Genomic DNA, 115,043 nt, shown 5'->3' with positions numbered 1-115,043 from the left:
GTTCGTCGTTGCGGCCCAAAGCGCGCAGTACGTACGAAGGCTCGAGCGAGGCCGACGTGCACGCCGAACCCGACGACACCGCCACATCCTTGATCGCCATGATCAGCGACTCGCCTTCGACAAAATTGAAGCTGATGTTCAGGTTGTGCGGGACACGTTGTTCCATGTCGCCGTTCACATACACTTCTTCCATCTCCGTCAGGCCCTTGAGCAGACGGTCGCGCAGCATACGCACGCGCTCGTTCTCGACGGCCATTTCTTCACGGGCCAGACGGAATGCCTCGCCCATGCCGACGATTTGGTGCGTAGCGAGCGTACCCGAACGCATACCGCGTTCATGACCACCACCGTGAATCTGTGCTTCGATACGCACGCGCGGCTTGCGACGCACATACAGCGCACCGATACCCTTCGGGCCATACGTCTTGTGCGCCGAGAACGACATCAGGTCGACCTTCAGTGCGGCCAGATCGATCGGCATCTTGCCGGTCGCTTGCGCAGCGTCAACATGGAAAATGATGCCCTTCTCGCGGCAGATCTCACCGAGCGTAGCGATGTCCTGAATCACACCGATCTCGTTGTTCACGGCCATGATCGACACGAGAATCGTGTCCGGACGCAGTGCCGCTTTGAACACTTCCAGATCCAGCAGGCCGTCGTCCTTGACGTCCAGATAGGTCACTTCGAAGCCTTCGCGCTCCAGCTCACGCATCGTGTCGAGCACAGCCTTGTGCTCGGTCTTCACGGTGATGAGATGCTTGCCCTTGCCTTGATAGAAGTGCGCCGCGCCCTTGATGGCGAGGTTGTTCGACTCAGTCGCGCCGGACGTCCACACGATTTCGCGCGGATCGGCATTCACCAGCTTGGCGACTTCCTCGCGTGCCTCTTCCACCGCCTGCTCCGCGGCCCAGCCGAACGAGTGGCTGCGCGATGCCGGGTTGCCGAACTGCTCACGCAGATAAGGCAACATCTTGTCCACGACGCGCGGGTCAATCGGCGTCGTGGCGCTGTAATCCATGTAGATGGGGAGGTTGAGGGTGTCGTTTTTCATGGGGTGCTCCAGGATCGTGCCGTGGCGCCTGTTATGAACGGGCCATATCAAAGACCGAATTGGGGATACGCGTCGTCATCGTCTGGTTGTTGTTGCCAGACTCGCGCGTGTCGCGCAGCACGGCCTGTTGGGCCTGCTTGCTGCGCTGCTGCTCGACGAGGTCACGCAGGGAAACGGAATCGAGATACTCAACCATCTTCTGATTGAGCGTCGCCCACAGCTCGTGCGTCATGCAATGGCCGCGATGGCCGTCCTGGCCCTTCTCGCAATTGCCCTTGCTGCCGCACTGTGTGGCGTCGAGCGGTTCGTCGACCGCAATGATGATGTCAGCGACCGTCACCTCTTCTGCGCGGCGCGCAAGACTGTAACCACCGCCCGGACCACGCACGCTCTCCACGATTTCGTGGCGGCGAAGCTTTCCGAACAGTTGCTCCAGATAAGAGAGCGAAATTCGCTGACGCTGACTAATGCCCGCAAGCGTCACGGGACCCGCGTCCTGGCGCATGGCCAGGTCGATCATCGCCGTGACGGCGAAACGGCCTTTCGTGGTAAGTCTCATGATGATGCAGGGGATTAATCTCGACTATTTTCGTCAAGTATAAATTCCCTACGAATTTAGTCAAGTACTTCTGGCCCATTTTTTGCGGAAGTTCCCTCGTCCTCTTGTGAAATTTCTTATTTTTCGGGACGAGCTTCCGATCGGGGCGAGCCCAGAGGAAACAGCAGCACCAGGGGATTGCGCAGCACGGCGCGCCAGATGGCGCGGTGGATTTGCCGACGGTCACCTAATCGCAGTGGACGCGATCGAAGCGCCATGTGAAATGCTAACGCAAAACTCACGCCGACGTTGAGCAGCCCCATCGCCGCGACCCCGGCGAACGCCAGCCAAAGTGCCGGGTCCCGCAGCACACTACTGCCCAGCACGCCGATCGAAGTTGCGATCGATCCGGTCGACAGCGTGACGTGGCGCACTTCGAACGGCAACGCAAATGCCGTCAGCACGGCCGGCACGAGTCCGAGCATGAAGCCGAGCATGAGATTGCCCAGCACCGGCGCGATGTGGCGTCGGCACCAGTCGGCGAGCCGCGCCGCGCCCTGACGTCCAAAAACGAAACGTAGACGGCGGTTGTACGCAAGGACGTCGCCAATGCCATGCAAGGCGAACCAGTTGTCAGCCCAGCCGGAAATAAGGCTGGAGCACCACAACAGCACACCGGTCAGCGCCGCAAAGAACGGCGTTACGCCAAGAATCGAGAACGAATTCAGCGTAGCGTGCGCCTTTTCCGGTGAGATGGTGTTTGCGCCAAGCGCCGCCGACACCGCCCACTGCACCAACAGGCAGAACGGGAAGACCATCGCCAGATTGCCGAAGATGGCGGCCGCCTGAGTACGCACCAGCGCAATCACCTCACCGACGAACGCATCCATCCCCGCCGGCGTATCGACGTCATCGAGCTTACCGGCGATGGCCGGTGCCGTCATGGCCGGTTGCTTGGTGGCCAGCGTGAAGTGGCAAAAGTGCATGAACAGGAAGCACAGCGCGTAGTTGGCCCCGGCAAGGAAACCCTCCACCACGGTCGGAAAGTGGGCCCCGGCAATCATGAACTTGATGTAGACGGTCACGACCGTCACCAATCCGCCGCCACAGGCCATCTTCAACATTGAGAAATACTCGCTGCGATTGCGCGCGATGTAATGCTCGCCGGTTTCCGCACTGCGTTCGACGACCTTGCGCGCCAGCAAGCCAAACGACGTTCGCGCCAGTTCGCCGACGCTTTGGCTAGCGCGGTTGGCCCTCACCAGGTCCGCAAGCAACTGGACGCGCGCTGCGACCCTATCGCCGCGATCTCCGTAGGTCAGCCACGCCTCCAGCAAACGTTCGAGACGACGAATCCGCGCCTTCGCACGCTCGACCTGAAACACAATATCGACGCTGACGCCGTTCTCGTCGAGGTGCGCATACACGTCATGCACCGCACGGCCACAATCATCCAGCAGTGCGCGAAATACGTTGATCTGCTGCACGAACAATTGCGACGGCGGTGCGCCGTGCGCGAACTCCTGACCGGCATCCTCAAGCGCCTGCATCGCACGCCCGAGCCGGTAAAACGGCGAGTCGGTGACGCGGGAATACGAAAGTCGCGAGCGTACCGCCTGCGACAGTCCCGTCGATGCGATCTGATCGACAAGGTGATGCATCGCGGCAAGCAGATCCTCGGCAAACGGATTCCAGTCCACGTCGGCGTCGTCCGCCTCGCCGTGATGAAGCAGCGCAATCAAATCGCCCAGCAACTCGGCGGGCAATGCGGCGATCCAGTCGGCAGCATCCCCGTCGGGAAACATCAGGGAACACAACGCCGAGAGGTCCCGTCGCGTTGGCGGCGGCGGAATCAGCGCTTTTTCGATTCGCTCGGTCAGCGCGCCCCAAAAGCCGGGCCGCACCGGCATGCCGGTGTCGCAGAGCAGTGAAATGGCATCGCTTTCGTTGATGACGCTACGCAGCGTGCACGCGACGGACAGCCGCCACTGCGGATTGCGCTCCAGCATTTGGAGCAGATAGCGCAGGCGCGTATGCGGCCGGTATCGAGCGGCCTCCCCCTCCCCGCGCACTTCGTTGACAATCGCGCCGCGCTTTTGCACCCAATGCGCCAACTCGATCAACCATTGATTGCGTACGGCCAGCGGCGCGGTGGGATCCGCGTGCGCGAGCAATTCGTCGAGTTGATGGCCAGCATGGCGCGAGGCGCGCCACTTGCGCCAGTACAAAGTAAGCGAATTGAACATGGATCGGAAAGTGCGTGGTCAGCGTCAGCGACAGAAACAGAGGGGACACGGGAGTCACCGGTACTTCTGGCGTACGACACATCGCACTGCCCCGCCTCATCCCGTCAAAGAGGGCCGAATGATAGCCTTGTTGAGGCAGCTCGCGAAGCGATCTCGTCACCGATCACGACGCACACGCCATTTCCCCAGAAGGATACGCGCGCCGACAACCGATCAGTCGGCCTGTCCCAAACGCACGAGCAGACCATCGAGACCGTCTTCAATATAGTCGAGCACCGTTTCGAACCCTTGCGCGCCGCCGTAATAAGGATCTGGCACTTCCGTCGCGTCATGCCGCGTCGCAAAATCCATCAACAGGACGATCTTGTGACGAAAGGCCGCAGGGCTACGTGCCGTGAGCTCCGAGACGTTCGCGTTATCCATGGCCACGATCCATTCGAAGTGCTCGAAATCGCTCGCTTCGACGCGGCGCGCCCGCAGCTCACTCAGATCGTAGCCGCGCCGCTCGGCCGCCGCCTGCGTACGCTCATCCGGGGCGTGACCAATGTGATAACTGTGCGTCCCTGCCGAATCGACCTCGATGAGGTCGGACAATCCCGCTTTGGCGAGTCGATCACGAAAAATGCCGTCGGCACTCGGGGAGCGGCAGATGTTGCCCATGCAGACGAACAAGACGGAGGTTTTCTTCACTTGGATTCAGTCCATTGGTGGCGCGAGGCATCGATGTGCCTCGCCGACATCATCTTCAGGCCTTCGGCCCCAATTCCGCCTCGCTGGCGCCATCGGTACCGAACACCAGCGCCTTGACGTGCAGCAACTGGTCCCGCACCTTGGCCGCCTTCTCGAACTCAAGATTGCGTGCATGTTCCTGCATCTGCTTTTCGAGCTTCTTGATCTCGCGAGCCAGTTGCTTCTCGGACATGTCCTGATAGTGCGCCTGCTCTTTCGCCTCGGCCATTTCCGCCTTGGCGTCTTCCGGATCGTAGACACCGTCGATGATGTCCTTGATGCGCTTCTTCACGCCTTGCGGCACGATCCCGTGCGCTTCGTTGTGCGCCATCTGCTTGGCGCGACGACGATCCGTCTCACTGATTGCCCGCTTCATCGACTCGGTCATCTTGTCCGCGTACAAGATGGCGGTACCGTTCACGTTACGTGCGGCCCGCCCGATCGTCTGAATCAGCGAACGCTCCGCGCGAAGGAAGCCTTCCTTGTCCGCATCCAGAATCGCAACCAGCGACACTTCAGGAATATCCAGCCCCTCGCGTAGCAAGTTGATGCCGACGAGTACGTCGAACGCCCCCAACCGCAAGTCACGGATGATTTCTACGCGCTCAACGGTATCGATATCGCTGTGCAGATAACGGACCTTCACACCGTTATCCGATAAGTACTCGGTCAATTGCTCGGCCATTCGCTTCGTGAGCGTCGTGACAAGCACGCGCTCCCCCACAGCCACGCGTTTGTTGATTTCCGAGAGCACATCATCTACCTGCGTACGAGCCGGACGGACATCGATCGTTGGATCGATCAGCCCGGTCGGACGCACCACCTGCTCCACAATCTGCCCGGTACGCTTGGCCTCGTAATCTGCGGGCGTCGCCGAGACGAAGATCGCCTGACGCATTTTGCGTTCGTACTCGGCAAACTTCAGCGGACGGTTATCCAGCGCCGACGGCAGACGGAAGCCATAATTGACCAGATTTTCCTTACGCGCCCGGTCGCCGTTGTACATGCCGTTGAACTGGCCGATGAGCACGTGGGACTCGTCGAGGAACATCAGGGCGTCTGGCGGCAAATAGTCGACGAGCGTCGGCGGCGGCTCGCCGGGCGCTGCGCCCGACAAATGTCGCGAGTAGTTTTCGATGCCCTTGCAGAACCCCAGCTCCTGCAACATCTCCAGATCGAAGCGGGTACGCTGTTCGAGGCGTTGCGCTTCGACCAGCTTGCCATCCTTATAGAAGAAGTCGAGCCGCTCGCGCAGTTCGTCCTTGATCGTCTCGATCGCGCGCAGCACCGTTTCTCGCGGGGTCACGTAATGTGAGGACGGATACACCGTGAATCGCGGCACCTTCTGACGCACGCGCCCGGTCAGTGGATCGAAGAGTTGCAACGAGTCGACTTCGTCGTCGAACAACTCCACGCGCAGCGCGAGCTCGGCGTGTTCCGCCGGGAAGATGTCGATGGTGTCGCCGCGCACGCGGAACGTGCCACGCCCGAAGTCCGTCTCGTTACGCGTGTACTGCATCGCGATCAGTCTTGCGATGATCTCGCGCTGCCCCAGCTTGTCGCCCTGACGCACGGTCAGGATCATCTGGTGGTACTCGCTCGGATTCCCGATACCGTAGATGGCGGACACGGTGGCGACGATCACCACATCTCGGCGCTCCAGCAGGCTTTTCGTCGCCGACAACCGCATCTGCTCAATGTGCTCGTTGACCGACGAGTCCTTCTCGATGAACAGATCGCGCTGCGGCACGTACGCTTCCGGCTGGTAATAGTCGTAGTACGAGACGAAGTACTCCACCGCATTTCGCGGGAAGAACTCACGAAACTCGGAATACAACTGCGCCGCCAGGGTTTTGTTCGGCGCAAACACAATGGCCGGACGTCCCATGCGGGCAATGACGTTCGCCATGGTGAACGTCTTGCCGGAGCCGGTCACACCCAGCAGCGTCTGGAACGCGAGCCCGTCGTCGATCCCTTCGGTCAACTGGGTAATGGCCGTAGGCTGATCGCCTGCCGCAGGAAACGGGCAATAGAGCTGATAAGGCGAGTCGGGGAACGTCAGGAACTTGCTTTCGTCGAGATCGGTGTCAGCCGCAGGGGTCATGGCGGGGGCGCGAGCATGAGGGACGTAATCTGGCATTTTAGCGCGTCGGACGATTCCCTGAGTCCGATGGGTGACAGCCACCCCATCGAGCCACCGCAAGCAACGCAGACGCAGCCTGCGGAAGGCGCGCGCGAGTCGCGTACCCGTCGATTTCGTCAATTTCTGGCAATGCGTGGCAGTTTTCGTGCCGAAAAGGCACGAATTCGTGCACAGCGGGCCGGTGTTTACCACAAGCGCGGGTAATCTTCGCTAAAATAGCCCGCTGGGCCGAACCTGCGTAAGTTGCGGCCGACCCGCTGCATTTTCCTACTACCTGCCTCGAGCCGTCGAAATGACTCTCTTTTCCGCTGTCGAACTCGCCCCGCGCGACCCCATTCTTGGTCTGAACGAAGCCTACAACGCCGATCACCGCACCAATAAGGTGAACCTGGGTGTTGGCGTGTATTTCAATGCAGAAGGCAAACTGCCCCTGCTCAAGGCCGTGAAGGCAGCGGAAGAACAACGCGTGGCGGCTGGCCTGCCGCGTGGCTATCTGCCGATCGAAGGTATTGCTGCCTACGACAAGGCCGTCCAGGAAATGCTGTTCGGCAAGGAATCGCCGGCGCTGGCCGAAGGCCGCGTGATCACCGCTCAGGCACTGGGCGGCACGGGCGCACTGAAGATCGGCGCCGATTTCCTGAAGCAACTGAACCCGAACGCCACGGTCGCCATCAGCGATCCGAGCTGGGAAAACCACCGTGCCCTGTTCACGACGGCTGGCTTTAACGTCGTGTCGTACCCGTACTACGACGCCGAATCGCACGGCGTGAACATCGCCGGCATGCTGGACATGCTCGGCAAGGAACCGGAAGGCACGATCGTCGTGCTGCACGCCTGCTGCCACAATCCGACCGGCGTCGACCTGACGATGGATCAGTGGGCGCAAGTTGTGGAAGTCGTGAAGGCCCGCAAGCTGGTGCCGTTCCTCGATATCGCCTATCAGGGCTTCGGTGACGGCATCGACGCCGACGCCGCCGTGGTGCGCCTGTTCGCCTCCACCGGCCTGAACTTCTTCGTCTCGAGCTCGTTCTCCAAGTCGTTCTCGCTGTACGGTGAACGCGTTGGCGCCCTGTCGATCGTGACGGGCAGCAAGGACGAATCGACCCGCGTGCTCTCGCAGCTCAAGCGCGTGATCCGCACCAACTATTCGAACCCGCCGACGCACGGCGGCTCGGTCGTCGCCGCTGTGCTGGGCAACGCCGAACTGCGCGCCCTGTGGGAAGAAGAACTGGCCGAAATGCGTGAGCGTATCCGCGCGATGCGTCTGGCACTGGTCGAAAAGCTGCGCGCCCACGGTGTGGAACGCGACTTTTCGTTCGTGATCAAGCAACGCGGCATGTTCTCGTACTCCGGCCTGACGGCCGATCAGGTCGAGCGTCTGCGCGAAGAGTTCGGTATCTACGCCGTGAGCACCGGTCGCATCTGCGTGGCCGCGCTCAACGACAAAAACATCGACACGGTGGCGTCCGCCATCGCGCAAGTGCTGCGCTGATCGATTGACGGTTTGCCGCGCGGTCAATGATCGCGGCTGCCGGTGCGACAAAAAGCCCGCCCACCAGCGGGCTTTTTTTGCACCTCAAATTGTTGCGCCGCAACAACGATAGTTAATAACAATGGTCTGAATAAGCTAAGACTATCGACCTGATGCAGAAATGCCATATATCAGGGTTATGCTGCGTTGCACACCCGCGATAAACGGTTGCATAATTCCCCCATCATCCGCCTCAGGGCACACAACATGCTGTATCAGATTCATGAGTACAACCGTGCGTGGCTGAATCCTCTCACCACGTGGGCAAAGGCGGCGGCGACGACTTTCGTCAACCCGGGCAGCCTGCTTGCCATGATGCCGGGCGCGCCCCGCATCGCCGCCGGATACGAATTGCTCTACCGGCTTGGCAAGGACTACGAAAAGCCCGAATTCAACATCAAGGCAGTCGAAGTGGACGGTCACAACATCCCGGTCGTGGAAATGACCGCGATGGAGAAGCCGTTCTGCCGCCTGCTGCGCTTTAAGCGATACGCTGACGACGCGAGCGCCGTGGGGCAACTCAAGGACGACCCGGTCGTGCTGGTCGTGGCCCCGCTCTCGGGTCACCATGCCACGTTGCTGCGCGACACCGTCTCTACGTTGCTTAAGGATCACAAGGTGTACATCACCGACTGGGTCGATGCGCGTATGGTGCCGCTCGATGCGGGGTCGTTCCATCTTGACGACTACGTTGCGTACATTCAGGAATTCATCCGCCACATCGGCGCTGAAAACCTGCATGTCATTTCGGTCTGCCAGCCGACAGTGCCTGTGCTCGGCGCGATCTCGCTGATGGCGTCGAACGGCGAGAAGACGCCCAAGACCATGACGATGATGGGTGGCCCGATCGACGCTCGCAAGAGCCCGACATCGGTCAACTCGCTCGCGACGAACAAGTCGTACGAATGGTTCGAGAACCACGTGATTCATGCAGTGCCTTCGAACTACCCCGGCGCCGGACGCCTCGTGTATCCGGGCTTCCTGCAGCACGCGGGCTTCGTCGCCATGAATCCGGACCGCCATCTGAAGTCGCACTGGGACTTCTATCTGGATCTGATGCGCGGCGACAGCGACGATGCCGACTCGCACCGCCGCTTTTACGACGAGTACAACGCGGTGCTCGACATGGCAGCCGAGTACTATCTCGACACCATCAAGACCGTGTTCCAGGACTTCAGCCTCGCGAGCGGTACTTGGGATGTGGCCGGTCAGCGCGTACGTCCGCAGGACATCAAGACCACGGCGCTCTTCACCATCGAAGGCGAGCTGGACGACATCTCCGGTAGCGGGCAAACGCAAGCTGCGCACGAGCTTTGCACCGGTATCCCGGCCAAACGCCGCGCGCATTTCACCGCGCCGAAGTGCGGGCACTACGGGATTTTCTCCGGCAGCCGCTGGCGTAATGTGATCTATCCGCAGATTCGCGACTTCATCGTGAAGAACGCCTGACCGTCATTCGGTAACCCCGACGGACATACGAAAACCGCCGCGAGGGCATTGGCTCTCGCGGCGGTTTCTTTTTGCGGCCTTCGGTTCGATTGGACGCCGCAGATCGCGGCCGTCCGCTTAACGCGTGCGCAGCGAATCCAGCAGCATCTGCGTATTGAAGGATGAGTACGTTTTTCTCGACTCGTCGCTCATGACATCGCGTCCCATCACAATGGAAAGCGTATGTCGATTCGACATCACGTAATAACCCATCGCCGAGATCGTCACGTACAGATCGACCGGATCGACGCTCTGACGAATTTCGCCACTGGCCTGACCGCGCTTGAGGGTCTGCGCGAGCAGTTCCACGATCGGCGAGACCTGCTGGCGAATTTCCGTCGACTGACGCATCGACTTTGCCTCGTGCAGATTTTCGTTATTGATGAGCTGAATCAGCTCCGGGTGATCGGCGTAGTAATCCCACACGAAGTGGGCGAGTTCGGCTACGGCTTCGAGCGGCGCAAGCAGATCTAGCTTGAGCGCGTGTTCCGCACGATTGAATTCGCCATAGACCTCTTCGAGCACGGCCAGATAAAGCTGGTCCTTGTTGCCGAAGTAGTAGTAGAGCATTCGCTCATTGATGTCGGCTCGGCGTGCGATGCTGTCCACGCGAGCACCACTGGAACCACGTTCCGCAAATTCCTCGATCGCAGCGGCAAGAATCCGCTGTCGGGTGCGTTCCGGGTCACGTTTGATCTTGGTTTCTGATGTTGTCATGATCGGCCGGTCGTTCTCATCGGGCGGAATTATGGCACAACGGTTTCAGTGTTTCTGCAAAATGCAGGATAATTCTAGTTTCCGCCGAATCCCCCACAAAAGACGTGTCCGAAGTCAGCGCGCTCGCTCAGCGCATCGATGCCCTATTGCCCCAGACGCAATGCACCAAATGCGGTTACGCAGGTTGCCGTCCGTACGCCGACGCTATCGCGAGCGGACAAGCCAGCTATAACCAATGCCCGCCAGGCGGGGCCGAAGGTGTCGAGCGCCTTGCGAAGTTGCTCGGCCGTCCCGTCATTGCAATCAATCCGGAGAACGGGGTCGAACGCCCGCGCCCCCGGGCTGTGATCGACGAATCGCTCTGCATCGGCTGCACCTTGTGCATTCAGGCTTGCCCGGTCGACGCCATTGTCGGCGCGGCCAAATTGATGCATACGGTCATCGAAGACCGCTGCACCGGCTGCGATCTCTGCGTACCGCCCTGCCCCGTCGACTGCATCGACATGGTGCCGGTGACCGGGGAGCGCACAGGATGGGACGCCTGGTCGCAAAAGCAAGCCGACGAGGCTCGCACCCACTTTGAGGCCCATCAGGCCCGTCTGGAAAAGGACAAGGCGCAACGTGAAGCCCGTCTCGCGGCACGTGCTGCGCGCGTTGCGCCGGGACCGCAAAGTACGCCCGCCGCCGATAACGTCCAGCCGCAGGTCGCGGCACCTCGCGCGGAGACATCGTCGGTTTCGAATGATGGAACCGCAGGGGCGGCGCCCGTCGCCGACGAAGCGGCAACGGCAGCAGCACGCAAGCAAGCCATCATTCAGGCCGCGCTCGAACGTGCTCGCCAGAAGAAGGCTGCGCTGGCCGCCGAAGGCCTAGGTCCCAAGAACACCGAGAACGTGTCTGCGGCCGTCCAGGCGCAGATCGACGAAGCAGAAGCCCGCCGTAAGCGACTTGGGTTTGAGGCAAACGGTGACGCTCCCAGCACCGACAATGCCAAAGACAACGATTGATGTAGCGCCCATTTGTAAGAACTGCGAAGCCCTGACGCTTCGAACGGACGGCTAACCGGCCATTGATGGGTCGTCCTCGATAACAAGACAAACGCCACGCCACACGCGCCCCCGCCATGAACGACGCCAAACGCCGTGCCCTGTTCGAAACGCTGCAACAACTCAATCCCACACCGACGACGGAGTTGGAATACACGTCGCCTTTTGAGTTGTTGATTGCGGTACTACTCTCCGCACAGGCGACCGATGTCTCCGTGAACAAGGCGACCCGCAAGCTTTACGCCGTCGCGAACACCCCCGCAAAAATGATTGCGCTGGGCGAAGCAGGCGTGTCCGATTTCATCAAGACGATCGGGCTGTATCGCACGAAGGCCAAGAACGTCATCGCCACCTGCCAATTGCTTCTCGACAAGCACGCCGGGGAAGTGCCGCGATCGCGTGAAGCGCTCGAAGCGTTGCCTGGCGTTGGCCGCAAAACCGCTAACGTGGTACTGAATACCGCATTCGGCGAGGACACGATTGCCGTCGACACGCACATTTTCCGTGTCGCCAACCGCACGGGACTGGCACCCGGCAAGGACCCGCTGGCCGTCGAACTGGCCCTGGAACGCGTAACACCTCGCGAATTCAAACACGACGCGCATCACTGGCTCATCTTGCACGGCCGCTACGTATGCAAGGCACGCAAGCCAGAGTGCTGGCATTGCGCGATCGAACCGCTCTGCGACTTCCGGCCGAAAACACCTGCGCCGAAGGCGTGACACGCCATTAGCGCTCGCCGACGTCAGCCACGGCGGCAGTACAAACAAAACGGGCGGCCCGATATCGGGACCGCCCGTTTTGTTTGTACGCTTCACACATCGAATGATGCCGCGAAGCGTCACCGACCTTGCATCAGATGATGCGCGCCGCTTCGTCGAACGACAAACGCGGGTTGCGTGGGAACAGCTTGTCCTGATCGCCGTAGCCCAGATTGCAGATGAAGTTCACACGCCATTCGGTGCCAGCAAAGAACGTATCGTTGACTTTCTGAGCGTCGAAACCGGCCATCGGACCGCAATCCAGACCCAACGCGCGCGCGGCCAGAATAAAGTATCCGCCTTGCAGCGAGCTGTTCATATGGGCGGCGCCTGCTGCCTTGGCGGCATCACCCGAGAACATCGGCACCATCTTCTCCGCGCCGTTCGGGAACAGCTTGGGCAGGTGCTCGTAAAACTTCAGGTCATACGCAATGATGGCCGTCACGGGGGCCGTACGTGTCTTGTCCACGTTACCCGGTGCCATGCATTCGATCAGTTTCGCCTTCGCCTCCGGGCTCTTCACGAAGACAATCCGGGCGGGCGTCGTGTTGGCCGACGTCGGGCCCCACTTCACCAGATCGTAGAGTTCGCGCAGCGTCTCGTCGCTGACCGACTTGTCGAGCCACACGTTGTGCGTGCGGGCATCGGTGAACAACTGGGCGATGGCTTCTTTGGCAATGATGCTCATGACGAATGACCTCGGGTGTTGAATAGCGAACGAAGGGCGATTGTACCGTTGCCGCACGGCGGACGCAGGCGCGCCAAAAATACCCACGGAATCAAGCGTTTGCCGACGCCCCACGCGCAGATAGCCAGAGCACGCCCGCCAGAATGAGTGCCCCGCCCGCCCACTGTCCCGCTGTGAGCGTTTCACCGAGCAGCATGGCCGCGAGCAGCACCGTCACGACGGGCTCCAGCGTCGAGAGCATGGAGGCGCGTCCCGCGCCAAGACGTTGCAAACCGGCGAAGAAGGTCAGAATCGCGATGACCGTAGAACAAACGGCAATCGCGGTGAGCGCCGCCCATCCACCGATCTCTGCGGGCCAACGCAACGGCAGTCCCTGTGAGCTGCGTACCGCAGCCAGAACGCCGAAGGAGACCGTTGCAGCAAGACAAACGAGCGTTGCCGTCGCTCGCGCGTCGACACCCCGCGTCAGTTGTGCGCCCACGATGATGTATCCCGAATAGATCAACGCGGCGGCGACTGCCAGCGCCATACCCAGAGGTTGCCCCTGACCGCCGCCGACGGTCAGCGCCGTCCCCAGCGAGCACAGGACCAGCGCGCCGAGCTTTACCGATGTCAGGCGCTCATGCAGAAAAACGGCCGCCAGAAGCGTGACGAATACCGGGTAAAGGTAAAGCAGCAATGCAACGAGCGACGCCTGTGCATACTGCAACGCGCCAAAGAAACACAGCGATTGGCCGACGTAGCCGATGCCGCCCATCAGCGCGATATGTAGCGACTGGCGGCGCGACGGAAAGCGGACCCGCTGCATGCGGCACCAGAGAAGCAGCAGCATGGCAGCGACGAAGAATCGGAACAGCAACATGGCGAACATGTCGGCGCCGGAAGCCGTGGCCGCACGCGCGAAAATCGCCATCGCCCCGAACGCCGAGGCCGAGATGGCGATCAACGCGATGCCGCCCCACGCAGACGGTGGCGTGTGAGGCGCGGCGGGAACGCCATCCGGTGCAGTGCTTGCGGTGGGGGTACGGGGGCTTTGCGACATGATTACGCGATTTGGGGGACAATACGGCGTGTTTTACATGCGTTGCTGGCGCGTTCGGTCCATCACAGGCACGCCTGGCGTCTTTCCGTATCGTGCGAACGGATTCGCCATTGTAGCCACGGCAAGGCGCGCCGCAAGACGCCTCAAAAGAACCCCACGGAGTCCCCATGTTCAATCCGAGCCGTGACGAAGTCCGGCAATTCTTCTGCACCACGTGGCAAAAGCAGCGTGATGGCAATATCCTGACGCCGCTCGAAACGATTGCCGCCGACTGGATCAACGAACACCCCGAGTACCACGACGCGCTTGCCGATACCGAAGACGCCAGCGCCCGCGATTACTCGCCGGAAGCGGGCCAGACCAACCCGTTCCTGCATTTGTCCATGCACCTGGCGATCAGCGAGCAGGTCTCCATCGATCAGCCACCCGGTATCCGCGCCGCGTACGAAAAGCTGACGAATCGCCTTGACTCGCCGCACGAGGCGCAGCACCGCATCATGGAGTGTCTGGGGCAGACCCTGTGGGAAGCCCAGCGCAGCGGTCAGCCGCCCGACTCGGACGCCTACCTCCAGCGTATCGAGCAGCAGGCATCGCGCTAAGCGCCCTCCGGTGGTTGCGGCAGCACGCAAACGGCGTGGTGCCGCCAGCACTAACCGTACGCTGCCCCGACAAGAGCACGAAAGCAAACGACGGTTGCCTTGACAGCAACCGTCGTTTTTTCGTGCAGACGTCGAAACGCTTACTTTTTCGTCACGAGATCGCCGGGCAGCGACTCGATGTAAGCGGAGATGTCCTTCAGCTCCTGCGACGTGAACGGACGCGGCTTGCCGTCCTTGTCGAGCGTCGCCGGATTCGACATGACCTGCGTCTTCATAATGGCGTTGCTGCGGCCATACACCAGACTGTGTTCGTTCTGGTACGCACGCAACGCGTTATAGACGTAATCCGCGTACTGACCAGCCAGCTTCGGGTATTCCGGGGTGATCGGCGCGTTCAGGTTGGCGCCGTGGCAACTGGCGCACATGCCTTTGTCGACGAGCGCCTTACCGTTGGCGATATTGCCCGCGGCGACTGCGTTGCCGCTCGTTGCGGCGAGCATCGCGCCCAGCGTCAGGGACACCGCCGCAGCGGCCTTTGCCATCGAATGCATCGAATGCTTCATCGTGTTCTCCTCAGCCACGCACGTTTTACTTCTGGGGATTGACCGGCGTCGACGCCGTCTGCGCCGCGTAGTACGCGGCGATGTCGACGATGTCCTGTTCGGTCAACGTGGCTGCGATGCCATGCATCGTCTGGAACTTGCGATCGCCCTTCGCGTATTCCTTCAGGGCGTTTTCGATGTACTTCGCGTTCTGTCCGCCGATCTTGGGGACGTGATACACCTCGGGGAACGCGGTGCGATAGTCGGCAATGCCATGGCAGCCAATGCACATGGCCACCTTGCTCTTTGCCGCCTCCATATCAGGCTTGAGTTCGGCCGCATGAAGGGCGCTGACCGACATGAACGACGTGCTGCCAAGCGCCAGCGCCATCATCGTGAGGAACTTTTTCATGGTCTTCTTGGGAACGTTTTTGGTTGGAATACCGGCCCGCAACACGCAGGTCGACATCCCGGCTCCAAGGCGGTCGACCTGTGAAAAAAGCAATCGATTGTAACCCACACCCTCCGAGGCGCAAACTCGGTGCTGACCCGCACAGTTCTCCGAAGTTTTTTCGCAAGCCATTGATGTCAATGCACATTTTCAACGTGCGAGCGAGCCATATGCGCAATGTCTTATACTGAACTTTTTCCCTGCCCGGCCGGTTGGCCGGCTGTTTGCGGACGGCTCTGACAATGCGCTTTGAAGGCTCTTCCCAATACGTCGCCACCGACGACCTCAAGCTCGCCGTGAACGCGGCGGCCACGCTGCAACGACCGCTGCTCATCAAGGGCGAACCCGGCACCGGCAAGACCATGCTCGCCGAGGAAGTGGCCGCAGCCCTCGATATGCCGCTGCTGCAATGGCACGTGAAGTCCACCACCAAGGCGCAGCAAGGGCTCTACGAATACGACGCGGTCTCACGGCTGCGCGATTCGCAACTGGGCGACGAGCGCGTTCGCGACATCGCCAACTACATCGTCAAGGGCGTGCTCTGGCAAGCGTTCGAGGCCGACCAGCCGGTCGTGTTGCTGATCGACGAGATCGACAAGGCCGACATCGAATTCCCCAACGATTTGCTGCGTGAGCTCGATCGCATGGAGTTCTACGTCTACGAGACGCGAGAACTGGTGAAGGCCCGCCACCGTCCGCTCGTCATCATCACGTCGAACAACGAGAAGGAGCTGCCCGACGCCTTCCTGCGCCGCTGCTTCTTCCACTACATCAAATTCCCGGAACCGGCGACGATGCAGTCGATCATTGACGTCCACTTCCCGAACATCCGTCGCGAACTGGTCAACGCCGCCATGGCGACGTTCTTCGAAGTGCGCGAGATCCCGGGCCTGAAGAAAAAGCCGTCGACATCGGAACTGATCGATTGGCTCAAGTTGCTGATGGCCGAGGAAATCGGCCCGGAAGCGCTTCGCAGCGCCGACAACAAACTGGCCATTCCGCCGCTTGCGGGCGCTTTGCTCAAGAACGAGCAGGACATGCACCTGTTCGAGCGGCTCGTCTTCATGAATCGCGCTAACCGATAAGCGCGCCCACGTCATGCTGATCGACTTCTTCTACACCTTGCGCGCGGCAAAACTGCCGGTCTCGGTCAAGGAATACCTGACGCTGCTCGAAGCACTTCAGCGTCAGGTGATCGCGCCCTCGCTCGACGAGTTCTACTATCTGGCGCGCCTCTCGCTCATCAAGGACGAGAAGCACTACGACAAGTTCGATCAGGCGTTCGGTGCGTACTTCAAAGGCGTACAGCAAATCGTCGACGCCTCCGGTGAAGTGCCGCTCGACTGGCTCAAGAAGCGGATGCAACGCGAGTTGTCCCCCGAAGACAAGGCGCGTATTCAGGCGCTGGGCGGACTCGATAAGCTCATGGAACGCCTGAAGCAACTGTTCGACGAGCAGAAGGGGCGGCACGAAGGCGGCAGCAAGTGGATCGGCACGGGCGGCACATCGCCGTTCGGCAATGGCGGCTTCAATCCCGAAGGCATCCGCATCGGCGGCGAGAGCAACGGCAATCGCACCGCAGTCAAAGTATGGGATCAACGTACGTACCGCGACTACGACGACACCGTAGAGCTGGGCACGCGCAACATCAAGGTTGCACTACGCCGTCTGCGTAAGTTCGCGCGCGAAGGGGCGGCCGAAGAACTCGATCTAGACGACACGATTCGCTCCACTGCGGCCAATGCTGGCTGGCTCGATCTAAAGCTGGTGCCCGAGCGTCACAACAACGTGAAGGTGCTGATGCTGCTCGACGTGGGCGGGTCGATGGACGATCACATCGCGCGCACGGAAGAACTCTTCTCGGCCGCGAAGTCGGAATTCAAGCATCTCGAGTTCTACTATTTCCACAACTGCGTCTACGACTATCTCTGGCGGCAGAACCGCCGACGTCACAACGAGCGATTCGAGACGTGGGACGTGCTGCGCAAATATCCGGCCGACTACAAGCTGATCTTCGTGGGCGATGCGACGATGAGTCCGTACGAAGTTCTGCAACCGGGTGGCTCCGTCGAGTACAACAACAAGGAAGCGGGCGCGGTCTGGCTGCGTCGCTTCATCGACCGGTATCCGCATCACGCGTGGCTCAACCCTGAGCCGGAAGCCATTTGGCAATATCGTCAGTCGATTTCGGTGATCCGCCAGCTCTTTGCGAATCGTATGTATCCGATTACGCTGGCGGGGCTGGAATCGGCCATGCGGGTCCTAAGTAAGTAGCCCGGAAATCCCCGCGTCACGGCAGATACTCCGCAGATACACGGCAGATGCAAGGCATAGCGCGCGCCGTCCGCACACAACGGCACGCCGCACAATGCGGCAGAACCGCAGTACATCACAACAACAACGCAACCAAAGAGACAGCACGCCACCATGACGTCGAGCACCACTTCACTGCCCCCGCTGCGCCCGCTGGCGGACACGTCGCCGTCGGCCATCGTGGCCGGCTTCGTGGCGATGATGACCGGCTACACCAGCTCGCTCATCCTCATGTTTCAGGCCGGACAGGCCGCCCATCTTACGCCGGCGCAAATCTCGTCGTGGATCTGGGCGCTGTCCATCGGCATGGGATTGACGACCATCGGGCTATCGCTTCGCTACCGCACGCCCGTTGTTATCGCGTGGTCGACGCCGGGTGCTGCCCTGCTGATTACGTCGCTACCGGGTGTGCCGTACGGTGAGGCCATCGGCGCGTTCATCGTCTGCAATGCGCTCATCGCCATCTGCGGACTGACGGGGGGCTTCGAGACGATCATGCGGCGCGTGCCGCCTGCGTTGGCGTCCGCGCTGCTGGCGGGCATTCTGTTTCGCATCGGACTGGAGATTTTCGTCGCCGCGCAGCACCAGACGGCACTCGTACTCTCCATGTTCTTCACGTACCTCATCGTCAAACGACTCGCCTCGCGCTACGCCATTTTGTTGGCGCTGATCGTGGGCACAGCCGTTGCCGGCGGACTGGGCCTGCTCGATTTCAGTCACTTCAATGTGTCGCTGGCAAAGCCGGTATGGACCACCCCGTCGTTCTCGTTGTCGGCGACGATCAGCATCGCGATCCCGCTGTTCGTGGTGGCGATGGCGTCGCAGAACGTTCCCGGACTCGCCGTCCTGCGTGCGGATGGTTACAACGTCCCCGCATCGCCGTTGATTTCGACAACCGGCATTGCGTCGGTACTGCTCGCGCCGTTCGGCTCCCATGGTATCCATCTTGCGGCCATCACGGCGGCCATCTGTACAGGGCGCGAAGCGCATGAAGACCCCGCGAAGCGCTATACGGCAGCAGTGTGGTCGGGCGTCTTTTACCTGATCGCCGGGACATTCGGCGCGACCATTGCTGCACTGTTTGCGGCGTTTCCGAAGGCACTGGTCGTCTCCATTGCAGCACTGGCCCTGTTCGGCTCGATCATGAACGGACTGGCGAATGCCATGCACGACATGAAGCAACGCGAAGCCGCGCTTATCACGTTCATGGTGACCGCCTCCGGATTGACGCTGCTCTCCATCGGGTCCGCCTTCTGGGGACTGATCGCCGGGGTGGTAACGCTGGCGATTCTGCAATGGCGACGCACCTGATCCCGCCTGGGCCGGAGTGATAACATTCGGCCCGCAACGATTTCAATTCATCTGACGTAACCGCAGGAGCAGTACAACCATGGCAGTCATCGAACCGACCCCGGTGTTCAAGGAAAACCTCGCCCAGATGGCCTCCATCGGCAGCATCGAAGGCATCGCGCGCATCGACCTGCGCAATGCCAGTGGCGCCGTTGTGGGCACCATCGAAAATGCACCGGGCAAGCAAGGCTCGCTCGCCGTCTACCACTATATCAAGCAAGCCTTCGGCACGCTCGACGCCAAGGCTGCCGAGCATGCCCTGGCAGTCTTCGGTGAGCACACCGCAGACGCGCGTAACCGCCCCGGCGCTCACCCGAACGTCGACCGCCTGCTGGCGATCGTCGCCGGTGGCGAGGCGCTCACGATCGACGAAGTCGCTGCCTGAAGAAGTCACCGCCTGATGCAGGCGGTTGCACGGTCCCGACGCTTAGCGACCGCACGTCGCGCAAAAGAAAAAGCCAGCCTCTCGGCTGGCTTTTTTACGTCTGCCGCAAATTGCGGCTTCTGCGATACGGCGATGCGTAGCTACGCGGACAACGTCAGACCGTCAGTACCGGACCGCCGTCGCCATTCTTCTCGCGAAGTTGCTTGACCCAACGCTTTGCAGGCAGGCCGGTCGCGGCTTCCACCACCTTGGCGCGCGCTTCCACGTCCTTCCATTCCACCGACAACAGCGGACCGTTGAACGCCAGCACGATGACGTTGCCGTCATGCACTTCCGGGAATTCGATCACGCGATTGTCGAACGCCTGACGCAGACGACGGATGTTCTTCGGATAGCTGTCGTGATCGCCAAAGAGGTTCATCGTCAGCATGCCCGGCTCGCGCAACGTGGCACGGCACGCCTTGTAGAACGCCGGGGTGTCATGGACCGGGCCGCGCGCGGTGGCGTCGTACAGGTCGATTTGCAGAACATCGACAGCACCGTGATTTGCTGTATCGGTGACGTAGTCCCACGCGTCCGCTTCCAGCACCTTCAATCGACGCGAATCGCTCGGCAGATCGAACATCGTGCGGGCAGCGACGACCACCGCCGGGTTCAGCTCAACCGCCGTCACTTGCGTGCGCGGGAATTGCTTGGCCGAGAACTTCGTGATCGAGCCGGTGCCAAGGCCCAGTTGCACCACGTGCTTCGGTGCACGCATGAACAGCAACCACGCCATCATCTGCTGCGCGTATTCCAGCTCGATACGATCCGGCTTCGACAGACGCATCGCCCCTTGCACCCATTCCGTGCCGAAATGCAGGTAACGCACGCCACCGATTTCAGAGAACGTCACCGGCGCGAAACGCGGCTTGTACGTGGGACGCGGTGAACGGGCGGCACGGTCGTCGGCGACGAACGCTTCGGCTTCGATGGATTTGCGTTTGATGAGGGTCATGTGTCCTTCAGTATTGCTCGGGATATTCCGATGGGTTCGCATTGTACCGGGTTCACGCGCTTCGCCTGTCGGCGACACGGTTCTCCCCTACGCAAGCGCGACGTTTCACGTCGCCTTCAGTGAGCAGATGAGACGTCCGACGTTCCCAGCCAGTCCCGCAGCACTAGCCAGGCGTCGCGTTTGGTCGCGAACGGGATCGTATAGGCGGGGCTGCTCGACGGCAGCAGCACAACCGGCAACGGCACGTTGCCCTGGGCGAGTGCACGCTGGCCGATGCGCGCCGCGGTGCCACCATTGAAAGCGACCGCTCGCAGCGACGGCAAGGTGCCGATCAGGCCCGCGAGATCGCTGCCCGCATGCAAGCGGATGTTGCTATCGAGACTGCCCTCGCGACGCGCCTCTGCCACCACATCCCAAAGCCCCACGCCGTGTGCGCGCAGCACATCGAGGCGTGCATCGTAAGGCAGCGTCGGCAGGGATTCGCCCAGAACCTCGCCCACCAGATGCCAGAAACGATTCTGTGGATGCGCGTAGTACTGCTGGTGCGCGAGCGAGACCTCGCCGGGCAAACTGCCGAGGATCAGGACACGCGTGTTGGCGTCCACCACCGGCGGAAAGTTGCGTTTGAGTTGGAGCGCGGACGGCGTCGGCATGGCGCTCAATCGCTCACCGTCTCGCCATGCGAGGCTTGCAAACGACGCCAGAAGCGCGGCAGAAACGCCTCAGTGACGAGCAGCGGCGCACCGTGACGCAAGAACACCGAACGACGCGCCCACAACCGTGCGCGCGGATTGGTACCCATGAGCGGGTCCCGTGCATCGCGTCGCGCACGACCGTGCAACAGATGGCGTGGGCCGAGCGGACTGGACACCAGCACGGAACGCGTGACCGTCGGATCGTGATAGAGCAGATCGGCGAGCGGACGGGTACGCAGGCGACGCATCGCCTGCCAGATCGAACGGCTATGCGTGAGCGGCGTGACGCTGTGCGCCACTACGACCGGCTCGTCGTCGACCAGCAGGATGACGTCGCGTGCCCACATCGGCGTACGCAACGGCACGCCAATCGCACGGCATTGATCTGCGTCGGCGGGCATTACCCGTTCGGCCACCACCCGCACGCTCACGCGGCCGAGCGTGGACAAATGACGCGTGAGCGCGCCGCCCCGGGTCAACCAGTCCTTGTGACGACGCGACAGCGCCGGTGCCGGGACAGCCTGCCAGCGCCGCCCGCTTACATCAAATCGGAAAGTCATGGCTCGGCATTATAAAGGTGCAACGCGTCGGTGCGCCGCTCACGCGGCCACCGTCTGCCGCGCACTCCGCCCCCCGCAAACAAAGGCCCTGCCGACCATTGCCGGATTCCATCAGACAAGAAAAAGCCCCCGCGACATTACGTCACGGGGGCTTTCATCGCTACGCGGATAACACTACGCAGACGGCGTTACGTCAAAACGGCTCCGTCGTCTGCGCTATGCAATCAACGTGCAGACAGCAGCAACGCGTTGGTACGCTTCACGAACGTCGCCGGATCTTCCAGATTGCCACCTTCGGCCAGCAACGCCTGCTCGAACAGGAGTTGTGTCCAGTCGGAGAGGTCGGCGCTCTCGGCCGTGAGTCGCTTGATCAGCGCATGCTCCGGGTTGATCTCGAGAATCGGACGGAACTCCGGCATCTTCTGACCGGCCGCCTTCATCAGGCGTTGAAGCGTGCCGCTCATGTCGTTCTCGTCGGACACCAGACACGACGGCGAATCGGTCAGACGGAACGTCACCCGCACATCCTTGGCCTTGTCGGCGAGCACTTCCTTCATCTTTTCGACGAGCGGCTTGAGGTCGTCGCTGGTCTTCTCCTGCGCTTCCTTCTCGCTGGCATCTTCCAGCGAACCCAGGTCCAGATCACCGCGCGCCACGCTCACGAGCGCCTTGCCGTCGAACTCATGGACGTACGAGAGCATCCATTCGTCCACACGGTCGGTCAGCAGCAGCACTTCCACACCCTTCTTGCGGAACACCTCAAGATGCGGGCTGTGACTTGCGGCCACCCAGTTCTCCGCCGTCACGTAGTAGATCTTGTCCTGACCTTCCTTCATGCGGCTGACGTAATCGGCCAGCGAGACCGTCTGCTCGGCCGAATCGTTATGCGTGCTCGCAAAACGCAGCAGCTTGGCGATGCGTTCGCGGTTGGCCTGGTCTTCGCCTGTGCCTTCCTTGAGGACCTGACCGAATGCGCCCCAGAACTGCGTGTACTTATCCTGCTGGTTCTCTGCCAGATCTTCCAGCAGACCGAGCACGCGCTTCGCGCACCCTTCGCGGATGGCCTTCACGTCGCGGCTTTCCTGAAGGATTTCTCGCGAGACGTTCAACGGCAGATCTGCCGAATCTACGACCCCGCGCACGAAGCGGAGGTAGTTCGGGAGGAGTTGCTCCGCATCGTCCATGATGAAGACGCGCTTCACGTACAGCTTCAGGCCACCTTGCGAGTTGCGATCCCACAGGTCGTACGGCGCGTGGCCGGGCACGTACAGCAGTTGCGTATATTCGCTGCGACCCTCTACGCGATTGTGCGTCCATGCCAGCGGCGCTTGCATGTCGTGCGCGATGTGCTGGTAGAACTGCGTGTATTGCTCGTCGGTGATCTCGCTCTTGCTGCGGGTCCACAACGCGCTCGCCTGATTGACGGTCTCGTCCGTCTCGGCGGGGACCATCGCCTGCTTTTCTTCGTCCCACGACTCGCCGCGCATCACGATCGGCAACGAAATGTGGTCCGAATACTTGCGGATGATCGATTGCAAGTGCCACGACGACAGCAACTCGTCTTCGCCCTCACGCAGATGCAGCGTGATGGCGGTGCCGCGCGGCGCGCGCTCGATGGTCTCGACCGAGAAGTCGCCCTCGCCTGCCGACGACCAGCGCACGCCCTCCGCGGCGGGCAGCCCGGCGCGACGCGATTCGACCGTCATGCGGTCAGCGACGATGAAGCCCGAGTAGAAACCCACACCGAACTGACCGATGAGGGCCGCGTCCTTCTGCTGATCGCCGGACAGGTTCGAGAAGAATTCCTTGGTGCCGGACTTGGCAATGGTGCCGAGGTGCTCGACGGCTTCATCGCGGCTCATGCCGATGCCGTTGTCCTCGATGGTGACGGTGCGGGCGTCCTTGTCGAACGACACGCGAATCTTGAGTTCCGGATCCTGCTCGTACAGCGCTGCGTTGTTGATCGCTTCGAAGCGCAGCTTGTCGGCGGCATCCGAGGCATTGGAGATCAGCTCGCGCAGGAAGATTTCCTTGTTGCTGTACAGCGAATGAATCATCAGTTGCAGAAGCTGTTTGACTTCTGCCTGAAAGCTCATGGTTTCTTGCGCCATGGTCGGGAACCCTCATGAATCGGTGAGATGGATGGAATGTCCGGCGTGTCAGCCTGGACCGCCGCCGGGCGCCTTGCGCGCGCTGCCGCAACGGCGGTACAGGTCGGAACATAGGGACGGGCGACGCGCATTTCAAGGCCGCCAGCAAGGTTATTTCAGCGCTATTTTGCTGACGATCGGGCGAAGTTGGCGGGAAAAGCGGCAAGACCCGGCAAAAGCCCAAAGCATGCGCACGAATACGGGCGTACAGGTCACCGTCGCCAGCGGCTCATGCAGCCTTATGCCGCTTTATGCCGCTTTATGCCGCCAACTCCAATTGCCGCGACAGGAATGACAACATGGACGGATCGCTGCAGCAGGCGATATTCATGCGCATCCACGTGCTGGGGGCCTGACGCGGCGAGAACAACGCCCCCGGCGCAAACAGGAAACCGGCCTCGTGCCCGGCGGCCGCAATGGCGTTGGTGTCGATGCCGGTATCGGCCCAGAAGAACATGCCTGAGGTGGGTTCGCCGAACATACGCAACCCCATACGCTCCAGATTGCGTCGGGCGCCGTCGCGAACCTCGTCCAGACGGGTACGCAACCGCTCCACGTGACGTCGGTAATGCCCTTCGGTCAGCGCTTTGTAGACGATACGCTCGTTGATTTCCGGCGTGGTCGATCCCGACAGCATCTTGTGGTCGACGAACGTCTTCGCCAACTCCGGAGAGCAGGCGACGAACGCCACACGCAAATTCGCCGCGAGGGTCTTCGAAAAGCTCCCCAGGTAGATCACGCGCTTGAGCTGATCGAGACTTGCCAGACGTGCCACCTGCTGATGTGGCGGACACAAATCACAGTAGATATCGTCTTCCAGCACCATGAAGTCGTACTGCTCGGCGAGACGGAGAATCTGGAATGCGCGGGCGGGCGTCAGCGAGGTGCCCGTCGGGTTCTGCAGAATCGAATTCAGAATGAGCAGCTTGGGACGGTGCTGCTGCACGAGCCGCTCCAGCGCCTGCATGTCGAGGCCGTCCGGCGTGTAGGGCACGCCTATCGTATTGGCACCCTGTGACGCGATACGGCCGAACACGACGAACCACGCCGGATCGCCGACGAGTACCGTATCGCCAGCACGTACGTACAGCCGCAACAAGAAGTCCACGGCCTGCGTAATCCCTGACGTCAACACGATCTGGTCGGGCCGCGCGCCGATTTCAAGCTCCGCGAGTTGCGTCTGGAGTTGGACACGTAGCGGCAGAAAGCCGAGCGGATTGCCTGCCTGGAGCAGATGCGCGCTCGACTGGCGGCTCATCGAACGCATGGCAGACGTCATCATGTCCGCGTCGAGCCACGTCGCAGGCAGATACCCCATGCCCGGGCCGCGCTCGGGCGCCACCTGATGCAGCATGCTGCGCACGAGCCAGGCGACGTCGAGCGGCCCTTGCGTAACCATCGGTGCAGCCGCATTTTGCGGCGGCATAACCGGTCGCTCGCGTACGTAGAAACCGGAGCCGCGTCGGGCTTCGAGATACCCCTGTGCCACCAGTCGCTCATACGCTTCGACAACGGAGAAACGCGAAACACGTTTGTCTTCCGCCAGCGAACGGATCGACGGCATACGCATGCCCGGCAGGAAAACCCGCTCCTCAATACGCAACCTTGCCCAGTGCACCAACTGATCGACAAGCGTCATTCGCGCGGTGTCCAGCGCGGCGTTGTCCGCAAGAATCAGCGGAGAAATGCGGTTCGTTGTCGTCATCGTCATTCACCTGTGTCGCGCTCCGGCAAGCCACGCGAGATGCGCATCACGCGCAGGTCGTGCCCGCGCGTGCAGTTTGTTTCGGGGGCAGCGATCGGCGCACCCCACCCGGTTGACAGACACATCTGCATAGAAGTGTCTGCCCCTACCGGTCATGGAACGCCACTCTACGCCAGCCAGTTTCCCTGTCAACTCATAACTGTACCGAGAATTACCTCACGATCTGTATCGGTACTGTACCGGAGTTAACCGATAAAGTGTCCTCTCAACTGGAGACCGCCATGCGTGAAATCCGACTCTTCGAACTGGACCGGGAACAGACTGTCGTCTGGCAGAGCCCGGCTGCCGAACCGCCGCAGTCGCTGCAAGTGTTGCAGGGCCTGCTCTGGCTCACCGTGGAAGGCGAGCCGCACGACCATTGGCTGCGTGCAGGCGAGAGCTTCGAGATTCGCGGCGGGCAGCGCGTGTGGCTGGGTACTTGGCAGGAAGGCGCGCGCATGCGTGTGAGTCAGCCTGCAAAGACGCTTTCCGCGTCTGGCAGCGGACGCGCACTGGGTACCGGATTGCGGCTGGTGTGGCGCAACGTTGCGGTGCGCCTGGCTAATCGTACGAAGCGGGCCGACGGGACGGTAGCGCGACTCTTGCGCGGGTAACTCCGGCAACGCTGGACGCGCAGATCGTGCTGCGGACCGCTCCACCGGACTTGCCGACGCGGGCCTCGGAAGACGCGGCATCGACGCGCAGGCAGAGTAAGCTATCGTTTTTTGTCGCCCGTCTTTGCTGCCCGAACCGAACATGACCGCACCTCACGCCCTGAAACTGGACCATCTTGTCGTCGCCGCAGAAACGCTGGAAGCGGGCGAAGCGCACGTCATCGAGCAACTTGGCCTCACGGACGTCGTGCCGCAACGCGGCGGTAAGCACGCGCGCATGGGCACGCACAACAGTTTGCTAGGTCTGTGGGGCGGTGCCTATCTCGAGATCATCGCCATCGATCCGGAAGCCCCCGCGCCGAGTCGTGCGCGCTGGTTCGGACTCGACGACGAGACCGTTCGGGAGCGCCTCGCGCGCGGCCCGTACCTTGCGCACTGGGTGGCGCGCGTCGATCGTCCGCGTTCGCTGCCGCGCTGGCAGGCACAGTATCCGCAACGTCTGGCGCCGGTCGTGGCGATGCAGCGCGGCGCACTGACCTGGCAGATCGGCGTGCCCGACGACGGTAGCCTGCCGTCGTGGCAAGGTGTGGGGCAGGGTCTTCTGCCTACGCTGATCCAGTGGGATTCGCCGCAACACCCGGCAGATGCGCTGCCGTGCGCGGATTGCGCCGTCACCACGCTGCGTGGATTCCATCCGCAGGCAACGGTGATCGCAGAACAATTGCAGTGGCTGGGTGCCGATGCCCTCGTCAACGTCGAAGCGACGCTGGTCGAGCCGTCGCTCGCCGCAGAAATCGAAACTCCCAACGGCCCACGCACCTTGCGTTAGGCCACAACCGACCCCAACGCCCGGCACAGTGCATGGCGGGCGGACAACATAGCAACAGAGAACCACGAGGCGACACCATGAATTCGCGCGAATCCCGGGGCATGCTGATCGGATTGATCGGCGTGCTCATCTTCAGTCTGACGTTGCCCATGACGCGCATCGTCGTGGCGGAGGTCAATCCGCTGCTTAACGGACTGGGACGCGCGCTGGTGGCGGCCGTCTTCGCGGGCGCGCTGCTCTGGTGGCGCAAGGAACCGTGGCCGACGTGGTCGCAAGTCAAGAGCCTGGCCATCACCTCGCTCGGCGTGATCATCGCCTTCCCCGTTTTCTCGGCGTGGGCCATGAAAACCATCCCCGCGTCTCACGGGGCCGTGGTCAACGGCCTGCAACCGTTCTTCGTCGCGATCTACGCATATTGGCTGGGCGGCGAACGCCCCTCGCGTGGCTTCTGGGTGTTTGCTCTGCTCGGCAGCGCCCTCGTCGTTGCCTTCGCGCTTCGCGCCGGTGGCGGTAGCCTGCATGCGGCGGACGGACTGATGCTGCTGGCCGTCGTCATTGGCGCGCTGGGTTATGCAGAGGGCGGCAAGCTCGCGCGCGACATGGGCGGCTGGCAAGTGATCTGCTGGGCACTCGTGGTCTCCGCGCCGGTGTTGCTGGTGCCGGTCGGCTGGCTTGCATGGCAGCAGCCGTGGCCTGTAAGCGGCAAGGCCTGGGGCGCGTTCGCCTACGTCACCCTCTTCTCGCAATTCATCGGCTTCTTCGCCTGGTATGCCGGTCTCGCCATGGGCGGAATCGCGCGCGTGGGCCAAGTACAATTGCTTCAGATTTTCTTCACGATTGCGTTGTCCGCCCTCTTTTTCGGCGAACAAGTCGATGCGGTCACCTGGCTGTTTGCCGCCGGTGTCGTGCTGACCATCGCACTCGGCAAAAACATGAAGATCGGCGCCTCGCGACTCACGGGCAAACCGGTCTGACGACACGTCGCGGCGCATGCGATCCCTGCGCCGCGACGTGTCAGCCCCCTGACGTTGCGCCTGCCTTCACGCGCCCGGCACCCGCAACGCTCGTTACTCGCGGCCGCTCAGAAAAGGCCGCACTCTCAAAGCGAGACCATCATGCACGATTGGCAATATTCCGAACGCGCCCGCAATCTGACCAGCTCGGCCATTCGCGAAATTCTCAAGGTAACCGAGCGCCCGGACGTCATTTCATTTGCTGGCGGCCTGCCCTCGCCCGCCACGTTTCCCGTCGCACAAATGCGTGCCGCCGCTGATCGCGTCCTGACCGAATCGCCGCAAGCGGCACTGCAATACAGTGCGACGGAAGGCTTCGCACCCTTGCGCGAATGGGTCGCCAAGCGTTACTCACGCGACGGTCTGACGGTTGCGCCTGAGAACGTACTAATCACCACCGGCTCGCAACAAGGCCTCGATCTGATCGGCAAGATATTCATCGACGAAGGCAGCCGCGTCCTTGTCGAGGCACCGAGCTATCTCGGCGCACTGCAATCGTTTTCGCTGTTCGCACCGAAGTACGTGCCGGTGCCGACCGACGATCACGGCCTCCTGCCCGAGGCACTGACGCCGGAACTGGTGGCGGGCGCACGCTTCCTGTACGCGATGCCGAACTTCCAGAATCCGACGGGACGACGCCTGCCGATGGCACGCCGCGAAGCGCTGGCCGCCATCGCCAAACGCGACGGACTGGCCATCATCGAAGACGATCCTTATGGCGAACTCGATTACGAAGGCCAGCGTTTGCCGAGCCTCATGTCGCTCGCACCGGAGCACGTTCTGTACATGGGATCGTTCTCCAAGGTGCTCGCACCCGGGTTGCGACTCGGTTTCATCATCGGCCCGAAGGCGGTGATCGCCAAGCTCGTGCAGGCCAAGCAGGCTGCCGATCTGCATACACCCAGCCTGACGCAACGCATCGCGTACGAAGTGGTCAAGGACGGCTTTCTCGACACGCACATCCCGTCGATTCGCACGCTCTACGCCGCACAGGCGCAGGCCATGCTGGCTTCGCTGAAGAATCACATGCCGACCGACGCCACGTGGACCACACCCGCGGGCGGCATGTTCATCTGGTTGACATTGCCCGCAGGCATCGACACCATGCAGTTGCTGGAAAAAGCGATCGCACAGAATGTCGCGTTCGTGCCCGGCGCGCCCTTCTATGTGGGGACGCCGCAATCGAATACGCTTCGACTGTCGTTCGTCACGGTGCCGCCCGAGAAAATCGAAATCGGTGTCGCGCGTCTTGGCACGCTGATCGCCGATGCGCTCACGCGCCGCGCCGCCTGACCCGCCATCGGAATCGATGATCCCCGATTTTGTTCCATTAACGAATTTGCAAGGAAGCCGTACATGTCCGTCTACGACAAACTGAAGCAACTGGGTATCGAACTGCCGTCGTCCGCCGCCCCCGCCGCCGCTTACGTGATGGCCGCACAGACCGGCAACACCGTGTTCCTCTCGGGCCACCTGCCCAAGAAGGACGGCAAGATCTGGACCGGCAAGCTCGGCAAGGATGTCAGCGTCGAAGACGGCAAAGCGGCCGCTCGCGCTACCGCCATCGAACTGATCGCCACGTTGCACGCCCACACGGGCGACCTGAACAAGGTCAAACGCATTGTGAAGCTGATGAGCCTCGTGAACTCGACGCAGGAATTCACCGAGCAGCATTTGGTAACGAACGGCGCATCGGAACTGTTCGGCGAAGTGTTCGGCGAGGCTGGCAAGCACGCCCGCTCGGCCTTCGGCGTGGCGCAGATTCCGCTGGGTGCGTGTGTCGAAATCGAACTGATTGCCGAACTTGCCTGACGGCATCGCGGCATCCGACAACAGCCACCCGAGGGTGGCTGTTGTTTTATGTGGATGCGTGTGCCGGTAGCGGTTACGCGATGGCAGCCGGTTTTCCCGTCCCATACGCACGACGCATGGCGATCGCAACACCCAGCGACAGCACCACCGCCACCGACAGCAACGCGACCACGCCATGCCAGCCGTGCGACTTGAGCATGACGCCCGAGAAGCTGCCCAGCAGGCTGGACCCCAGATAGTAGAAGAACAGATACAGCGCGGACGCAATCGCTCGCCCTTCCGTGGCGCGTCGGCCGACCCAACTGCTCGCCACGGTGTGCGCACCGAAGAAGCCGAACGTGAAGATCGCCAGACCGATCACCACGCCGGACACCTGCGACGCGAGCATCGTGAAAAGCCCCACCATCGCCAGTGCAACAAGCGCCCACAACAGACGGGGGCGTCCCACGCGATCTGACAGCGGCCCTGCGATGAACGACCCGACGACGCCGATCAGGTACATCGTGAAAATCGCGCCGATGGCCGCATGCGGCAGATGAAACGGCGGTGCCGACAGATAGAACCCGAGATAGTTGTAGACGCTGACGAAGCTGCCCATCATCAGACCCGCGAACAGGTATAGACCGAGCAACGCGGGGTCGCCCAGATGACGGCGCGCATGTCCGAGTGCTTCGCGCACCGTCATATGACGCGGAGTGAAGCGACGCGAATGCGGCAGGCTCCGGGCAAACTCAAGGCCCATGGCAAGACACACGAGGCCGATCAGCCCCACCGACACGCGCCACGAGAACATGTCGGCGACAAATGCCGCCATCACTCGTCCGGCCATCCCGCCAAGGATGTTGCCGCCGATATAGAGTCCCATCGACATGCCGAGCGAGCGCTGATCGATTTCCTCGCTCAGATACGCCATGGCGATGGCCGGTAATCCGGACAAGGCCAGTCCCTTGAGCGCCGCCAGAATCACGATGGTCTCGAAGTTCGTCGAGAATGCGCTGGCCAGCGTGAGGACGGACGAGCTGAGCAGTGCAATCGTCATCATTCGCTTGCGGCTCACGCGATCGGCCGCGACACACGTCACGAGCAAACCGAGCGCCATCATCATCGTGGCCGCAGAAACGGACCAGCTGGCCTGCGCCGGGCTAATGCCGAACGTGGTCGTCAGCAAGGGCAGCAACGATTGCATGCAGTAAAGCTGCGCGAACGTCGAAAAACCACCGAAGAACAGGGCGCGGCTGATGACGGCGTATTCGCGCGTACCGCGCGCAACGCCCGCCGGTAGTTTGAGGGAAGACGCACTACCGGCGGACGCACCGCCGGAAGACAAAGGTAGGGAGTTGGTTGATGCCATGACGCTGGCTCGCCTCGCGCGAACCAAGGGTGAAATGTATACGACGAATGATAGGTTTGCCGTTACCTCGCGTCCAATATATATTTAAGCCTTATTTCTATATATAAAACAGATCAATCGAGGCCTGAGGTATGGAACTGCGTCACCTACGCTACTTCGTGACCGTCGCCGAGGAACTGCATTTCAGCCGGGCCGCGCAGCGCCTTAACATCGGGCAGCCGCCGCTATCGATGCAGATCCGGGCGCTTGAGGATGAGTTGGGCGTGCCGCTCTTCGAGCGCTCGCAACGACGCGTCTTCCTGACACCGGCCGGACGTGCGTTTCTTGTGCGTGCGCGCCAGATTCTTGCCGATGCCGAAGCAGCTCGTCTCGAAGTGCAGCAAATCGCCGGGCTCGATGCGGGCGAGTTGCGTATCGCGTTCACGACGTCGGCGCCCATGACGAACGTGATGAAGCGCGTACTGACGACCTACCGTCAGCGTTATCCGCGTGTGACGCTGACGCTCAGCGAGGCACCGTCGGAGCACCAACGCGAAGCCCTGATCGAACGGACGCTGGACATCGGCCTGCTTCGCCAGGCAGAGAACGCACCACCGGTGGCAGGGCTCAGTTTCGAGACGTTGATCGACGAGGCGCTGGTTGTCGTCCTGCATCAGGGCCATGCGTTGGCAAAGCACGCCAGCGTGTCGATTGCCGATCTGGCCAACGAAGCGTTCATCATGCATCCCAACGGCGTGGGGACGGCAGTCGACGGGCAGATTCGGAGGATGTGCGAGCGCGCGGGTTTTACACCGCGTGTCGTTCAGGAGGCGCGCGAGTCGACGACCATCGTCGCCCTCGCGGCAAGTGGATTGGGCGTTGCCGTGCTACCGGCCGCCGTGCGTTGCATTCAGATCGAAGGCGCGCACTTCATGGACTTCAGCGAACCGGATGCGCACTCGGCGCTGCTACTCGGCAAGCGCCGCGACGACAACAGCCCGCTCGTGCAAGCGTTCGTCGCCCTGTGTCATGAGGTGGCCGGGACCGTCGACGACGGAACCCGGCCAGTCTGAATCACCGCGATCGCCGAGATCAGCCGCGAAGCGACGCCGCCAGTCCGATCACAACGATACCCAGCACGAGATTCAGAATCACGAGACGACGAATACCGTTGACGGCTGCCGCGCCGTCCGGCCACGACTGCGCCTGCACGGCCCGTTGCAACCGCGGGAAAAGTGCGAAGCGAATGTGACCGAAGACAAGCATCATCAGCACGCCGATCCCCGCCATGGCATGCACAGGCCAGCGGGCATGCAAACCGCCCATGCCCATCATCATGTGCCCGCCGGACAGCAGGATCAGCACGATGGCAACGCCCACCCACGTGAAGAACCGTGTGAGCGCCGCCTCCCACAATGGCAGACGCTGCTGCGGCGACAACTCCGATGACGCTGGCCGCAGACAGGCCAGCGCAAAGAACATCCCACCGATCCAAACGGCCACGCTGACCAGATGCAGGAACAGACTGAAGGCGTAAACGCTCATGCGGGACTCCGTCAGGATGCCTTCGGCGCGGCCGGCAACACCGGCTCGAGCGAACGCGGTTTGAACGTCGCAAACTTCACATTCGGCGAACGGCCCTTGCGCGCACGCTTGCCGATGTTCGGTGCGAGCGATGCGCCCGACAGCGTCTCGGACTGAATCTTGCCACCACGCACTTCGCCATACACCGTCACGCCCGCCTCGCTGATCGGCACGATCGACACCAGCGTCTGCTTGGCTTCAAGACCGATCAACGTCACGCCGCGTCCACCGCCTGTGAGCGCCTTCATTTCGTCCATGCCGAACACGAGCAGACGCCCGTCGCTCGACAGACACGCGACTGCACTGGCGCCCTGCCAGATCGGCGTCGGTGCGAGCGGCTCAGCCCCGTCGTCGATGGTCATGAACGACTTGCCTGCCTTCACGCGGCTCACCATATCGCCGAGCTTGGTCGTGAAACCGAAGCCGGACGACGTCGCGAGCAGCAGCGGCTGATCGCCGGAGGCTGCGTAGTAATGCAGCAAACGCGAACCCGATTCCAGTTCGATCAGCGACGTCAGCGGCACGCCATCGCCACGGCCGCCCGGCAACTGGGCTACGGCCACCGAATAAACGCGCCCGTTGCTGCCCCACGCGATCAGCGGGTCGACGGTGCGGCATTCGAACGCGCCATACAAGGCATCGCCCTGTTTGAACGAGAATCCTTGTGCGTCGAGTCCGTGCCCCTTGAGCGCACGCACCCAGCCCTTGGCCGACACCACGACCGTCACCGGCTCGTCGACCACGCGGGCTTCCGCGACTGCACGCTTCTCTTCCTGAATCAGCGTGCGACGATCGTCTCCGAACTGCTTCGCGTCGGTTTCGATTTCCTTGATGATCAGACGCTTCATCGTGCTTTCGTTGGCGAGCAGATCTTCGAGCTTCGCCTTCTCGTCGCGCAACGACGCCAGTTCCTGCTCGATCTTGATCGCTTCCAGACGCGCCAACTGACGCAGACGAATTTCCAGAATGTCTTCCGCCTGCCGCTCGCTCAGCCTGAACGCGCTCATCAGCGCGGCCTTCGGCTCGTCGGACTCACGAATGATGCGAATGACTTCGTCGATATTCAGGAAGACGATCATCCGGCCTTCGAGAATATGAATACGGTCGTCGACCTTGCCCAGACGGTGACGCGTGCGACGCGTGACCGTCTCGAAGCGGAAGCCGATCCACTCGGTAATGATGTCGCGCAACGACTTCTGGCCCGGACGTCCGTCGGCGCCCACCATCACGAGGTTCACCGATGCGCTCGACTCGAGACTCGTATGCGCGAGCAGCATCGTGATGAATTCTTGCTGATCGATGCGGCTCGACTTCGGCTCGAACACCAGACGCACGGGGGCGTCTTTACCGGACTCGTCGCGCACGGCGTCGAGCATGGCCAGCATCGACTGCTTGAGGTTCTGTTGCTCCGGCGTAAGCGACTTCTTGCCGAGCTTGACCTTCGGGTTGGTCAGTTCCTCGATCTCTTCGAGTACCTTCTGGCCCGACGTATTCGGCGGCAGTTCATACACCACTGCCTGCCACTGGCCGCGCGCCATTTCTTCGATCTTCCAGCGCGCGCGCATCTTGAGGCTGCCGCGTCCGCTTTCATAAGCGGCGCGAATCTCGGCTGCGCTCGAAATCAGTTGCCCGCCGCCGGGGAAGTCCGGTCCCTGCACGTGAGTCATCAACTCAGCGTCGTCCATCTTCGGATTGCGGATCAACCCCACAGCCGCCGAAGCCACTTCGCGCAAGTTGTGCGACGGAATTTCCGTCGCGAGACCCACGGCAATGCCCGACGCGCCGTTGAGCAGCACGAACGGCAAGCGCGCAGGCAACAGGCGCGGCTCTTCGGTCGAACCATCGTAGTTCGGCACGAAGTCGACCGTGCCTGCATCGATTTCGTCGAGCAACAGCTTGGCGATCGGCGTCAGGCGGGCTTCCGTGTAACGCATGGCTGCCGCGCCGTCGCCGTCGCGTGAGCCGAAATTGCCCTGACCGTCGATGAGCGGATAACGCATCGAGAAGTCCTGCGCGAGACGCACCAGCGCGTCATAAGCAGACTGGTCGCCGTGCGGGTGGAACTTGCCGAGCACGTCGCCGACGACGCGCGCCGACTTGACCGGCTTAGCATCGGACGCGAGGCCCATTTCGTTCATCGCGAACAGAATGCGGCGCTGGACCGGCTTCTGGCCGTCGCAGACGTCCGGCAGTGCCCGGCCCTTGACCACGCTGATCGCGTAGTCCAAATAAGCGCGCTCGGCATACGCGCCGAGCGTTAGCGTGTCGTCATCCGACGGTTGCGTAAAGAGATCTTCTACTTGTTCCATAAAACCTGTGGGTTTGCTGCGAACGTTTGATGAGAGTTCGGGTGGACGTTGACCGCGAGATCATACCAAGCTCACCGGCACAATTTGGCAAAAACGCGTCCGAATGACAAAGCAAGACGTGATTTCGGAGCGACGGCCATCGAAATTGCCGACATTCCACGCGGATTTCGGAGAATTCTGAGCCGACCACCGAACGACACGCGGGACCTCGAAGGCGATTCCGAAGACGCCGCCAAGCGGCGTCAACCGATGCCTCAGTCCGTGGTCGGCGGTGCGGACAGTGTCGATGCAGCCGAATCGCGTATCGACGCGTTCGGCATGGTAGCAGGCACGACGGGCAGGCCCTGCGGCGCGCCCAGAATGACGTGAATGCGGCCGTCGCGCGATCCGTTGACCCGCGCGTTGCCAATCTTCCCGCCGCCCCCGCTCGCGCGGATCACGCCATTGCCCGGCGCAGCGTCGCCCCCCTCCGGGTTGAAGCGTCGGTAGAGTTCAAGCATGGCCGCGACATAATCGCGCGTCTCTGCATACGGCGGGATCTGATCGGCGTGGCGTGCCACGGCCCCCTCACCCGCGTTGTACGAGGCGAGCACGAGCTCGAGACGATCGGGATAACGCGCCTGCAGATCACGCAGATAACGGGCACCTGTCAGCACATTGGTACGCGGATCGGTGAGTTTGTCGGCAACGGTGCGGCGCGCATCGGCCCGCAAGCCATAACGCTCCCCGGTCGTCGGCAGCACCTGCATCAGACCGACGGCACCTTTGGGCGATACCGCATCGCTATCGAAACCCGACTCGGCCGCGATGACCGCTTTGAGCAAGGCCGCGTCGACATGAAACTTCTGCGCCGCCTGCGCAATGACGGGTGCGAGCTTTTTCAGATTGGGATGTCGGGCCAGCGCATCGTACAGACGCGAGCGGTCTGCACCGGTGACGGCACCGCCCTGCTGCTGTGCGCGCAGATCGACGCTACCACCATTGCCACCGCTACTCACCACGAGCCGATAGCGCGCATCGAGCTTGCGTGCCGCGAGATGTGCGACACCGTTCTCGTCGACGTAACCGTAGAGTTCGGCGTGCGCGAGAGGCGTCGCGACAAGCAGCGCGGCTGCCAGCGCGGGCCCTGCGAGTTGCCGCAGAGAGAGCTTTCGGCGCAGCGCCTGGAGGCGCTGCGCCGTCGAAACCTGATTATTGCTGACCTTTGACATGCACCTTGATCGTCTGGCTCATGGCCGGACCGTACGAGCGATGGGCACCGTCGGCGAATTGCATCGTCAACGTGTGATCGCCCGGCGTCAGATTGACGCTCGTTTCGGTCTGACCTTTGCCGAAATGCAGGTGTGTGTCGTCGGTAGGAACGACCTGACCTGCCGGAATCGAATCGCCGTCGATGATGAGATGGTGATGACCGGTATTGGGCAACACCTCGCCCGCCGGTTTGATCGCCATGCCTTCGACGCCGAACTGAACCTTTACGGGATTGGATACCGTTGCGCCGTCCGCAGGGGCAACGAAGAAGACGCGCGGCTGGGCCGACTGTGCCAAGACGGTGGCGCTTGCGCTGGCAAGCAACATCGGCACGAAAATGCAACGCATAGAACGCAACATAACGCGACTCCCGGAAGGGTGAAGGGTGGATTATCCCACTATGTGAGCACTCACGCTGGTTTGCCCTGCGTGAGTGCGACTTCGCTACGCTTCAAGTGCTGTACCTGCAAGTACCGACGCCGCGCCTGCGGTCCTTCCCGTGTTGTCAGGCTCAGATGTCGGCTTCCACTTCATTGCCCTTGGCTTCGAGCCAGCTACGGCGTTGTGCCGCCTCGCCCTTGCCCATGAGCATGTTCATGCGTGCCACGGTCGCGTCGAAATCCAGATGACCGAGCGCCACCGGGCTCAGACGGCGCGTGTCGGGATTCATCGTCGTTTCCCAAAGCTGTTCGGCACTCATTTCGCCCAGGCCCTTGAAGCGGCTGATGGACCATGCGGCTTCGCGCACACCATCCTTGCGCAGCTTGTCGAGAATGGCTTCGAGTTCACCTTCGTCCAGTGCGTAGAGCTTCTGCGCGGGCTTCTTGCCGCGCGCTGGCGCATCGACGCGATACAGCGGCGGACGCGCCACGTAGACGTGCCCCGTGGCGATGAGCTGCGGGAAGTGACGGAAGAACAACGTCAGCAGCAGCACCTGAATGTGCGAACCGTCGACGTCGGCATCGGAGAGGATACAGATCTTGCCGTAACGCAGATTGGACAGATCGGGCGTGTCGTTTGCACCGTGCGGGTCGACGCCGATCGCCACCGCGATGTCGTGCACTTCATTGTTGGCGAACAGGCGATCGCGCTCGGTCTCCCACGTATTGAGGACCTTGCCGCGCAGCGGCAGAATCGCCTGAAATTCCTTGTCGCGGCCCATCTTCGCCGAGCCGCCGGCCGAGTCGCCCTCGACCAGAAACAGTTCATTGCGGGTGATGTCTTCGGTCTCGCAATCGGTCAGCTTGCCCGGCAAAACGGCCACGCCCGAACTCTTCTTCTTCTCGATCTTCTGGCCAGCGCGCGTACGAGCCTGTGCCTGACGAATCACGAGTTCGGCGAGCTTCTTGCCATGCTCGACGTGATGGTTGAGCCACAGTTCCAGCGCAGGGCGCGTGAACGACGACACGAGCCGCACGGCGTCGCGACTGTTCAGACGCTCCTTGATCTGCCCCTGGAACTGCGGATCGAGCACCTTCGCGGAGAGCACGAACGACACGCGAGAGAACACATCTTCGGGCAGCAACTTCACGCCCTTGGGCTGAAGGTTGTGCAATTCGATAAAGCCTCGCACCGCCTGGAACAAACCTTCACGCAGCCCCGATTCGTGGGTGCCGCCAGCGGGCGTGGGAATCAGGTTGACGTAGGACTCGCGGACCTGCGCGCCATCTTCCGTCCAGGCCACGACCCACGCAGCGCCTTCGCCTTCGGCAAAGCTGTCTTCGTCACCCTCGGCAAAGCGCTCGCCTTCGAAGAGCGGAATCAGCGGCTCTGCACCGCCGAGCGATTCGACGAGATAACCCCGCAGGCCGTGCTCGTAGAACCACGTCTGTTCTTCACCGTTCTTTTCCTGACGCAGCGTGACGCGCACGCCCGGCAGCAGCACCGCCTTCGAGCGCAACAGACGCTGCAGTTCGCCCAGCGGCAATGTCGGGCTGTCGAAGTATTTGGCATCCGGCCAGACGGTCACGCGCGTGCCGCTCTTCTTCTCGCCGCGTTGCGATGCACGCGAGTGAAGCGCCACGTTGACGTTGCCACCGTCTGCGAATTCGAGTTCCGAGACCTGACCGTCGCGCCAGACGGTCACGGCCAGCCGGGTCGCCAGGGCGTTCGTCACCGACACACCAACGCCGTGCAAGCCACCGGAGAAGGTATAAGCGCCGCCAGCGGCCTTATCGAACTTGCCGCCTGCGTGCAGGCGCGTGAACACGATTTCCACCACCGGCACACCCTCTTCCGGGTGAATGCCGACAGGAATGCCACGGCCGTCGTCCTCGACGCTGACCGAACCGTCTTTGTTCAGGGTGACGAGAATCTGCTTGCCGTAACCGCCCAGCGCTTCGTCCGAAGCGTTGTCGATGACTTCCTGAATGATGTGCAGCGGATTCTCGGTGCGGGTGTACATGCCCGGGCGCTGCTTGACCGGCTCAAGGCCCTTCAGGACCTTGATGGACGCTTCGCTGTACTGGGCAGGCGTATTTTTTTTCGACATAGCGTGACTGAATTGGGGTACGACGCCCGGCGCTTATCCACATTTCCTGTGGACAACCACGGGGAAAACCCATTAACACATGACAAAAGTGACGCCGGATCAACGACTTGTGTTGCGGCGCCCACATAATGGGCACTTCAAATGGGCACTTCGGGTGCGCGCGATGCCTGCCGACGCACGGCAGGCGCATCGCGCCCGATGAATCGCGGCCTATTGTACTGTCACTCGGACTGCACCCGAATGACATGGACCAATAGCCCAATGAAACGCGGCCGGAAAACCGGCCGCCTACGACGTTGTTACTGCGCAAGCGTACTCACGTGTTTTCGCCGCGCTGCTTGGCTTCAAGCACTTCCCAGCGTTCGAGCGCTTCGAGCAATTCCAGTTCAATCGCTTCGAAACGTTCGGACAGCGCCGCACCCGCAGCCGGATCTTTCACAAAGATCGAACCGTCTTCGATCTGCGCTGCGGCGTCCTTCTGCTCGTTTTCCAGCGAGGCAATGCGCTCCGGCAATCCGTCCAGTTCACGCTGCTCCTTGTAGCTGAGCTTGACGGTGCGGTTGGTGCCGCGCTTGGACGCTGCCACCGATTCCTTAGGTGCTTCGTCCACCGGTGCACGCTGCGCAGCGAGTGCCGCCGAGCGTTCGCTCTGCACTTGCCAGTCAGTGAAACCGCCCACGTATTCACGCCAGTTGCCGTCGCCTTCGGCCGCGATCACCGAGGTCACCACGTTGTCGAGGAACGTCCGGTCGTGGCTCACGAGGAACACGGTGCCGGAGTACTCCTCCAGCAGTTCTTCGAGCAGTTCGAGCGTCGGGATGTCGAGGTCGTTGGTCGGTTCGTCAAGCACCAGCACGTTGGCCGGACGCGCAAACAGACGGGCCAGCAACAGACGATTTCGCTCACCGCCCGACAGCGACTTCACCGGGGAACGTGCGCGCTCGGGTGAGAAAAGGAAGTCGCCGAGATAGCTCATGACGTGCTTGCGCGCGCCATTGATTTCGATCCAGTCGCTGCCTGGGCTGATGGTATCGAGCAGACTGCGTTCGGGATCGAGCTGCGCGCGCATCTGATCGAAGTACGCGACCTGAAGGTTCGTGCCGACGCGAATTTGCCCGCTGTCCGGCGTGATTTCGCCGAGGATCAGCTTGAGCATCGTCGTCTTGCCCACGCCGTTCGGGCCGACCAGGCCGACCTTGTCGCCGCGCATGAGCGTCGCCGAGAAGTCACGCACGATGGTGCGTCCGCCGTACGCTTTCGTCACGTTAGTGAGTTCGGCCACGATCTTGCCGGACTTCTCGGCCTGCGCCACGTCCATGCGCACGTTGCCCTGCTGCTCACGACGTTCCGCGCGCTCGTTGCGCATCGTCTTCAGACGCTCGATACGTGACACGCTGCGCGTGCGGCGAGCCTCGACGCCCTTGCGGATCCACACTTCTTCCTGCGCGAGCAACTTGTCGAACTTCGCATTCTCTACGCGCTCGATTTCAAGCTGTTCGGCTTTGCGTTCCTGGTACTGCGTGAAGTTGCCGGGATAGGAGAGCAGACGTCCGCGATCGAGTTCGACGATGCGTGTGGCCACGCGGTCGAGGAAGCTCCGATCGTGGGTGATGAAGAGCAGCGCACCGCGATAGCCGACGAGCAATTCTTCAAGCCAGCGGATGGCGTCGAAATCGAGGTGGTTGGTCGGTTCGTCGAGCAGCAGCACATCGGGTTTGGCCACCCATGCCTGCGCGAGCGAAACGCGCTTTTGCATCCCGCCGGACAGCGCCCCCACACGTGCGTGGCCCTCGAGTCCGAGTTGCGCGATCGTCGTCTCCACGCGGGTCTTCAACTGCCACGCATCGGCCGCATCCAGCGACGATTGCAGGCTGTTCAGGCGGGCGAGCAACGCGTCGTGTTCTGCGCCTTCCGGTGCCACCGACAGCGCTTCTGCAGTGCGGTCGTACTCGGAGAGCAACACGTGCGAATCGCCGAGGCCAAGCGCTACGGCATCGAATACGGACTGCTCGGGATCGAACTCGGGCTCCTGCTGCACGTAGACGGTGTGCAAACCGGCCTGACGGGCCACGAGGCCATCGTCCGGCGCGGTGAGGCCCGCCACGATCTTGAGCAGCGAGGACTTACCGGCGCCATTGCGTCCGATAAGTCCGACGCGCTCACCGGCTTCGAGCGAGAAATCGGCATTGTCGAGCAATGCCAGGTGACCGAACGCCAATTGGGCGCCGGTGATGGAATACAAGGCCATGTGTCGGGAAACGCGTGAACTACGATGGGAGATATTGTAGTGCCGGGCGCGATGGCCCGGCCGATATTGCATTTTTCTGCTTCGCTCAGCGTGCGATTGCGCAATCCGCAAACGCGCTGTCTGCCACTACTGCGGCTGCACTGCGGGGCGCACCATTTCGATATGCATGATGCCGTCTTCGTCATATGGCTCACTCGCCTTGACGAAACCGAACCCGCCATAAAACGCTTCGAGATGCGCCTGCGCGCCGATGCGCACCGCAGCGGTGGGCCATTGCGCTTCGGTAATCGCCACCGCCCGCGCCAACAGCTCGCGACCGAGACCGGTGCCGCGATGCGCAGCGGCGGTGATCACGCGTCCGATCGACGCTTCGTCATAGGCGAGCCCGGGCGGCAGAAGTCGCAAATACGCTGCGATTCGCAGGTCGCTTGCCGGGTTCGCGCTGTCGCGCACTTGCGCGACCAGATGCAGGCTGTACGGATCGCGACCGTCGATGTCCTGATACGGGCACTGCTGCTCGACCACGAATACCGCGTTGCGTGCGGCGAGGATTCGGTAAAGCAGCGCGCTGCCCAGTTCATCGAACGACTTGCACATCCATTCCATTACCGACTCTCCAGCCATTTCAGTGCGAAAGGCCGGACTATAGCACCGTCGCAAAGCGACGATGCCAGCATCGCGCACATCAGATATGGGGGAAGAAACGGGAAAATGCGGGAAAAATCGGAACGAGGTAATGCGCAAGCGGCCGTCGACCTTATTGGTAGTAGACGATGCCCTGCTCGATATCCGCGCGAGCGTTGCGCTCCGCGTCATCAAGGGCGTTACCTTGCGTGGCAAAACCGTAGGCGCTCTGAACCTGATAGGCACCCACTTTTTCCATGCCGCACTGTGTCGGGCGGTGAATCTCGTAGAACGCGTCCCAACGAGCGTTGTCTCGCTCGACTGCACGGACGCTGTACTGGAATTCTTGGTATTGCGATGTTTTCATTTTGTATCCTTCTTTACTGCAAAAAATTTGACTAATAACTATCCCTCTCGAATCGGCTTACGGTGATGAGAGTGCAATTTCGCACAAATGTTTCCGTGAAGTGCACGCAGCCTATCTGCCCAATATGACGGTAATGCGACAAAAGCATGACTGACATACGACAGACGACGCTGCTGAACGTCGCGCACGGCAAAAGACCGGGTGCGATCCGTCATGCGCTCGCAAGGCGCAATTCGGGTGTTCTGTACGACTTCCTGTTTCGGGGATCGATGGCCAGCCGTTTTGTCGAAACGGCGGCGTGAACGTCTAAGCGTTCAAGGTGACATGCGTCGGCACATCGTGCGACACATCTGTAGTGATTTTCGTGCCACACGTTGGCTGACGGTGCCGGGCGGGTGGAACACCTGCCGGGCGCTTCATGCCACGGAAGACTGCCTTCAGCGGATCCGAAGGTGACGGACGCACGATTGCAGTTGACGCATCATAACAGAAAAATCTGTTAATTGCACCAAAGTGCGTTCACCCGACATATTGACCGGCCGACGGCACAACGCGCGCACTGCCGCCGGGCGGGTCACTGCCCCGTCCCTCAAGGGGTTGCGGGGCATTCATGAGGTCTTCAGGCGGCCGCTGCCCGCTCCTCCATCTGGCGCAGCACCCAGTACATATATCCCGCGAAGGCACCGAAGATGATGTGCCCCGCCAGCATCGTCCAGCCGCGCGACTCGGTGAACCACGGGAACATCTGCGTCATGACGTAGAAATTGACGACGTACACGACCAGCCCGAAGACGCCACCGGCAACCGATACCGTGACGACATCCGAATCCAGCCGGAACGGCGCAATGATGGCCCCGAGCACCACGCCGAGCACGACACCGATGGCCGCATGCACCATCAGCGCCATGGCCACGATCGACACGTCGAATGTTGCGGGCTGCGACAGGATGCCGGGGCCAAGCACGATGGCGGCCACCATGCGGGGCGGCACCCACGGACTCTGCCCCGAGACGAGCAGCACCATGAGCATTTCGACAGCAGAAAAGAACGCGCAGGCGACAAAACCGGCAACGGCCGCAGCCGCCCAGTCTGGCGAGCGATGCGTGTAGCGATGCGAGCTGAGATGCAGTTCCATGACTTCCTCCCATGAGGGGGACCGAAGCGCGATTGGCACAACTGCCGCAATTGGCCCCACCGGCGCACCCGGCAGTGTTTTCAGGATAGGACACAATCCGGGAACCGTTGGGAAGCCGGGCAAAGCCCCCCTGTCCGTCTGCCTATACTTGCCGGTACGCCCTGCAATGGGTGGGGCGCTTCGGGAGACATCTCATGGCTAACTCGTCAGGCTTGCTTGCTCTGCTCGTCAGCATCGTGCTCATCGGCTTCCCCGTTTGGCGGATTCTCACCCGGCTCGGCTTCTCCCCCTGGTTCACGGTGCTGGCGTTCATTCCGGTCGTGAACGTCGTCTCTCTTTGGCTTCTGTCGTATGCCAACTGGCCGATCCAGCGCAGCACGGTGCAGACGACCTGATCGGGGCCCGCGCGGTCCCGGATCCATCGGATGTGAACCACTACGACCGGCATCACGGTGTGATGCCGCGTCGACGCCCGATCAGACGCTCGCCCGTGGTGCAATGCGGTACGGTAGAATATTCGCCAAACTCCGAACACTGGACAGGCATGAGCACAGAGCTGAACGCGGCATCCAATTTCATCCGCAACATCATTGACGAAGACAACCGCTCGGGCAAATGGGGCCAGCGCGTGGAAACGCGCTTCCCGCCGGAGCCCAACGGCTATCTGCACATCGGTCACGCCAAGGCGATCTGCGTGAACTTCGGCATGGCGCGTGATTACGGTGGTGTGTGCCACCTGCGCTTTGACGACACCAACCCCGAGAAGGAAGAGACCGAATACGTCGACTCGATCATCGATATGGTCAAGTGGCTGGGTTTCAGCTACCAGACGCCGCAGAAGGAGCACCTCTATTTCGCCAGCGACTACTTCGAGCAGCTTTATCAGGCTGCCGAGATCCTGATCCAGCGTGGCAGCGCCTACGTCGACAGCCAAAGCGCCGACGACATGCGCGCCAACCGCGGCACGCTCGTGGAGCCGGGTAAGGATTCGCCGTTCCGCAATCGTACGGTCGAGGAAAACCTGGACCTGTTCCGCCGCATGCGCGCGGGCGAATTTGCCGACGGCACGCACGTGCTGCGCGCGAAGATCGACATGGCATCGCCGAACATCAACCTGCGCGATCCGGCCATCTACCGTATCCGCCACGCACATCACCACCGCACGGGCGACGCATGGTGCATCTACCCGATGTACACCTACGCCCACCCGCTCGAAGACGCCATCGAAAACATCACGCACAGTCTCTGTACGCTGGAGTTCGAAGATCAGCGTCCGTTCTACGACTGGGTGCTCGGCCAGTTGGCTGACGCGGGCATGTTCTCGCGCCCGACGCCGCAGCAGATCGAATTCGCCCGTCTGCAACTGACGTACGCCATCACGAGCAAGCGCAAGCTGCGTCAGCTGGTCGACGAAAAATACGTCGACGGTTGGGACGATCCGCGTATGCCGACGCTGGTCGGCCTGCGTCGCCGTGGCTTCACGCCCGAGAGCCTGCAATTGTTCTGCGACCGCATTGGCGTGGCCAAGTCGGCGTCGTGGATCGACATGAGCATTCTCGAGCAAGCCCTGCGCGACGACCTCGATCCGAAGGCCCCGCGCGCCACGGCCGTACTCGACCCGCTCAAGCTCATCATCGATAACTATCCGGAAGGCCAGCAGGAAGACTGCCACGCCCCGGTGCACCCGCACTTTCCGGAGCGCGGCATGCGCACGTTCCCCATCTCGCGCGAGCTGTGGATCGAGCGTGAGGACTTCCAGGCAGAGCCGGTCAAGGGCTTCTTCCGTCTGTTCCCCGGTAACAAGGTGCGCCTGCGATACGGTTATGTCGTGGAATGCACCGGCTTCGACACGGATGCCGACGGCAACGTCACGGCCGTGCATTGCAACTACTTCGAAGACAGCCGTTCGGGCACGCCGGGTGCAGACAACTACAAGGTCAAGGGCAACATCCACTGGGTCAGTGCGTCGCACGCGCTGGCGGCGGAAGTACGCATCTACGACCGTCTGTTCCTCGATCCGAACCCGGACGCTGGCGAAAAGAACTTCCTCGACGCCCTCAACCCGAACGCCAAGCGCGTGACGCAAGCCTATGTCGAACCGGGCATGCTGAACTTTGCGCCGGACGATCGCGTGCAGTTCGAGCGCCACGGCTATTTCGTGGCCGATCGTCACGATTCGGCCCCGGGCAAACCGGTGTTCAACCGTATCGTTTCGCTCAAAGACAGCTGGGCAGTGAAGCCAGCCAAGGGCGGCGGCAAGTAAGCCGCTCCCCCGTCGTCCACAAAAGCCCGCGCCATCAAGCGCGGGCTTTTTGCATTTTGGCGGGCTGTTCATCGAAATTTGCAATACCGACTATAACGAGTCTGCGCGCCCGGTCATCGGGGTTCGGCGTAACCTCGCGCCCTAGGCTCAGCGCTGCGCTATGTCTGTTATGTCCGCGATGACGCGACAGACGGCGGTCGATTACGCGCTGGTCATCCGCCTCGCCCGATCCATCGCCACCCTCATGTCCCTGCCTCGTCCATCGTCCGTACCGGCGTCGCTTTCTTCGATGACCACGCCCTCATCGACCGCCCAACAGCATCGGTTGATCGGCGAATTGCGCGGAACGATGGCCAACTTCGCTCAAATCTATTTCATTCCGTCGGCCGGGATCGGTGCTTTGTTGCTGGCGGTACTGGCCCTCTCGGATCTGGCCGCCGCTTTGACCGGACTGGCTGCCAGCATCACGGCATCCGGGGTCGCCATCGCGATGCGCTTGCCGCATGCGCAACGTCACACGGGCTTATTCGGCTACAACGGCGCGCTGACGGGGATTGCCTTTGGCGCCCTGTGGCAGCCGGATGGGGTGTTTGCCGCATGGCTGGTCGTTTGTGTCGCCCTGACGGTTATGGCAACGGCTACCCTCGCCCGACGAGAACTTCCCGCGCTGACGGGACCGTTCGTCGCCGTCATGGCCCTTTCGTGGGCCATGTTGCCGTGGCTCGAACTCTCGCCGAGGATGGGTTCGCTCGCTTGCGATGTAGGCTCACCGGGCTTCGTGTTCTGCTCCGTGGGACAGGTCGTCTTCGTTGCACCGCTGGTGCTGGGCTTGCTGATGTGGTACTTGCTGGCGCTCTGGAATGCCCGCGCGACCGTTTGGGCGCTCGCAGCCGGGGTAACGGTCTGGGTGATTCTGGTCGTACTGGCTTCGCGTTGGCCGTCCATGGCAGCTCAGGCGGGCGGTGTCGGCATCAACGCTTTCCTCGCCGCGCTGGGTCTTGGCGTTTTCGGACGCCGCCTCACAATGCGACTCACCGGAGCCGCGCTCGCGGCCGTGATTTGCGTGATTCTGGGCGGCTGGCTAACCCCGCGCGGATGGCCGTATTTCACGCTACCGTTCAATCTGGCCGTGTGGATCGTGCTGGGTGTGACGGCCAGGGATCGGCAGGGTCGACGCGCAGGCGACGCATAAAAAAATACCCGGAACGCTGACGTTCCGGGCACTCGCTCAACGCGAACCCCGTGGTTCGAAGCTGCCGTCTGTGCGGCGAAGGATTTTCTCCAAGCTTCCCCGTGTGGTTTTGGCCTGCCCTTGCTCATTTCAGAGCATCTTGAGCACATCGCTATTGTTTTACTGCTTCCTCCCTGACGCCCACTAACGCCCCCCGACGTTGCGAACCGATACCGAAGCCCAGGCCTCTTGCGTGCCATAACCGTATAAACGGCCGATAACGGAAAAAGTTGACCGGGGTATACACGTATCGGGGTAAACCGGGGAGTTAATCCTCTTCGTCGCTGCCTGCTGGCCGGGATGAAACCGCCGGCGTCTTGACGACCGCGTATCTCGCCAGCGTCTCCTTACGCGCCACGTCGTGGGCCACCACCGGTTGCGGGTAATCGCGTCCGAGCGTCACGTTGGCGTCAGCCAGCGTCTGCGCGTCGGCGCGCCACGGTGCGTGGATGGCCTTGTCGGACAAATACGCCAGTTCAGGCACGTACTTCCGGATAAAGCGTCCCTCCGGGTCGAACTTCTCGGACTGGGTAATCGGATTGAAGATGCGGAAGTACGGTTGGGCGTCACACCCGGTCGAAGCGGCCCATTGCCATCCGCCATTGTTCGCGGACAAATCGAAATCGTTCAACTGACGCGCGAAATATGCCTCGCCACGACGCCAGTCGATGCCGAGATCCTTGACCAGAAAGCTGGCCGTCACCATACGCAACCGGTTGTGCATATAGCCGGTCTGGTTGATCTGACGCATGGCCGCATCGACTAGCGGATAGCCCGTGCGCCCTTCGCACCACGCCTTGAAATCGGTATCCGCCGCATCGCCCGTGGCCCACTCAATGGCGTCGTATGCCGGTTTGAACGCGTTGCCGACAACCTCCGGGTGATGATGCAGGATCATGAAGTAGAACTCGCGCCAGATCAGCTCGCTCAGCCATGTTTTCGCGCCATTGCCTGCGTCCCCGCCCTTGAGCATCGCGGCGTGCGCCTCGCGGGCTAAAGTCCGGATCGACACTGTGCCGAAGCGCAGATGCACGGACAGATAGCTCGGACCGCGCACTGCGGGGTAATCGCGTCGTTCGTGATAGTGCGCCATGCGCGGCAGGAAATCGTCCAGCAACTGCTTTGCGCCGGACTCGCCCGCGGCAATGGCCATACGACGTGCGTCGGGTACTTCAAAGCCCAGCGATGCCATCGACGGCACCTCGCCAGCCCCATGCGACGGCTTCGCAAGCCGGTGCCAATCCGCCTTCCGACCGTGCGGCGCAAGGTCGACCGGACGCACCTGCTTCAACCAGGCGCGCGAGTACGGTGTGAAGACACTGTACGGCTCGCCCTGCGCCGTCAGAATCTCGCTCGTATCGAAAATCACCTGGTCTTTGACCGTCTCGAAAGCAATGTCCAGAGCCTCAAGCGAGCACGCAACCGAACGATCCCGCTTGACGGCGTCCGGCTCGTAATCTCGCCCGGCAAAGACAGCCTGCACGCCGAGCGACTTCGCCAGCGTGGGAATCTGCTCGGTCGGGTCACCGTGCCGGATGATCAGCCCCCCCCCCATGTCCGCCAACGTCTGCACCAATTCGCTCACGCTGTCGTGGATGAACGCGACGCGTCGGTCGTCTCGCGGCAATTCGCCGAGAATCGTCGTATCGAAGACGAACACGACAGACACCTCACCGCAGGTCGCAAGCGCCTGTGCCAGCGTCGCGTTGTCGGTACAGCGCAGATCGCGCCGCAGCCATACCAGCCCTTTTTGAAATTCGCTCATGTCTGATTGGCGCCGCAGGGACGCGCCGGATCCGTCAAATCCCGTACCATAGCGAGATCGTGGACTTTACGCCATCGGCCTCGATTACCTTATGACTCGGAAGTTTCCGATTTTGGCTTTTCCCCGCCGCGCAGCCCCGGTGCTGTTTTCCCTTGCTGCCGTCGCGATACTCGCTGCTTGTGCCGCTCCCTCGGGCCCTCATGCGAATGCGAACACCTCGGCACAACGCCCCGCAGCAGTCGATCCGGCCACGTTGCGCGAGCGTCATCTGGCCGCTGCAGACGCGGCGGCGGATCAGTACCGCACCTGTCTGTATGGCCACGTCGCGCGCTACGTGAATCTGGTACCCGACCCGATTCGACTGGCCGACGAAGCCGCCACCGAATGCGCCCCGATCACCCAACGATTCCATCGCGAACGTCAGGCAGCCATCGTGACGTACACCTCCCCTTCAGATGCCGCACAGCAAGCTGACGCTGCGACGCTCTCCCTACAGACTGACGGTTTGCGGGTGGCCCGTGCCCGGGCGACGGAGTTGCGTGCGCTTCAATGACGCAACGCGCGCAGCTTCACGCTTCAAACGCTTGGAAGAAAATTAGTCGCAAGAGCGGGCGTCGATTACGTAGTCACCCGAACGTGCTTTCCCTAATCGGGCAAGCCCCGATTGGCGAAAGATGGTCCGGTGACCAAAATGAAATCGCCCTCTTACGTCCTTTTGGGGGTACTGCGACAACGTCATTTGCCCGCTTCGGCGGGCATTTTTCTTCGGTATCCGCAGGAATTTGCCCATGACGTCGAGGGCGAGGAGGCAGCGATGTGTGTCTTCTGCATAAGCCACGTGGATGTCACCTGCCGTCGTGCCCATGCCGCGCCGACGCGTCCTCGTCCTGCGAGTCCTTCACCGGTTCGTCGTGCCCCAGCCAACGGTGCGCGAGCGATTCGATACGCCCGCCGAGTGCCAGCACGATAAGTAGCAACACCATCGCGACAAGGGCGATATGCCAGCGGCCCAACCCACAGATGATGCCAATGCCTGTGGTGCTCCACAGCGCCGCCGCCGTGGTGAAGCCGTGCACGGAGGAACCGCGACTCGGCCGGATGATGCACCCGGCCCCAAGGAACCCGATCCCTGCCACAATGCCCTGCACAACCCGGCTCACGGACGAGCCGTCATAAGGCAGAGCCGTTCCCGGAAACGGTACGACGGCAAGCACGAACAACGCGGATCCAAACGACACAATGGCGAGCGTTCGCAAACCGACCGACTTGTGGTGCAAGTTGCGATTGAGCCCGACCAGCCCGCCGAGAATCAATGCCGCTGTGAGCCGCAATGAGACTTCGATGATCTCCGCCATCCCTCACCTCGCTCGTCTACGCGATCTAAGTTTCCGATGGGGCATTATCACCTGATGCAGGCGATGTGAGGGACGCCCCGTCATCCCAGTCGTCAAACAGGCGCAACTGACGCGTTGCCTGTGCTTCGAGCAAACGCACCCCGACTCCCATCAATCGCACCGCACGTCGCTTGCGTCCCACCGCTTCTGCCAGCAGTTCACGGCATTGCGCCGGATCGACGCCTAATGCGCCTGCCTCGGCCGTCGTCCGTGAGAAATCGGCAAATCGAATCTTCACGAAAACCTTCGCAATCGCCAACGGTTCGCTGCGGCGCGCACGTCCGATTCGCTCGGACAACTGACGAAGCAGCGGCTCCAGCGCCGTTTCGCACTCCGCCAACGTGCGCAGGTCGCGCGTGTACGTCGTCTCGACGCTGATCGATTTTCGCTCGCGATCCGGGCTGACCTCCCGGGTGTCGATACCACGACAGCGCTCGAACAACCGCTGCCCGAATACGCCGAAACGCTCGGTCAGATCGGCCATCGAATGGCTGCGTAGATCACCGCAGGAATCGACGCCCAGCGCCCGCAACTTTTCCGCCGTCACCTTACCCACGCCAAACAAACGCTCGACCGGCAGTACGGCAACAAAAGCATCGACCTCGGCAGGCTTCACGACGAACATGCCGTCAGGCTTACGCCAGTCGCTGGCGATTTTGGCGATGAACTTGTTGGGCGCAACGCCGGCCGACACGGTCAACCCAACTTCGTCCGCGATGCGCGCACGGATCTCGCGCGCAATCAACGTGGCCGAACCACCGCAGTGTTCACTGTCGCTAACGTCGAGGTACGCCTCGTCAAGCGACAACGGCTCGACCAGATCCGTGTAATCGCGGTAGATCGCCATGATCCGCTTCGACGCTTCCTGATACCGATGCATCGACGGCGGGATGATGCGCAAGTCGGGACACAATTTGACGGCCTGCGCGGACGGCATGGCCGAACGCACCCCAAAGGCGCGCGCTTCGTAATTGCACGTCGCCACCACACCGCGCTGATCCGGCTGCCCGCCGACAGCCAGTGGTATCCCGCGCAACGACGGGTCGTCCCGCATCTCGACGGAGGCGTAGAAACAGTCGGCGTCGCAGTGGATGATCTTGCGCTGAGGGGAGGTCATGGTGGCGGGCGAAAACACTGTGCAAATATACAGCATTTGCGCATTTTTCGCGCTTTATCCGTAACACGTCCGCATCAACGCACCGGCAAAAACTGAAGGAACTGCGCGCCCAGCAAGTTCTGCACGTAGCCGATCCCTGCCCGTCGATACTTCTCGTCCAGCATCTCGGCCAACAGGTCCAGCCGTCCGATGACCTTGCCGAACTCCCGTTCAAAGCTCACGTTGCGCACGTCGGACATTTCGTTGGCCAGCAGCAGCGGCTTGCCTGCCATGTCCCGGCGACTCCCCAGCAGCCACGCCGCGATCTCCACGTTGCGCGCCGCGTTGTAGATACGCTGTGCATCGAGTCCGTCACTCAGATAGAACACCGTCGTGCCACCATGCGCCGTAATAATCGTGTCCGAGAGACTGAAGACGAAGGCCGCTACACGGTCGCCTGTGAATGTCGGATCGAGCGACAACGACAAGGCGCGGACATCGCGTAAGTCCTTCAGATCCGCGAGCGTGCGACGCCCTTCAATCGCGGCACGCAACTGCGCGATGGCTTCGGCTTGCGTAGCCGCGCCCCCCTTGCGCCATTCGCGGGGATTGCGCTTATAGAGCTTGTCGGCCAGAAGATACAAGCTCTCCAGATTCGCCCGCATGCCCAGCGTCGCCATGCGATTGATATCCGTTTGTGCGAGATCGGCCGTCGTCATCGATGTCGAGCGAACCTTTCCGTGATCCGCAGGGGCATCCTGATACGACACACATCCGGTCAGAATCGCGATCATGGGCACGGCACAAAGAACGGCAGCCGCCGCGAGCCGTCGTCGCACGCGTGGATGAGTCTGAGTCGGTGGTTGGGGAAAGTCGAACCGTCGGGTCATGGGCATGTCGTTATCGATCAGCAACGACTCTACGCGATGGGCCTCCGGACTTCGCGTCTCCCGACGTCGAAAAATTGTGACATTCGGTAACGTGCCTGCGGTCGACGAGTCACCCGCCTGGCGACAATCGATGTCATGGCAGCAGCGTCTCGCGCAATTGCGCAAACAGCGGATGCGTCATCGCCTCCTCCAATCGGAGTACCGGCGTCACACAGCAATCGACATCGCCGAAACGCGCGACCCAGTCGGCTTGCGTCGCGCCCGCAAACACCGCCATCAGCTCAGCGCGCAATGCGAGCGCATCGTCTCCGCCGACCGCCTGTCCAAGCGACCAGTGACGAGTCTTCCAATCGCTGCGGCCAAGCACATCGCACAGCGACTCCCAGAATTTCAGCTCGAGCGCACCGACCGCCATGTACCGACCGTCCTTCGTGCGATAGACCTGATAACAGGGCACGCCACCGTTAAGGAGATCCTTTCCTGCGCGCGACACGTGCCCCTGGCGATGCATCGCCACCGCCGGCACGACGTTCGAGCGGAACACCTCGTGCGTCATCGAAATGTCCAGCCAGCGCCCGCGCCCGGTGCGTTGCGCGGCGACCAACGCCGCCAGCACCTCCTGAACCGCAGCCTGAGCGCCGCCGTAGAGATCGCCGATCTGAAAGTTGGGGACGATGGGGGCGTCCCCCGCATCGCAAAGCTGATCGAGTACGCCCGCGTACCCGATGTAATTGATGTCGTGCCCGGCGGCTTGCGCCATCAACCCTTGCTGGCCGTAACCGGAAATCGACGCCATCACCAGCGATGGCCGCACACGTGCCAGCGCCTCGTACCCGAAACCCAGACGCGCCATCACGCCAGGGCGAAACCCTTCAAGCAGCACATCGGCATGAGCAACGTGGTCGAGGAAGCGCTTCCGATCCGCGTCGCTCTTAAGATCGAGGCGTTCGACGGTCTTGCCGCGATTGAGCAGTCGCCAGAAAGCGCTAGGGGGCGATTCGTCATCGCCCAGCATCATTTCCCTGGCGTAGTCGCCTGCGCCCTTGTCTTCGATCTTGATGACGTGTGCGCCCATTTCCGCAAGACGCAACCCGGCAAGCGGACCCGGCAGAAGACGCGTGAGATCGAGCACCGTCACGCCCGATAACGGCTTATCAGGCTGTTGGGACTGCGACGAAAGTGGAGATGAGGAAGACGAAGCAGACAATGCAGACGTTTCGCGTGAGTGGGCAGCGTCGAGCGGTTCAGTCATGACAGTCCGGGTGGCGTGTTGGCGGTAGACGTTCATACCGTACCGCGCCCCACCCGGTGCCCGCAAGCAGACAACACGCCGACTTCCTTCGGAAAAGGCTTATTTCAGCGCGCTCAGCTTTGATTTGCGCTGTCCTTCCAAAAAACGGGACCGGCGGTATCGCCCGCGCCGGATGCATCGTCCGGCGTCGATCCGTCCGCCGGTCCCGCCACCACCCCCTCGTTCAACAGGCGCTCGATCTGGTTATCGGGATACCCCAGATCTCTCAGAATTTCGCTTGTGTGCTCACCCGCCGCTGGCAACGCGCGACGCGCGGGCAATCGTTGCCCTGCCATCGTGATCGGCAGCAACGGCACTTTCGTTTGCTCACCCGTTTCCGTCGTCAAGTCACCCAAGCCGCCGCTGGCAAGCAAATGCGGGTCATCGAACAACGCGGCGGGCTGCACGATCGGCGCAAAAGGCAAACCATGACGCTCAAACGCCGCCGCGAGGTAGCTGGCGTCGAAACCCTGCATCATTTCGCGCAACAACGGAAGCAACCAGTCGCGTGCCCTCACGCGGTCATTGTTCGTGGACAGTCGCGGGTCGTCTGCCAGATCGTGACGTCCAAACACGTCGCAGAAAATGCGCCACTGCGTATCGCTGACGACGGCGAGGAAAATCTGCACGCCGTCGCGCGCAGCAAAGACGTCGTAAATACCCCACGCGGACACACGCGCGGGCATTGGATCGGGTGCCACACCGGTCACTGCGTACTGTTGCATGTGCTGCGCCGCGAGCAGTACGCAATTCTCGAAAAGCGCGCCCTGCACTTCCTGCCCGCGTCCCGTGGTCTTTCGCTCGTAGAGTGCGGCCAACGCAGCGAGCGCACCGAACACACCGCCCATGATGTCGTTGACCGATGTCCCCGCACGCAACGGTTGGCCCGGCGGTCCCGTCATGTACGCAAGTCCCGCCATCATCTGCACGACCTCATCCAACGCAGTGCGCGTAGCGTAAGGCCCCGGCAGAAACCCCTTCAGCGAGACGTAGACCAGCGCCGGATTCAGCCGTGACAACGTGGCGTAGTCCAGTCCGATTTGCCGCATCCGCCCGGGCTTGAAATTCTCCGTCACCACATCCGACGTACTGATGAGCCGCAGTATCAGCTCTCGCCCTTCGGGCCGCGTGACATCCACGACCAGACTCCGCTTGTTGCGGTTGAAGGCACGGAAAAAGCCCGCACCGGTCCCCAGCAGATGACGCGTGGCGTCGCCACCGATCGGCTCCACTTTGATGACATCGGCCCCGAGGTCGCCCAGCACCATGCCGCACGCCGGCCCCATGACCATGTGTGAAAATTCCACGACACGAATGCCTTGTAACGGCATCGGTGTCGCAGAGGTGACATCCGGCATCTGCTACCCTCCCCTGCCCGCGTGCGACGCCCCACTGGAACCTCGGCCCGGCGCTGCAAGCGCTGCGGGATGAGAGACCGGATGAGACGTAAATCCATCGCGTTGTAATTGATCGAAACCCACGATATATCCCGCCAAAGCGCTCGCGGCCACGGTGGCCGGGCTGCCAAGCCACATCTGTCCGGGGCCCGAACGCCCGGGGAAATTGCGATTCTGGGCGCTGATGACCACCTCGTCGGACGTTTTGGAAACGCCCGGTCCGGCATTGACGCACGCACCACATCCGGGCGAGAGCATCGTCACGCCTGCCGCCTTGAAAACATCCGCATACCCCTGCGCCTCACACCATGCGCGCACGTCTTCGCTGCCGTACTGCAGGTAGAAGCGCACGCCGTCTGCAACGCGGTGCCCTTGCGTCAATCCCCAGGCAAGAACGTCATGGCAGGCCCGCAGATCGTCGCGCTTACTGCCGGTGCACGACCCGCCGTAAGCAATATCGATGGCGACCTCTGCCGACAAATCCGCCAGCGCAATGCCGTTGCCCGGATCTCCGGGACTCGCCACCATCGCCCCCAGCGACGCGCAATCGATCTCGATGACATGGGCGTACGATGCTTGCGGATCGCTTTTCATCCATGCGTCGAGCGTGAAGTCGATGCCGCGCCGCTCGCGCAGGTAGCGGACCGTTTCCGCGTCCGGCACCACCAGTCCGGTGAGTCCGCCGATTTCGGCCACCATGTTGGTCAGCGTCGCGCGCTCGTCAGTCGACAGGTGTGCAACGGCTTCGCCAGCGAACTCGATGATCTGCCCGATGGCGCGTCCGTCGCGAATGTAAGGAAGATGAAGCAGGTGCAAGGCCAGATCTTTCGCGCCGACGCCCGCAGGCAAGCGCGCGCGCAGATGTACAAGGCACGTACCGGGCACGGCGAGTCGTGCGTCTCCGGTGAGCCACGCATTGGCCATTTCGGTCGCACCGACACCGAAAGCGAACGCACCGATGGCACCACAATGCGGTGTGTGTGAATCGGTGCCGACAATCACCTGTCCCGGCAACGCATAGCGCTCGAGCATCAACGCGTGGCAGATGCCTTCCGAACCACCCGCTGCGGCGCGGCCGTGCAGACGCAGCCCATGCTGGGCGCAAAACTCGCGCTGTACCGTGCCAAAACGTCGTGCGGCGTCCACGATTTGCGGCGGCCGACTGCCATCGGCGGAGACAGCATCGAGATGCGTCAGATGGTCTTCAAAGCACAGCACCGAATCGACATCGCGTAGCACAGGTATCTCGTTGCCATAGGCGTGGCGCAGGAAACTCACGGCCATCGGCGTCACGTATTCATGCGAGAAGCGCCAGTCTGCGGGGACGAACACCGCATCTCCCGCCCGTACGCGGGCAACGCCCAGCGCTCGCGCAATGATCTTTTCTCCGTAAGTCATCGCGCCGGGGGCATGCGCAGGCTGCGGCGGTAAGAGTTCTCCGCACAACCTTCGCTGCGTATAGCCGAACAGCCCACCGCTACGCACGATGGCCTCGGCCAGTGGATCGCAATCTTCGAGAAACGCTTCGATGGGGATCGTCTCGCCATCCTGCAAACGCTCAGCCAACGTCAGATCGGTCGACATCAGCAGACCGAGGTTCTGACAGTTCTGCGCATAGATGCGCTCGAAGCTCTCGGCGATCACGATACGGATACCGGCGCACCGTTCTGCGAACGGGCTGGCTTCACGCGACGATCCCTTGCCACGTCGCAGCCCCGCCACGGACAACGCAAAACCGCCTTCGCGCACCGCCTTCTGTGTGACAGGAAACACGCCTGTTGCGTCGCTCGAATCGTCATGGCATCGCAACCCTACGTAGACGTAATCGCCAAGCGATTCGTCAAACGCCAGACAAGCGCGCGCCGGTGTCATTTCGTCGGTGGAAATCTGGTCGCGCAGTGTTCCGGCTTCGGCTCGCGTCAGCGTTTCCCCCCTCAATTGACGGGTCATGGCTTCGGCACTGGCGCTCAACCACAGCACACGGCCGTTCAGTCGCACGGTGGCTTGCATGAGATCGCTCCTCGAATGTTCCCGCATGGGTTCACCCATTTCGATCGCAAGTTACGTGCCGACGCAGCATGCGGCAGCGTGGAAAAAGTGAAGTCATTTCGTCCAAACACACGTTCGTCGGATAGCGCTCAGGGATATTGGCGATTCGCCTGCGTAGCGAACGTGTTGGTCCAGGTATCGCCCAACCGGATCTGTGACGGCTTGACCTCCGGCGTGAAGGACGCCAGCGCTTTCAATGCGGTCGCCGGACCATCGGCGGGCATCATGCCGTCCGGGGAAAAGGCTTCGCGACAGTTCGCGAACGCCTTCAGATAAAGCGTCTTGTCGCCGAGGAGATAAGGTTCCGGCACCGTTTTAAGCAACTGCGCTGCCGTTGCGTGTTGCAGCCATTTGTCCGCACGTACGATCGCGTTGGCCAGTGCCTGCACCGTACGTGGGTTCTTCTGGATGAAGCTCTGTGGTGCGTACATCACCGCCGCAGGCATCGGACCTCCGAACATTGCGCGGGTGCCAGCCTGCGTACGCGTGTCGATGAGTACCTTCACGTCGCCGGACTCCTGCAACAACGTCATCATCGGGTCTACGTTGGAAACGGCATCGATCTGTCCGTTACGGGCCGCCGCGATCACCGTCGCATTGCTACCCACGCCGACGATAGAGACATCGGTGGGTTTGAGGCCTGCTTTGGTCAGAGCCACGCTCACCAACATATGCGTGCTTGAACCGGGCGCGCTGACGCCGACACGCATGCCCTTCAGATCCTTGACAGACTTCACTTCGCCCGCCTTGGTCTTGACGACGCCGAGGACCAGTTGCGGCGCTGCGCCCAGCACGACGAACGACTGATAAGTCAGTCCCTTGGTCTGCATGAGCAGCGTGTGTTCGAACGCCCCCGTGCCGACGTCCGCACTTCCGCCAACGACCGCCTGCAGCGCTTTGGAACCACCGGCGAAGTCGTCGATCGTGACGTCGAGGCCTTCGTCCTTGAAGTAGCCCAGTTGTTCGGCAATCGTCAGGGGCAAATAGTAGAGGCCGGGCTTTCCGCCTACGGCGATGGTGATCTTCGGCTTTTCGAGGGGTTGGGCCGGCGCAGCGGAGGCTCCCCCGCTCAGGCTGAGTGCTATGAGGCCCAGCGCCATCAGCGTGAGAACAAGAATCAGACGTCCCACGGCTTCGCGCACACGGCGCGCTTCGGCATGTGTCATCGCGTGTCTCCTCCCGCACAATGCGAGATACGGCGCGCCCCGGCTCGTCGGCCGGAATCGCTATCGGCCCCCAGAGCATCCGTCGGCCTAAAGGCGACGGCAAGAGGTGTTTCGGCATGCCAGACATCGCGGTTCACGATGTATGCCGCGTCAACCTCCCCTTTGACACGGTCCGATGAGGGTTTGCACCGACCATCGGGCGCGTCGTCGCGCTGCGGTTCAGGTGCGCTCCGCACCCTCCGCGCTTCCGCAATCGTCCGCTAGCTCCGTTCCCTCCGCTGTTCCCGTTACGTTACGTGCGCACAGGTGGTCGACCAGCATGCGCGACGCAACGGGCAACGCATCGTACCTGCGCACGCACACGACCAGCCGCCGCTCCGCCCAGGGATCTGTCAGCGGCACGATACGCAACGCTTCTCCGTCCGGCACTTGCGAATAGATGCCGACCGCCTCGCGCGGCGCAATCGCCAGGCCAAGCTGCGCCCTCACCATCCGGCACACCGCTTCGAACGTTGAGACGTGGATTCGGAATTTGACCGTCTTGCCCTGTTCAGCGGCAAGGCGTCGGAAGACGGTGTACATCGCGCTATCCGGATGCACACCGATCTGGTCGAAGTCGAGGGTTTCGATGAACGCGAGTTGCTCGACGCAGGCGAGCGGATGATCCCGGTGAAGGACCGTGACGATCTGATCGTGGCGATAAGGGAAAACTTCGACGTCGCGGGTGTCGACTGCGTCCCAGCAGATACCGATGTCGGTCGCCCCATCCGCCACACCGCGCACCACTTGCGCGCTCGTATGTTCTTCGAGGTCGACCTTCACCCCTTCGTGGCGGCGCAGAAAGGCACCCAGTTCATCGGGTAATGTTTCGACAATCGAGGAAACGTTGGCGAAGATGCGGATGTGACCGCGTACGCCGCTTGTGTACTCGGACAGGTCGCCCTGCATCTTCTCGAGACTGCGAAGTACGTTACGTGCGTGATGCAGTAGCGCCTCGCCCGCCGGCGTCGCTCGCACACCCCACTTGTGGCGCTGGAGGAGCGCAGATCCGACCAGCGATTCGAGATCGTTGATCCGTTTGCTGACGGCCGAGGGCGCAATGAACTCACGCTCGGCTGCACGAGCAATGCTGCTCTCTTCACAGACAGCGACAAACAGCCGCAACGAGACAAGATCGATCCGCCATAGCGCCATGCCGGTCTCCCGAAGGCACTGCATTGCCAGCGATTTTGCGGCGCAGGTGACAAAAATGCCACTCGGGGCCACCCCTGACGACACCGGAAAACAACACTTATCCGGCGACCAACGTCCGCCAATCTACGTCTACCTACGTCAACTTATGCCGTCGATGCCATCAAGGCGAAGGCCGAAGCGCCCGATAAGGTGCGCAAAGTCTCTGGGGGAACGGGTATCGGGCATGCAAAGGTGTGTGACGTCAATGCAACAAAACCGACACCGGACCAAAAGGTTGCACGCCACCATCGGACGTCTTGCGTCCGGTGAAATGTCCTCACGTCGGTCCCTCCCAGGACAACCGCCTAGCGCATCGCTCCGGTCAGCAACACGGCACTCCAGCCGCCGTCAGCCGTATTGAGCGGTGCCACCTCGGGCGGTGGTGCCAACGCCAAGGCCATGAACAGCCAACATTTGCAAATGACGATCGCAATCATTTTTGTTGACGCTCAATCATCCCGGCTTAGTTGCCGGGATGATTTGACTATAGTGCGGCGCTATCGGGGCGGCAACTGTGAAACGTCTCTAGATTTGATAAAACGCAGGGCGGATGATCGTTCCGCCCCTGTCTTCGAAGCGGCATTTTGCGTGAAGAAACCGGCAGACCGGTCGCCCCTCAGGCGCGCCGTGCAATGGCCCGGGCCAGCACCAACACCGGCAGCAGCCCCACCAGCACCAGCGTCAGAGCCGGGACAGCGGCTTCGGCGAGCCGCTCGTCAGCGGCGAGATGGCTGGTGACCACGGCGAGCGTGTCCATGTTGAACGGCCGCAACGCGAGCGTGGCCGGCAGTTCCTTCATGACGTCGACGAACACCAGCAGAGCTGCCGTCAGTACGCTGCCTCGCAACAACGGCAAATGCACGCGACGCAGCATCGACCAGCCGCCCACGCCGAGACTGCGCGCGCTGGCGTCTAGATTGGGCGCAATACGGGCAAATCCTGCATCGACGCTTTGCAGCGCCGCAGGCAGGAAGCGTACGAGGTATGCGTAGATCAGGACGCCGCCCGTACCGGCCAATACCAGCCCGTTTGCCCCGAGCACGCTCCCCATCCATGTGTCGAGATGCAGCACCGGGGTGAGAATGCCCAGCGCGATGACCGCCCCGGGAATCGCGTAGCCCACCCCCACGAGGCGTACCGCAATACGTGTGATACGTCCGGGCGCAAGTCGCTGCGCGTAGCCAAGCACGATGGCAAACGCGCACGCGACCACCGCCGCCACCGCCGCCAACCGCACGGTGTTATAGACCCACTCGCCATAGCGCGGCCAAGGCACTTGATCCAGTTCCGAGACAGCCAGGCGCAGCATGATGATCGCGGGCAGTGCAAACCCCACTATCAACGGCAGGGCGCAACCAGCGGCAGCCAGTACGCCACGCCACCCACGCAGTGCCGTTCGGCGTGACGTCGTCGGCGCACGCCCCGGTGCCCCGTAATACCGCAACCGCGTACGGCTACGCGCTTCTGCCATCAGCAAAAGCAGAACAGCGAATAGCAGGCATGCCGACAGTTGAGCCGCCGCGACGCGGTCGCCCATCGACAGCCACGCGCGGTAGATGCCCGTTGTGAACGTCGGCACCCCGAAGTAGGCCACTGCGCCGTAGTCGGCCAACGTCTCCATGAGCACGAGCGCGACGCCCGCCACCAGCGCCGGACGCGCGAGCGGCAGCGCTACGCGAAAGAACGCTTGCAACGGGGTGCACCCCAGCGTGCGTGCCGCTTCAAAGAAGCGCTGGCTGTGCTCCGCAAACGCCGTACGCGCCAGCAGATAGACATACGGATAGAACGCTCCCGCGAAGACCCATGCCGCGCCGTACCACGAACGAATCTCGGGAAACCACGTCACGCGATCAACGACCAGCACGCGACGAAGCGCGCTTTGCACCGGCCCGGCGAATTGAAGGAAATCGGTATACGCGTAGGCCGTGACATAAGCGGGCATGGCCAGCGGCAGAATCAGCGCCCACTCCAGCACACGACGACCGGGAAATGCGTAGTGAACGACCAGCCACGCGGCACCGACGCCCATCACAAGCACCCCGCCACTCACGGCCAGCGAGATGCGTAGTGAGTTGAGCGCGTACTCCGGCAGCACCGTATCAAGCATGTGGGCAAGCACGGCGCGGGTGTCGGCATCGCCCGCTCCCAGCGCCGCCACGATGCCGAACATGGGCACAAGCACGATCAGCGCGGGAATCCATGCCACCAGCCGCCAGCCGAAAACACCTGCAGAGCGCCAGCCTCGTCTACGCCCGCCGGGGTTCGACGATCTGCCGGACCCCGCCTGTGCGTGCTCGACGTCGCCTTTGGCGACCGTCGTGGCGAATGCCTGCGAATCGCCGGGGAACCGGTCGGAAGGCACATCGGGAGAAACAGAATCGGTGGCGGCGCGTGACTGGGGCGTCGATGACATCAGGAAAGGTCGGGATTGGGGTCAGGAAAAGCGGTGAATGCGTGGAAAATGGAAAACGAATCTACGTCGTCGGCCATCGTCCTCAAGCCTCAGACTACTTAAAGTACGTATTGCCTGAGGGAACCGCGAGGTATTCTCCGGTCTAATGCGTTGCAAATGCGTTGTAAATTATACGCATTCGCAACTGCGACTCTGACGCGGCCACTCACGGAAAGTGCCCGCGCTTTTTGCAAAGCCGCCGTTCGCTTACCTGAATTCCCCCGCGACCCCGTCCCGACCTACGTTCGTTACGACACCAATGCCACTGCCTTATCTCCTGCTCGACCACATCTCCGTTAGCTACGACACCACAGGTCAGACGCATATCGCGGTCCGTGATCTGTCGCTGTCCCTGGCGCGCGGTGAGATCGGCTGTCTGCTGGGCCCATCGGGATGCGGTAAGACGACGGTGCTGCGTGCGGTGTGCGGTTTCGAGCCGCTGGCCGGCGGCCGGATCGTGCTTGATGGCCACGAAGTCGCCAACGCGCAGTTGAGTGAGCCGCCTGAGCGGCGTCACGTCGGCGTGGTGTTCCAGGACTACGCGTTGTTTCCACACCTGAACGTCGCGCAAAACATCGGCTTTGGCATTAGCCGCACGGCGCGAGTGGAGCGTCAGACTCGCGTCGAGATGCTGGCCGAGCGGGTCGGTCTGGCGGGAACATTAAAGAAGTACCCGCATGAACTGTCCGGGGGGCAACAACAACGCGTGGCGCTTGCCCGCGCCTTGGCACCCGCGCCTGCATTGCTCCTCCTCGACGAGCCCTTCTCGAACCTCGACCTCGACCTGCGCGAGCGTCTGGCCGTGGAGGTTCGGGAGATCATTCGAGCCAGCGGTGCGACGGCGATTCTCGTCACGCACGATCAGCATGAAGCCTTCGCGATGGCCGACCGCATTGGCGTCATGCACGCGGGCGCCATCGCGCAGTGGTCCCCGGCACGTGAACTCTGGCGGACCCCGGCCAATCGGGTCGTCGCAGACTTTATCGGGCGCGGCGCGCTCATTCCCGGCACGTTCCGGGGCAACGTCGATGGCGGGGGTATCTCGCTTGAAATCGGAGAAATCGCAGTCTCGCCCACGCTCGCCGACAAGCTGATCCGAAACGCCGCCCGCGACACTTACCCCGTAAGTGTCGACGTCCTGCTTCGCGCAGACGACATTGCCCACGACCCCGCAAGTCCGTTCGAAGCCACACTCGTACGTCGTGCATTTCGCGGGGCCGATCAGTTGTACACGCTGCGTCTCGCGTCCGGCATCGAAGTGGTCGCGCGCGTCGACGGCGAACTGACGCATGAGGTCGGCGACCGCGTCGGACTACGCCTGACGGTGCAGCATCCGGTGGCATTCGCCGCCGCTCAGGCCGCCGTCTGACCGCAGGCAAGTACCACGTCACTCGGAGGCTGGTAAAATCCCGCAAAACGGATGGGCCTATGAAACAGTACCTAGACTTCATGCGCCATGTACTCGAACATGGCACAGACAAAACCGACCGCACGGGCACGGGCACGCGCTCGGTGTTCGGCTATCAGATGCGCTTCGACCTGCAGGAAGGGTTCCCGCTCGTCACCACGAAAAAAGTGCACATCAAATCGATCGTGCATGAACTGCTGTGGTTCCTGCAAGGCAGCACCAACGTGCGCTATTTGCAGGAAAACGGCGTCTCCATCTGGAACGAATGGGCGGATGCCGAAGGTGAACTCGGCCCCGTCTACGGCGCGCAATGGCGCTCGTGGCCGACACCCGATGGCGGTCACATCGACCAGATTACGCAGATCGTGGACCAGATCCGCTCGACACCGGACTCACGCCGCCTGATCGTGTCCGCATGGAACGTCGGCGAGATTCCGCGTATGGCGCTGCCTCCGTGCCATGCGTTCTTCCAGTTCTACGTCGCCGATGGCAAGTTGTCCTGCCAGCTTTATCAGCGTAGTGCGGACATCTTCCTCGGGGTGCCGTTCAACATCGCCAGCTACGCATTGTTGACGCACATGGTGGCGCAGCAAACGGGCCTGGATGTGGGCGACTTCATCTGGACCGGTGGCGACTGCCATCTGTACAACAATCACCTCGAACAGGTGCAGACGCAGCTCGCGCGCGCGCCGTTCCCGCTGCCTAAGCTGGAGATCGCGCGCAAGCCCGATTCGATCTTCGATTACAAGTTTGAAGACTTCCATATCACCGGATACGAAGCACATCCGCACATCAAGGCGCCGGTGGCCGTATGACGATTCTGACGCTTGTGGTCGCCCGCGCCGAGAATGGCGTGATCGGGCGTGACAATCAGTTGCCGTGGCGTTTGCCGGAAGACCTTGCACACTTCAAGCGCACCACGCTGGGCAAGCCCATCGTCATGGGACGCAAGACGTTCGACTCGATCGGACGTCCGCTGCCCGGACGTCGCAACATTGTGGTTTCCCGCAATCCCGACCTGAAAATCGACGGCTGCGAAGTCGCTGGCTCGCTGGTGGATGCCATGCGGCTGTGCGTCGGTGTGGAGGAAATTTGTCTGATCGGCGGTGCGCAGCTGTATGCCGAATCGCTTGCCAGTGCAGACAAGGTCGTCGTAACGGAGATCGCCAAAGCGTTCGAGGGCGATGCGCACTTCCCGGACCTCCCCGCCGCCCAATGGCGTGAGACGGCACGCGAAACGCATCACTCCCCTGCCCCGAACGATTTCGACTATTCGTTCGTGACTTACGAGCGCGTCTGACGCGACTCGCTTCGGTGTCTGTGCCGATCGGCTCAGACACCTACCCACGCACTACCTCACGCACTCAGATTGGCACGCGCCGCATCAGCAGCCGCGCCGCCAACGTCCTCACCATCGGACGGCAATCCCTGCGCAACCTGAACACGATCGCGGCCAAGACGCTTGGCTGCGTAGAGTGCTTCGTCCGCTAGCGCGATCAGCCGGTCAGGCATGTCTCGGGCATTCCCCTGCTGCGGTACGTTGGTTGCGCACCCGACACTGACGGTGACACGGCCTTGCGGTCCCGGGCAAGGCTTCGCCAACGCACGTACGCTCTCCGTGACCCGAGTCGCCACGAACAGCGCGCCACGCTCGTCCGTATCGGGCAGCACGATCACGAACTCCTCGCCGCCGTAGCGGGCGACGAGATCGGCTGGCCGATGCGTCGCCCGCATCAGCGCAAGCGCGACATGCTCAAGGCACTCGTCGCCCACCGGGTGACCGTAGGCGTCGTTGTAGCGTTTGAAATAGTCGACGTCGATCATCAGCAGCGAAAGCGGTCGCCCCGCACGGCGCGCCTGCTCGTAATCACTGGGGAATCGGTCGTTGAAATACCGGCGGTTGTAGATACCGGTCAGGGCGTCACGATTGCTGTATTCGATAAGGCGCAGGTGCGCCCGGGTGAGTTCGCGATACAGCCGCGTCACTTCCCACACGAGCACGCAAACCAGCAGCCCTGGTGCCGACATACTGAAAAAGCGCGCGAGATACCAACCCAGCGAGAAGCGAACCGTACTCATCAGGCTGAGTACCGTGTCCGTCACGCAGGCAAGCACAGCAAGCGCCACCCAGAGGTCGAGTACCGTGCGCAACCGCCCGATGCCCAGCACGGCCCCGAGCGCAACAAGGTTCAGCACCAGCAGCACGATACCGACACCGCCGCTGGAGAAATCGCCAGGGGATGTGGCAGGCGATAGCGCCGGTGGAAGGGGGACGATCAATGCCGCCAGACAAAGCAGGACGCCGACGGCCAGTGGAATGCCGATATAGATGCCGATGCCCTTACCCGGTGAGGGCAATTGCGTGATGGATTGGGGCGCGAACAGGCGTCGCGAGATCATGGCGATCAGGACGAACGTAGGAAAACCCGCGTGCCAGAAAACCCAGATCCACCCGGAGGTCGTTGGCCTTGCGCCGAATAGCCCGTCCGGCGCGAAGAGCCCGGGAAAGGTGAGCAACTGCATGGCGACGGTGAGCGCCGTAAAGGCGTAAGCGCCCGCCAGCAAGCCGAAGACGGGCAGACGCGCCACCTGGAACTGTCCGCAGAGCAAGTACGCAACAATAGTGGCCGTCGTGAACACCGTCAGCCCGCACATCGGCAGGAACGGCGCGACCGCGGGCAGCACAGTCGTGGCTTGCGGTGCCGCGAGTATCAAGGCAGCGAGGATGGCGATCGCCAGACAGCCGGCAAACGCCCGTTGCCCTCGCGATGCACGCTCCATCAGAAAGCCGTCCATGGATCCCTCTTGCTGTGCCGAGCAGGATGCCGGTATGGCATCTCCCAAAACGACGCCGCGCAGACGTGTCGCGGGCAATTAGCGGCAGCATGCACCAATTCCGCCCGACTGCCAATCTGTGGCCGCGACAGTGCCCGTGCCGCCCGCATTGGCCTGTGATACACCCCATTGGCTACTAACGAAAAACGGCGTCGACGAGGCATCCGCAGATCCCCCGTCGACGCCGCTAGCGTCACATCGTCTGGTGGCCGCACAGCGTCTCATCTCAAACGCCCGTACGGTCGTACGTCCGTTTCAAAAACGCCGTTGCGTGGAACTTAACCGCCCAGATACGCCTCCAGCACTCGCGGATTGCCCAGCAGATTACGGCCGGTGTCGTCGAGCACGACTTTGCCCGTCTCCAGCACATAGCCGTGCTGCGCAATCTTCAGCGCCTGACGCACGTTCTGCTCGACCAGGAAGATGGTCAGGCCGTCGGCGTTGATCTCTTTGAGCGTTGCGAAAATGCCCTGGACGATGATTGGCGCGAGGCCCATGGACGGTTCATCGAGCAGCAACAGTTTCGGGCGCGCCATCAACGCACGACCGATCGCCAGCATCTGTTGCTCGCCGCCCGACAGGTTCCCGGCCATCTGGTCGATCCGCTCGGCGAGTCGCGGAAAACGCTCCAGCACCTTGTCCAGATCGGGCTTCACGTTCTGCTTGTCACGGCGCGTGTAGGCCCCCAGTTCGAGGTTCTCGCGAACGGACATCGTCGTGAGCGTGGCACGTCCCTCGGCCACCTGCACCAGCCCACGTTGCACGATCTTGTTGGGCGCCAGCCCGCCAATGTCCTCGCCTTCGAACAGAATCGTGCCAGCCTGCTTCTTGATGAGGCCGGACAGCGCCAGCAGCGTGGTGGACTTACCCGCCCCGTTCGCGCCTACGAGCGAGGTGATTTCGTGCTCGCGCAATGCAAAATCGACGCCCTTCACAGCCTCGATATGCCCGTAGGCCACTTTCAGGCCCTTCACTTCGAGCAGCGCGCTCATGCCTTGTCCTCCGCGCCAGCCGCCAACGCAGCCACATCGTCGTCGTCATCGCGGCCCAGATAGGCTTCGATAACCTGCGGGTTGTTCTTGATCTCGTCCGGCTTGCCCTCGGCGATGATGCGTCCGAAGTTCAGCACCGCGATACGCTCGCACAAGCCCATCACGAAACGCATGTCGTGCTCGATCATGAAGATCGTGTAACCACGTGCCTTGATGTTCTCGATCTCGCTCATGAGGTCGACCTTCTCGCCGGTGTTCATGCCCGCGACCGGCTCGTCGAGCAGCAGCAGCTTGGGCTCGGTCGCCAGCGCACGCGCCAGTTCGAGCTTGCGCTGATCGCCGTACGAAAGATTGTCGGCAATGTCGTACGCCTTGTGGTCGAGCTTGACCCACGACAGCAGTTCGTGGGCACGCTCGCGAGAGCGCTTCTCCATGTCGCGGAAGCCCGGCAGCGAGAGCAGCAAGCCCGCCGGACCATACGAGAGGTGACGGTGCATGCCCACCACCACGTTCTCGATCAGCGTCATCTCCTTGAAGATGCGGATGTTCTGGAACGTGCGAGCAATACCGCGCTGCGTAATTCGGTGCGGCTTTTCGCCGACCAGACTCTCACCGTTGAACGTGATGCTGCCGCCCGTGGGCTGCAACAAGCCCGTGATCAGGTTGAAGACAGTCGTCTTGCCCGCACCGTTCGGGCCGATCAGGCCGAAGATGGTGCCCTGCGGCACCTCGATGTTGACGTCCTGCAGCACGTGCAGACCGCCGAATCGCTTGGAAATATTGGAAAGCTTAAGCATGTCGTGTTCCCCGTCCGCTTACGTGGAAGAGGCCGAACGCGTCTTGCCGGCACGGAACCAACGGCGAAAACGCATCGGATCCCAGATGCCCTTGGGCAGGAACAACACGATCAGCACCAGAATCAAGCCGTTGACGACGAGACGGAAGTCGTTGAATGCGCGCAGCAATTCGGGCAGAAGCGTCAGAATCGTGCTGCCGAGCACCGGACCCACGAGACCATTGATACCGCCGAGGATCGCCATCGTCAGAATCTCGACGCCGCGATCGAAGCCGAATTCGTTCGGTCCGATGAAGAACGTCAGATGCGCATTGAGGGCACCGGCAAGACCAGCCAGCACCGCGCCGAGCACGAACGCCAGCATCTTGTAACCCGTGACGTTGATGCCCATGAGCCCCGCAGCCGTCTCGTCTTCCTTGATCGCCTCGAACGCACGGCCAACCTTGGAGCGACGCAGACGCCACAGCACGGCAAGCGCGATCACGACGGCGCCAGCCACATGCCACCACTGCGTGAGTTGCGGAATGCCGTTCAGACCGAGCGCGCCGCCCGTCAGGTCTTCCGTATTGAGGATGAGCACGCGCACGACTTCGCCGAAACCGAGCGTCGCCATCGCCAGATACACGCCCGACAGACGCAGCGTCGGCTTGCCGATGATGAACGCGACGAGCGCAGGTGCTGCCATGCCGCCTGCCAGCGACACCGCAAACGGCGTGTCGTAGTTCATCGTCAGCAATGCTGCGGTGTACGCACCGATTCCCATGAACGCGGCGTTGGCCATCGCCAGCATGCCGCACGAGAGCGTGAGATAAATCGACAGGGCCAGCAGCGCATTGGTGCCGAGAGTCAGCACCAGATTGCTATATACCGCCCAGAAATTATTGAACCAGTCCATTGCGCCCCCGTGATTACGCTTTGCGTTCGAGCACTTTGCCGAACAACCCCTGCGGACGCACCAGCAGGATCAGGAACAAGAGGCCGAACGCCACGGCGTCGCGCATGTTCGAGCCGATGTAGGCCACCGACAACACTTCGGCAAAGCCGAGGAACAAGCCGCCGATCATCGCGCCGCGAATATCGCCCATGCCGCCGAGAATGATCACCGCGATGCCCTTGTGCAGCATGGGTTGCCCCATGAGCGGGAACACGGCGTTGGAGTACAGGCCGATCAGCACACCCGCCATACCGCCCAGACCCGCTGCCGCGAACGACGTGGCGAGGAACAGTCCTTCGACGTTGATGCCGAGCAGGTACGCCGCCTTCGGCGACTCCGCGATTGCGCGCAGCGCACGTCCCAGTTGCGTCTTCTTGATCGTGGTGATGAGTACGGCCATCAGCGCGAACGAAATGAAGATGATCGCAAGTTCGAGCACCGTCATGTGGACGCCCGCCACCGTCAGGGTGTCCTGCGAGACGAGGTCGTACGGGAAGCGCAGGTTCTCTGCACCGAAGATGCCCTGCACACCGTTGTTGAGCAAAATACCCACACCAATGGTGGCGATCATCGGAATCAGGTGAGGCGCACCGCGCTTGCGCAGCGGTTTGAGCACGAGCACGTCGATGACCAGGCCGAGCAGGCCCGACACGATCACGGCCGTCACGATCGCCGCCCACAGCGGCAGATGCAGATGCACGACGGCTTGCAGTGCCGCATAGGCACCGACCATGAAGACCGCGCCGTGCGAGAGATTGATAACGCCAAGGATGCCGAACACGAGTGTGAACCCGAGCGCGAACAAGGCGTACACGCACCCGAGGGAGAGCGCGTTGACGAGTTGCTGTTCCAGCATGGTGTGTATTCCAGCCTGAGGGACGGAGGCACGCGTCGCAAGGGGGTGCGACGTGTACCAGAAACGCCGATGGGCGTAGCGCCTTTCGGCCCTACGCCCATGCGGACTTCTTCAAGTACTGCCGGGCTTACTTCTCGATGACGTACTTGCCGCCCTTCGTCACGCTGACGATCGGCGCTTGTTGTGCATCGTAGCCAGCCGGCTTGCCGCCCTTGCCCATTGCCTGACGGAACGCAAACTTGCCGGTCGCGCCATCATGCGTGACCTTCGGCAGCGCATCGCGCAGTGCCTTGCGGTCGGCCTCGAGGTTGCCGGAGATCTTCACGTTCTTGATCGCGCCCGCAGCGATGTACATCGCGTCGTACGACTGTGCGGCGAACTGATCCGGCGCCACGTTGTACTTCGCCTTGTAGGAAGCGATGAACTTCGTGTTGGCCGGCGTGCCGTTCTCGATCGACCACGGGCTACCCACCCACAGGCCATCCGAGCTGCCCTTGGCCAGATCGAAGATCTTGACCGAGTTCATGCCGTTGCCGCCGATGAAAGGCACGTTGATACCCAGTTGGCGGGCTTGCACCATGATCGGTGCGCCTTCGGCGATCAGCGCCGACAGCACGATGGCGTCCGGGTTCGATGCCTTGATCTTCGTGAGCTGCGCCTTGAAGTCCACGTCGCCCTTGGCGAACGTTTCGGTCGTCGTGACCGGGATCTTCAGGTCTTCGAGCGCCTTCTTGAAGTTGTCGTAGCCGCTCTTGGTGAAGACATCGTCGTTACCGTACAGCACGGCCACCTTCTTGATGCCCGTGTGCTTGGCCGCGACCTTGATGGTCTCCGGCAGCACGTCGGCTTCGGTCACCGAGTTGCGGAAGATGAAATCGCCGATGGAGGTAATGCCGTCAGCCGTGTTGGACGTGCCGAACGCGACCGTCTTGCCGGCTTGCGCGATCGGATCGGCAGCCTGCGCCGAGTTCGACAGCGTCGGGCCGAAGACCATGAGCACCTTGTCCTGGAAGATCAGCTTCTTGAAGACGTTGATCGCCTCTTCCTTCTTGCCCTGCTCGTCTTCGATCTGAAGCACGAGCTTGTTGCCGTTGATACCACCTGCGGCATTGATCTCGTCAGCGGCAAGCTGGAAACCGTTCTTGATGGCCGCGCCGTATTGCGCAGCGCCACCCGACAGTGCTTCGGCCACACCGATCTTCAGATCGGCTGCGTGGGCCGCAGCCACCATCCCCGTCGCGACAAGTGCGCTCAGCAACTTGGTCATGGTGCTTTTCATGAGTCCTCTTCCTCCAATACCTAGTCTCTAGTTATGAGAAGGCGCGCCTTATGAGCGCGCCCATTACCCTAACTACCGTGTCCGTTCTTAAGCCACGGCTTAAGAAAACTCCTAAGCATATCGCAAACTGCTTGTGACGGACACGATAATTGAGCATTTGCCCCGCAATGGCGCACAAATGCAACGCGTTTGTGGCGCCATAACGGATTTTGACAGCATCAATGACCGGCGATGGTCATTTGTTCAATCAGGATTGACCCGACCTCCTTCGTGCCACGCACCAGCGTGTCCGCGCCGATGGCGACAATCTGCCGGAACATGTCGTTCAGGTTGCCTGCGAGCGTGATTTCCTCGACCGGGTACTGGATCTCGCCGTTCTCGACCCAGAAACCGGACGCGCCGCGCGAATAGTCGCCCGTCACGTAGTTCACGCCCTGCCCCATCAATTCGGTCACCAGCAGGCCGGTGCCGAGCTTGCGCAGCATGGCGCGGAAGTCGTCCGTCGGCGCCGTGAGCTTGCTGTACATGCGCAGGTTGTGCGAGCCGCCCGCGTTACCGGTGGTCTGCATGCCGAGCTTGCGGGCCGAATAGGTCGACAGGAAGTAGCCTTGCACCACGCCATCGCTGACCACATCGCGAGCACGCGTTTTGACACCCTCTTCGTCGTACGGCGCACTGCCCATGGCGCGCGCCACGTGCGGGTCTTCATGGATACCTACGTGATCGGCAAACACCGGCTTACCCAGCGTGTCGACAAGGAACGTCGCCTTGCGATACAACGCACCGCCGCTAACGCCCTGAACGAATGCGCCCAGCAGTCCGGCTGCCAGCGGCGCTTCGAACAGCACAGCGCACTTGCGCGTCGACAGCTTGCGGGCATGCAAGCGCGCCAGGGCGCGATCCGCAGCGTATCGGCCCACGGCCTCGGGCGACGCCAGGTCGCCGGCCGCGCGCTTGGACGAATACCAGTCGTCGCGCTGCATATGACTGCCCGAACCCGCGATAGGCGAAACGGACAGGTAATGGCGCGAATACGGGTATCCGGAGAGGAAGCCGCGGGTCGTACCGAGCAGGAATTGGGAGTGCTGGGCGGAGACACCCGCGCCCTCGGAATTCTTGATCAACGGGCTGACGTCCAGCGCCGCTTTCTCGGCACGACGGGCCAGCTCGACGGCTTCGTCGGCGGTGATATCCCACGGATGGAATAGCGACAGGTCCTGCGGATGCATTTCGAGCAGTTCGGACTCCGCAAGCCCTGCGCAGTCGTCTTCCGCCGTGAAACGGGCGATGTTGTAGGCCGCATCGACCGTGTCGTGCAGCGCCTTGCGGGAGAAATCGGACGTGCTTGCGTTGCCGCGGCGCTGGCCAATGAAAACCGTCACGCCGACCAGTTTGTCGCGATTGCGCTCGATGGTCTCGACCTTGCCGCGCCGCACCGAGACCGACAGACCGTCGCCCTCGGAGATCTCCGCTGCTGCGTCCGTTGCGCCGAGCGAACGGGCGTACTGCAACACGTCGCTGACGATTTCCTTGAGTTGATCCTGGGTATGCGTGAAGTGCTGGGTCGCTTGGGACATCGGCGCGATTCGGTCAGTGGCTAAATAGGAACCGCCATCTTAGCGCGAGTTGCGCGCCGTCGTGCGGAGGTCCGGCAACTATTTGGACGCCGCGCGTCGCGTTACAATAGCGGCTATGACGCACATCAACCGCTTTAACCGTATCGCCCACAGCGAGCTTTCCGACGAAGGCCCGAGCAAATCCCAGCGCAAGCGCGAGTCGCATGCCCTGCAGGATCTGGGAGAAGAACTGGTCAACCTGGCCAAGGACGCGCTCGCCCGCGTGCCGATGCCCGAAAACCTCGAACGCGCCGTCCGGGACTGCCGCACCATCACCGCCCACGAAGGCCGACGCCGTCAAATGCAGTACGTGGGCAAGCAAATGCGCACGCTGGATGAGCAGGAAATCGAGGCCATTCAACGCGCGCTGGACGTGATCAAGGGCGTCTCGAAGGCGGAAACGGCCAAGCTGCACGCCCTGGAACGCTGGCGCGAACGCCTGCTGGCCAAGGACGAGGCACTGACCGAGCTGCTCTCCCAGCATCCGGATGCCGATGGTCAACAGCTTCGCACGCTCATTCGCAATGCGCGCCGCGAACAGGCGGCACAAAAGCCGCCCAAGGCCTTCCGCGAACTGTTTCAGGTACTCAAGGATCTGCTCGGCACGGGATCGGCTGCGTCCGAAACTTCGGACGAAGCCGATAACGATCTGCCGGAATTCCCAACCCGTGAGGATTATTGATGGTCGCCCGCTCACATCCGGACGAACTTCGCGTAGGTCTCGTCTCTATCAGCGATCGGGCGAGCCAGGGCACCTATGAGGATCAGGGCATTCCTGCCCTTGAGGCCTGGCTCGGCAGCGCGCTCACCTCGTCTTGGGTGACGGAAACACGCCTGATCCCCGACGATGCCGAGGGCATCACTGCCACGTTGATCGAACTCGTCGACACGATGCAGTGCGATCTGGTGCTGACGACCGGCGGTACAGGTCCGGCGCGCCGCGACGTCACGCCGGAAGCGACGTTGCGCGCGGGCACCAAGGAGATGCCGGGATTTGGCGAGCAGATGCGTCAGATCAGCCTGCGCTTCGTGCCGACGGCGATTTTGTCGCGTCAGGTTGCCGTGATTCGTGAGACAGCGGATCATGCCGCGCTCATCGTCAATCTCCCCGGCCAGCCGAAGTCGATCAAGGAAACGCTCGAAGGTCTGCGCGACGCCGATGGCAAGTCGATCGTCCCCGGCATCTTTGCTGCCGTGCCGTACTGCGTCGATCTGATCGGTGGTCCGTACATCGAGACGAACGAAGCCGTCTGCAAGGCTTTCCGTCCCAAGAACGCGATTCGAGCGCCGAAATCCGCGTAATCGGCTAATTAGTCGGCTTAATCTGCCTGAGTGCCCCCTTCTTTCTACTCTACGAGTCAAAACAAAACGCCAGCGAATTCGCTGGCGTTTGTGTTTGGATATCGCGTCAATCAGGCCGAGGCGCCGGGCACTGCCGTCTTCAGGAAATGCTCGCGGTAGTACACAAGTTCGTCGATCGACTCGTGAATATCCGCCAGCGCCGTATGCGCGGCACGCTTGGTGAAGCCCTTGTACACCGTGGGCTCCCAGCGACGGCACAGCTCCTTGAGCGTGCTGACGTCCAGATTCCGGTAGTGAAAAAACGCTTCGAGCTTGGGCATGTAGCGCGCCATGAAACGACGATCCTGGCAAATCGAATTGCCGCACATCGGCGACTTGTTCGGCGGCACGTACTGATTCAGAAACTCGATCAGTTGCGTCTCGGCGGACGCCTCGTCCACAGGCGACGCCTTCACGCGGTCGATCAGTCCCGAGCGGCCATGAGTCGATTTGTTCCAGTCGTCCATGCCGTCGAGCACGGCGTCCGACTGGTGGATGGCGAAAACCGGACCCTCGATACGACGCGTCAGCGCCGAATCGGTGACGACGACCGCCACTTCGATGATGCGGTCGCTGTCAGGCTGCAAACCGGTCATTTCCATGTCGAGCCAGACCAAATTGAATTCGGCGCGCGCGAGCGTCTTCTCGGCGTCGGCAGGCGTGGGATTTTGGGATGGAATGGAGGACATGATCGGAAGACTCTGGAAAACGCATCGGACGGCGACCGGCACGGCGCCCCGCCGGTCGAAAGAACTTATAATTCTCGCATACTTCAGATTCTTCTTAAGCGCATGTTCACTTATCTCTTCGTGATCTTCCTGCTGGCGATGGTCATGACCAAGCTCTGGCTGGCGGCCCGTCAGGTCCGTTATGTGGTCGCCCATCGCGCCGCCGTCCCCGAGCGCTTCGCCGACACGATCACGCTGACCGACCATCAGCGTGCGGCCGATTACACCGTCGCCCGTACCCGCCTCGGCATGGCGGAGATCTTCGCGCAAGCGGTGTTGCTGGTCGCCTTTACGTTGCTCGGCGGCCTGAATCTGCTGCACATGGGCATCTCCGAATGGCTTGGCGAAGGCTACGTCGGGCAAATGGCCCTGATCGCCGCCGTGCTGCTCATTTCGGGCATCGTAGACCTGCCCTTCACCTACATTCGTCAGTTCGTCATCGAGCAACGTTTCGGCTTCAACCGTATGTCGCTCGGGCTGTTCATTGCGGATATGGTCAAGGGCACCGCCGTGGGTGTGGCGCTGGGATTGCCGCTGCTGTTCGTGGTGCTGTGGCTGATGGACCGCGCAGGCCCCTTGTGGTGGGTGTACACGTGGGTCGTGTGGGTCGCGTTCAATTTGTTCGTCCAGTTCATCTTCCCGCACGTGATCGCGCCGATATTCAACAAGTTCGAACCGTTGTCGGATGCCGCACTGGCACAACGTATCGAAGGGCTGATGCAGCGCTGCGGTTTTGCGGCACGCGGTCTTTTTGTGATGGACGGGTCGAAGCGTTCGGCGCATGGCAACGCCTATTTCAGCGGTTTTGGCCGCGCGAAACGCATCGTCTTCTTCGACACGTTGATCGAGCGTCTCTCCCCGGCCGAGATCGAAGCCGTCCTGGCGCACGAACTGGGGCACTTCAAGCGTCGTCACATCACCAAGCGCCTGGTCGTCGCCTTCGCTTTGTCGCTCGCCTTCCTGGCACTGCTTGGCTGGCTCATCGGACGCACATGGTTCTACACCGAACTGGGCGTCATGCCGTCGATGACCGGTAGCAACAATGCGCTCGCGCTCGTGCTCTTCTTCCTTGTGCTGCCCGTATTCGGGTTCTTTGCCAGTCCGCTGAACAGCCTGACGTCGCGCAAGCATGAATTCGAGGCCGACGCCTTCGCCGCGAGCCAGACGCAAGCGGGCGATCTGGTGAATGCCCTCGTGAAGCTGTATCAGGACAATGCGTCGACGCTCACGCCAGACCCCGTCTACACAGCGTTTTACTACTCTCATCCTCCCGCGTCGCAACGCATCGACCGTTTGCTGGGGCATGCATGAAGCGCGGCGTTAAAGGTAAGGCTGCGCCCGTCGAAACGACCGCGCAGGAACGACGCCACGGCCGCGTTGCCGCAGCGCACGGACGCCACTACGTTGTCGAAGCCGACGATGGGGAAACGGTGCTGTGCTTTCCGCGCGGCAAGAAGAGCGAGATCGCCGTCGGTGATGAGGTGGCATGGGCGCGCACGGGCGATCAGGGTGTCATCGAGGAGATTCTGCCGCGTCGGAACCTGCTCTACCGTTCGGACCAGTTCAAGAGCAAGCTGTTCGCCGCCAACATCGACCAGTTGGTGATCATGCTGGCGACAGAGCCCTATTTCAGCGAGGACCTGCTCGGACGCGCGCTCGTGGCTGCCGAGGCGAACGAATTGCGTCCGCTCATCGTGCTGAACAAGACGGACGTCACAGCGGCACTGCCTGCCGCGCGGGAACGTCTTGCGCCGTATCGCGCGCTTGGCTACGAAGTGCTTGAACTCTCCGTTCGCGCTGATCCGGACGCTGCCACCGCACTTCTGTTACCACGACTGGCCCATCAGTCGTCGTTGCTGCTCGGTCAGTCCGGCATGGGGAAGTCGAGTCTTGTGAACCTCGTCGTCCCCAATGCGGACGCTGCGACGCGCGAAATCTCTACGGTGTTGAATTCGGGCAAGCACACGACGACGTTCACGCGAATCTTCCATCTGCCCGAGGGCGGATTGCTGATCGACTCGCCGGGTTTTCAGGAATTTGGGCTGCATCACCTGAAGGAAGGTGCACTTGAACGTGCGTTTCCCGAGTTTCGTCCGCTACTCACCGGGTGCCGGTTCTACAACTGCCATCACTTGAAAGAACCGGGCTGCGCGATTCTCGAGGCCGTGGAGGACGGGCGCATTTCTCGTCAGCGTCACGCGCTCTATGCGCAACTCGTTCACGAGTCGGAGCAGCAGATTCCTTATTGAGACGACGTGCGCACGCGCGTCGTATCTCGCAGCAACGAAAAACCCCGCCGAGGCGGGGTTTTCTTTTGCGCTACCGCGATTCGCGCCTAAACGTCAGCGCAATCCGTCCGATCAGCCCAGCCATACGGCGAGTGTCAGCAGAAGCAACAACAGCATCCACAGCAGTACTGCGCGCCAGACGAGTCCGACGGCGGCCTGCAAGGTCCGCGGCGTGCATTCGCTGCCGACCGGCAGAACGGCGTCGTCCCCCTGATTGAGCGCGTCGACACTGGAGACTTCAGCGAGCGGGCCCGTCAGTCGTGCGCCGAGTGCGCCACTACCGGCTGCCAGCAAAATGCCTTCATTCTCGTTCGGCCACTGCTTAGCGTAGTGACGCCACGCATAGATGGCATCTTCGAAGTTACCGACAATCGCGAAGCCGATGGCCGTCAGACGCGCCGGCACCCAGTCGATCACATAGAACGCCTTGCGCGCAAACGCACCAAAGGCCGGGCTGCGATCGGGTGCCGCTTCCGTCCATCGCCGCGAGAGATACTCGGCGAGACGATACAGCACCGCTCCGGCGGGGCCCACGGGCATCAGGAACCAGAAAAACACACCGAACACGTGACGATGCGAGGCAATCACCGCATGCAGCAGCGTGTGACGCACGATCTCGTCCACCGGCATATCGACGGTGTCGATACCAATCCATTGACGCAGAATTTCGCGCGCTTCGTTGACGTTGTCGTTATTCAGTGCAACGTGGATATCGGTGAAATAGTGGCTGAACTGCCGAAACCCCATCGTCAGGTAGACGATGAGCACGTTCCAGGCGAAGCCAAGGAAAATATTGACCCGCATGAGCAGGTAGTAGACGACGCCGACAACCAGGACGAATGGCACCACTACGACCAGCCACGCGAGAACACCGTGGCGCGGCTGCCCGGCGTCAAACGACTGCGACGTATGGGTCGCGTGGGAGCGGATCAGGTTGTAGATCGGGTTTTGCGTGGAGAGGGCACGCACCTGCTCAAAGATCAGCGCGAGGAGTACCGAGAAGAATGTCATGCGTGCGATCAGATCACCGGACGGAATGGTGTAACGATAGCACAGCTTCTCGCAAATGCCCGCCCCGCGTGCCTTCGCGACGCACTTGTCTGTCAATTCGAGCAGGCAATCTGCAGAATCGAATCGACATTCGCATTGCGCCCGCAGCCAGGTCCGCAGTCAGGTTCGCGATTAGGCTCGCAGAAGTCGATAGAAATTTCTGAGCATCCCCGCCGTCGCACCCCAGATGAAATACTCGCCACCTGCGGCCTTCGGATAGGGCATCGCATAAAAACGACGCTCACCGACCTGATAGTTGAAGACGCGAATCTGATGGTGTGCGGGATTCATCAGGAAATCGAGCGGCACTTCGAAGATTTCGTCTACCTCGCCCGTATCCGCGACCAGATCGAACGGCGGCTGGACCAGGCCGACGACCGGCGCGACGCGAAACCCCGTACCCGTCACATAATCCGGCAAGCTGCCGATGACCTCGACCGCTCCGGCGTCCAGCCCGATTTCCTCGCGCGATTCGCGCAACGCGGTCGCAATCGGCGTCGGATCGTCGGGCTCGCGGCTCCCACCCGGAAAACTGACTTGCCCGGCGTGCGTACTCAAATGCTGCGTGCGCTTCGTGAGCAGCACGGTGGTGCCGTGCGGACGCATCACCAACGGCACCAGCACCGCGGCGGCTCGTGGCGTGAACATCGAGGGGGAAACCAGATCGCCGACACCCGACTCGGGCGTCCAGATGGGCGGACTAGCAAGACGGTCACGTAACGCTGAGGGGGTCAACCGCTCTGCCGGCACCGGCTCCCCTTCCCCCGTCGAGACGATGGGTAAGGCTTCAGGATGCAGGATGAGAGGTGGCGCCACGTAGACCTTTGGAGATGAAGAATTCCGCTATTTTAGCGAGGATGCGCAAAGCGCGTGCGCACGAAGAAAATGCCATTCCCCCGGCAATTCGCGGCATACCGCCGTTATGACGCAGCGCCGCATCCCAATCGACGCGCTGCACTGAAACGAAAAAAGCACCCCGAGGGGTGCTTTTTCCGTGCGGCTTTGCTGCGCCCGGCCACGAGGTCGCCAGGCGTAGCAGCGTCCGACTTACTCGGCAGCAGCGACGGTCTTGCTCTTGAACGTGAGCTTTTCCTTGATACGTGCCGACTTGCCCGAACGCTCACGCAGGTAGTACAGCTTAGCGCGACGAACGTCACCACGACGCTTGACTTCGATGCTGGCGATCAGCGGCGAGTACGTCTGGAACGTACGCTCAACGCCTTCACCCGACGAAATCTTACGAACGATGAAGCCCGAGTTCAGACCACGGTTACGCTTGGCGATCACGACGCCTTCGTAAGCCTGAACACGCTTGCGGGTACCTTCAACCACGTTCACGTTAACGATCACGGTGTCGCCCGGGGCGAATTCGGGGATCGTCTTGTTCGCGGTCAAACGCGCGATTTCTTCTTGCTCGATCTTAGCGATCAGATTCATTTACTACTCCTTGTGCCATCGTGTCGGCGTTATATACCGGCGAGCCGGCCCCGACAGAGGATGGGTTCAAACCGAATGCCGTCCCCATGACGACATCCGCTGCCTACTTGGCCGACGTATCGGCCCGCAGGCTTGTCAGCCACGCCTCGTCGGCACGGCTGAGCAATCCGTTGGCACGCGCACTCTCGATCAGATCGGGACGCTTGTGCCAGGTATTGGCCAACGCCTCACGGCGTCGCCACTTTTCAATCTCTGCGTGATGCCCACCCAACAGCACATCGGGCACGCGCACGCCTTCATATTCTTCAGGCCGCGTGTAGTGCGGGCAATCCAGCAAGCCATTCACGAAGCTGTCTTGCTCTGCCGACTGTTCGTCGTTCAGCGCACCCGGCAGCAGCCGGATCAGCGAATCCATCAGCGCCATGGCGGGCAACTCCCCGCCCGACAGCACAAAATCGCCCACGCTGACTTCTTCGTCAACCACACGATCGATCAGGCGCTGATCGATGGCCTCATAACGGCCGCAGAGCAGAATCAAACCTTGCTCCTGCTCGCGCAGCTCGACCACCCGGCGATGCGTCAACGGCTTACCTTGCGGCGACATCAGCAACACGCGACCGCGCGGGACACCGGCTTGCGCCTGCGCTGCCTTTGCGGCGGCAATCGCATCGTCCAGCGGCTTGGCCAGCATCACCATGCCCGGACCGCCGCCGTAGGGGCGATCGTCGATCGTGCGGTAATTGTTATGCGTGAAGTCACGCGGATTCCAAAACCGCAGACCGTAGCGCGACTGCTTGAGCGCCCGGCTGGTGACGCCCCAGTCGGTCAGTGCCCGAAACATCTCGGGAAAGAGCGTGACGACGTCAAACTGCATCAGACCGGTTCCGTCCAGAGGTGCCCGGACGCATTAACGACCAGGCGGTCAATCGGTATCTCAATAATCGAGACCCCAGTCAGCCACAATGCGTCCCGCCTCGGTGTCGACGGTCTGGACGTACTGGCCAACAAACGGGATCAACCGCTCAGCGGTCTTCGCCGGATTGCCATCGGTAGCCGGTACGTCGTACACCACACGCAAAACGGTGTGTACGCCGTTGTCCAGCAAACCGACAACCTTCCCGAGCGATTCATCCTGCAAATTCGTCACCTGGGCGCCGATCAGGTCGACCCAGTAAAACTCGTCTTCGCCGGCCGACGGGAATGCACTGCGCGGCACCCAGACCTGAAGGCCCTTGAGCGCCTCGGCGGATGTCCGGTTCTCGCTGCCACGCAATTGCGCGACAACCGTGCCCGAATGCCCCCGACTGTGCAGCACGTTGGCCTTGGTGTAGGCCGACTCGCCGGGACGACGGAAATACCAGCAATCCGCAGATAACAGGCCTTCGCCGTCACCCGTGTGCGGCTGCACCTTGATCCAGCCGCGAATCCCGTAGGCATCGCCGATATAACCGAGCTCGACGAGATCGTCGGGCACCTCGGTTACTGGGGCGAGCACCTGCTCGGCGCGCATACCGGAGGCGCGACGCGCTTCTGCACCGATTTTCAACGGTACACGCTCACGTGCGGAACGAACCATGCAATCCAACCTTGTGACGAACACACGGCGATGCTTGCCCCAGATTGCTCGGGAGCATGCACCGCCGTTCAATTCTCATGCCATCGGCAAACCGACAGCAATGCGTACCACTCGACTATCTGAAAGCTTAGGCAGCAGCCTTGGCGCCTTGCTTGATCAGACGAGCCACGGTCGGCGACAGTTGTGCGCCAACGCCTTGCCAGTACGTCAGACGGTCTTGAGCAATGCGCAGACCTTCCGTGCCTTCGGCAGCGACCGGGTTGTAGAAGCCAATACGCTCGATGAAGCGGCCATCGCGACGGTTACGCGAGTCGGTTGCAACGATGTTGTAGAACGGGCGCTTCTTCGCGCCGCCGCGAGCCAGGCGGATAACGACCATATTAAATCCTTGTGAATCCAGAAGTGTTCGGACAGAAAACGCGTGATTATAGCGCAAAACCCTCGTCAAAACAAACACTTCGCCAAAGGGAAAGTACACCCCGTATAGGCACGCCTATATTAGAGGGCTTGCGCGGCGGTGCCGCGCCCCGATAACCGCTGGTCTACAATGCACGCATCCTTGGTGTAAAGCGAGCCCTGCATGCGACGATTTCCCGATGGATACTTACTCTCCTTCCTTCTGCCATGGCCCATGCGGATTGCCGCGCAGGTGATCATCCTTATCGGCGCCGTGCTGACGTGCGTCCCGCAATTGGCGGCGGCGCGTGACGCCCTTCCCATCGAGCGTCTCTCGTTACCTCAGGGCTTCTACGTCGAAGTCCTTTCCGATCAGGTCCCCGGGGCCCGCGGCATGGCATTAGGTCCGAAGGGCACGCTGTTTGTCGGTAGCCGGGCGCAAGGCAACGTCTACGCCATCACGCTCGATCCATCGCGCGCCTACGCGGCCAAGGTCCGCACGGTGGCGTCAGGCCTGAACATGCCGGTCGGCGTCGCTATGCGCAACGGTGCTTTATATATCTCGGCCGTGTCGCGCATCGTCAGACTCGATGACATCGAAAACCATCTCGACAACCCCGGCAAACCGAGCGTCGTCTACGACAAACTTCCCACCGAAAGCCACCACGGCTGGCGATATATCGCCTTCGGCCCGGACCAGCGTCTGTATGTGGGGGTCGGCGCACCCTGCAATGTTTGCAAACGCGACGAGAATCGTTACGCGATGATCGGCAGCATGAAGGCCGATGGTACGGACTGGCGGGTAGTCGCCCGCGGCGTGCGCAACACCGTGGGATTCGACTGGCAGCCCGGCACCAATACGCTATGGTTCACCGATAACGGGCGCGATCAGCTCGGCGACGATGTTCCCGACGACGAGCTCAACCGTCTGACGCGGATGGGAGAGCATTTTGGGTTCCCATACTGCCACGCTAACGATGTCCCCGACCCCGACTTCGGCCGCGAAAAGGCGTGCCGCACTTTTTCGCCGCCCATGGCCAAGCTGGGTGCCCACGTGGCCGCCCTCGGTATGCACTTCTATACAGGCAAGCAGTTCCCGGATGATTATCGCGGCAGTATCTTTATTGCTGAGCACGGTTCGTGGAATCGCAGCAGCAAAGTGGGATATCGGGTCGTTCGTGTGGTTCTGGATGCGAAAGGCAACGTCAGCAAGCAGGAAGTTTTTGTGCAGGGGTGGTTAGGTGACGGCGACGCCGTGTGGGGTCGCCCCGTCGATCTGCTGACCCTGCCGGATGGCTCTCTCCTGATCAGCGACGACCATGCCGGAGCGATATATCGAATCACGTACCGAAAGCCATGAGGTATCGCGATGACGCATTTCACGCCAATGGGAAACATCATCAGGCCTACGCAAGGAACTGACCCCAGGCCTGCCCGGTCAACGAAGCATGGTACTCACGGCACCGCTGGAACATATCGCCCCACATTCAGCGCGACGTTTTCGCCGTCCCTGCCCTCTCCGCAACTACGCCCATACAACATCATGACTCAACGCCTACTCTCGTTCCTGCCGTCCTCGTTGACTTCGTATCTGGTGACGCTCCTCGTGCCTGCCGCCATGCTGGCCGGTTGTGCAGCGCCTTCCGGCGGAGGCGCCAATCCCGCATCGGGTACGCCGGATAACACCGCGGCAGCGACCGCCCCTGCCGACATTCTCGGCACCTGGCAGTTGATGAAATGGGAAGGCACGAGCGACGCGCCGAAGCTGCCGGAAGGCCGCGCCATCAACCTGACCTTCAATGACAAGGGGGCTTACTCCGGCACCGGCGGCTGCAATCGCATCTTTGGGCAATACGCGATAGGCCCCGGCAAAGGACAACTCAGCATCCAACCCCCTGCCGCCACTCGCATGGCCTGCCCGGATTCGATGGCTTTCGAAGACCGCTACCTCAAGACGCTCGCCAGCATGACCCGCTTCGAACGCCGCGACACGCAATTGATTCTGAGCGCACCGAACGGCCCGACACTCACCTATGCATCGCAAACGTTGCTTAACCGCACGGTGGCAGGTATGAGCGGGGCAGCAACGACGGAAGATCGAATTCTCGACGTCGATTCCCAGATGGCGGACTGTGTCGGCGTGGCGCCGCGCAAGTGCTTGCGTGTGCGCGCCGCCGACGACTCCGGCAAATCGCAGTGGGAACTCTGGTATGCCCACATCGATGGCTTCGAGTGGAAGCCCGGCGTAGAATACCGCGTGAAAATTCACGGCGAACCTGTCGCCAATCCGCCCGCTGACGCGTCGAGCATGCGCTGGACGCTCGTCGAAGTCATTCGGGAAACGCCTGCTCGATAACCATTCCAAATGAACGCAGTCGCTTATAAATCCAAGACCCTGACCGCCGGTCTCGCCATGCTGTTCGGGACGCTCGGCCTGCATCGCTTCTATCTGTATGGCTTGCGCGACCGCTTCGGCTGGGCCCACATTGTGGGCTCGGCATGCGGGGTGGCGGGCTGGGGACTTCTGGTCACAAGCGAACTGCATTCCTTCGCAGGCTGGATACTCACGATTCTGGGTGCCATTTCGCTGTTTTCGGCGTTTCTCGCGGCGATTGTCTACGGCTTGCGTCCCGACGAGCGCTGGAACGCGCAGTTCAACACCCACGTCTCGAGCAAGTCGCAGTCGGGCTGGATCGCGGTCATCATCGTCAGCGTGTCGCTGTTTGTGGGCGCCATGCTGATGATGGTCGGTTTGGCCGTCGCATTTCAGACCTACTTTGAAATCCACGACACGCCGAATCGCCTGTCGCAGTAAAAACCGATCGTGACGCCCACTCCCACCGCCCCTTCCGATCGACCGACGCTGGGCTTCGTCGGCGCCGGGCGTGTGGCTCGTGCGCTCGCGCAAGCCGCGACCCGCGCCGGATATGAAGTAACGATCGTTGCTAGCCGGCGTGTCGAAAGTTCGAGGCGTATTGCGACGGCCTTGCCCAATTGCGAGGCCCTCGGCATTGAACGCTCGGAGGACATGAGCGACATCTTTTCGCGAGCCGATCTGGTCTTCCTGACGGTGCCTGACGATGCCATAGCGACTTGCGCTGCGCACCTCACGCCGCGAGCGGGCCAGGCGCTGGTACATTGCAGCGGTGCATCCGAGGTTGGGTTGCTCACGCCCGCGACGCGCCACGGCGGGCGAATTGGCGGCTTCCATCCGCTTTTTCTTTTCGCAGGACTCGACGACGACGCGACGCGCTTGCAAGGGTGCGCCATTACCATCGAGGCCGAAGCGCCGCTGAACGACATCCTTCAGCGTCTCGCGAGCGATATTGGCTGCCGCCCCTTGTCGATCCCGGCGGGCGAGCGCATGCGATACCACGCGGGCGCCAACTATGCAGCCAGCTTTCTGCTCTGTCTGCTCGACGAGGCGACTCACCTCTGGAACTCCATCGGCATGCCCGAAGGCGATGCGCAGGATGCTATGTGGCCGCTGGTCATGGGCACGCTCAACGCAGCGCGCGAACGCGGGCTCCCGGGCGCGCTTGCCGGACCGGTGTCGCGCGGCGACGCCAATATCGTTGCCCGCCACGTCGAAGCGCTCGCAGCCATGGGTGGCAATCATGCAACGCTTTACTCGCTGCTGACCCTGCGCGCCATTCATCTGGCGCGTCAACGTCCGAACCCGGATAACGCGGCCCTCGACGACATCGCACGGGCGATCGCACCCTTTATCCCTCCGGTCACGCCCGGAAGTCGTACATAGTTTTAGCCACGCCTCGCAAAAGCCCCACCCTATCGCCGCGACCCGGATCGTCAGCGCCACCGGGCCGACGAGTGCCAGCGATATGCCGCTCACCCCATTCTTCATAGCTCGCCTCCATCCAAATACTGTACAAAAACACAGTATAATGACAAGCATTCCCTGCGGCCGTCCGATGGCCGTGACAGGGACAGCTATTCAGGAGATGAGTCATGGCATCCTCATTCGCGCCGCCCCCGTCGCGCAAGGGCCGAGGCGCCACCGCCAATCTCGAATCGCGCTTTTCAGCGTTCCGTCGCGAGAGCGATGAGACCCGCCATGAATCGGACGCTGCCCAAGAATGTGAAGTCAAATTCGTGACTCAGGTCGCACTGGAAAACGCGCGAACGATCATGTCCCGCAACACTTCGGCGGACATCCCCTTCGATCGCTCGATCAATCCCTACCGTGGATGTGAGCACGGCTGCACCTATTGCTTTGCGCGCCCCACGCACGCCTACCTGGGGCTCTCTCCCGGTCTGGACTTCGAGACCCGTTTGTACGCGAAACACAATGCAGCAGAGCGTCTTGACGCAGAGTTGCGCAAGCGCGGTTATCAGCCCGCCTTACTTGCGCTGGGCGCAAACACGGATCCTTATCAGCCAATCGAGCGGGAATACGGGATCACACGCAGCGTCCTGGAAGTGCTGGAGCGTTTTGGGCACCCTGTCGGCATCACCACCAAGTCGGCGCTCGTCACACGCGATATCGACATTCTTTCGCGCATGGCCGCGCGCGGGCTGGCACGAGTCTTCATTTCGGTGGGAACGCTCGACGCGGATATCGCCCGCAAGATGGAACCGCGTGCGAATACGCCGTCGCGACGCATCGATGCCATCCGCAAGCTGACGGATGCAGGTATTCCGACAGGCGTCATCGTCGCGCCGATCGTGCCAGCGCTGACCGATTTCGACATCGAGCGAGTGCTGACGACCGCAGCCGAAGCGGGCGCAACCTACGCTGCGTACGTGATGTTGCGGCTTCCCAGAGAAGTGCACGACGTCTTCGTTGAATGGCTGGAAACCAATTACCCGTTGCGGGCTCGTCACGTCATGAGTCTGATCGAGCAAGTGCGAGACGGAAAGCACAACAGCTCAGAGTTCGGTACACGGATGAAAGGCACCGGATTACACGCCGAATTGATTCGGCAGCGCTTTCACCTGGCCGCACGCAAGTTAGGGCTCAATCAGGCCAGACCGCCCTTGAGAAACGATCAGTTCTGCGTCCCGGAATTGCCGCCACAGAACAGCGGACCGGCCACTGCGGCAGATCCACAGATGCCGCTTTTTTAGACAACGCGCTCACTCGTCAACGTGAACGGTGAGCGTTTCCTTGATTTCCTCCATGACGACATAGCTTTTCGACTGCACGGCACCGGGCAGTTGAAGAAGAATGTCGCCCAGCAATTTCCGGTACTCGGACATCTCGCGGATGCGCGCCTTGATCAGATAGTCGAAATCGCCCGAAATCAGGTGACATTCCATGACCTCCGGAATACGCAGCACCTCCCGCCGGAACTGGTCGAACATGTTGCCGGATTTGTGGTCGAGCGTGATTTCGACGAACACCAGCAGTGCCGCGCCCAGCGCCGCCGGATTGACGCGGGCGAAGTAGCCCATGATCACGCCGTCTCGCTCCATGCGTTTCACGCGCTCGATGCACGGCGTGATGGATAGACCGACCTGCTCCGACAGGTCCTTCATCGACATTCGGCCGTCCTGTTGGAGCAACGTCAGGATGCGTCGGTCGAGCCGATCCAGTGTCCGGACGGATTGCTGCTGCACTCTCATGATTTTTTCCTGAATTCAGGCCATATACATTAACTAAACCTATGATTCCGAGAATAGCATGCTAATTATTACTGCATAACTATGGTTTTACAGGAGTCAACGCAATGAAGGTCATCGTTCTCGGCAGCGGCGTCATCGGCGTAACCAGCGCCTACTACCTGGCAAAGGCCGGGCATGACGTCACGGTGCTCGACCGTCAGGCAGGACCGGCGCTCGAAACCAGCTTCGGCAACGCTGGTCAGATTTCGCCCGGATATGCGTCCCCGTGGGCCGCACCGGGGATTCCGGCGAAGGCCGTCAAGTGGCTGTTCCAGAAACACGCCCCGCTCGCCATTCGTCCGGACGGCACCCTCACGCAGTTGAAGTGGCTGTATCAGATGCTGCGCAATTGCACGCCGGAGCGCTATTCCGTCAATAAGGAACGCATGGTGCGGATCGCCGAATACAGCCGCGACTGCTTCCGTGAGCTGCGTGCAGAGACCGGCATCGCCTACGAAGGCCGTCAGGCGGGCACGCTCCAATTGTTCCGGACCGAAGATCAACTCGCAAACGCAGCGCGCGATATCGCCGTGCTCGAAGAGGCAGGCGTGCCGTTCGAACTCCTGGACAGCAAGGCGCTCGCGACCGCAGAACCGGCGTTGGCGGCCGTATCGCACAAGCTGACCGGCGGCCTGCGTCTGCCGAACGACGAGACCGGCGACTGCCAGATGTTCACGACGCGTCTGGCGGCCATGGCTGAAGCGCTCGGCGTGAAATTCCGCTACGACATGCCGATCGACGGCCTGAACGTGGTCGGCGACAAGATCGAGGGTGTGGTTTGCGCCGGTTCACTGCAACGTGCGGACGCCTATGTCGTCGCGCTCGGCTCGTACTCCACGCCATTCCTGCGCGGGATCGTCGATATTCCGGTGTATCCGCTCAAGGGCTACTCGATTACCGTACCGATCGTCGATGCGTCGCGCGCACCGGTATCCACCATCCTGGATGAAACCTACAAGATCGCCGTGACTCGCTTCGACGACCGTATCCGCGTCGGCGGCATGGCAGAAGTCGTCGGGTACAACAAGCGCCTGAACCCCGCGCGCCGCGCCACGTTGGAGATGGTCGTGAACGATCTGTACCCGGGTGCAGGCAACACTGCGGAAGCGTCTTTCTGGACGGGCCTGCGTCCGATGACACCGGACGGCACGCCGATCGTCGGCGCGACGGCGTTGCGCAACCTGTTCCTGAATACCGGACACGGCACGCTCGGCTGGACGATGTCCTGCGGGTCGGGCCAACTGCTGGCCGACCTGATGTCGGGACGCCGCCCAGCCATTCTGTCCGACGACCTATCGGTGGCGCGCTACAGTGGCGCGTCCCATGCGCAGGCCGAACCGGCCTTCGCCTGACCTTCCAGACGGCACCTTCGGGTGCCGTTTTTGTTTGGGCATCACGTGTTGTCGAATTCGCTGTTCGTAGTCACATCACAACAAAGGAGACGCATCATGAAGATCGGTGTACCCAAGGAGATCAAGAACCACGAGTATCGCGTAGGCATGACGCCCGCAGCTGTACGCGAAGTGGTGGCACGCGGGCATGAGGTGTGGATCGAGACGCAAGCCGGTGAAGGCATTGGGATGGACGACACGGCGTATGCCGCCGCAGGCGCCCGCATCGCTGCCAACGCCGTCGACGTCTTCGATCGCGCCGAACTCATCGTCAAGGTCAAAGAGCCGCAAGCCGTCGAGCGCGCCAGATTGCGGCCTCATCACACGCTTTTCACGTATCTTCACCTCGCTCCCGATCCCGAGCAGACGAACGATCTGATCAAGAGCGGTGCCACGTGCATCGCGTACGAAACTGTGACGTCCGTAAATGGCGGCCTCCCGCTGCTCGCGCCCATGTCCGAAGTCGCGGGACGCATGTCCATCCAGGCTGGCGCAACCGCGCTCGAAAAGACACACGGGGGGCTTGGCTTGCTGCTCTCAGGTGTGCCCGGCGTCGAAGCGGGCAAGGTCGTCATTCTCGGCGGCGGTGTCGTGGGTACGAATGCCGCGACCGTAGCCGTCGGCATCGGGGCGCAGGTCACGGTCATCGACAAATCGGTCGACGCGTTGCGACGCCTGAGTGCCCAGTTCGGGGGACGCGTGCAAACGGTCTATTCGACGCAGCACGCGATCGAAACGCATTTGCGCGATGCAGATCTGGTCATCGGTGGCGTCCTGATCCCGGGCGCCGCCGCACCCAAGCTCATCACGCGGGCGATGCTGGGTCTGATGCGAAAGGGTGCCGTGATCGTGGACGTCGCCATCGATCAGGGCGGTTGCTGCGAGACGTCGCATGCGACCACGCACGCCGACCCGGTCTACGTGGTCGAAGGCGTGGTGCACTACTGCGTCGCCAACATGCCGGGGGGCGTGCCGCGCACGTCGACCTTTGCACTGAACAACGTGACACTTCCGTTCATTCTGCAACTGGCCGATCACGGCGCTGTGGCCGCCATGCGCGCCGATCCGCATTTGCTGGCCGGACTGAACGTAGCGCGCGGCATGGTGACCAACCGCGGGGTAGCCGACGCGCTCGGACTCGTCTACCACGATCCGCACGCAGTCCTGGCGAACCTGCCGGCCGCAGCCTGAGCTTAAGCCGGATGGTGAGAGCCGTCGGGGTGGCACGCGATGCTCGTCATCGGGCGTCACCCCGGCCTGGCGCAAATCCGCCGCCAAACCGCTCACCGTCCGGCCCCGCCACGCCTTGCGCTTTGGACATGGGCGCACTCACTTCGTTATACTTCCTCCATCTCGACGGCGCCCGCCGACCAACCGGCATGGAGGGCACGCTCAGCCACTCGGCATTCCGCCTGCCCGAGCCGTCAACGTCTATGAGCAAGTGATGAACGCCGACCCGCAAGAACTCAATAAATTCAGTGAATTGGCCCACCGCTGGTGGGATCCGCACAGCGAATTCAAGCCGCTGCACGAGATCAACCCGTTGCGCCTCGACTGGATCGAACAGCACGTCCAGCTGCAGGGCAAGCGCGTGCTCGACATCGGCTGCGGTGGCGGCATTCTGTCGGAATCGATGGCGCGTCAGGGCGCACGCGTCAAAGGCATCGATTTGTCGCAAAAGGCGCTCGGGGTTGCCGATTTGCATAGCCTGGAAGCTGGCCTTTCCATTGAGTACGAAGAAATCGCCGCCGAAGCGCTCGCGGCGCGTGACGCAGGTACGTACGACGTGGTGACCTGCATGGAAATGCTCGAACACGTGCCGTCGCCGGCATCGATCGTCGCTGCGTGCGCAACACTCGTGAAACCGGGCGGTCATGTGTTCTTTTCCACGCTCAACCGCAATCCGAAGGCATGGCTGCTCGCCGTGGTCGGTGCAGAGTACGTACTGCGGATGCTGCCGCGCGGCACACACGATTACGCCAAGTTCATCCGCCCGTCGGAGTTGGCGTCGTTCACCCGTGCGAGCGGCCTGACAATCCGCGACATGCGTGGCCTGACCTACAATCCGATCAGCAAACGTTACGCGATCAATCGCGATACCGACGTCAACTACATGGTCGCTTGCACCCGCGACGCCTGATATGTTCGAGCCCCCCGTCCGCGCCCCCTCCTCTTTCGACGCCACGTCAACGCTGTTGCACGGCGAGATTCGTGCTGTCCTGTTCGATCTGGACGGCACACTCGCCGACACGGCCCCCGATCTCGTCGCCGCGGTCAACAAGGTGCGTACCGATCGTGGTCTGCCGCCCGGCCCTTACGAGACGTTGCGCCTGCAAGCGTCACATGGTGCACGCGGATTGATCGGTAGCGCGTTCGGCGTGACCCCCGACGATGCGGCCTTCCCGGCGCTGAGAGACGCATTCCTTGCCAACTACGAAGCCGCGTTGTGCGTGCAAAGCCGCTTGTTCGAAGGCATCCCGGGCTTGCTCGCTGCCTTGAGCGAACGTGGCATGCCGTGGGGCATCGTGACGAACAAGGCCGCGCGCCTGACCAATCCGCTAGTCAAGCTGATCGGGCTCGCGGACGGCGCAACCTGCGTCGTCTCGGGCGACACGACGCCGCATAGCAAGCCGCACCCTGCGCCCCTGCTCTACGCAGCCGAGCGTATTGGCATTGCGCCTGCCCACATCGTGTACGTTGGCGACGACCTTCGCGATGTGCAGGCCGGCAAGGCGGCCGGAATGGCGACGATTGCTGCGGCCTACGGTTATTGCGGCGACTCGCTCGCGCCTGCTCAGTGGCAGGCGGATGCTGTCGTCGAACGCGCGGGCGCGATCGCCCCGCTGGTGATGGCGTTGGCGTAAGCCTCCGCCCCTTCGCCTGCCAGGACGTCGCCGCGAAACTCGCGGCGCGTTCTGGGAATGTCCCGCCGCGCCTTGGTGGCGCCGCGTATGCTTCATAGGCTACTTACGGGAGACCGCATGGCCGAACAAGCGAACGATCGCGAACCCTCAAAAACTCCCCCCGCAGGCAGCACCCGCGTTCAGCAAGGCCTCGCCCGCGCGCAAGCGCTTGGACGCGACCCGGACGTGCGCCGCCGCGCACGCAAGACCGGGCTATGGGCCGCAGGGATCATCGCCGTATTTGGGGTGGTCGGCTACTTTACGGTGCCGGCCGTGCTCAAGCATTACGCCGTCGACAAACTCTCCGCTTATCTGGAACGGCCGGTGAGCGTCGGCGACGTCAGTTTCAATCCATACACGCTGCGTCTCGATCTGCATCAGGTGCATATCGGCGACAAGACACCCGGCCAACCGTTCGTCGATATCGGCGAATTGCGGGTGAACGCCTCGTGGAGCTCGCTATTCCGCTTTGCCCCGGTGATCGGCGAGTTGTACGTCGACACGCCCGTCGTGAACATCGTGCGCACCGCGCCGCAGCGGTTCAACTTCTCGGACATCATCGATCGCGCGACGTCCGGTCCGCCCTCGCCCGAACCATCGAAGCCTGCGCGCTTTGCACTGAACAACGTACAGATCAAGAACGGCACGATTCGCATCGACGATGCTTATCAGAACGAAAAGCACGTTGTCGACAATCTGCAGGTCGGCGTGCCATTTATTGCCAACCTGCCGGCCGACACCGATATCTTCGTACAGCCGTTGCTGCAGGCGTCCATCGACGGCTCGCCGCTGCATATCTCAGGACAGACCAAGCCGTTTGCCGACTCGCTGGAGTCGACCGTCGACATCAAGCTCGACCGGCTCGACGTGCCGAAGTACCTCGGTTACGCGCCCATGACCGTTCCCGCGCAAATCAAGAGCGGTGCGATCAGCACCGATCTGAAACTGCGCTTTACGCGAGACAAGGACGGCAACCACGTAGTCCTGACGGGAACTGCGGGGTTGGCTGACGCAGTGGTCAACGAAGCTAACGGCTCACCGCTCGTTGCGGTCAAACAAATTGACGTCAAGCTGGGCAAGGTCGAACCGCTGAGCAACATCTATCACGTCGACAGCATACGGATCGATGGCCTCGACCAGCATGTCACGATGGAGAAGGACGGGTCGATCAACGTCGTAAAAGCCCTGCTGCCGCAACGGCCGGTGCTGAAGGCTGTCGGCAAAGCGGTCGACGAAGCGGCGGCATCGCCCAAGGCGAGCGAAGCGGCAAAGTCCGCACCGAAGGTGGCTGCCGAACAAACGGCACGCCCTGCCACGCCCGCATCGGCGGCTGAAGCCGCGCAGGCGAAGGCTGCGGCCGCAGCGCAACCGTTGCCGCTCGACCTGCTCGTCGGCGAGGTTTCTCTGGTGAACAGCAAGCTGCGTTTCACCGATGAGCGCGGCGCAAAGCCCGCGAGCATTGCGCTGGAGAACGTCCAGCTCGGCGTGAAACAGTTTTCTACGCTGGGTAAGGACCCCGCAACTTACGATGCGTCGCTGGGCGTCCAAAGCGGTGGCTCGCTCAAGGCGCACGGTCAGTTCAGCCTGCCTGCGTATAACGCCAGCGGGGAACTGGACGCACAGTCGATCGCGCTCGCGCCGCTGCTGCCGTTTGCACAAGGCGCTCTCGCTGGCGACCTGAAGAGCGGTACGGTGGGTGCGCAAGCAACGTTCAATGCCGCGTTTGCCCCCGACAAGCAACCCAATGTGCAGATCGCACCCGCCACGGCGACGCTGGAAAAGATCGAGTGGCTGACCGGCCAGAAGGGCGATGCCCCGGTGAAGCTGGCCAAGGCGCAGGCGAAGCTCTCGCACTTCGACCTTGGTGCCCGTCAGGCGGTCGTGGACGAAGTGACGGTCAGCGGATTGGACATAGCCGCACGCCGCGACAAGGACGGCAAGATCAACCTGCTGGCGCTGACCGGCGACGGCCAGCCGAAGGCGTCCGCAAGCGGCGGCAGCGGCATCAGCGCCCGCGTCGGCACCGAACGCGGTCGGCGTACGTCTGGCAAAGCTCCTGCATCGAGTGCGCAAGCCGCGGGCGGATGGCAGTGGAAGGTCGGCAAAGTCTCGGTCGAGAACGCGAGCATCGGGTTTGAAGATCGCGCGGTCAAAGGCCGTCCGATCAATGCGAAGTTCGCACCGCTCAACATCAAGGTCCAGGGCGCGTCGCAAGACATGACCAAGCCGTTGCAGCTTGAGGTGAGCGGCACGCTTAACAAAAAGGGCTCGCTCAACGCGACGGGTAACGTCACGCCGCAGCCGTTATCCGGCGATCTTCAGGTCAAGACCCAGCAGCTCGATCTGGCTGCGTTCGATTCGTACATGAGCGACGAACTGAACGCGAGCATCGCGAGCGCCCTGCTCTCCAGCAACGGACGCGCCACCTTCGCGATGAAGGGCGACACCCCGCAAGTGACGTATCGCGGTGACGCCACGCTCGGCAACGTACGCCTGCTGGACAAGGTGACGACGGACGACTTCGTGCGCTGGAATGCGTTGGCGGTGCAACAGATCAATCTGGCGGTGGGCAGCGGCAAGCCGAACGTCCAGTTGGGCAGCATTGCACTGTCGCGCTTTTACGCGCGTCTGATCATCAATGCGAACGGTCGTCTGAATCTGGCCGACGTGGTGGGCAATAACCAGGCGCCCCGCTCGCTCACGCGCGCCAATGAAGGCATACCGCTGGATGCGGCGTCCGCAGCAAAGCCCCCGCTCGATGCGGCGGCTTCAGCGGTAGAAGCCGGGCAGCCGACGGAGGTCGAGAAGAAGGAGCAATCGCCCGGCAAGACGACGGCCGAACGTGGCCCCGGCTACGGCGCGGGCAAGGCGCTGCCTGCGGACGTCCACATCGGACGTATCACGCTGCAAGGCGGCAATATCAACTTCACAGACAACTTCGTCAAGCCGAACTACACAGCCAATCTGACGGATATCGGCGGACGAATCGGCGCTTTTGGCACCGCCACCACCGAGCCTGCCGAAGTGGCGTTGCAGGGCAAGGTGAACCGCAACGCGCCGATCAATATCAACGGCAAGATCAACCCGCTGGCGCCGATGGCGTTCGTGGATCTCGGCGCGAAGGCGGACGGCATCGAGCTGACCAACCTCACGCCGTACTCCACGAAATACGCGGGTTATCCCATCGAAAAGGGCAAGCTCACGGTCGACGTGCACTATTTGCTCGATCAGGCGAAGCTGACCGCGAACAACCACATCTTCATCGATCAGTTGACGTTCGGCGATCGTGTGGATAGCCCGACGGCGACCAACCTGCCGGTGCGTCTGGCGGTGTCGTTGCTGAAGAACTCGCGCGGTGAAATCGACGTCGATATTCCGATTTCCGGCTCGCTGGACGATCCGCAGTTCAGCCTCGGCGGCGTGATTTTCCGGGCGTTCGTGAACCTGATCGTCAAGGCGGCCACAGCACCGTTCAGCTTGTTGGCGTCCGCATTCGGCGGTGGCGAGCAGGAGCTGGGGTACGTCGAATTCGCCCCGGGAAGTGCGCGTCTGTCGCCTGACGACGAAAAGCGTCTCGAAACGCTGGTCAAGGCGCTGAATGATCGCGAAGCGCTGAAGCTGGACATCGTAGGTCGCGTAGACCCCGCCAAGGACACCGACGGCTTGCGTAGCGTGGCGGTCGAGCGTGCCATCAAGGCGCAGAAGGTCAAGGCGATGGTTGGCAAGGGCGAGAGCATCGATGTCGACAGTGTGAAGGTGACACCGGAGGAACGTAGCAAGTACCTCACTGCTGCCTACAAGGCGGCCGACTTCGCGAAGCCGCGCAACATGATCGGACTCACCAAGTCGCTGCCGGATGACGAGATGGAGAAGCTCATGGAGACGAACGTCAAGGTGGGCGACGACGATCTGCGGGCGCTGGCCGAGCGCCGTGCCCAGCGGGTGCGGTCGTGGCTGGACGGCAAGATCGCGTCTGACCGGCTGTTCGTGGTGGCGCCGAAGCTGAACGCGGACGGCATCAAGGACAAGGGAGCCACCACGCGTGTCGACTTCGCACTGAAGTGAGGCATTTGTGTCATAATCGACCATTCCACTGGGGCCGACATGGTTTCGACGTGGGTATAAAGCGATGCAGGGCATACCGAGGACCCGTCACCTCGTTAATCAATGGGAAAAACGTAACTGCAAACGACGAAACGTTCGCACTGGCAGCCTAAGGGCCGCCGTCCTCTGCCTAGTTCACTGACGGACTAGTGTCGCAAGACCGGTAGCAATACCGCCAGAGGTCATATACGTCAGTTAAGCCTTTGCGGCGTCACGACGCCAAGGTCGAAAATTTAGTGAATCGCTGTTGCGTAGCGTGTTCGTCCGCGACAAAACAGTTAAATCAAATGACAGAACTAAGTATGTAGAACTGGTCGTAGAGTGCTTGCGGACGCGGGTTCGATCCCCGCCGGCTCCACCAATATTCTGATCGTCGACGACAACGAAAGACGGTCAAACCCAAGTAAAAACGGGCCTTCGGGCCCGTTTTTCATTTCTACGTTCGGCTCGCCGATCTCTCAGCGCCCTCACCCCGCCTTGCCAGACTTCAACCCAAGAAACGGGAACGGCGGCGCAGCTTTGAAACTAGCGGAAACTTCCCCACTGAACGTATTGCGTTGGTCTTTCCCGAGATCAAGGCGCTTGACTGGCGCACCGGCCGAAAAGTCGACCTTGTTGAGATCCACCCAGAACGTATTCGGTGTGAGCGCCGACTCGAAGAAATAAAGCATGCGCTTGTGATCGACAACGGTTCGCCAGCGCGTTGACGAGATATTCGGCTGCCCCGGCGTCGTAATGCCGAACGGCACCGATGCATTGCGAATCACGCCGAACATGCTCGCCAGCGCTTCCACCGGATCTTCGCTCTTCGGAATCGCATTGACGTAAAACGACGCCCGCGCAAAACGGTCCGACGCGCGGTTGGTCCCTGGTAGAAACGTCGTGCCACCGATCTGCGTCCAGTACGCGTTCAACGCAAGCTGCTCGTCGAACGTCGGCGAGTTCGTCATCACCTGATACTGCTTGCCGTGATGAATCACCTGCCGACCATTGATGTATTCGACGATGGCGCTGTCGCCCGTCCTGTCCGACATCGACAAATGCAGCGTCGTGAGCCGATCCTCGCCCGGCACGTTATCCGTCACAACCGTGAACGGCTCCTTCTCCAACGCCGAGACGGCCTCCGCGACCGTCGCGAAATTGTCCAGAACGTACTGCGCCCACGCGGCAATCGTCAAACCCGGCTTGGAATCCTTGTCGAACTTCGGATACTGCGACTCCACGAGCCACAACAGTTGCGCCGACAAACCTTTCTCATTGACGCCGTCGGTCGTCGACACGTCGTAACCGGTCGCCACGACACTGCCGTACTTCGCCGTCCAGCGGATGGAGTTCGGCCCGGCCTCCCCCGCACGTGCAATGCCCCGGGGCAGCACATACAGGTTGGTCGCGACGTCCTGCTTCCAGTCCATCGAACGAGCAGTAATGACATCGTCGTTCGCACCGAGATAGACCACACGGGTACAGGCCAGCGACGACAGGGGAGACAAGGCGAGCGTTGCCGCAGCAACGAGACACGGCAACGTCCTGACGAACTTACGGGGCATGGCGATACCTCACATTGGGGGAAGGGTACGCAAGAACCGTCAGTATAACGATGGATTTAGCGATGGAATTACCGGGTGAATTCCGTCAATCGACCAGAATCGGATACAGAGAAGCGACGAGCAGCGCCGCCGCCACGCCGTTGAAGATGCGCACCGAACGCGCGTCCGTCAACACGCGGCGCATCGCTACGCCGAATCCCGCCCACAGCCCAATGCACGGCGCGCCGAGGATGCCGTAGATCACAGCGAGCAAAGCGACGTCGGGCAAATGCGACGCGTTGGGCAAATACGTGCTGATCGCGCCTACGGCCATGACCCACGCCTTCGGGTTCACCCACTGGAATGCCGCCGCGCCGACGAAGCCCATCGGGCGCTCGCGACCCCGGCGCTCGTCGTCCATCGGCCCCGAGCGCGCCAGATGCCACGCAAGCCACAGCAGATACGCCGCGCCAACGTACTTCAGCACCGTATGGATGACCGGGAAACGCACGAAAACCGTATGCAGGCCCGCACCGGTCAGGAACACCATCAGCGCGAAACCGAAGGCGATACCCGCGAGATGCGGCAGTGTGCGCACGAAGCCATAATTCAGCCCCGAGGCGAGCACCATCATGTTGTTGGGTCCGGGCGTCACCAGCGTGATGACAGCGAAGGCGCAGAAAGCCAGAAGTTGTTCGGTCGTCATAGTCGTCGATCTGAAACGCCGCGCCGGTGCCGCATTCTGCGAACACGCGAGAAAGACGCGGTGTGACAGCATAGACACGCGTACCGACGCACACCCGATACACTTCACCGAATCCGCACGGGCCTGTACCGGTCGCACACCGTAACAGTTGAGCCGCGCTGCGCATTGCGGCGCGTCGCTCGACGTCACGCCACACCGTGAAAAGCCGCCAGACGCACCACACGCGCCAACGTCGTGCGAGAATCGACGTCATCCGAACGACCACTCGAAGCCGCCGTCTCGTGCGCCCGACTCGTTACTCTCCAAGCGCACAAAGGCACTCATCGAACGCTCGACACTGATTCCATGCCGCCACGTCTGCCACCGTTGTCCGCCCTGCGCCTGTTCGAAGCGGCGGGACGCCATCAGAGTTTCAAACGTGCCGCCGCCGAACTGCATCTCACCCCGAGTGCAGTCAGCCACGGCATTGTCGGACTGGAGCAGACGCTGGGCGTGGCGCTCTTCACGCGCTCGCCGCAAGGGCTGACGCTCACGCCGGAAGGCGTGGACTATCTCGCGTACGTGACCGAGGCGTTCTCGCTGCTGCTCACCGGCACACGACGTCTGCCGACCCCGGACGCCTCCCGCGCCATCGCCATCACCTGCGCCCCCACTCTCGCCTCACGCTGGCTGCTGCCGCGTCTGGACATGTTCATGCGTCGCATGCCCGGCGTCGACATCACCGTCGACACCTCGCGCCGCCAGGTCGGCTTTCCCACCGACGGCTTCGACTTCGCCATCCGCCTCTCACGCGCGCCCGTCGCCAGCGACACATGGCACCGCCTGTTCGGCGAACGGTTCGTCCCCGTGTGCAGCCCGGCCTATCTCGCGATGCACGCCCGTGAGGACGGCACTGTCAATCTGAGCGAGACGACTCGCATTCACGTGAGCAGCGCCAGCGAAGATTGGCAGGTCTGGGCCGAAGGCGCAGGCATCGACAACTTCGATACCCGGGGCGGGCTGAGTTTCGACAGCATCCAACTCGCATTCGAGGCGGCCATGGCGGGGCTTGGCATCGTGATCGGACGCCGCCCGCTGGTCGACGAGTATCTCGCGAACGGCATCCTCGTCCCCGCGCACGACGTCACCACGCAATCGCAAGGCGCGTACTGGCTGATCAGCGCCCCCGACATCGAGCCGCACCCCGAATGCGTGGCGTTTCGCAACTGGGTCATCGAACAGGCGGGCACCCATCAAGGTGAATAAAATTCACCCGCACGCTCACACAACTCCTTTGCCTGACGGAGACTTCATTGCGACACTTCGGTGAGGAGGATTCACCATCATGTCGCAAACTACCCCACCCGCATCGGCGTCGCTACAGGGACGCGTCACCCTCATCATTCTCGCTGGCGCACTCGTACTCAGTGCTGCAATGGGCACGCGCCAGACGTTCGGTCTCTTCATCAATCCGTTTTCCTACGACCGCGGCGTGCCCGTCACACTGGTCGCGTTCGCCATCGCCCTGCACAACCTTGTGTGGGGCTTCGCGCAGCCGTTCGCGGGGGCGATGGCAGACCGTCATGGTCCTGCACCGGTCGTCGCGTTCGGGGCGTTTGCCTTCGCTGCCGGACTGGCGATGGCCGCCCTCGCACCGTCCGGTGTCTGGCTCGTGATCGGGCTGGGTGTGCTCGTCGGTCTCGGCATCAGTTGCACGACGTTCGGTGTGGTGCTGCCCGCCGTGAGCCGTGCCGTCACGCCCGAGCGACGCACGATGGCCATGGGACTCGTCAGCGCGGGCGGCTCGCTCGGACAGGTCGCCCTCGTGCCCGTCGCACAGGGCTTGCGCGAAACGTACGGCGTCTCCACCTCGCTCTTCGTACTCGCCCTGGTGTTGTGCTGCGCGGCGCCGCTCGGCTTGTTCATGACGATGTCCCGTCGCCGCAAGCCCGCACCCGGCAGCGCCGCCCCCACCCCATCGGCCCAATCAGCCCAATCGGCCAAATCGGCCAAATCGGCCAAATCGGATGACGGCGAGCATGTGTCCCTTCGCGAAGTCCTCCGGCAAGCCCGTTCGCATCGCGGCTACCAACTGCTCACGCTCGGCTTCTTCACCTGCGGTTTCCAGCTCGCCTTCATCGCAACGCACTTGCCGGGTTATCTGCTGATGTGCCACATGCCGGTCGGGCTTGGCGCGACGGCGCTCGCGCTGATCGGTTTGTTCAACATGCTGGGCAGTTGGGCGTGCGGATGGCTCGGTGGACGGTATCGTCAGCACCATGTGCTCGGCTGGCTCTATCTCGTACGTGGCGCGGCCATCGCCCTCTTTTTCGTGCTGCCGAAAACCGACACGAGCGTCGTGATCTTTGCGGCCGTGATGGGCTTGACGTGGCTGGGCACCGTGCCGCTCACCAGCGGTCTGGTGGCGAAGGTGTTCGGCACGCGGCATCTGGGCACGCTCTTCGGCGTGTGCTTCATGAGCCATCAGGTCGGCTCGTTCCTCGGCGCGTGGTTGGGCGGATTCGTGCTCGACGTCACCGGGTCGTACAACCTGATCTGGGCCGCAACGGCGATTCTCGGCGCGGTAGCCGCAGCGCTTCACTTCCCGATCAACGACGAAAGTGTCGTGCCGCCGGTGCGCCAGCCGATGCCTGCGAACGCCTAAGCGACCGCGCGAAGCCTTACAACCGGTGTGCGTTCGCGAGACGGAAAATCTTCGTCCAGCGTTGCGCGAGCGCGCGGCCCGGCATCGGCACTCGCCAGCTCGGCTGCGCGTTGTGTGCGAGTTCCAGCGTCAGCGACCAGCGTCCGCCCTCATTCACCGGATGGGCGGACGTGACATCCGAAAACACAAAGCGCGTCTCATGACCGTCTACGCGCAGCGTTCCCATCTTGCGGTCTGCGTCGAGCATGAGTTCGCCCCACTCGCCCGACACGCTCACCAGACGCTTGCCATCACGCCGCACACCATGCACCGCGCGGTAGCGGCGCACTGCGTCGACCACCAGCCACACCACAATCAGTACGCAGACGATGATCGTCGCCACCGCTGCGAGCGCCCCGAAGCGCAGCGCGACGGCCGCATACAGACGCACTGCCCCATACACAATGCCCGCCAGTATGACGAGCGCCAAAAGAATGAACGGCACGCGTGCCTCCCCGCGTCTAAAACCACATCCAAAACAAAAAGCCCCGCCGTCAGAATTGCCCGGCGGGGCTTCATTTCATCACAGGCGCGGTATTCCTGCCGACGTGAATCGGCACGTCACCGCAACCTTCACCACCTGAACCATCAACGCTGCGGTTGCGGCGCGGCGGCGACGTCCTTACGTACCTTGGCCACTTGGGCGGCCGTCACGGCCGGTGCCTTGTTGCCCCAGCTCGAACGCACGAACGTGAGCACGTCGGCCACATCCTGATCGGTCAGACGGTCGTCGAAGCCCGGCATCGCGTAGTGCGTCGGTGCCGACTTCGTCGAGGGCATCTCCGCCCCGCGCAGCACGATGTGGATGAGCGAGGTCGGATCGACCGAGTTCACCGTCGAGCTGAGCGCCAGCGTCGGGAAGGTCTGCGTGTAACCCTTGCCCGTACTCCGGTGGCATGCCGCGCAGTTGTCGAGGAACGTGAGCGCACCGTTGCTCTTGTCCGACCCCACACGCAATGCCTTGGCAGCGGTGTCGTCGTACGCGAGCGCCTTGGCGTTCGGATCGACCGGCTTGAGCGTCTTCAGATACTTCGCAATCGCCGCAAGATCGTCGTCGCTCATGTGCTGAGTGCTGTGCTGCACCACGTCCGTCATACCGCCGAAAACGGCCGAATGGTCGTTACGTCCCGACTTGAGAAACGCCGCGATGTCGCCTTCGCTCCAGTTGCCCAGACCGTCTGTGACATCGCCACGCAGATTCTTCGCGAGGAAGTTGTCGACCACGCCGCCCGACAAGAACGCCGTGCTGTCGTCGGTCAGCGCCTTCTCCTGCAACGCGAAGCCGCGCGGCGTGTGGCAGGCGCTGCAATGCGCAAGGCCTTCGACGAGATAGCGTCCGCGCGAGATCGGATCGTTATCGGTCGATGCCGCATCGGCGACTACAGCGGGAGCAAACATCTTGCGCCAGATCGACAACGGCCAGCGCATCGACATCGGCCACGGGATGTCCGTCGCTTTGTTCGCCTGCGCGACCGGCTGCACGCCGTTCATGAAGTACGCGTACAGCGCCTTCACATCCGCCGGACGCACCTTCGCATACGACGTGTACGGCATGGCGGGATACAGCGTCGAGCCATTCTTCGCGATCCCGTGACGCACCGCTTTGTCGAAGTCTTCGAGGCTGTAGTTGCCGATACCGGTGTCTTTGTCCGGCGTGATGTTGGTCGAATAGATCGTGCCGATCGGCGACGCGATCGGCAGACCACCTGCAAACGGCTTGCCCTTCGGTGCCGTGTGACACGCCGCGCAATCTGCGGCGCGCGCAAGGTACTCGCCCTGCTTGAGCAATTGCGCCTGCGGGTCGTTAGCGGCCGGTGTCTGCGGCGCGCTGCCGCCTTCCACCGTCACAGCGGGTACGGCAGGCGTGGGCACCGGCGAGACGGCAGCGCCGGAAGGTGCGGCCGCGTTCTGCGCCCAGACGGCAACGGCAGCGAGCGCCAGCGCACCGACAGCGATTACACCAACGGAGCGTTTCATCATCGTTTTGCGGATCATGGTTGCGCTCCTCAGGCCTGGACCAGCGGGCCGGCGTTCTTGAGGTACTGCTCGCGAATTGCCTTCGCGGACCAGTACGCCAGCGCCGCCACCACGCCCGTGGGGTTGTAACCCATGTTCTGCGGGAACGCCGACGCCCCCATCACGAACACGTTGGAGACGTCCCAGCTCTGCAGATACTTGTTGACCACGCTGTTCGAGGGATTCGTGCCCATGATGGCGCCGCCCGTCGTGTGCGTGCTCTGATAGATCCGCGTGTCGTAATGCGTACCCTTCTTGCGAATGGCGCGGAACACCTTCTCGGGATTCATCGCGCGACCCACTTCTTCCATCCGGTCGCCCATGTAGCCGAGCATGTTGTATTCGTTGTCGTGCCAGTCGAACGTCATGCGCAGCAGCGGCACGCCATAGGCGTCCTTGTACGTCGGGTCGAGATCGAGACACGCATCGCGATACGACATGACCGAGCCGGAAATCCCGATCGTCATGTAACGCTGATACGCGTCGGCAATCCCGGCCTTCCATTTGCTGCCCCACGCCGGTGTGCCCGGCACGGTCGGCGTCATCTTAATCGGACGTCCACCGTAGCGAATGTGACGAATGCTCGCCCCGCCGACAAAGCCGAGCGGTCCGTGATCGAACTGGTCGCCGTTCAGATCGTCCATCGACACGCCGCCAGCGCCCGTGCCGACGAACGGGTTGAGCTGCGTGCCCTTGGGCAGCAACACGTTCACCGCGCCGTTCATCTGGTACGCGTAGTTCTTGCCGACCACGCCCTCGCCCGTCTTAGGGTCGTACGGCTTGCCAATGCCCGAGAGCAGCAACAAACGCACGTTGTGCATCTGATACGCCGCCATGATCACGAGATCGGCAGGCTGTTCGACTTCACGGCCCTGCGCGTCGATGTAGGTGACACCGGTCGCCTTCTTGCCGTCGCTGTCGAGATTGACCTTGATGACGTACGAGTGCGTGCGCAATTCGAAATTCGGCTTCTTGAGCAGCACCGGCAGAATGGTCGTCTGCGGCGAAGCCTTCGAATACATGTAGCAACCGTAGTTCTCGCAGAATCCGCAGAAGTTACACGGCCCGAGGCGTACACCGTACGGATTCGTGTACGGCTCGGACGTGTTCGCTGCCGGTGCGGGGTACGGATTGAAACCCACTTCGCGCGCGGCCTTCTCGAAGAGCTGCGCGCCGTAGGTGTTTTGCAGCGGCGGCGTGGGGAACTCGCTCGAGCGCGCCCCTTCGCGCGGATTGCCGCCCGGCACGATCTTGCCGTTCAGGTTGCCCGCCTTGCCCGACGTGCCGAACACTTTTTCGGCGAAATCGAAGTGCGGCTCCAGTTCTTCGTAGCTCACGCCGAAGTCCTGAATCGTCATGCCTTCGGGGATGAACTTCTTGCCGTAGCGCTCTTCGTAATGACTGCGCAGCTTCAGTTCTTCCGGCAGGATCCGGTAGTGCATGCCGTTCCAGTGAAAGCCTGCACCGCCCACACCGTTACCCAGCAAGAACGAGCCGTTCTGACGATACGGCACCGCGAGATCGTCGGGTGTGTGGCGAATCGTGACGGTCTCACGCGCAAGCTCTTGAAAGAGCTTGCCGCGCACGGAGTATTCGAGTTCGTCGATGACCTTGGGGTACTGCGCGTCGGTGGGCGTGTCGCGCATCGCGCCACGCTCGAGGGCGACGACATTGAGCCCGGCGTCGGTCAGTTCCTGGCCGAGAATCGCCCCGGTCCAGCCGAAGCCGACGATGACGGCATCGACCTTATCTTTCTTGATTGCCATGAGTTAGCCCCGCTTTCCGGAAATCGACACGGGCCCGTATGGGTATTTGACGTTGGGCTGATCCGCCCAGTCCATGAAGTCGGCGCGTGCGCCAGGGAAACCCACCAGCTTCCAGCCGACCATGTCCTTGTTGCCGCCGTGGATCGGGTCCGAGAGGAACCCTTCCTTCGTGTTGGCCAGCAAGTAGGAGAAGAACGTGCGCGCGGGCACTGCGTCGAATTCGATCTTCGCGTGCTCCAGATCCCCGAGTACGGCTTCCTGCGTCGCATGGTCGAGATCTGCAAACGCTTTGTTGTACTGCTTCTTGCAGTGAGCGTCGCACGCGGCAATGCCGTGGCGATAGATGTCGCGCGGCACGAGACTCAGTTGGTAACCCATCTCGGGCGGCTGATCGGTGTGGAACGGCCCCTGCATGTACCAGAGCTTGCCGTGACCGAACGGCGTTTCCATCTGGCCGTCGATGAACTTCGGCACGTCGGCCTGCAACGCGCCGGGACCGAGATCGTCAGCGGGAATCAGACGGTCGACGGCTGCGTTGACGAAACGCCATTCGTCGGCAGTGAAGTATTTGGGTTCGTAAGCTTGGCCTGAGGCGGCGGGCGCAGCGGTCTGGCTGCTGCAGGCGGACTGCGTAAGCGTCGCACCGGTGGCGAGGGTCGTGGCAGGCACGATCGCCAGCACCTGGCGCAGAAAGCGCCGGCGCGGTTCCTTGTCCTGTGACATGGAGTTCTCCGTTTTGTGGGGGACGAATCACGCATGACAGTCAAGCGGGGGCGAGCCATGCGTGAAGAAAACCTGACAGGCTATTCACCTCGCGTAGCGCTATTAACAACGCGGCCATTCTACTGACAAGTTCCCTACATAGCAAAGAAAGATACTGTTGCGTCAATCGCGCAACTTATTGATTGAAAAGGCTTGCAGATAATTAAAATATTTACTATTACGCGTGCGCGCAGGGTTTCGCCAAGCAAAATATGCGGCGAAATTTGCATGCGATCCGAGGGGATTTACAAGGCCCGAAATTCGGTGAATACGATGCGAGCGCGCAAAAAAACGCCACCGGAAATCGGTGGCGGCGAGTTGTACTTTGATGGTCAGAAGGTGACTTATTCCTGGTCGGGTGGCGGCGTCATGGGCAGCGGAGGCGCTTGCGTATCCGACGGGTTCGCGATAGGTGGCTGTGCCCGATATGACTTCGGGCGCGCCCCCGTTCGCAATGCCATTTGCTCAGGCGTTTCGTTGATCCAGTCCACCGTGGGACCGGCTGGGCGACGGACCGGCCGCGACATCGAACTACCCACCTCCCCCGAAAGACGTCGCACCGGTGGATGCTCACGCTGGGCCTCTCGATTTCGTTCGCCCTGCTGCTCGGCCAGACGCTCGACCGACTGGCTCCGTTCGAAGATGACGCTCAGACGCCCCGCACTCCCCGGATGGGCACCAATGAACTGCTCGACAAACTGTTCGCGGCGCGAGGCGGGCTGATCCTTCGGTCGGAAGGACTTCGTGGCGGATGCTGCCGGGGCCGCCTGCGTGTTCACTTCGTCTGGCGCGCCGTCTATGGCATCTGCCATCGAGCGAAGCAGCGTAGGCAACGCTTCGTCGTCATTCGATGCGCCGATCGGTGACGGACGCGCATCGAGACGCTTCGGCGTCGTCGCAGGCAAGGGGCCGTCGATGGGCGCTAGCCCGGACACGCCTTGTGGCGAATCGACTTCATCGAACTGCGCGTCGTCGTGCGGCGACTCGGACGATGCGCCGATCATCCGTCCGCCATCCGTATGCTGGAGGTCGTCCCGCAACTCACGCGCAGCGTGCTTCCAGTGATCGATCTCCAACGCTCGCGCGCCAAGCCACGACGCCGTCCCGGCTTGCGGCGAGTGCTTGGCATCGGCCAACACCGCCGAATACTCGTACAAGCCGAGTCCTTTCGCGCGGATGTCGTTCAACGTCACCGGCCGGTCGGCCGGATAGCCGAGCAGCAACGCGAGGCGCGCCGCGTCGTTGCGCGCACGAATTTGATTCTTCTGGAAGCGCGACTTCGACGTCGCTGGTTTGAGCACCACTTTGCCGCCACGAATCTTCAGTCGAAGCGGGACGTCGGCACCGCCCCTGGACATTTCGCGTTGCGCTTCACGCGCCATGTCGTTCAGCGCGATCAGCAGATTGCGCTCGGCCGTCAGTTCGTTGAATTTCCGGTCGTGAATGTTGACGGTGAGCGAGAGCATGGTGTCGCGCATCCTCGCCATGTCGGCGAGGTGTTGCAGCCCCATCGACTTTGCCGCCCCCTTCTGCAAACGGCCCGTAACACGGCTCATCCGGTCAAGTTCGTCGTTCACATGTGCGATTTCGCCCAACTGATCGACGACCGGCGTCGAATCAAAAGTACGCACGAACGCTCGGTTTTCCGGTGGAAGGCCGTAGCGCACCTGTTGCATGGCTTCGGTGCGTTTATCTTCGAATGAGATGTCGCGCTCGATGCAGCGCTGAAATAGCGTGTGCCAATTTTCGACGCGCGTTTTCATGGCTTCGGCGACGAGCGGCTGGGCCATCAGATCGTCGGCCCTCCTCCGCTCGAGCTCGCGATACGCTTGCCAGCGGCCAATCGTTACACCGTTGCTGTCCTCAACCGTTCTGGTGCGCTGCGGATAGGTCTGCCATGCCTTGCTGAGCGAACCCGCCACTGTCGGCGGCGCCGCGCCAAGTCGCGCAAAGTCCGAGCCGAAGCTGTGGCCGCATTCGCATGAAAGCGATCGACCCGCCAGTAGCACAGGCGCGGACGTTACCGACGGCCCTCCCTGCGAATAATTCCCGAAAGGTGTTCCCATCATTCATCTCCCATTAGTAATGGTGACTAAGGCCGGATGACCTTCGGGCACGGAGACTAGACGGGATGACTGCGAACGGATTTCGATTCCGTGGGAAAACTTCGCTTTGTGGCACCTATTGAGAGTGCGCCGGTACGCGACTACCGTCGTCGTCGACGCATCATGCGTGATCAACGCGCGATCAGCGTATGAAGCCGACCGTCAGAACTGCGCGAGCAACTGGCCGAGCAATGCGGCCCCTTCTTTGCCCTTGGCGGAATCGGCCCACAGACGGTCGATCATGGCGCGATACATGCCCACGCCATCGGGCGACGTGGTGATGGTGGCGATGCCGGTACGCAGGTTCGGCAACTCGCCGAGACGGAACGGCGACACTGCAACGTACGCCTCGCCCTGTGCTTCGAAAATCTGGAAGGTTTCGTTCGGCATGTTGTCGCTGACGATGCCGATCTGCACGCCCGCCGTGTCGGCTTCGAGGAATTCGACGATACGCGTCACCTCACGACGGGCAGCCATCTTGCGCTCCAGCTGCACGCCTGGCGGCAACCCCAGTCGCCCGACCAGCCCGTGATGCAGGAACTGCTCGATCTGACGCAGGCCGATCAGACTGGTCACGGCCAGACGTTGACGCGAGAAACTCGATTTACGCTCCTGCAAGATGCCCAGCACGCGATCGATCGTGTTTTCCCAATGGCGGTCGACCAGCGTCGGCGGAATGCTCTCGTCGAGCATGTGACGCAGCCAGACGTCGTAGTCGTCGGACGTCAGCAGAAACGAAATCGGATCGAAGTGCGCGACGATGCGCTCGGAACGGCTTTCCAACTGGCGCATGCGCTCGAAGTAGCTCACGGCCGAATCGTGGTACTCGACTTCCACCCCGAGCAGATTGGCGAGCGATACGCCCAGCAATGCGGCAAGCCGCTCCAGCGTATCGATCTTGACGATCTCGCCGCGCTCCAGCTTGTAGATGGCGGCGCGTGAGATATCGAGTTGCTCGGCGACATCCTCACTACGTAATTCCGCTGCCAGCCGATAGGCGCGCAAGCGTTCGCCGATGGCGCGGAAATTGAAGCGCGCGCCTCGCGGCGCTCGGGATGTCGTTGCAGCTCGAGTCAAATCGCCCCCTGTTGGATACCTCTTGGAACCGCCCTCGTGCGAGACATTGCGGCACACTGCAAAACATTGAAATGCCGCAGATTGCGTCGTGCCCGCATGGCAGTGCCGGGATTATACCGGTCGCCTCGCGCGACTGACGGACTGTGCGTCGACCGTCCAAACGAAATCCATCTGCAAGCAAGCCGCCCGTGACGTGCCGTCCACGCCACACATCGACCGGTCGAATATTTTTCCGATTGTCTAATTTTTTAGATTTACGCACGATTCGGGACACGGTGCCCCCATGCCGTGAGAATGCCGTCACTCGCAGACGGTCTGACAGCTTTTCGGGGATGACCCAACGCGCTGGCGGTGATAGCCTGCGCGCCGTCCAGAAATTTATACAAAACAAAGAGGGAATGATGAAGACCTGGCAAAAGGTGTTTGGGACGACTCGGGCCGCGCGCAAGGCCAGCGCCATCGCGTTGGGTTCGGTTGCATTGGGTGCTGCGGCACTCGCAAGCACCGCACATGCGCAGTCGAGCGTGAGCTTCTACGGCTTGGCCGACGCCTACGTCGGCTCGGTCAAGAACCCGGGCGGCAACGCTGCCGCCGTGCAGCAAGGCGGCGGCATGACCACGTCGTACTGGGGCTTGTCGGGTACGGAAGACCTCGGCGGCGGCAATAGCGCGCTCTTCGTGCTTGAGAGCTACTTCCAGCCGAACAACGGCACCTACGGCCGTTTCGCGGGCGATAGCTTCTTCTCGCGCAACGCCTACGTCGGGCTGTCCAATACCCGACTGGGCACCTTCCGTATCGGCCGCATCACCACGCCGATGTACCTGGCGACGATCCAGTTCAACCCGTTCAACAACTCGTACACCTTCTCGCCGATGATCTTCCACACCTACAAGGGTCTGGGAACGCAGGGCGTGGTGGGTGACTCGGCCTGGAACAACGCAGTGGCCTACACCACGCCGTCCTACGCAGGACTGGCGGGCACGTTGCTCTACGCCACCGGCAACAGCGCCACGGACCACAGCGCGAAGAAGTGGGCCGCTGCGCTCACGTACGCCAACGGCCCGTTCGCCGCCGCCGTGAACTATCAGTACGTGAACTTCAGCGCCACGCCGGGCGACTTCGGCGCGCAACTGCCGGGCGTGACCGGGCTGACGAATCAGAACACCGTGCAAGTGGGCCTCTCGTACGATCTGGCCGTGGTGAAGTTTTTCGCGCAGTACATGCTCGTCGCGAGTCAGGCCGCCAGCGGAAACTTCCATGCGAACACGGGGCAGCTCGGCGCGTCGGTGCCGCTCGGTCTGGGCAGCGTGCTGGCGTCGGTGGCCTACACCGGCTCGAACGGATCGGGCGACAACCAGCGCCGCACCACGTGGGCGCTCGGCTACGACTACCCGCTGTCCAAGCGGACCGACGTCTACGTCGCTTACAAGTACGACCACATGAGCGATATGTCGACGGGCCAGACGTACGGCGCAGGCATGCGCGTGCGCTTCTAAAGCGTCGCAGCGAAACGGTCGGCACTGTCGAGCCCCCGCTCGTCAGTGCCTCCCCTCCTGCGCCAGGCGTACAACCGATTCGCGCGCTGTCGCCGAACCTCCCCTTCGTCTCAGGGTTAGCCCCGATTATTTTCGTCTTGCCTGCCTTTTGATGTTCGATTAGTCTAAATATTTAGACAGATGGAGAGCACGATGGATCTGCAACTCGCATGCGCCTGGTTACAGCGCGACACGGTCGGTCTGTCCGACATCGAAGATTTCGCGGCACGCTGTCTGAATGCGTCGCGCACCGCCACGCGCGAATCCGCCGCGTTGCTGCTGCTTGCACAGGCCGCTCAGGCTTTCGTAGAAAGGCAGTCCGGCATTGCCATCAACGGGGAAACGTTCCACGCCTTTCTGACCCGCAGTAAAACGTCCGCGACGATGTTGCGCGACGCTGCCGCCGCTTCCGACGCCAGCTTTCTCGCTTCGCTCAATCAGTTCGCGGCCCAGCTGACGACCGAGGTCTACGCGTGACGTCACGCGTTTTTTTCACTTGATCGTCTAAAAATATAGACAATCTGACGAATGCGACGGCGCAATCGATCGCCACGGCATTCGCCTCCCACGGGAACCGATCATGGAAGCCAACCTGAATTCATCGCGTAGAGAACACGCGAGCGCCTCGCCCAACGCCGGTGACGACACCGTCACCCCTTACGCATGGAAGGCGCTGGCGGGTTCTGCCATCGGCTATGCGATGGACGGCTTCGACCTACTGATTCTCGGCTTCATGCTGCCGGCGATCACGATCGGTCTGCACCTCACGGCGGGGCAAGCCGGTGCGCTCGTCACGTGGACGCTGATCGGCGCTGTGGCAGGCGGCATTCTGTTCGGCGCGCTTTCGGATCGTTACGGCCGCGTGCGCATGCTGACATGGACGATTCTGTTGTTTGCGGTCTTCACCGGCCTGTGTGCGCTGGCGCAGGGCTTCTGGGATCTGCTGGTGTATCGCACGATTGCCGGTATCGGCCTCGGCGGCGAGTTCGGCATCGGCATGGCGCTCGCAGCAGAAGCATGGCCAGCGTCCAAGCGCGCACGCGTGTCGTCTTACGTCGCACTCGGTTGGCAGACAGGCGTGCTTGCTGCCGCGTTGCTCACGCCGCTGTTGCTGATGTACATCGGCTGGCGCGGCATGTTCGTCGTGGGTGTTCTGCCTGCGCTTGTCGCCTGGGTGTTGCGCAACAAGCTGCATGAGCCGGAAGTGTTCGTGCGCCGGGACAAGACGCAAAAGCACGGCAGCTCAAATGCGTTTCGTCTGCTCGTGAAGGATGCCCGTACCACGCGCGTGAGCCTCGGCATCGTGATTCTGTGTTCGGTTCAGAACTTCGGCTACTACGGCATCATGATCTGGCTGCCGACGTTCCTCTCGCAGAAGCTCGGCTTCTCGCTGACGAAGTCCGGCCTTTGGACCGCCGCAACGGTCATCGGCATGATGTTTGGCGTATGGGCCTTCGGGCAACTGGCCGACCGCATCGGGCGCCGTCCCACCTTCTTGCTGTATCAGGCGGGCGCAGTGGTCATGGTGATCGTCTATTCGCAGCTGACCGATCCGGGTGTCATGCTCTTCGCCGGTGCGTTCATGGGGATGTTCGTCAACGGCATGGTCGGCGGCTACGGCACGCTGATGTCCGAGGCGTATCCCACGGCAGCACGCGCGACGGCGCAGAACGTGCTGTGGAACATCGGACGCGCCATCGGCGGCCTCGGCCCGCTCGTGGTCGGTGCACTCGCCGCACGTTACTCCTTCCAGATTGCCATCGCGCTGCTCGCGAGCCTGTACGTGCTCGACATGATCGCCACGCGCTTCCTGATTCCCGAACTCAAAGGCACCGAACTCGAATAACGCTTGCCTCGTACTCGGCAAGCCCTCGCCCCCACTATCCGGAGCCCCCATCCATGTCCGTCGTCTCTCTGACGCCCAACAACGTCCCCCGCCCATTGGCGCGGGTGCCTTCGCCGACGTGCCATTCGCATGATGGGCATGAAGCTCATGAGGCGCAGCCAGACGCTGCCACGTGCGCATCGCCCGCCGGGCACATCGTCGCCACGCATCACTGCCGGGTACTCACACATCACGCCGTCAACGCGCGTTATCGCTATCTGCGCTTGCAGGCGGATGCCCCCGTCGCGCTCACCACGCGCCCCGGGCAGTTCTATCAGTTGAAGTGTCCGGTGACGGAGAGCGAAGCGCCGTTCCTGCTGCGTCCGATGAGCGTCTACGGCACCGGCCCCGAGCCGGACACCATCGAGTTTCTTTACAACGTGACGGGCGTCGGCACCCGCGCACTCGCCACGCTGACCGAAGGCGCATCGCTCGACATCGTCGGCCCGCTCGGCAATACGTTCACACTCGACACGCAATGGCAGCGCGTGATGGTCGTCGCCCGTGGCGTCGGTCTGGCGACGATGGCGCCGCTGGTGCAACGCGCCGCTGCGGCCGGTCTGCGACTGACGGTCGTGATGTCGGCGCGCAGCGAAGCCGATCTGATGCGCGACGAGTTTCTGCGCTCGCCCGAAGCCCGTGCACTGGCCGACGTGCATTGCGTGTTCGACAGTGATGGCTCGTCAGCAGTCGCAGCGCTTGAGCCGCGCATCCGCGCCCTGCTCGCCGCAGCCCCCCACGACGCGGTGTACACCTGCGGCTCGCATCGTCTGCTGATGCTGCTTCAGCGCGTGCTGGCCGCACACCCGGAGATCACGGGCGAAGTCGCAATGGAGCAACGCATGGCCTGTGGCATGGGCGTTTGCCTGTCGTGTGTGCGGCTGTTCGATTGCGACGGCGACAAGCAATTCCTGCGCGTGTGCCGTGAAGGCCCCGTGTTTGCCATTCGCGACGTCGTCGGGGAGGTGGATTTTGGCTGATCTTTCCGTTCGCATCGGTTCGCTCACGCTGCGCAATCCCGTGATGCCCGCGTCGGGCTGCTTCGCTGTCGAGTATGCCGAGGCGCTCGATCTGAATCGTCTTGGCGCGCTAGTCGTCAAAAGCGTGTCGCCCGACGCGCGGGCAGGCAACCCGACGCCGCGCGTGGCCGAGACCGCCAGCGGCATGCTCAACTCCATCGGCATTCCGAGCAAAGGACTCGACGCCTATCGCCGCGACGTGTTGCCTGCCTACACGCGCTTCGACACACCGGTCGTGGTCTCAGTGTCGGCCGACACCGCCGAGTCGTTCGGCGAAGCGTGCGAGACGCTGTCGCTGCCGGAGGTCGCTGCCATCGAAGCCAACATCTCGTGCCCAAATCTCGAAGCGGACGGCATGGCCTTCGCGATGCAGGCCGAGAGCACGTACAAGGCCGTGAGCGCGATCCGGCGTCGCACGTCGCACCCGTTGTGGGTGAAGCTCACACCGAACGCCGGTCAGATCGCGTTGATCGCGCGTGCCGCCGAAGATGCCGGTGCCGACGCCATCGTCATGGGCAACACGGTCCTCGGCATGGCCATCGACGTGCGCACCCGCAAGCCGAAGCTCGGCAACGTGATGGGTGGTCTCTCCGGCCCGGCAATCAAACCGCTCGCCGTGCGACTCGTGCATCAGTGCCATCGCGCCGTGCGCATCCCGATCATCGGCTGTGGTGGCATCGAGACGGCCGACGACGCCGTGGAATTCATGCTTGCCGGGGCGACGGCCGTGCAGGTCGGCACGGCGTCGTTCCGTGATCCGGCGGTCATGGGTCGTATCGTCGACGGGCTCGCCGCGTACGGCGACGCAAACGATGTCGAGCGCATTGCAACGCTCACCGGTGCTGTCGCGCTCGACGCACAACTGTCCGACCGTTGGCTGCGCTTTGCACAGCAGTCCGGCTGATTTGTCCCGTAACTCTTAGGGTCTGTTCACAGACCCTACATTGCATCACGCGAAAAGAAGCACACTCATGGAACTGAACGCGCTGGCCCCGCTGGCCGAGCAACTCTTCACCGACCTGCGCCGTCTTGGTAACGACGGCGTCGGTATCACCCGCGACAGCTATGGCGACGGCGAGAATGCCGCCGCAGCCTACCTGACGGAATGGGCAGGTCACCAAGGCCTGAGCGTCACACGCGACCGCGCCGCCAATCTCGTCTTCGCGTTGCCGGAGGACGACGGCAACACCCCGGCCACATGGATCGGCTCACATCTCGACTCCGTCCCGCAAGGTGGCAACTACGACGGTCTTGCGGGCATCGTCGCAGGTCTGCTGTGCCTCGTCGAACAAAAACGCAGCCAGCGACACACTGCGACACCGGTACGCGTGCTCGCGCTGCGTGGCGAAGAAAGCGCATGGTTCGGCCGCGCCTACATGGGATCGAGTGCGTTGTTCGGCAAGCTGACCGACGCCGATCTCGCCATGCCGCATCGCAGCCACGGCCGCTCGCTAGGCGAGTGCATGGCGCAGGCCGGTGCGGACGTCGACGCTATTCGCGAAGGTGAGATGCTCTTCGACGCGTCACGCGCTAAGGCATGGCTGGAGCTTCACATCGAACAAGGTCCGGTGATGATTGCGCGCAACATGCCCGTGGCGATCGTGCCGGGCATTCGCGGCAATGTGCGTCACAACCGCGTGACGTGTGTCGGCGAGGCCGGACACTCGGGCGCGGTGCCGCGCTGGCTGCGCCACGACGCGATGTTTGCCGTGGCCGATCTCATTACGCGGCTCGACGAGCACTGGCGTGCATTGCTCGAGCGCGGTATCGACATGGTGGTCACGACCGGCATCGTCGGCACCGATCCCGCCGAGCACGCGATCTCGCGCATCCCGGGCAAGGTCGATTTCAGTCTGGAAGTGCGCAGCCAGAGTCTCGATACGCTCGACGTTTTCTATGAGCTGATGCGCACCGAATGCCACGCCATCGAACGCGACCGGGGCGTGAAGTTCGTCTTCGACCGACGGTTGGCGTCGGCACCGGCCGTCATGGACAAGCATGTGTCTTCGCTGCTCGAAGACGCCTGCCGGGTGTTCGATCTGCCTCAGGAGCGTGTGCCGAGCGGTGCCGGACACGACGCCGCCATCTTCGCCAACGCAGGTATCCCAAGCGGCATGGTGTTCGTGCGCAACGCCAACGGCTCGCACAATCCGGCCGAGAGTATGGAACTCGACGACTTCATGCGCGGCGTGCAGGTGATGGAAGCGGCAACGCATCGGATCTGACGACGCGTCACATCCATAAAAAACGGGTCGCTTGATGCGACCCGTTTTGCGTTGCGAGCGAGCTGCGAAGACCGCTTACGGCGCCAGCGCGATCACCTCGGCCACGGCCGCCGTCAGCTTCTTCGCGTACGGCACGTGCAGGAACTCGTTCGGTCCGTGCGCGTTGGACTTCGGTCCGAGCACGCCACACACCATGAACTGCGCCGTCGGGAAACCGGCTTGCAGCGTGTTCATCAGCGGGATCGTGCCGCCCTGCCCGATATAGGCGACGTCCTCACCGTAGTGGCGTTGCGACGCCGTGTTCAGCGCCGACGTGAGCCACGGTGCGACATCGGGCGCGTTCCAGCCGGAAGCCGCGCCTGCGTCCGACTTGAACGTCACCTTCGCGTTGTACGGCGGGTCGACTTCGAGCAATGCCTTGAGTTCTTGCACCGCCTGCGCGGCATCGATGAGTGGCGGCAGGCGCAACGACAGCTTGAAGGCCGTGCGCGGACGCAGCACGTTACCGGCGTCGGCCAGCGCGGGCAGACCGGCCGCCCCCGTCACCGACAGCGACGGACGCCAAGTCGAATTGAGCAGCGCC

At 62.0% G+C, this 115,043-nt stretch carries 104 protein-coding genes and 1 other RNA gene (2 of these 105 only partly in view); 46 read left to right on the top strand and 59 right to left on the bottom strand.

The window, feature by feature from the left end:
* The 5 genes from NTU39_RS10005 to uvrB all read right to left on the bottom strand — a co-directional run.
* Window positions 1-1,051, bottom strand: partial view of an IscS subfamily cysteine desulfurase gene (locus NTU39_RS10005; RefSeq protein WP_039399329.1) — the 5' portion only. It extends 173 nt beyond the left edge of the window; only the first 1,051 of its 1,224 coding nucleotides appear in the window; it begins with the start codon at window positions 1,049-1,051; its stop codon lies off the left edge, out of view.
* 31 nt (window positions 1,052-1,082) lie between these two features.
* Complete coding sequence (iscR, locus tag NTU39_RS10000) at window positions 1,083-1,610, bottom strand: Fe-S cluster assembly transcriptional regulator IscR (protein WP_039399331.1); 528 nt, start codon at window positions 1,608-1,610, stop codon at window positions 1,083-1,085.
* A 116-nt stretch (window positions 1,611-1,726) separates the two neighbouring features.
* Window positions 1,727-3,835: a site-specific recombinase gene (locus NTU39_RS09995; protein ID WP_257959760.1), complete on the bottom strand. Its 2,109-nt coding sequence runs from the start codon at window positions 3,833-3,835 to the stop codon at window positions 1,727-1,729.
* A 213-nt stretch (window positions 3,836-4,048) separates the two neighbouring features.
* Entirely contained in the window at window positions 4,049-4,495 is a 447-nt protein-coding gene (locus tag NTU39_RS09990) for a low molecular weight protein-tyrosine-phosphatase (protein WP_150664994.1), read from the bottom strand.
* An 85-nt stretch (window positions 4,496-4,580) separates the two neighbouring features.
* On the bottom strand, window positions 4,581-6,668 hold the full coding sequence (gene uvrB / locus NTU39_RS09985; RefSeq protein ID WP_150664792.1) for an excinuclease ABC subunit UvrB: 2,088 nt from the start codon (window positions 6,666-6,668) through the stop codon (window positions 4,581-4,583).
* 331 nt (window positions 6,669-6,999) lie between these two features.
* Here uvrB and NTU39_RS09980 point away from each other — a divergent pair, with 331 nt between their 5' ends.
* Window positions 7,000-8,199 carry an amino acid aminotransferase gene (locus NTU39_RS09980; RefSeq protein WP_257959759.1) on the top strand — a complete coding sequence of 400 codons (1,200 nt, stop codon included), beginning with the start codon at window positions 7,000-7,002 and terminating at the stop codon, window positions 8,197-8,199.
* A gap of 246 nt (window positions 8,200-8,445) precedes the next feature.
* Complete coding sequence (locus NTU39_RS09975; protein ID WP_150576713.1) at window positions 8,446-9,687, top strand: polyhydroxyalkanoate depolymerase; 1,242 nt, start codon at window positions 8,446-8,448, stop codon at window positions 9,685-9,687.
* 117 nt (window positions 9,688-9,804) lie between these two features.
* On the opposite strand, the gene NTU39_RS09970 is transcribed toward NTU39_RS09975, so the two are convergent.
* Window positions 9,805-10,443 carry a TetR/AcrR family transcriptional regulator gene (locus tag NTU39_RS09970; RefSeq protein ID WP_150664790.1) on the bottom strand — a complete coding sequence of 213 codons (639 nt, stop codon included), beginning with the start codon at window positions 10,441-10,443 and terminating at the stop codon, window positions 9,805-9,807.
* A 104-nt stretch (window positions 10,444-10,547) separates the two neighbouring features.
* Between NTU39_RS09970 and rsxB the strand changes: the two genes are divergently transcribed.
* Together rsxB and nth are read left to right on the top strand one after the other, a co-directional pair.
* Window positions 10,548-11,450, top strand: coding sequence for an electron transport complex subunit RsxB (gene rsxB / locus NTU39_RS09965; protein WP_150664789.1), 903 nt, complete (start codon window positions 10,548-10,550; stop codon window positions 11,448-11,450).
* Window positions 11,451-11,566: 116 nt separating this feature from the next.
* Window positions 11,567-12,211, top strand: a complete 645-nt coding sequence (nth, locus tag NTU39_RS09960; RefSeq protein WP_150664788.1) for an endonuclease III — start codon at window positions 11,567-11,569, stop codon at window positions 12,209-12,211.
* 133 nt (window positions 12,212-12,344) lie between these two features.
* Here the strand turns inward: nth and NTU39_RS09955 are convergent, their stop codons facing one another.
* Both NTU39_RS09955 and NTU39_RS09950 read right to left on the bottom strand, forming a co-directional pair.
* Window positions 12,345-12,938 carry a malonic semialdehyde reductase gene (locus NTU39_RS09955; protein WP_150664787.1) on the bottom strand — a complete coding sequence of 198 codons (594 nt, stop codon included), beginning with the start codon at window positions 12,936-12,938 and terminating at the stop codon, window positions 12,345-12,347.
* A gap of 91 nt (window positions 12,939-13,029) precedes the next feature.
* On the bottom strand, window positions 13,030-13,980 hold the full coding sequence (locus NTU39_RS09950; protein ID WP_150664786.1) for a DMT family transporter: 951 nt from the start codon (window positions 13,978-13,980) through the stop codon (window positions 13,030-13,032).
* A gap of 167 nt (window positions 13,981-14,147) precedes the next feature.
* Here NTU39_RS09950 and NTU39_RS09945 point away from each other — a divergent pair, with 167 nt between their 5' ends.
* Window positions 14,148-14,579 carry a DUF1841 family protein gene (locus NTU39_RS09945; RefSeq protein ID WP_039399351.1) on the top strand — a complete coding sequence of 144 codons (432 nt, stop codon included), beginning with the start codon at window positions 14,148-14,150 and terminating at the stop codon, window positions 14,577-14,579.
* A gap of 140 nt (window positions 14,580-14,719) precedes the next feature.
* On the opposite strand, the gene NTU39_RS09940 is transcribed toward NTU39_RS09945, so the two are convergent.
* Window positions 14,720-15,121 (bottom strand): c-type cytochrome, encoded by a 402-nt coding sequence (locus NTU39_RS09940; RefSeq protein ID WP_039403682.1) that lies wholly within the window; start codon window positions 15,119-15,121, stop codon window positions 14,720-14,722.
* Window positions 15,122-15,167: 46 nt separating this feature from the next.
* Entirely contained in the window at window positions 15,168-15,482 is a 315-nt protein-coding gene (locus NTU39_RS09935; protein WP_370855785.1) for a c-type cytochrome, read from the bottom strand.
* 332 nt (window positions 15,483-15,814) lie between these two features.
* Between NTU39_RS09935 and NTU39_RS09930 the strand changes: the two genes are divergently transcribed.
* From NTU39_RS09930 to NTU39_RS09915, 4 genes are all read left to right on the top strand, one after another.
* Window positions 15,815-16,657 carry an AAA family ATPase gene (locus NTU39_RS09930; protein ID WP_046291474.1) on the top strand — a complete coding sequence of 281 codons (843 nt, stop codon included), beginning with the start codon at window positions 15,815-15,817 and terminating at the stop codon, window positions 16,655-16,657.
* A gap of 13 nt (window positions 16,658-16,670) precedes the next feature.
* The gene (locus tag NTU39_RS09925) at window positions 16,671-17,846 is read left to right on the top strand and encodes a vWA domain-containing protein (RefSeq protein ID WP_150660489.1); all 1,176 of its coding nucleotides are present in this window, start codon (window positions 16,671-16,673) and stop codon (window positions 17,844-17,846) included.
* A gap of 153 nt (window positions 17,847-17,999) precedes the next feature.
* Complete coding sequence (locus NTU39_RS09920; protein ID WP_150664785.1) at window positions 18,000-19,196, top strand: benzoate/H(+) symporter BenE family transporter; 1,197 nt, start codon at window positions 18,000-18,002, stop codon at window positions 19,194-19,196.
* A 79-nt stretch (window positions 19,197-19,275) separates the two neighbouring features.
* Window positions 19,276-19,620: a DUF2322 family protein gene (locus NTU39_RS09915; RefSeq protein WP_257959758.1), complete on the top strand. Its 345-nt coding sequence runs from the start codon at window positions 19,276-19,278 to the stop codon at window positions 19,618-19,620.
* A gap of 154 nt (window positions 19,621-19,774) precedes the next feature.
* Here the strand turns inward: NTU39_RS09915 and NTU39_RS09910 are convergent, their stop codons facing one another.
* The 5 genes from NTU39_RS09910 to NTU39_RS09890 form a co-directional block, all read right to left on the bottom strand.
* Window positions 19,775-20,617 carry a class I SAM-dependent methyltransferase gene (locus NTU39_RS09910; RefSeq protein ID WP_039399362.1) on the bottom strand — a complete coding sequence of 281 codons (843 nt, stop codon included), beginning with the start codon at window positions 20,615-20,617 and terminating at the stop codon, window positions 19,775-19,777.
* A gap of 116 nt (window positions 20,618-20,733) precedes the next feature.
* Window positions 20,734-21,270, bottom strand: a complete 537-nt coding sequence (locus NTU39_RS09905; protein ID WP_257959757.1) for a DNA-deoxyinosine glycosylase — start codon at window positions 21,268-21,270, stop codon at window positions 20,734-20,736.
* 5 nt (window positions 21,271-21,275) lie between these two features.
* A complete protein-coding gene (locus NTU39_RS09900) occupies window positions 21,276-21,872 on the bottom strand; it encodes a chorismate--pyruvate lyase family protein (RefSeq protein ID WP_150664782.1) in 597 nt (198 codons plus the stop codon).
* 224 nt (window positions 21,873-22,096) lie between these two features.
* Window positions 22,097-23,983, bottom strand: a complete 1,887-nt coding sequence (gene htpG / locus NTU39_RS09895) for a molecular chaperone HtpG (protein WP_257959756.1) — start codon at window positions 23,981-23,983, stop codon at window positions 22,097-22,099.
* Between the two features lie 298 nt (window positions 23,984-24,281).
* Window positions 24,282-25,727, bottom strand: coding sequence for an aminotransferase-like domain-containing protein (locus tag NTU39_RS09890; protein WP_150576700.1), 1,446 nt, complete (start codon window positions 25,725-25,727; stop codon window positions 24,282-24,284).
* Window positions 25,728-26,008: 281 nt separating this feature from the next.
* Here NTU39_RS09890 and NTU39_RS09885 point away from each other — a divergent pair, with 281 nt between their 5' ends.
* The 5 genes from NTU39_RS09885 (at window position 26,009) to NTU39_RS09865 (ending at window position 30,034) form a co-directional block, all read left to right on the top strand.
* Complete coding sequence (locus NTU39_RS09885) at window positions 26,009-26,380, top strand: DUF2917 domain-containing protein (protein WP_150664780.1); 372 nt, start codon at window positions 26,009-26,011, stop codon at window positions 26,378-26,380.
* 142 nt (window positions 26,381-26,522) lie between these two features.
* Entirely contained in the window at window positions 26,523-27,209 is a 687-nt protein-coding gene (locus NTU39_RS09880) for a VOC family protein (protein ID WP_150664779.1), read from the top strand.
* A gap of 77 nt (window positions 27,210-27,286) precedes the next feature.
* A complete protein-coding gene (locus NTU39_RS09875; RefSeq protein WP_150664778.1) occupies window positions 27,287-28,183 on the top strand; it encodes a DMT family transporter in 897 nt (298 codons plus the stop codon).
* Window positions 28,184-28,324: 141 nt separating this feature from the next.
* A complete protein-coding gene (locus tag NTU39_RS09870) occupies window positions 28,325-29,515 on the top strand; it encodes an aminotransferase-like domain-containing protein (protein ID WP_150664777.1) in 1,191 nt (396 codons plus the stop codon).
* A 63-nt stretch (window positions 29,516-29,578) separates the two neighbouring features.
* A complete protein-coding gene (locus tag NTU39_RS09865) occupies window positions 29,579-30,034 on the top strand; it encodes a RidA family protein (RefSeq protein WP_150664776.1) in 456 nt (151 codons plus the stop codon).
* A gap of 73 nt (window positions 30,035-30,107) precedes the next feature.
* Here NTU39_RS09865 and NTU39_RS09860 read toward each other — a convergent pair whose 3' ends face one another.
* A complete protein-coding gene (locus tag NTU39_RS09860) occupies window positions 30,108-31,385 on the bottom strand; it encodes an MFS transporter (RefSeq protein WP_150664775.1) in 1,278 nt (425 codons plus the stop codon).
* Between the two features lie 131 nt (window positions 31,386-31,516).
* Here NTU39_RS09860 and NTU39_RS09855 point away from each other — a divergent pair, with 131 nt between their 5' ends.
* Window positions 31,517-32,437, top strand: a complete 921-nt coding sequence (locus NTU39_RS09855; RefSeq protein ID WP_150664774.1) for a LysR substrate-binding domain-containing protein — start codon at window positions 31,517-31,519, stop codon at window positions 32,435-32,437.
* A gap of 19 nt (window positions 32,438-32,456) precedes the next feature.
* Here NTU39_RS09855 and NTU39_RS09850 read toward each other — a convergent pair whose 3' ends face one another.
* The 8 genes from NTU39_RS09850 to NTU39_RS09815 form a co-directional block, all read right to left on the bottom strand.
* Window positions 32,457-32,909, bottom strand: coding sequence for a CopD family protein (locus NTU39_RS09850; RefSeq protein ID WP_150664773.1), 453 nt, complete (start codon window positions 32,907-32,909; stop codon window positions 32,457-32,459).
* A gap of 11 nt (window positions 32,910-32,920) precedes the next feature.
* Window positions 32,921-35,257, bottom strand: coding sequence for a DNA topoisomerase IV subunit A (parC, locus tag NTU39_RS09845; RefSeq protein ID WP_257959755.1), 2,337 nt, complete (start codon window positions 35,255-35,257; stop codon window positions 32,921-32,923).
* A gap of 254 nt (window positions 35,258-35,511) precedes the next feature.
* A complete protein-coding gene (locus NTU39_RS09840; protein WP_257959754.1) occupies window positions 35,512-36,468 on the bottom strand; it encodes a lytic transglycosylase domain-containing protein in 957 nt (318 codons plus the stop codon).
* The gene (locus NTU39_RS09835; RefSeq protein WP_373275397.1) at window positions 36,449-36,856 is read right to left on the bottom strand and encodes a DUF4399 domain-containing protein; all 408 of its coding nucleotides are present in this window, start codon (window positions 36,854-36,856) and stop codon (window positions 36,449-36,451) included. Before NTU39_RS09835 ends, NTU39_RS09840 begins: the two co-directional genes overlap by 20 nt.
* Before the next feature lie 163 nt (window positions 36,857-37,019).
* Window positions 37,020-38,999 (bottom strand): DNA topoisomerase IV subunit B, encoded by a 1,980-nt coding sequence (locus NTU39_RS09830; protein ID WP_257959752.1) that lies wholly within the window; start codon window positions 38,997-38,999, stop codon window positions 37,020-37,022.
* 316 nt (window positions 39,000-39,315) lie between these two features.
* A complete protein-coding gene (locus NTU39_RS09825; protein ID WP_150664769.1) occupies window positions 39,316-41,247 on the bottom strand; it encodes an ATP-binding cassette domain-containing protein in 1,932 nt (643 codons plus the stop codon).
* Window positions 41,248-41,373: 126 nt separating this feature from the next.
* A complete protein-coding gene (locus NTU39_RS09820; RefSeq protein WP_150664768.1) occupies window positions 41,374-41,853 on the bottom strand; it encodes a GNAT family N-acetyltransferase in 480 nt (159 codons plus the stop codon).
* 151 nt (window positions 41,854-42,004) lie between these two features.
* Window positions 42,005-42,238 carry a hypothetical protein gene (locus tag NTU39_RS09815; RefSeq protein ID WP_150664767.1) on the bottom strand — a complete coding sequence of 78 codons (234 nt, stop codon included), beginning with the start codon at window positions 42,236-42,238 and terminating at the stop codon, window positions 42,005-42,007.
* A 146-nt stretch (window positions 42,239-42,384) separates the two neighbouring features.
* On the opposite strand from NTU39_RS09815, the gene NTU39_RS09810 reads away from it, so the two are divergent.
* Complete coding sequence (locus NTU39_RS09810; protein ID WP_174984725.1) at window positions 42,385-42,540, top strand: hypothetical protein; 156 nt, start codon at window positions 42,385-42,387, stop codon at window positions 42,538-42,540.
* 317 nt (window positions 42,541-42,857) lie between these two features.
* On the opposite strand, the gene NTU39_RS09805 is transcribed toward NTU39_RS09810, so the two are convergent.
* Window positions 42,858-43,373 carry a hypothetical protein gene (locus NTU39_RS09805; protein WP_150664766.1) on the bottom strand — a complete coding sequence of 172 codons (516 nt, stop codon included), beginning with the start codon at window positions 43,371-43,373 and terminating at the stop codon, window positions 42,858-42,860.
* Between the two features lie 194 nt (window positions 43,374-43,567).
* Between NTU39_RS09805 and NTU39_RS09800 the strand changes: the two genes are divergently transcribed.
* The 3 genes from NTU39_RS09800 (at window position 43,568) to NTU39_RS09790 (ending at window position 46,828) form a co-directional block, all read left to right on the top strand.
* Window positions 43,568-43,768 carry a hypothetical protein gene (locus tag NTU39_RS09800; RefSeq protein WP_150664765.1) on the top strand — a complete coding sequence of 67 codons (201 nt, stop codon included), beginning with the start codon at window positions 43,568-43,570 and terminating at the stop codon, window positions 43,766-43,768.
* Between the two features lie 149 nt (window positions 43,769-43,917).
* Window positions 43,918-45,636, top strand: coding sequence for a glutamine--tRNA ligase/YqeY domain fusion protein (locus NTU39_RS09795; protein WP_150664764.1), 1,719 nt, complete (start codon window positions 43,918-43,920; stop codon window positions 45,634-45,636).
* A 160-nt stretch (window positions 45,637-45,796) separates the two neighbouring features.
* Entirely contained in the window at window positions 45,797-46,828 is a 1,032-nt protein-coding gene (locus tag NTU39_RS09790) for an urea transporter (RefSeq protein ID WP_257959751.1), read from the top strand.
* A gap of 307 nt (window positions 46,829-47,135) precedes the next feature.
* Here NTU39_RS09790 and NTU39_RS09785 read toward each other — a convergent pair whose 3' ends face one another.
* Window positions 47,136-48,632, bottom strand: a complete 1,497-nt coding sequence (locus NTU39_RS09785) for a cryptochrome/photolyase family protein (protein ID WP_257959750.1) — start codon at window positions 48,630-48,632, stop codon at window positions 47,136-47,138.
* Window positions 48,633-48,771: 139 nt separating this feature from the next.
* Between NTU39_RS09785 and NTU39_RS09780 the strand changes: the two genes are divergently transcribed.
* The gene (locus NTU39_RS09780) at window positions 48,772-49,185 is read left to right on the top strand and encodes a hypothetical protein (RefSeq protein WP_257959749.1); all 414 of its coding nucleotides are present in this window, start codon (window positions 48,772-48,774) and stop codon (window positions 49,183-49,185) included.
* Between the two features lie 292 nt (window positions 49,186-49,477).
* Here NTU39_RS09780 and NTU39_RS09775 read toward each other — a convergent pair whose 3' ends face one another.
* The 9 genes from NTU39_RS09775 to NTU39_RS09735 form a co-directional block, all read right to left on the bottom strand.
* The gene (locus NTU39_RS09775) at window positions 49,478-49,987 is read right to left on the bottom strand and encodes an MgtC/SapB family protein (protein WP_150664760.1); all 510 of its coding nucleotides are present in this window, start codon (window positions 49,985-49,987) and stop codon (window positions 49,478-49,480) included.
* A 25-nt stretch (window positions 49,988-50,012) separates the two neighbouring features.
* A complete protein-coding gene (dinB, locus tag NTU39_RS09770; RefSeq protein WP_150664759.1) occupies window positions 50,013-51,143 on the bottom strand; it encodes a DNA polymerase IV in 1,131 nt (376 codons plus the stop codon).
* Between the two features lie 74 nt (window positions 51,144-51,217).
* A complete protein-coding gene (locus tag NTU39_RS09765; protein ID WP_257959748.1) occupies window positions 51,218-51,916 on the bottom strand; it encodes a hypothetical protein in 699 nt (232 codons plus the stop codon).
* 229 nt (window positions 51,917-52,145) lie between these two features.
* Complete coding sequence (locus tag NTU39_RS09760) at window positions 52,146-53,264, bottom strand: CaiB/BaiF CoA transferase family protein (protein WP_257959747.1); 1,119 nt, start codon at window positions 53,262-53,264, stop codon at window positions 52,146-52,148.
* Window positions 53,265-53,377: 113 nt separating this feature from the next.
* Window positions 53,378-54,661, bottom strand: coding sequence for a CaiB/BaiF CoA transferase family protein (locus NTU39_RS09755; protein WP_257959746.1), 1,284 nt, complete (start codon window positions 54,659-54,661; stop codon window positions 53,378-53,380).
* Window positions 54,662-54,664: 3 nt separating this feature from the next.
* Window positions 54,665-56,710: an aconitase family protein gene (locus NTU39_RS09750; RefSeq protein ID WP_257959745.1), complete on the bottom strand. Its 2,046-nt coding sequence runs from the start codon at window positions 56,708-56,710 to the stop codon at window positions 54,665-54,667.
* Between the two features lie 128 nt (window positions 56,711-56,838).
* Window positions 56,839-57,915, bottom strand: coding sequence for an ABC transporter substrate-binding protein (locus NTU39_RS09745; protein ID WP_150664754.1), 1,077 nt, complete (start codon window positions 57,913-57,915; stop codon window positions 56,839-56,841).
* 219 nt (window positions 57,916-58,134) lie between these two features.
* On the bottom strand, window positions 58,135-59,109 hold the full coding sequence (locus tag NTU39_RS09740) for a LysR family transcriptional regulator (RefSeq protein WP_257959744.1): 975 nt from the start codon (window positions 59,107-59,109) through the stop codon (window positions 58,135-58,137).
* A 655-nt stretch (window positions 59,110-59,764) separates the two neighbouring features.
* Window positions 59,765-61,561 carry an ABC transporter permease gene (locus tag NTU39_RS09735; protein ID WP_257959743.1) on the bottom strand — a complete coding sequence of 599 codons (1,797 nt, stop codon included), beginning with the start codon at window positions 61,559-61,561 and terminating at the stop codon, window positions 59,765-59,767.
* A gap of 298 nt (window positions 61,562-61,859) precedes the next feature.
* Here NTU39_RS09735 and NTU39_RS09730 point away from each other — a divergent pair, with 298 nt between their 5' ends.
* The 3 genes from NTU39_RS09730 to NTU39_RS09720 are packed head-to-tail and all read left to right on the top strand — an operon-like array spanning window position 61,860 to window position 64,308.
* A complete protein-coding gene (locus NTU39_RS09730; protein ID WP_257959742.1) occupies window positions 61,860-62,969 on the top strand; it encodes an ABC transporter ATP-binding protein in 1,110 nt (369 codons plus the stop codon).
* A gap of 59 nt (window positions 62,970-63,028) precedes the next feature.
* Window positions 63,029-63,823, top strand: coding sequence for a thymidylate synthase (locus NTU39_RS09725; protein ID WP_150664752.1), 795 nt, complete (start codon window positions 63,029-63,031; stop codon window positions 63,821-63,823).
* Window positions 63,820-64,308 carry a dihydrofolate reductase gene (locus NTU39_RS09720; protein WP_039399412.1) on the top strand — a complete coding sequence of 163 codons (489 nt, stop codon included), beginning with the start codon at window positions 63,820-63,822 and terminating at the stop codon, window positions 64,306-64,308. Before NTU39_RS09725 ends, NTU39_RS09720 begins: the two co-directional genes overlap by 4 nt.
* A 56-nt stretch (window positions 64,309-64,364) precedes the next feature.
* On the opposite strand, the gene NTU39_RS09715 is transcribed toward NTU39_RS09720, so the two are convergent.
* The 7 genes from NTU39_RS09715 to pmbA form a co-directional block, all read right to left on the bottom strand.
* Complete coding sequence (locus NTU39_RS09715) at window positions 64,365-65,804, bottom strand: sensor domain-containing diguanylate cyclase (protein ID WP_257959741.1); 1,440 nt, start codon at window positions 65,802-65,804, stop codon at window positions 64,365-64,367.
* Between the two features lie 317 nt (window positions 65,805-66,121).
* Entirely contained in the window at window positions 66,122-66,835 is a 714-nt protein-coding gene (locus NTU39_RS09710) for an ABC transporter ATP-binding protein (RefSeq protein WP_039399416.1), read from the bottom strand.
* Complete coding sequence (locus tag NTU39_RS09705) at window positions 66,832-67,632, bottom strand: ABC transporter ATP-binding protein (RefSeq protein ID WP_150664750.1); 801 nt, start codon at window positions 67,630-67,632, stop codon at window positions 66,832-66,834. Before NTU39_RS09705 ends, NTU39_RS09710 begins: the two co-directional genes overlap by 4 nt.
* An 18-nt stretch (window positions 67,633-67,650) precedes the next feature.
* Complete coding sequence (locus tag NTU39_RS09700) at window positions 67,651-68,526, bottom strand: branched-chain amino acid ABC transporter permease (protein WP_150576667.1); 876 nt, start codon at window positions 68,524-68,526, stop codon at window positions 67,651-67,653.
* A gap of 13 nt (window positions 68,527-68,539) precedes the next feature.
* Window positions 68,540-69,421 carry a branched-chain amino acid ABC transporter permease gene (locus NTU39_RS09695; protein ID WP_039399422.1) on the bottom strand — a complete coding sequence of 294 codons (882 nt, stop codon included), beginning with the start codon at window positions 69,419-69,421 and terminating at the stop codon, window positions 68,540-68,542.
* Between the two features lie 127 nt (window positions 69,422-69,548).
* Window positions 69,549-70,700, bottom strand: a complete 1,152-nt coding sequence (locus NTU39_RS09690; protein WP_150664749.1) for an ABC transporter substrate-binding protein — start codon at window positions 70,698-70,700, stop codon at window positions 69,549-69,551.
* A 218-nt stretch (window positions 70,701-70,918) separates the two neighbouring features.
* Window positions 70,919-72,277, bottom strand: coding sequence for a metalloprotease PmbA (pmbA, locus tag NTU39_RS09685; RefSeq protein ID WP_150664748.1), 1,359 nt, complete (start codon window positions 72,275-72,277; stop codon window positions 70,919-70,921).
* 115 nt (window positions 72,278-72,392) lie between these two features.
* Here pmbA and yjgA point away from each other — a divergent pair, with 115 nt between their 5' ends.
* Both yjgA and mog read left to right on the top strand, forming a co-directional pair.
* Window positions 72,393-72,998, top strand: a complete 606-nt coding sequence (gene yjgA, locus NTU39_RS09680; RefSeq protein WP_150664747.1) for a ribosome biogenesis factor YjgA — start codon at window positions 72,393-72,395, stop codon at window positions 72,996-72,998.
* Window positions 72,998-73,618 carry a molybdopterin adenylyltransferase gene (gene mog / locus NTU39_RS09675; protein ID WP_150664746.1) on the top strand — a complete coding sequence of 207 codons (621 nt, stop codon included), beginning with the start codon at window positions 72,998-73,000 and terminating at the stop codon, window positions 73,616-73,618. The genes yjgA and mog overlap by 1 nt, the downstream gene beginning before the upstream one ends.
* A gap of 110 nt (window positions 73,619-73,728) precedes the next feature.
* Here mog and orn read toward each other — a convergent pair whose 3' ends face one another.
* On the bottom strand, window positions 73,729-74,346 hold the full coding sequence (gene orn, locus NTU39_RS09670; RefSeq protein ID WP_150664745.1) for an oligoribonuclease: 618 nt from the start codon (window positions 74,344-74,346) through the stop codon (window positions 73,729-73,731).
* Between the two features lie 102 nt (window positions 74,347-74,448).
* Between orn and NTU39_RS09665 the strand changes: the two genes are divergently transcribed.
* The gene (locus NTU39_RS09665; protein ID WP_150664744.1) at window positions 74,449-75,696 is read left to right on the top strand and encodes a M48 family metallopeptidase; all 1,248 of its coding nucleotides are present in this window, start codon (window positions 74,449-74,451) and stop codon (window positions 75,694-75,696) included.
* Window positions 75,693-76,634, top strand: coding sequence for a ribosome small subunit-dependent GTPase A (rsgA, locus tag NTU39_RS09660; RefSeq protein ID WP_150664743.1), 942 nt, complete (start codon window positions 75,693-75,695; stop codon window positions 76,632-76,634). The genes NTU39_RS09665 and rsgA overlap by 4 nt, the downstream gene beginning before the upstream one ends.
* A 111-nt stretch (window positions 76,635-76,745) precedes the next feature.
* Here the strand turns inward: rsgA and NTU39_RS09655 are convergent, their stop codons facing one another.
* From NTU39_RS09655 to rpsP, 6 genes are all read right to left on the bottom strand, one after another.
* Entirely contained in the window at window positions 76,746-77,684 is a 939-nt protein-coding gene (locus NTU39_RS09655) for a CobD/CbiB family protein (RefSeq protein WP_039403714.1), read from the bottom strand.
* A gap of 171 nt (window positions 77,685-77,855) precedes the next feature.
* Entirely contained in the window at window positions 77,856-78,539 is a 684-nt protein-coding gene (locus NTU39_RS09650; protein WP_246184603.1) for a CoA pyrophosphatase, read from the bottom strand.
* A gap of 231 nt (window positions 78,540-78,770) precedes the next feature.
* The gene (rplS, locus tag NTU39_RS09645; protein WP_039399440.1) at window positions 78,771-79,160 is read right to left on the bottom strand and encodes a 50S ribosomal protein L19; all 390 of its coding nucleotides are present in this window, start codon (window positions 79,158-79,160) and stop codon (window positions 78,771-78,773) included.
* A gap of 103 nt (window positions 79,161-79,263) precedes the next feature.
* Complete coding sequence (gene trmD / locus NTU39_RS09640) at window positions 79,264-80,034, bottom strand: tRNA (guanosine(37)-N1)-methyltransferase TrmD (RefSeq protein WP_039399442.1); 771 nt, start codon at window positions 80,032-80,034, stop codon at window positions 79,264-79,266.
* Window positions 80,035-80,094: 60 nt separating this feature from the next.
* Window positions 80,095-80,736, bottom strand: coding sequence for a ribosome maturation factor RimM (gene rimM, locus NTU39_RS09635; RefSeq protein WP_246184602.1), 642 nt, complete (start codon window positions 80,734-80,736; stop codon window positions 80,095-80,097).
* Between the two features lie 127 nt (window positions 80,737-80,863).
* The gene (gene rpsP / locus NTU39_RS09630; protein WP_017234865.1) at window positions 80,864-81,115 is read right to left on the bottom strand and encodes a 30S ribosomal protein S16; all 252 of its coding nucleotides are present in this window, start codon (window positions 81,113-81,115) and stop codon (window positions 80,864-80,866) included.
* A 201-nt stretch (window positions 81,116-81,316) separates the two neighbouring features.
* Here rpsP and NTU39_RS09625 point away from each other — a divergent pair, with 201 nt between their 5' ends.
* The 5 genes from NTU39_RS09625 (at window position 81,317) to NTU39_RS09605 (ending at window position 86,220) form a co-directional block, all read left to right on the top strand.
* The gene (locus NTU39_RS09625; RefSeq protein WP_257959740.1) at window positions 81,317-82,492 is read left to right on the top strand and encodes a PQQ-dependent sugar dehydrogenase; all 1,176 of its coding nucleotides are present in this window, start codon (window positions 81,317-81,319) and stop codon (window positions 82,490-82,492) included.
* A gap of 183 nt (window positions 82,493-82,675) precedes the next feature.
* Window positions 82,676-83,488, top strand: coding sequence for an META and DUF4377 domain-containing protein (locus NTU39_RS09620; protein WP_174984722.1), 813 nt, complete (start codon window positions 82,676-82,678; stop codon window positions 83,486-83,488).
* 9 nt (window positions 83,489-83,497) lie between these two features.
* A complete protein-coding gene (locus NTU39_RS09615) occupies window positions 83,498-83,947 on the top strand; it encodes a TM2 domain-containing protein (RefSeq protein ID WP_150664740.1) in 450 nt (149 codons plus the stop codon).
* 9 nt (window positions 83,948-83,956) lie between these two features.
* Window positions 83,957-84,892: a Rossmann-like and DUF2520 domain-containing protein gene (locus tag NTU39_RS09610; RefSeq protein WP_150664739.1), complete on the top strand. Its 936-nt coding sequence runs from the start codon at window positions 83,957-83,959 to the stop codon at window positions 84,890-84,892.
* 209 nt (window positions 84,893-85,101) lie between these two features.
* The gene (locus NTU39_RS09605; protein ID WP_257959739.1) at window positions 85,102-86,220 is read left to right on the top strand and encodes a PA0069 family radical SAM protein; all 1,119 of its coding nucleotides are present in this window, start codon (window positions 85,102-85,104) and stop codon (window positions 86,218-86,220) included.
* A gap of 9 nt (window positions 86,221-86,229) precedes the next feature.
* Here the strand turns inward: NTU39_RS09605 and NTU39_RS09600 are convergent, their stop codons facing one another.
* Window positions 86,230-86,718, bottom strand: coding sequence for an Lrp/AsnC ligand binding domain-containing protein (locus NTU39_RS09600; protein WP_039399452.1), 489 nt, complete (start codon window positions 86,716-86,718; stop codon window positions 86,230-86,232).
* Window positions 86,719-86,822: 104 nt separating this feature from the next.
* On the opposite strand from NTU39_RS09600, the gene NTU39_RS09595 reads away from it, so the two are divergent.
* The 6 genes from NTU39_RS09595 to ssrA all read left to right on the top strand — a co-directional run bounded on the left by NTU39_RS09595 (window position 86,823) and on the right by ssrA (window position 95,516).
* The gene (locus NTU39_RS09595) at window positions 86,823-88,109 is read left to right on the top strand and encodes a D-amino acid dehydrogenase (RefSeq protein ID WP_257959738.1); all 1,287 of its coding nucleotides are present in this window, start codon (window positions 86,823-86,825) and stop codon (window positions 88,107-88,109) included.
* Window positions 88,110-88,205: 96 nt separating this feature from the next.
* Window positions 88,206-89,339 (top strand): alanine dehydrogenase, encoded by a 1,134-nt coding sequence (ald, locus tag NTU39_RS09590; protein ID WP_150664736.1) that lies wholly within the window; start codon window positions 88,206-88,208, stop codon window positions 89,337-89,339.
* A 253-nt stretch (window positions 89,340-89,592) separates the two neighbouring features.
* Complete coding sequence (ubiG, locus tag NTU39_RS09585) at window positions 89,593-90,288, top strand: bifunctional 2-polyprenyl-6-hydroxyphenol methylase/3-demethylubiquinol 3-O-methyltransferase UbiG (RefSeq protein WP_150664735.1); 696 nt, start codon at window positions 89,593-89,595, stop codon at window positions 90,286-90,288.
* Between the two features lies 1 nt (window position 90,289).
* On the top strand, window positions 90,290-91,012 hold the full coding sequence (locus NTU39_RS09580) for an HAD-IA family hydrolase (protein WP_150664734.1): 723 nt from the start codon (window positions 90,290-90,292) through the stop codon (window positions 91,010-91,012).
* 117 nt (window positions 91,013-91,129) lie between these two features.
* Window positions 91,130-95,116, top strand: a complete 3,987-nt coding sequence (locus NTU39_RS09575; RefSeq protein WP_257959737.1) for a DUF748 domain-containing protein — start codon at window positions 91,130-91,132, stop codon at window positions 95,114-95,116.
* 30 nt (window positions 95,117-95,146) lie between these two features.
* Window positions 95,147-95,516, top strand: a transfer-messenger RNA (tmRNA) gene (gene ssrA, locus NTU39_RS09570).
* Window positions 95,517-95,622: 106 nt separating this feature from the next.
* Here ssrA and NTU39_RS09565 read toward each other — a convergent pair.
* Window positions 95,623-96,702 carry a linear amide C-N hydrolase gene (locus tag NTU39_RS09565; RefSeq protein WP_257959736.1) on the bottom strand — a complete coding sequence of 360 codons (1,080 nt, stop codon included), beginning with the start codon at window positions 96,700-96,702 and terminating at the stop codon, window positions 95,623-95,625.
* A gap of 85 nt (window positions 96,703-96,787) precedes the next feature.
* The gene (locus tag NTU39_RS09560; RefSeq protein ID WP_150664731.1) at window positions 96,788-97,387 is read right to left on the bottom strand and encodes a LysE family translocator; all 600 of its coding nucleotides are present in this window, start codon (window positions 97,385-97,387) and stop codon (window positions 96,788-96,790) included.
* Window positions 97,388-97,732: 345 nt separating this feature from the next.
* Here NTU39_RS09560 and NTU39_RS09555 point away from each other — a divergent pair, with 345 nt between their 5' ends.
* Window positions 97,733-98,632, top strand: a complete 900-nt coding sequence (locus tag NTU39_RS09555) for a LysR substrate-binding domain-containing protein (RefSeq protein WP_150664730.1) — start codon at window positions 97,733-97,735, stop codon at window positions 98,630-98,632.
* 79 nt (window positions 98,633-98,711) lie between these two features.
* Window positions 98,712-100,031, top strand: a complete 1,320-nt coding sequence (locus tag NTU39_RS09550) for an MFS transporter (protein ID WP_257959735.1) — start codon at window positions 98,712-98,714, stop codon at window positions 100,029-100,031.
* Window positions 100,032-100,047: 16 nt separating this feature from the next.
* Here the strand turns inward: NTU39_RS09550 and NTU39_RS09545 are convergent, their stop codons facing one another.
* From NTU39_RS09545 to NTU39_RS09520, 6 genes are all read right to left on the bottom strand, one after another.
* Window positions 100,048-100,515: a hypothetical protein gene (locus NTU39_RS09545; RefSeq protein WP_257959734.1), complete on the bottom strand. Its 468-nt coding sequence runs from the start codon at window positions 100,513-100,515 to the stop codon at window positions 100,048-100,050.
* 143 nt (window positions 100,516-100,658) lie between these two features.
* Window positions 100,659-102,065, bottom strand: a complete 1,407-nt coding sequence (locus NTU39_RS09540) for a c-type cytochrome (protein ID WP_246184601.1) — start codon at window positions 102,063-102,065, stop codon at window positions 100,659-100,661.
* An 11-nt stretch (window positions 102,066-102,076) separates the two neighbouring features.
* Entirely contained in the window at window positions 102,077-103,852 is a 1,776-nt protein-coding gene (locus tag NTU39_RS09535) for a GMC family oxidoreductase (protein WP_039399470.1), read from the bottom strand.
* A 3-nt stretch (window positions 103,853-103,855) separates the two neighbouring features.
* Window positions 103,856-104,575, bottom strand: coding sequence for a gluconate 2-dehydrogenase subunit 3 family protein (locus NTU39_RS09530; RefSeq protein WP_150664727.1), 720 nt, complete (start codon window positions 104,573-104,575; stop codon window positions 103,856-103,858).
* 383 nt (window positions 104,576-104,958) lie between these two features.
* On the bottom strand, window positions 104,959-106,536 hold the full coding sequence (locus NTU39_RS09525; RefSeq protein WP_257959733.1) for a hypothetical protein: 1,578 nt from the start codon (window positions 106,534-106,536) through the stop codon (window positions 104,959-104,961).
* Between the two features lie 345 nt (window positions 106,537-106,881).
* Window positions 106,882-107,796 (bottom strand): helix-turn-helix domain-containing protein, encoded by a 915-nt coding sequence (locus tag NTU39_RS09520; RefSeq protein WP_257959732.1) that lies wholly within the window; start codon window positions 107,794-107,796, stop codon window positions 106,882-106,884.
* A 398-nt stretch (window positions 107,797-108,194) separates the two neighbouring features.
* Between NTU39_RS09520 and NTU39_RS09515 the strand changes: the two genes are divergently transcribed.
* The 6 genes from NTU39_RS09515 to NTU39_RS09490 all read left to right on the top strand — a co-directional run bounded on the left by NTU39_RS09515 (window position 108,195) and on the right by NTU39_RS09490 (window position 114,460).
* Window positions 108,195-109,292 (top strand): porin, encoded by a 1,098-nt coding sequence (locus tag NTU39_RS09515; protein WP_373275371.1) that lies wholly within the window; start codon window positions 108,195-108,197, stop codon window positions 109,290-109,292.
* 192 nt (window positions 109,293-109,484) lie between these two features.
* Window positions 109,485-109,808, top strand: coding sequence for a hypothetical protein (locus tag NTU39_RS09510; protein ID WP_150664724.1), 324 nt, complete (start codon window positions 109,485-109,487; stop codon window positions 109,806-109,808).
* A 103-nt stretch (window positions 109,809-109,911) separates the two neighbouring features.
* Window positions 109,912-111,177 (top strand): MFS transporter, encoded by a 1,266-nt coding sequence (locus NTU39_RS09505; RefSeq protein WP_373275370.1) that lies wholly within the window; start codon window positions 109,912-109,914, stop codon window positions 111,175-111,177.
* Window positions 111,178-111,230: 53 nt separating this feature from the next.
* On the top strand, window positions 111,231-112,196 hold the full coding sequence (locus tag NTU39_RS09500) for a dihydroorotate dehydrogenase electron transfer subunit (RefSeq protein WP_150664722.1): 966 nt from the start codon (window positions 111,231-111,233) through the stop codon (window positions 112,194-112,196).
* Entirely contained in the window at window positions 112,189-113,139 is a 951-nt protein-coding gene (locus NTU39_RS09495) for a dihydroorotate dehydrogenase (RefSeq protein WP_257959731.1), read from the top strand. Before NTU39_RS09500 ends, NTU39_RS09495 begins: the two co-directional genes overlap by 8 nt.
* Before the next feature lie 67 nt (window positions 113,140-113,206).
* Window positions 113,207-114,460, top strand: coding sequence for a hydantoinase/carbamoylase family amidase (locus tag NTU39_RS09490; RefSeq protein ID WP_257959730.1), 1,254 nt, complete (start codon window positions 113,207-113,209; stop codon window positions 114,458-114,460).
* Window positions 114,461-114,535: 75 nt separating this feature from the next.
* Here NTU39_RS09490 and NTU39_RS09485 read toward each other — a convergent pair whose 3' ends face one another.
* Window positions 114,536-115,043: the 3' end of a M20 family metallopeptidase gene (locus NTU39_RS09485; protein ID WP_039403732.1), read on the bottom strand. The gene runs 953 nt beyond the window's last position; the window shows 508 of its 1,461 coding nt (coding positions 954-1,461); its start codon lies beyond the right edge, outside the window — the gene reads right to left on this strand; the stop codon is at window positions 114,536-114,538.

It is taken from the genome of Pandoraea commovens, from assembly GCF_024704525.1.
Classification (GTDB): domain Bacteria; phylum Pseudomonadota; class Gammaproteobacteria; order Burkholderiales; family Burkholderiaceae; genus Pandoraea; species Pandoraea commovens.
Note: the sequence above shows the minus strand (reverse complement) of the source record. Positions and strands in the feature narration are given on the sequence as shown.

Excerpts from the sequence above, each read along its gene's own strand:
- NTU39_RS09915 (WP_257959758.1), top strand. The coding sequence starts at position 19,276 with ATGGCAGTCATCGAACCGACCCCGGTGTTCAAGGAAAACCTCGCCCAG.
- NTU39_RS09820 (WP_150664768.1), bottom strand. The coding sequence starts at position 41,853 with ATGGAATGGATGTGCAAGTCGTTCGATGAACTGGGCAGCGCGCTGCTT.
- NTU39_RS09505 (WP_373275370.1), top strand. The coding sequence starts at position 109,912 with ATGGAAGCCAACCTGAATTCATCGCGTAGAGAACACGCGAGCGCCTCG.
- NTU39_RS09655 (WP_039403714.1), bottom strand. The coding sequence starts at position 77,684 with ATGACATTCTTCTCGGTACTCCTCGCGCTGATCTTTGAGCAGGTGCGT.
- NTU39_RS09950 (WP_150664786.1), bottom strand. The coding sequence starts at position 13,980 with ATGTCGCAAAGCCCCCGTACCCCCACCGCAAGCACTGCACCGGATGGC.
- NTU39_RS09980 (WP_257959759.1), top strand. The coding sequence starts at position 7,000 with ATGACTCTCTTTTCCGCTGTCGAACTCGCCCCGCGCGACCCCATTCTT.
- NTU39_RS09535 (WP_039399470.1), bottom strand. The coding sequence starts at position 103,852 with ATGGCAATCAAGAAAGATAAGGTCGATGCCGTCATCGTCGGCTTCGGC.
- NTU39_RS09920 (WP_150664785.1), top strand. The coding sequence starts at position 18,000 with ATGACGTCGAGCACCACTTCACTGCCCCCGCTGCGCCCGCTGGCGGAC.
- NTU39_RS09905 (WP_257959757.1), bottom strand. The coding sequence starts at position 21,270 with ATGCCGACGCCGTCCGCGCTCCAACTCAAACGCAACTTTCCGCCGGTG.
- NTU39_RS09490 (WP_257959730.1), top strand. The coding sequence starts at position 113,207 with ATGGAACTGAACGCGCTGGCCCCGCTGGCCGAGCAACTCTTCACCGAC.
- NTU39_RS09910 (WP_039399362.1), bottom strand. The coding sequence starts at position 20,617 with ATGACCCTCATCAAACGCAAATCCATCGAAGCCGAAGCGTTCGTCGCC.
- NTU39_RS09890 (WP_150576700.1), bottom strand. The coding sequence starts at position 25,727 with ATGACGACAACGAACCGCATTTCTCCGCTGATTCTTGCGGACAACGCC.
- NTU39_RS09725 (WP_150664752.1), top strand. The coding sequence starts at position 63,029 with ATGAAACAGTACCTAGACTTCATGCGCCATGTACTCGAACATGGCACA.
- NTU39_RS09860 (WP_150664775.1), bottom strand. The coding sequence starts at position 31,385 with ATGGCATCAACCAACTCCCTACCTTTGTCTTCCGGCGGTGCGTCCGCC.
- NTU39_RS09700 (WP_150576667.1), bottom strand. The coding sequence starts at position 68,526 with ATGGACTGGTTCAATAATTTCTGGGCGGTATATAGCAATCTGGTGCTG.
- yjgA (WP_150664747.1), top strand. The coding sequence starts at position 72,393 with ATGACGCACATCAACCGCTTTAACCGTATCGCCCACAGCGAGCTTTCC.
- rpsP (WP_017234865.1), bottom strand. The coding sequence starts at position 81,115 with ATGGTCGTTATCCGCCTGGCTCGCGGCGGCGCGAAGAAGCGCCCGTTC.
- trmD (WP_039399442.1), bottom strand. The coding sequence starts at position 80,034 with ATGCAGTTTGACGTCGTCACGCTCTTTCCCGAGATGTTTCGGGCACTG.
- NTU39_RS09565 (WP_257959736.1), bottom strand. The coding sequence starts at position 96,702 with ATGCCCCGTAAGTTCGTCAGGACGTTGCCGTGTCTCGTTGCTGCGGCA.
- NTU39_RS09595 (WP_257959738.1), top strand. The coding sequence starts at position 86,823 with ATGAAGGTCATCGTTCTCGGCAGCGGCGTCATCGGCGTAACCAGCGCC.
- NTU39_RS09620 (WP_174984722.1), top strand. The coding sequence starts at position 82,676 with ATGACTCAACGCCTACTCTCGTTCCTGCCGTCCTCGTTGACTTCGTAT.
- NTU39_RS09605 (WP_257959739.1), top strand. The coding sequence starts at position 85,102 with ATGGCATCCTCATTCGCGCCGCCCCCGTCGCGCAAGGGCCGAGGCGCC.
- NTU39_RS09665 (WP_150664744.1), top strand. The coding sequence starts at position 74,449 with ATGTTCACTTATCTCTTCGTGATCTTCCTGCTGGCGATGGTCATGACC.
- uvrB (WP_150664792.1), bottom strand. The coding sequence starts at position 6,668 with ATGACCCCTGCGGCTGACACCGATCTCGACGAAAGCAAGTTCCTGACG.
- rimM (WP_246184602.1), bottom strand. The coding sequence starts at position 80,736 with ATGGTTCGTTCCGCACGTGAGCGTGTACCGTTGAAAATCGGTGCAGAA.
- NTU39_RS09840 (WP_257959754.1), bottom strand. The coding sequence starts at position 36,468 with ATGTCAAAGGTCAGCAATAATCAGGTTTCGACGGCGCAGCGCCTCCAG.
- NTU39_RS09945 (WP_039399351.1), top strand. The coding sequence starts at position 14,148 with ATGTTCAATCCGAGCCGTGACGAAGTCCGGCAATTCTTCTGCACCACG.
- ald (WP_150664736.1), top strand. The coding sequence starts at position 88,206 with ATGAAGATCGGTGTACCCAAGGAGATCAAGAACCACGAGTATCGCGTA.
- NTU39_RS09555 (WP_150664730.1), top strand. The coding sequence starts at position 97,733 with ATGCCGCCACGTCTGCCACCGTTGTCCGCCCTGCGCCTGTTCGAAGCG.
- NTU39_RS09720 (WP_039399412.1), top strand. The coding sequence starts at position 63,820 with ATGACGATTCTGACGCTTGTGGTCGCCCGCGCCGAGAATGGCGTGATC.
- NTU39_RS09930 (WP_046291474.1), top strand. The coding sequence starts at position 15,815 with ATGCGCTTTGAAGGCTCTTCCCAATACGTCGCCACCGACGACCTCAAG.
- NTU39_RS09515 (WP_373275371.1), top strand. The coding sequence starts at position 108,195 with ATGATGAAGACCTGGCAAAAGGTGTTTGGGACGACTCGGGCCGCGCGC.
- NTU39_RS09790 (WP_257959751.1), top strand. The coding sequence starts at position 45,797 with ATGTCTGTTATGTCCGCGATGACGCGACAGACGGCGGTCGATTACGCG.
- NTU39_RS09885 (WP_150664780.1), top strand. The coding sequence starts at position 26,009 with ATGCGTGAAATCCGACTCTTCGAACTGGACCGGGAACAGACTGTCGTC.
- NTU39_RS09625 (WP_257959740.1), top strand. The coding sequence starts at position 81,317 with ATGCGACGATTTCCCGATGGATACTTACTCTCCTTCCTTCTGCCATGG.
- NTU39_RS09745 (WP_150664754.1), bottom strand. The coding sequence starts at position 57,915 with ATGACACATGCCGAAGCGCGCCGTGTGCGCGAAGCCGTGGGACGTCTG.
- NTU39_RS09715 (WP_257959741.1), bottom strand. The coding sequence starts at position 65,804 with ATGGACGGCTTTCTGATGGAGCGTGCATCGCGAGGGCAACGGGCGTTT.
- NTU39_RS09750 (WP_257959745.1), bottom strand. The coding sequence starts at position 56,710 with ATGCAAGCCACCGTGCGACTGAACGGCCGTGTGCTGTGGTTGAGCGCC.
- NTU39_RS09550 (WP_257959735.1), top strand. The coding sequence starts at position 98,712 with ATGTCGCAAACTACCCCACCCGCATCGGCGTCGCTACAGGGACGCGTC.
- NTU39_RS09880 (WP_150664779.1), top strand. The coding sequence starts at position 26,523 with ATGACCGCACCTCACGCCCTGAAACTGGACCATCTTGTCGTCGCCGCA.
- NTU39_RS09935 (WP_370855785.1), bottom strand. The coding sequence starts at position 15,482 with ATGTCGGTCAGCGCCCTTCATGCGGCCGAACTCAAGCCTGATATGGAG.
- dinB (WP_150664759.1), bottom strand. The coding sequence starts at position 51,143 with ATGACCTCCCCTCAGCGCAAGATCATCCACTGCGACGCCGACTGTTTC.
- ubiG (WP_150664735.1), top strand. The coding sequence starts at position 89,593 with ATGAACGCCGACCCGCAAGAACTCAATAAATTCAGTGAATTGGCCCAC.
- orn (WP_150664745.1), bottom strand. The coding sequence starts at position 74,346 with ATGTCCTCCATTCCATCCCAAAATCCCACGCCTGCCGACGCCGAGAAG.
- NTU39_RS09865 (WP_150664776.1), top strand. The coding sequence starts at position 29,579 with ATGTCCGTCTACGACAAACTGAAGCAACTGGGTATCGAACTGCCGTCG.
- NTU39_RS09785 (WP_257959750.1), bottom strand. The coding sequence starts at position 48,632 with ATGAGCGAATTTCAAAAAGGGCTGGTATGGCTGCGGCGCGATCTGCGC.
- NTU39_RS09795 (WP_150664764.1), top strand. The coding sequence starts at position 43,918 with ATGAGCACAGAGCTGAACGCGGCATCCAATTTCATCCGCAACATCATT.
- NTU39_RS09955 (WP_150664787.1), bottom strand. The coding sequence starts at position 12,938 with ATGAGCATCATTGCCAAAGAAGCCATCGCCCAGTTGTTCACCGATGCC.
- NTU39_RS09740 (WP_257959744.1), bottom strand. The coding sequence starts at position 59,109 with ATGGCGCTATGGCGGATCGATCTTGTCTCGTTGCGGCTGTTTGTCGCT.
- NTU39_RS09830 (WP_257959752.1), bottom strand. The coding sequence starts at position 38,999 with ATGTCGAAAAAAAATACGCCTGCCCAGTACAGCGAAGCGTCCATCAAG.
- NTU39_RS09730 (WP_257959742.1), top strand. The coding sequence starts at position 61,860 with ATGCCACTGCCTTATCTCCTGCTCGACCACATCTCCGTTAGCTACGAC.
- iscR (WP_039399331.1), bottom strand. The coding sequence starts at position 1,610 with ATGAGACTTACCACGAAAGGCCGTTTCGCCGTCACGGCGATGATCGAC.
- NTU39_RS09710 (WP_039399416.1), bottom strand. The coding sequence starts at position 66,835 with ATGAGCGCGCTGCTCGAAGTGAAGGGCCTGAAAGTGGCCTACGGGCAT.
- NTU39_RS09690 (WP_150664749.1), bottom strand. The coding sequence starts at position 70,700 with ATGAAAAGCACCATGACCAAGTTGCTGAGCGCACTTGTCGCGACGGGG.
- NTU39_RS09615 (WP_150664740.1), top strand. The coding sequence starts at position 83,498 with ATGAACGCAGTCGCTTATAAATCCAAGACCCTGACCGCCGGTCTCGCC.
- NTU39_RS09580 (WP_150664734.1), top strand. The coding sequence starts at position 90,290 with ATGTTCGAGCCCCCCGTCCGCGCCCCCTCCTCTTTCGACGCCACGTCA.
- NTU39_RS09575 (WP_257959737.1), top strand. The coding sequence starts at position 91,130 with ATGGCCGAACAAGCGAACGATCGCGAACCCTCAAAAACTCCCCCCGCA.
- rsgA (WP_150664743.1), top strand. The coding sequence starts at position 75,693 with ATGAAGCGCGGCGTTAAAGGTAAGGCTGCGCCCGTCGAAACGACCGCG.
- NTU39_RS09990 (WP_150664994.1), bottom strand. The coding sequence starts at position 4,495 with ATGGGCAACATCTGCCGCTCCCCGAGTGCCGACGGCATTTTTCGTGAT.
- NTU39_RS09775 (WP_150664760.1), bottom strand. The coding sequence starts at position 49,987 with ATGGCGGAGATCATCGAAGTCTCATTGCGGCTCACAGCGGCATTGATT.
- NTU39_RS09825 (WP_150664769.1), bottom strand. The coding sequence starts at position 41,247 with ATGGCCTTGTATTCCATCACCGGCGCCCAATTGGCGTTCGGTCACCTG.
- NTU39_RS09755 (WP_257959746.1), bottom strand. The coding sequence starts at position 54,661 with ATGCCGGATGTCACCTCTGCGACACCGATGCCGTTACAAGGCATTCGT.
- rplS (WP_039399440.1), bottom strand. The coding sequence starts at position 79,160 with ATGAATCTGATCGCTAAGATCGAGCAAGAAGAAATCGCGCGTTTGACC.
- NTU39_RS09530 (WP_150664727.1), bottom strand. The coding sequence starts at position 104,575 with ATGTCACAGGACAAGGAACCGCGCCGGCGCTTTCTGCGCCAGGTGCTG.
- NTU39_RS09735 (WP_257959743.1), bottom strand. The coding sequence starts at position 61,561 with ATGTCATCGACGCCCCAGTCACGCGCCGCCACCGATTCTGTTTCTCCC.
- NTU39_RS09600 (WP_039399452.1), bottom strand. The coding sequence starts at position 86,718 with ATGAGAGTGCAGCAGCAATCCGTCCGGACACTGGATCGGCTCGACCGA.
- NTU39_RS09765 (WP_257959748.1), bottom strand. The coding sequence starts at position 51,916 with ATGATCGCGATTCTGACCGGATGTGTGTCGTATCAGGATGCCCCTGCG.
- NTU39_RS09900 (WP_150664782.1), bottom strand. The coding sequence starts at position 21,872 with ATGACTTTCCGATTTGATGTAAGCGGGCGGCGCTGGCAGGCTGTCCCG.
- NTU39_RS09810 (WP_174984725.1), top strand. The coding sequence starts at position 42,385 with ATGACTGACATACGACAGACGACGCTGCTGAACGTCGCGCACGGCAAA.
- mog (WP_150664746.1), top strand. The coding sequence starts at position 72,998 with ATGGTCGCCCGCTCACATCCGGACGAACTTCGCGTAGGTCTCGTCTCT.
- NTU39_RS09975 (WP_150576713.1), top strand. The coding sequence starts at position 8,446 with ATGCTGTATCAGATTCATGAGTACAACCGTGCGTGGCTGAATCCTCTC.
- NTU39_RS09560 (WP_150664731.1), bottom strand. The coding sequence starts at position 97,387 with ATGACGACCGAACAACTTCTGGCTTTCTGCGCCTTCGCTGTCATCACG.
- NTU39_RS09970 (WP_150664790.1), bottom strand. The coding sequence starts at position 10,443 with ATGACAACATCAGAAACCAAGATCAAACGTGACCCGGAACGCACCCGA.
- NTU39_RS09760 (WP_257959747.1), bottom strand. The coding sequence starts at position 53,264 with ATGACTGAACCGCTCGACGCTGCCCACTCACGCGAAACGTCTGCATTG.
- NTU39_RS09940 (WP_039403682.1), bottom strand. The coding sequence starts at position 15,121 with ATGGCAAAGGCCGCTGCGGCGGTGTCCCTGACGCTGGGCGCGATGCTC.
- NTU39_RS09705 (WP_150664750.1), bottom strand. The coding sequence starts at position 67,632 with ATGCTTAAGCTTTCCAATATTTCCAAGCGATTCGGCGGTCTGCACGTG.
- NTU39_RS09925 (WP_150660489.1), top strand. The coding sequence starts at position 16,671 with ATGCTGATCGACTTCTTCTACACCTTGCGCGCGGCAAAACTGCCGGTC.
- NTU39_RS09855 (WP_150664774.1), top strand. The coding sequence starts at position 31,517 with ATGGAACTGCGTCACCTACGCTACTTCGTGACCGTCGCCGAGGAACTG.
- htpG (WP_257959756.1), bottom strand. The coding sequence starts at position 23,983 with ATGGCGCAAGAAACCATGAGCTTTCAGGCAGAAGTCAAACAGCTTCTG.
- parC (WP_257959755.1), bottom strand. The coding sequence starts at position 35,257 with ATGGAACAAGTAGAAGATCTCTTTACGCAACCGTCGGATGACGACACG.
- NTU39_RS09695 (WP_039399422.1), bottom strand. The coding sequence starts at position 69,421 with ATGCTGGAACAGCAACTCGTCAACGCGCTCTCCCTCGGGTGCGTGTAC.
- nth (WP_150664788.1), top strand. The coding sequence starts at position 11,567 with ATGAACGACGCCAAACGCCGTGCCCTGTTCGAAACGCTGCAACAACTC.
- NTU39_RS09510 (WP_150664724.1), top strand. The coding sequence starts at position 109,485 with ATGGATCTGCAACTCGCATGCGCCTGGTTACAGCGCGACACGGTCGGT.
- NTU39_RS09815 (WP_150664767.1), bottom strand. The coding sequence starts at position 42,238 with ATGAAAACATCGCAATACCAAGAATTCCAGTACAGCGTCCGTGCAGTC.
- NTU39_RS09835 (WP_373275397.1), bottom strand. The coding sequence starts at position 36,856 with ATGCGTTGCATTTTCGTGCCGATGTTGCTTGCCAGCGCAAGCGCCACC.
- NTU39_RS09540 (WP_246184601.1), bottom strand. The coding sequence starts at position 102,065 with ATGATCCGCAAAACGATGATGAAACGCTCCGTTGGTGTAATCGCTGTC.
- NTU39_RS09870 (WP_150664777.1), top strand. The coding sequence starts at position 28,325 with ATGCACGATTGGCAATATTCCGAACGCGCCCGCAATCTGACCAGCTCG.
- NTU39_RS09995 (WP_257959760.1), bottom strand. The coding sequence starts at position 3,835 with ATGTTCAATTCGCTTACTTTGTACTGGCGCAAGTGGCGCGCCTCGCGC.
- NTU39_RS09805 (WP_150664766.1), bottom strand. The coding sequence starts at position 43,373 with ATGGAACTGCATCTCAGCTCGCATCGCTACACGCATCGCTCGCCAGAC.
- NTU39_RS09500 (WP_150664722.1), top strand. The coding sequence starts at position 111,231 with ATGTCCGTCGTCTCTCTGACGCCCAACAACGTCCCCCGCCCATTGGCG.
- pmbA (WP_150664748.1), bottom strand. The coding sequence starts at position 72,277 with ATGTCCCAAGCGACCCAGCACTTCACGCATACCCAGGATCAACTCAAG.
- NTU39_RS09800 (WP_150664765.1), top strand. The coding sequence starts at position 43,568 with ATGGCTAACTCGTCAGGCTTGCTTGCTCTGCTCGTCAGCATCGTGCTC.
- NTU39_RS09850 (WP_150664773.1), bottom strand. The coding sequence starts at position 32,909 with ATGAGCGTTTACGCCTTCAGTCTGTTCCTGCATCTGGTCAGCGTGGCC.
- NTU39_RS09875 (WP_150664778.1), top strand. The coding sequence starts at position 27,287 with ATGAATTCGCGCGAATCCCGGGGCATGCTGATCGGATTGATCGGCGTG.